At 60.4% G+C, this 113,365-nt stretch carries 107 protein-coding genes and 2 pseudogenes; 45 read left to right on the top strand and 64 right to left on the bottom strand.

The window, feature by feature from the left end; translation table 11 throughout:
- Positions 1-150: 150 nt before the first annotated feature.
- From QRN33_RS06550 to QRN33_RS06525, 6 genes are all read right to left on the bottom strand, one after another.
- Positions 151-2,580, bottom strand: coding sequence for a TonB-dependent siderophore receptor (locus QRN33_RS06550; RefSeq protein ID WP_285407636.1), 2,430 nt, complete (start codon positions 2,578-2,580; stop codon positions 151-153).
- A 206-nt stretch (positions 2,581-2,786) separates the two neighbouring features.
- The gene (locus tag QRN33_RS06545) at positions 2,787-3,776 is read right to left on the bottom strand and encodes a FecR family protein (protein ID WP_285407634.1); all 990 of its coding nucleotides are present in this window, start codon (positions 3,774-3,776) and stop codon (positions 2,787-2,789) included.
- Positions 3,773-4,339, bottom strand: coding sequence for an RNA polymerase sigma factor (locus QRN33_RS06540; RefSeq protein ID WP_042607680.1), 567 nt, complete (start codon positions 4,337-4,339; stop codon positions 3,773-3,775). The genes QRN33_RS06545 and QRN33_RS06540 overlap by 4 nt, the downstream gene beginning before the upstream one ends.
- A 1-nt stretch (position 4,340) precedes the next feature.
- Positions 4,341-4,667, bottom strand: coding sequence for a DUF3325 domain-containing protein (locus QRN33_RS06535; protein WP_285407632.1), 327 nt, complete (start codon positions 4,665-4,667; stop codon positions 4,341-4,343).
- On the bottom strand, positions 4,667-6,250 hold the full coding sequence (locus QRN33_RS06530; RefSeq protein WP_285407630.1) for a PepSY-associated TM helix domain-containing protein: 1,584 nt from the start codon (positions 6,248-6,250) through the stop codon (positions 4,667-4,669). The genes QRN33_RS06535 and QRN33_RS06530 overlap by 1 nt, the downstream gene beginning before the upstream one ends.
- Positions 6,247-6,552 (bottom strand): DUF3649 domain-containing protein, encoded by a 306-nt coding sequence (locus QRN33_RS06525; protein ID WP_285407628.1) that lies wholly within the window; start codon positions 6,550-6,552, stop codon positions 6,247-6,249. The genes QRN33_RS06530 and QRN33_RS06525 overlap by 4 nt, the downstream gene beginning before the upstream one ends.
- Positions 6,553-6,740: 188 nt before the next feature.
- Here QRN33_RS06525 and QRN33_RS06520 point away from each other — a divergent pair, with 188 nt between their 5' ends.
- The 4 genes from QRN33_RS06520 (at position 6,741) to QRN33_RS06505 (ending at position 11,279) form a co-directional block, all read left to right on the top strand.
- Entirely contained in the window at positions 6,741-7,229 is a 489-nt protein-coding gene (locus QRN33_RS06520) for a sigma-70 family RNA polymerase sigma factor (RefSeq protein ID WP_285407626.1), read from the top strand.
- Positions 7,226-8,158 carry a DUF4880 domain-containing protein gene (locus QRN33_RS06515; RefSeq protein WP_285407624.1) on the top strand — a complete coding sequence of 311 codons (933 nt, stop codon included), beginning with the start codon at positions 7,226-7,228 and terminating at the stop codon, positions 8,156-8,158. Before QRN33_RS06520 ends, QRN33_RS06515 begins: the two co-directional genes overlap by 4 nt.
- Before the next feature lie 145 nt (positions 8,159-8,303).
- Entirely contained in the window at positions 8,304-10,637 is a 2,334-nt protein-coding gene (gene fecA / locus QRN33_RS06510) for a TonB-dependent Fe(3+) dicitrate receptor FecA (RefSeq protein ID WP_285407622.1), read from the top strand.
- Positions 10,638-10,910: 273 nt separating this feature from the next.
- Positions 10,911-11,279, top strand: coding sequence for an endonuclease domain-containing protein (locus tag QRN33_RS06505; RefSeq protein ID WP_285407619.1), 369 nt, complete (start codon positions 10,911-10,913; stop codon positions 11,277-11,279).
- 270 nt (positions 11,280-11,549) lie between these two features.
- Here the strand turns inward: QRN33_RS06505 and QRN33_RS06500 are convergent, their stop codons facing one another.
- Positions 11,550-11,957: an HPF/RaiA family ribosome-associated protein gene (locus tag QRN33_RS06500; RefSeq protein WP_016771629.1), complete on the bottom strand. Its 408-nt coding sequence runs from the start codon at positions 11,955-11,957 to the stop codon at positions 11,550-11,552.
- A 200-nt stretch (positions 11,958-12,157) separates the two neighbouring features.
- The gene (locus QRN33_RS06495) at positions 12,158-13,105 is read right to left on the bottom strand and encodes a LysR substrate-binding domain-containing protein (protein WP_285407617.1); all 948 of its coding nucleotides are present in this window, start codon (positions 13,103-13,105) and stop codon (positions 12,158-12,160) included.
- A 135-nt stretch (positions 13,106-13,240) separates the two neighbouring features.
- Between QRN33_RS06495 and QRN33_RS06490 the strand changes: the two genes are divergently transcribed.
- A complete protein-coding gene (locus QRN33_RS06490; protein ID WP_285407616.1) occupies positions 13,241-14,617 on the top strand; it encodes an L-serine ammonia-lyase in 1,377 nt (458 codons plus the stop codon).
- Positions 14,618-14,881: 264 nt separating this feature from the next.
- The gene (locus QRN33_RS06485; protein ID WP_285407615.1) at positions 14,882-15,199 is read left to right on the top strand and encodes a DUF3509 domain-containing protein; all 318 of its coding nucleotides are present in this window, start codon (positions 14,882-14,884) and stop codon (positions 15,197-15,199) included.
- On the opposite strand, the gene QRN33_RS06480 is transcribed toward QRN33_RS06485, so the two are convergent.
- On the bottom strand, positions 15,196-15,696 hold the full coding sequence (locus QRN33_RS06480) for a phosphate-starvation-inducible protein PsiE (RefSeq protein WP_016771633.1): 501 nt from the start codon (positions 15,694-15,696) through the stop codon (positions 15,196-15,198). The genes QRN33_RS06485 and QRN33_RS06480 overlap by 4 nt on opposite strands.
- A 335-nt stretch (positions 15,697-16,031) precedes the next feature.
- On the opposite strand from QRN33_RS06480, the pseudogene QRN33_RS06475 reads away from it, so the two are divergent.
- Positions 16,032-16,286: pseudogene (locus QRN33_RS06475) on the top strand (YebG family protein); the annotation flags it as partial.
- A gap of 166 nt (positions 16,287-16,452) precedes the next feature.
- On the opposite strand, the gene QRN33_RS06470 reads toward QRN33_RS06475, so the two are convergent.
- Complete coding sequence (locus QRN33_RS06470) at positions 16,453-17,472, bottom strand: Glu/Leu/Phe/Val dehydrogenase family protein (protein WP_042607669.1); 1,020 nt, start codon at positions 17,470-17,472, stop codon at positions 16,453-16,455.
- Positions 17,473-17,656: 184 nt separating this feature from the next.
- Here QRN33_RS06470 and QRN33_RS06465 point away from each other — a divergent pair, with 184 nt between their 5' ends.
- Positions 17,657-18,460, top strand: a complete 804-nt coding sequence (locus QRN33_RS06465) for a SirB1 family protein (RefSeq protein WP_285407613.1) — start codon at positions 17,657-17,659, stop codon at positions 18,458-18,460.
- 92 nt (positions 18,461-18,552) lie between these two features.
- Here QRN33_RS06465 and QRN33_RS06460 read toward each other — a convergent pair whose 3' ends face one another.
- From QRN33_RS06460 to hmgA, 4 genes are all read right to left on the bottom strand, one after another.
- Complete coding sequence (locus QRN33_RS06460) at positions 18,553-19,923, bottom strand: MFS transporter (RefSeq protein ID WP_285407612.1); 1,371 nt, start codon at positions 19,921-19,923, stop codon at positions 18,553-18,555.
- Between the two features lie 144 nt (positions 19,924-20,067).
- A complete protein-coding gene (maiA, locus tag QRN33_RS06455) occupies positions 20,068-20,703 on the bottom strand; it encodes a maleylacetoacetate isomerase (RefSeq protein ID WP_083354242.1) in 636 nt (211 codons plus the stop codon).
- A gap of 12 nt (positions 20,704-20,715) precedes the next feature.
- Positions 20,716-22,020, bottom strand: a complete 1,305-nt coding sequence (gene fahA / locus QRN33_RS06450) for a fumarylacetoacetase (RefSeq protein WP_285407609.1) — start codon at positions 22,018-22,020, stop codon at positions 20,716-20,718.
- 3 nt (positions 22,021-22,023) lie between these two features.
- Positions 22,024-23,328, bottom strand: a complete 1,305-nt coding sequence (hmgA, locus tag QRN33_RS06445; RefSeq protein ID WP_042607664.1) for a homogentisate 1,2-dioxygenase — start codon at positions 23,326-23,328, stop codon at positions 22,024-22,026.
- Between the two features lie 163 nt (positions 23,329-23,491).
- Here hmgA and QRN33_RS06440 point away from each other — a divergent pair, with 163 nt between their 5' ends.
- On the top strand, positions 23,492-24,271 hold the full coding sequence (locus QRN33_RS06440; RefSeq protein ID WP_042607663.1) for an IclR family transcriptional regulator: 780 nt from the start codon (positions 23,492-23,494) through the stop codon (positions 24,269-24,271).
- Positions 24,272-24,281: 10 nt separating this feature from the next.
- On the opposite strand, the gene QRN33_RS06435 is transcribed toward QRN33_RS06440, so the two are convergent.
- The 8 genes from QRN33_RS06435 to QRN33_RS06400 all read right to left on the bottom strand — a co-directional run bounded on the left by QRN33_RS06435 (position 24,282) and on the right by QRN33_RS06400 (position 37,733).
- Complete coding sequence (locus tag QRN33_RS06435) at positions 24,282-27,746, bottom strand: dermonecrotic toxin domain-containing protein (protein ID WP_285407608.1); 3,465 nt, start codon at positions 27,744-27,746, stop codon at positions 24,282-24,284.
- A 153-nt stretch (positions 27,747-27,899) separates the two neighbouring features.
- Entirely contained in the window at positions 27,900-30,455 is a 2,556-nt protein-coding gene (locus QRN33_RS06430) for a helix-turn-helix transcriptional regulator (RefSeq protein ID WP_285407606.1), read from the bottom strand.
- Between the two features lie 138 nt (positions 30,456-30,593).
- The gene (locus QRN33_RS06425) at positions 30,594-31,961 is read right to left on the bottom strand and encodes a DUF1329 domain-containing protein (RefSeq protein ID WP_042607660.1); all 1,368 of its coding nucleotides are present in this window, start codon (positions 31,959-31,961) and stop codon (positions 30,594-30,596) included.
- A 23-nt stretch (positions 31,962-31,984) separates the two neighbouring features.
- Positions 31,985-33,778, bottom strand: coding sequence for a DUF1302 domain-containing protein (locus QRN33_RS06420; RefSeq protein ID WP_042607659.1), 1,794 nt, complete (start codon positions 33,776-33,778; stop codon positions 31,985-31,987).
- Positions 33,779-34,288: 510 nt separating this feature from the next.
- Positions 34,289-35,200 carry an SDR family oxidoreductase gene (locus tag QRN33_RS06415; RefSeq protein WP_227973707.1) on the bottom strand — a complete coding sequence of 304 codons (912 nt, stop codon included), beginning with the start codon at positions 35,198-35,200 and terminating at the stop codon, positions 34,289-34,291.
- A gap of 217 nt (positions 35,201-35,417) precedes the next feature.
- Positions 35,418-36,320 carry an alpha/beta fold hydrolase gene (locus QRN33_RS06410; protein ID WP_123418201.1) on the bottom strand — a complete coding sequence of 301 codons (903 nt, stop codon included), beginning with the start codon at positions 36,318-36,320 and terminating at the stop codon, positions 35,418-35,420.
- Positions 36,320-37,102: a class II aldolase/adducin family protein gene (locus QRN33_RS06405; protein WP_123418202.1), complete on the bottom strand. Its 783-nt coding sequence runs from the start codon at positions 37,100-37,102 to the stop codon at positions 36,320-36,322. Before QRN33_RS06405 ends, QRN33_RS06410 begins: the two co-directional genes overlap by 1 nt.
- 175 nt (positions 37,103-37,277) lie before the next feature.
- Positions 37,278-37,733, bottom strand: coding sequence for a flavodoxin (locus QRN33_RS06400; RefSeq protein ID WP_042607655.1), 456 nt, complete (start codon positions 37,731-37,733; stop codon positions 37,278-37,280).
- 153 nt (positions 37,734-37,886) lie between these two features.
- On the opposite strand from QRN33_RS06400, the gene QRN33_RS06395 reads away from it, so the two are divergent.
- Positions 37,887-38,363 (top strand): PAS domain-containing protein, encoded by a 477-nt coding sequence (locus tag QRN33_RS06395; protein ID WP_285407604.1) that lies wholly within the window; start codon positions 37,887-37,889, stop codon positions 38,361-38,363.
- 54 nt (positions 38,364-38,417) lie between these two features.
- On the top strand, positions 38,418-39,023 hold the full coding sequence (locus QRN33_RS06390; RefSeq protein ID WP_064364449.1) for a hypothetical protein: 606 nt from the start codon (positions 38,418-38,420) through the stop codon (positions 39,021-39,023).
- Between the two features lie 3 nt (positions 39,024-39,026).
- On the opposite strand, the gene QRN33_RS06385 is transcribed toward QRN33_RS06390, so the two are convergent.
- On the bottom strand, positions 39,027-39,986 hold the full coding sequence (locus QRN33_RS06385) for a MerR family transcriptional regulator (RefSeq protein WP_252875620.1): 960 nt from the start codon (positions 39,984-39,986) through the stop codon (positions 39,027-39,029).
- Positions 39,987-40,197: 211 nt separating this feature from the next.
- Here QRN33_RS06385 and QRN33_RS06380 point away from each other — a divergent pair, with 211 nt between their 5' ends.
- The 5 genes from QRN33_RS06380 (at position 40,198) to QRN33_RS06360 (ending at position 42,703) form a co-directional block, all read left to right on the top strand.
- Complete coding sequence (locus tag QRN33_RS06380; RefSeq protein WP_042607651.1) at positions 40,198-40,767, top strand: putative antibiotic biosynthesis monooxygenase; 570 nt, start codon at positions 40,198-40,200, stop codon at positions 40,765-40,767.
- A gap of 58 nt (positions 40,768-40,825) precedes the next feature.
- The gene (gene folM, locus QRN33_RS06375) at positions 40,826-41,536 is read left to right on the top strand and encodes a dihydromonapterin reductase (protein WP_083354234.1); all 711 of its coding nucleotides are present in this window, start codon (positions 40,826-40,828) and stop codon (positions 41,534-41,536) included.
- Between the two features lie 72 nt (positions 41,537-41,608).
- The gene (gene folX / locus QRN33_RS06370) at positions 41,609-41,980 is read left to right on the top strand and encodes a dihydroneopterin triphosphate 2'-epimerase (protein WP_016771653.1); all 372 of its coding nucleotides are present in this window, start codon (positions 41,609-41,611) and stop codon (positions 41,978-41,980) included.
- A gap of 95 nt (positions 41,981-42,075) precedes the next feature.
- Entirely contained in the window at positions 42,076-42,372 is a 297-nt protein-coding gene (locus tag QRN33_RS06365) for a DUF1244 domain-containing protein (protein ID WP_056782977.1), read from the top strand.
- Positions 42,365-42,703 carry a HopJ type III effector protein gene (locus QRN33_RS06360; protein WP_285407603.1) on the top strand — a complete coding sequence of 113 codons (339 nt, stop codon included), beginning with the start codon at positions 42,365-42,367 and terminating at the stop codon, positions 42,701-42,703. The genes QRN33_RS06365 and QRN33_RS06360 overlap by 8 nt, the downstream gene beginning before the upstream one ends.
- Before the next feature lie 190 nt (positions 42,704-42,893).
- On the opposite strand, the gene trxB is transcribed toward QRN33_RS06360, so the two are convergent.
- Positions 42,894-43,856 carry a thioredoxin-disulfide reductase gene (gene trxB, locus QRN33_RS06355; RefSeq protein ID WP_042607647.1) on the bottom strand — a complete coding sequence of 321 codons (963 nt, stop codon included), beginning with the start codon at positions 43,854-43,856 and terminating at the stop codon, positions 42,894-42,896.
- 314 nt (positions 43,857-44,170) lie between these two features.
- On the opposite strand from trxB, the gene cysZ reads away from it, so the two are divergent.
- Positions 44,171-44,923: a sulfate transporter CysZ gene (gene cysZ, locus QRN33_RS06350; protein ID WP_042607646.1), complete on the top strand. Its 753-nt coding sequence runs from the start codon at positions 44,171-44,173 to the stop codon at positions 44,921-44,923.
- A gap of 40 nt (positions 44,924-44,963) precedes the next feature.
- Entirely contained in the window at positions 44,964-46,163 is a 1,200-nt protein-coding gene (locus QRN33_RS06345; RefSeq protein WP_285407602.1) for a glycosyltransferase family 4 protein, read from the top strand.
- Between the two features lie 127 nt (positions 46,164-46,290).
- Here QRN33_RS06345 and QRN33_RS06340 read toward each other — a convergent pair whose 3' ends face one another.
- From QRN33_RS06340 to QRN33_RS06330, 3 genes are all read right to left on the bottom strand, one after another.
- The gene (locus tag QRN33_RS06340; RefSeq protein ID WP_285407601.1) at positions 46,291-47,394 is read right to left on the bottom strand and encodes an NADH:flavin oxidoreductase; all 1,104 of its coding nucleotides are present in this window, start codon (positions 47,392-47,394) and stop codon (positions 46,291-46,293) included.
- Between the two features lie 195 nt (positions 47,395-47,589).
- Positions 47,590-48,072 carry a glutathione peroxidase gene (locus QRN33_RS06335; protein ID WP_042607643.1) on the bottom strand — a complete coding sequence of 161 codons (483 nt, stop codon included), beginning with the start codon at positions 48,070-48,072 and terminating at the stop codon, positions 47,590-47,592.
- 123 nt (positions 48,073-48,195) lie between these two features.
- Positions 48,196-48,681, bottom strand: a complete 486-nt coding sequence (locus QRN33_RS06330; RefSeq protein ID WP_016771661.1) for an FKBP-type peptidyl-prolyl cis-trans isomerase — start codon at positions 48,679-48,681, stop codon at positions 48,196-48,198.
- On the opposite strand from QRN33_RS06330, the gene QRN33_RS06325 reads away from it, so the two are divergent.
- Genes QRN33_RS06325 through yihG form a run of 3 tightly spaced genes read left to right on the top strand, consistent with a single transcriptional unit; the run spans position 48,650 to position 52,033 of the window.
- Positions 48,650-48,976, top strand: a complete 327-nt coding sequence (locus QRN33_RS06325) for a DUF3565 domain-containing protein (RefSeq protein ID WP_065615798.1) — start codon at positions 48,650-48,652, stop codon at positions 48,974-48,976. The genes QRN33_RS06330 and QRN33_RS06325 overlap by 32 nt on opposite strands.
- A 51-nt stretch (positions 48,977-49,027) precedes the next feature.
- Entirely contained in the window at positions 49,028-51,127 is a 2,100-nt protein-coding gene (pta, locus tag QRN33_RS06320) for a phosphate acetyltransferase (protein WP_285407599.1), read from the top strand.
- A complete protein-coding gene (gene yihG, locus QRN33_RS06315; RefSeq protein ID WP_285407598.1) occupies positions 51,128-52,033 on the top strand; it encodes a 1-acylglycerol-3-phosphate O-acyltransferase, YihG family in 906 nt (301 codons plus the stop codon). It begins immediately after the preceding gene.
- A gap of 171 nt (positions 52,034-52,204) precedes the next feature.
- Here the strand turns inward: yihG and cysN are convergent, their stop codons facing one another.
- From cysN to QRN33_RS06300, 3 genes are all read right to left on the bottom strand, one after another.
- Positions 52,205-54,103, bottom strand: coding sequence for a sulfate adenylyltransferase subunit CysN (cysN, locus tag QRN33_RS06310; protein WP_285407596.1), 1,899 nt, complete (start codon positions 54,101-54,103; stop codon positions 52,205-52,207).
- A 9-nt stretch (positions 54,104-54,112) separates the two neighbouring features.
- Positions 54,113-55,030 (bottom strand): sulfate adenylyltransferase subunit CysD, encoded by a 918-nt coding sequence (gene cysD, locus QRN33_RS06305; protein ID WP_007912374.1) that lies wholly within the window; start codon positions 55,028-55,030, stop codon positions 54,113-54,115.
- 249 nt (positions 55,031-55,279) lie between these two features.
- A complete protein-coding gene (locus QRN33_RS06300) occupies positions 55,280-56,038 on the bottom strand; it encodes a Nif3-like dinuclear metal center hexameric protein (RefSeq protein WP_064364460.1) in 759 nt (252 codons plus the stop codon).
- Positions 56,039-56,142: 104 nt separating this feature from the next.
- Between QRN33_RS06300 and algW the strand changes: the two genes are divergently transcribed.
- From algW to QRN33_RS06285, 3 genes are all read left to right on the top strand, one after another.
- Positions 56,143-57,300: a Do family serine endopeptidase AlgW gene (gene algW, locus QRN33_RS06295; RefSeq protein ID WP_042608743.1), complete on the top strand. Its 1,158-nt coding sequence runs from the start codon at positions 56,143-56,145 to the stop codon at positions 57,298-57,300.
- Between the two features lie 88 nt (positions 57,301-57,388).
- Positions 57,389-59,494 (top strand): TonB-dependent siderophore receptor, encoded by a 2,106-nt coding sequence (locus tag QRN33_RS06290; RefSeq protein ID WP_285407595.1) that lies wholly within the window; start codon positions 57,389-57,391, stop codon positions 59,492-59,494.
- 12 nt (positions 59,495-59,506) lie between these two features.
- Positions 59,507-60,226, top strand: a complete 720-nt coding sequence (locus tag QRN33_RS06285) for a DUF4198 domain-containing protein (RefSeq protein WP_285407594.1) — start codon at positions 59,507-59,509, stop codon at positions 60,224-60,226.
- Between the two features lie 193 nt (positions 60,227-60,419).
- Here the strand turns inward: QRN33_RS06285 and QRN33_RS06280 are convergent.
- Positions 60,420-60,625, bottom strand: a pseudogene (locus QRN33_RS06280) (aminotransferase class I/II-fold pyridoxal phosphate-dependent enzyme); the annotation flags it as partial.
- Positions 60,626-60,782: 157 nt separating this feature from the next.
- Between QRN33_RS06280 and QRN33_RS06275 the strand changes: the two are divergent.
- A complete protein-coding gene (locus QRN33_RS06275) occupies positions 60,783-61,181 on the top strand; it encodes a hypothetical protein (RefSeq protein WP_285407593.1) in 399 nt (132 codons plus the stop codon).
- A gap of 75 nt (positions 61,182-61,256) precedes the next feature.
- On the opposite strand, the gene hisC is transcribed toward QRN33_RS06275, so the two are convergent.
- The 10 genes from hisC to QRN33_RS06225 form a co-directional block, all read right to left on the bottom strand.
- Positions 61,257-62,309, bottom strand: coding sequence for a histidinol-phosphate transaminase (gene hisC / locus QRN33_RS06270; RefSeq protein WP_042608802.1), 1,053 nt, complete (start codon positions 62,307-62,309; stop codon positions 61,257-61,259).
- A 2-nt stretch (positions 62,310-62,311) separates the two neighbouring features.
- Positions 62,312-63,649, bottom strand: coding sequence for a histidinol dehydrogenase (gene hisD, locus QRN33_RS06265; RefSeq protein ID WP_042608748.1), 1,338 nt, complete (start codon positions 63,647-63,649; stop codon positions 62,312-62,314).
- Between the two features lie 125 nt (positions 63,650-63,774).
- Positions 63,775-64,410, bottom strand: a complete 636-nt coding sequence (hisG, locus tag QRN33_RS06260) for an ATP phosphoribosyltransferase (protein ID WP_016771668.1) — start codon at positions 64,408-64,410, stop codon at positions 63,775-63,777.
- Between the two features lie 128 nt (positions 64,411-64,538).
- Positions 64,539-65,804 (bottom strand): UDP-N-acetylglucosamine 1-carboxyvinyltransferase, encoded by a 1,266-nt coding sequence (gene murA, locus QRN33_RS06255; RefSeq protein ID WP_042608749.1) that lies wholly within the window; start codon positions 65,802-65,804, stop codon positions 64,539-64,541.
- A 22-nt stretch (positions 65,805-65,826) separates the two neighbouring features.
- A complete protein-coding gene (locus tag QRN33_RS06250) occupies positions 65,827-66,066 on the bottom strand; it encodes a BolA family protein (RefSeq protein ID WP_008085051.1) in 240 nt (79 codons plus the stop codon).
- Positions 66,067-66,181: 115 nt separating this feature from the next.
- Positions 66,182-66,487 (bottom strand): STAS domain-containing protein, encoded by a 306-nt coding sequence (locus QRN33_RS06245; protein ID WP_039759362.1) that lies wholly within the window; start codon positions 66,485-66,487, stop codon positions 66,182-66,184.
- A complete protein-coding gene (locus tag QRN33_RS06240) occupies positions 66,484-67,137 on the bottom strand; it encodes an MlaC/ttg2D family ABC transporter substrate-binding protein (protein WP_252875612.1) in 654 nt (217 codons plus the stop codon). The genes QRN33_RS06245 and QRN33_RS06240 overlap by 4 nt, the downstream gene beginning before the upstream one ends.
- Before the next feature lie 11 nt (positions 67,138-67,148).
- On the bottom strand, positions 67,149-67,616 hold the full coding sequence (mlaD, locus tag QRN33_RS06235) for an outer membrane lipid asymmetry maintenance protein MlaD (protein WP_016771673.1): 468 nt from the start codon (positions 67,614-67,616) through the stop codon (positions 67,149-67,151).
- Positions 67,616-68,413 carry a lipid asymmetry maintenance ABC transporter permease subunit MlaE gene (gene mlaE / locus QRN33_RS06230; protein ID WP_042608753.1) on the bottom strand — a complete coding sequence of 266 codons (798 nt, stop codon included), beginning with the start codon at positions 68,411-68,413 and terminating at the stop codon, positions 67,616-67,618. The genes mlaD and mlaE overlap by 1 nt, the downstream gene beginning before the upstream one ends.
- Positions 68,413-69,222 (bottom strand): ATP-binding cassette domain-containing protein, encoded by an 810-nt coding sequence (locus tag QRN33_RS06225; RefSeq protein WP_039759369.1) that lies wholly within the window; start codon positions 69,220-69,222, stop codon positions 68,413-68,415. The genes mlaE and QRN33_RS06225 overlap by 1 nt, the downstream gene beginning before the upstream one ends.
- Before the next feature lie 272 nt (positions 69,223-69,494).
- Between QRN33_RS06225 and QRN33_RS06220 the strand changes: the two genes are divergently transcribed.
- The 10 genes from QRN33_RS06220 to QRN33_RS06175 all read left to right on the top strand — a co-directional run bounded on the left by QRN33_RS06220 (position 69,495) and on the right by QRN33_RS06175 (position 76,498).
- Positions 69,495-70,469 (top strand): KpsF/GutQ family sugar-phosphate isomerase, encoded by a 975-nt coding sequence (locus tag QRN33_RS06220; protein ID WP_042608754.1) that lies wholly within the window; start codon positions 69,495-69,497, stop codon positions 70,467-70,469.
- Positions 70,469-70,993, top strand: a complete 525-nt coding sequence (locus QRN33_RS06215) for a KdsC family phosphatase (protein WP_042608755.1) — start codon at positions 70,469-70,471, stop codon at positions 70,991-70,993. The genes QRN33_RS06220 and QRN33_RS06215 overlap by 1 nt, the downstream gene beginning before the upstream one ends.
- Before the next feature lie 8 nt (positions 70,994-71,001).
- Positions 71,002-71,574 (top strand): LPS export ABC transporter periplasmic protein LptC, encoded by a 573-nt coding sequence (gene lptC / locus QRN33_RS06210; protein WP_042608756.1) that lies wholly within the window; start codon positions 71,002-71,004, stop codon positions 71,572-71,574.
- Positions 71,561-72,106, top strand: a complete 546-nt coding sequence (lptA, locus tag QRN33_RS06205; RefSeq protein WP_016771679.1) for a lipopolysaccharide transport periplasmic protein LptA — start codon at positions 71,561-71,563, stop codon at positions 72,104-72,106. The genes lptC and lptA overlap by 14 nt, the downstream gene beginning before the upstream one ends.
- Positions 72,106-72,831, top strand: a complete 726-nt coding sequence (gene lptB / locus QRN33_RS06200) for an LPS export ABC transporter ATP-binding protein (RefSeq protein ID WP_024011621.1) — start codon at positions 72,106-72,108, stop codon at positions 72,829-72,831. The genes lptA and lptB overlap by 1 nt, the downstream gene beginning before the upstream one ends.
- A gap of 166 nt (positions 72,832-72,997) precedes the next feature.
- The gene (locus tag QRN33_RS06195; protein WP_042608757.1) at positions 72,998-74,488 is read left to right on the top strand and encodes an RNA polymerase factor sigma-54; all 1,491 of its coding nucleotides are present in this window, start codon (positions 72,998-73,000) and stop codon (positions 74,486-74,488) included.
- A 73-nt stretch (positions 74,489-74,561) separates the two neighbouring features.
- Entirely contained in the window at positions 74,562-74,870 is a 309-nt protein-coding gene (gene hpf, locus QRN33_RS06190; RefSeq protein ID WP_042608758.1) for a ribosome hibernation-promoting factor, HPF/YfiA family, read from the top strand.
- Positions 74,871-74,882: 12 nt separating this feature from the next.
- A complete protein-coding gene (gene ptsN / locus QRN33_RS06185; protein ID WP_042608759.1) occupies positions 74,883-75,347 on the top strand; it encodes a PTS IIA-like nitrogen regulatory protein PtsN in 465 nt (154 codons plus the stop codon).
- Between the two features lie 2 nt (positions 75,348-75,349).
- Positions 75,350-76,207 carry an RNase adapter RapZ gene (rapZ, locus tag QRN33_RS06180; protein ID WP_042608760.1) on the top strand — a complete coding sequence of 286 codons (858 nt, stop codon included), beginning with the start codon at positions 75,350-75,352 and terminating at the stop codon, positions 76,205-76,207.
- Between the two features lie 15 nt (positions 76,208-76,222).
- On the top strand, positions 76,223-76,498 hold the full coding sequence (locus QRN33_RS06175) for an HPr family phosphocarrier protein (protein WP_123418211.1): 276 nt from the start codon (positions 76,223-76,225) through the stop codon (positions 76,496-76,498).
- A gap of 38 nt (positions 76,499-76,536) precedes the next feature.
- On the opposite strand, the gene QRN33_RS06170 is transcribed toward QRN33_RS06175, so the two are convergent.
- The 6 genes from QRN33_RS06170 to pmbA form a co-directional block, all read right to left on the bottom strand.
- Positions 76,537-77,430 carry a ZIP family metal transporter gene (locus tag QRN33_RS06170; RefSeq protein ID WP_285407592.1) on the bottom strand — a complete coding sequence of 298 codons (894 nt, stop codon included), beginning with the start codon at positions 77,428-77,430 and terminating at the stop codon, positions 76,537-76,539.
- Between the two features lie 30 nt (positions 77,431-77,460).
- Entirely contained in the window at positions 77,461-78,072 is a 612-nt protein-coding gene (locus tag QRN33_RS06165) for a superoxide dismutase (protein ID WP_285407591.1), read from the bottom strand.
- Position 78,073: 1 nt separating this feature from the next.
- Positions 78,074-78,514 (bottom strand): DUF2753 family protein, encoded by a 441-nt coding sequence (locus QRN33_RS06160; RefSeq protein WP_116657964.1) that lies wholly within the window; start codon positions 78,512-78,514, stop codon positions 78,074-78,076.
- A gap of 27 nt (positions 78,515-78,541) precedes the next feature.
- Positions 78,542-79,918 (bottom strand): class II fumarate hydratase, encoded by a 1,377-nt coding sequence (locus QRN33_RS06155; RefSeq protein WP_285407590.1) that lies wholly within the window; start codon positions 79,916-79,918, stop codon positions 78,542-78,544.
- On the bottom strand, positions 79,899-80,306 hold the full coding sequence (locus tag QRN33_RS06150) for a hypothetical protein (RefSeq protein WP_042608766.1): 408 nt from the start codon (positions 80,304-80,306) through the stop codon (positions 79,899-79,901). The genes QRN33_RS06155 and QRN33_RS06150 overlap by 20 nt, the downstream gene beginning before the upstream one ends.
- A 252-nt stretch (positions 80,307-80,558) precedes the next feature.
- Positions 80,559-81,905, bottom strand: coding sequence for a metalloprotease PmbA (gene pmbA / locus QRN33_RS06145; RefSeq protein WP_042608767.1), 1,347 nt, complete (start codon positions 81,903-81,905; stop codon positions 80,559-80,561).
- 108 nt (positions 81,906-82,013) lie between these two features.
- Between pmbA and yjgA the strand changes: the two genes are divergently transcribed.
- The gene (gene yjgA, locus QRN33_RS06140) at positions 82,014-82,538 is read left to right on the top strand and encodes a ribosome biogenesis factor YjgA (RefSeq protein WP_042608768.1); all 525 of its coding nucleotides are present in this window, start codon (positions 82,014-82,016) and stop codon (positions 82,536-82,538) included.
- Between the two features lie 51 nt (positions 82,539-82,589).
- Here the strand turns inward: yjgA and tldD are convergent, their stop codons facing one another.
- The 8 genes from tldD to mreB form a co-directional block, all read right to left on the bottom strand.
- Entirely contained in the window at positions 82,590-84,032 is a 1,443-nt protein-coding gene (gene tldD, locus QRN33_RS06135) for a metalloprotease TldD (protein WP_016771693.1), read from the bottom strand.
- Positions 84,033-84,036: 4 nt separating this feature from the next.
- On the bottom strand, positions 84,037-84,897 hold the full coding sequence (locus tag QRN33_RS06130; protein WP_285407589.1) for a carbon-nitrogen hydrolase family protein: 861 nt from the start codon (positions 84,895-84,897) through the stop codon (positions 84,037-84,039).
- Positions 84,898-85,048: 151 nt separating this feature from the next.
- The gene (locus QRN33_RS06125; protein WP_285407588.1) at positions 85,049-88,852 is read right to left on the bottom strand and encodes a YhdP family protein; all 3,804 of its coding nucleotides are present in this window, start codon (positions 88,850-88,852) and stop codon (positions 85,049-85,051) included.
- A 75-nt stretch (positions 88,853-88,927) separates the two neighbouring features.
- Complete coding sequence (gene rng, locus QRN33_RS06120) at positions 88,928-90,385, bottom strand: ribonuclease G (protein ID WP_016771696.1); 1,458 nt, start codon at positions 90,383-90,385, stop codon at positions 88,928-88,930.
- A gap of 58 nt (positions 90,386-90,443) precedes the next feature.
- The gene (locus QRN33_RS06115; RefSeq protein WP_252873909.1) at positions 90,444-91,040 is read right to left on the bottom strand and encodes a Maf family protein; all 597 of its coding nucleotides are present in this window, start codon (positions 91,038-91,040) and stop codon (positions 90,444-90,446) included.
- 37 nt (positions 91,041-91,077) lie between these two features.
- Positions 91,078-91,569 (bottom strand): rod shape-determining protein MreD, encoded by a 492-nt coding sequence (gene mreD, locus QRN33_RS06110; protein ID WP_042608773.1) that lies wholly within the window; start codon positions 91,567-91,569, stop codon positions 91,078-91,080.
- Positions 91,569-92,672, bottom strand: coding sequence for a rod shape-determining protein MreC (gene mreC / locus QRN33_RS06105; protein WP_080902498.1), 1,104 nt, complete (start codon positions 92,670-92,672; stop codon positions 91,569-91,571). The genes mreD and mreC overlap by 1 nt, the downstream gene beginning before the upstream one ends.
- Positions 92,673-92,977: 305 nt before the next feature.
- Entirely contained in the window at positions 92,978-94,015 is a 1,038-nt protein-coding gene (mreB, locus tag QRN33_RS06100; protein WP_002555108.1) for a rod shape-determining protein MreB, read from the bottom strand.
- Between the two features lie 211 nt (positions 94,016-94,226).
- Between mreB and gatC the strand changes: the two genes are divergently transcribed.
- From gatC to QRN33_RS06070, 6 genes are all read left to right on the top strand, one after another.
- Positions 94,227-94,514 (top strand): Asp-tRNA(Asn)/Glu-tRNA(Gln) amidotransferase subunit GatC, encoded by a 288-nt coding sequence (gatC, locus tag QRN33_RS06095; RefSeq protein WP_024011606.1) that lies wholly within the window; start codon positions 94,227-94,229, stop codon positions 94,512-94,514.
- 16 nt (positions 94,515-94,530) lie between these two features.
- Complete coding sequence (gene gatA / locus QRN33_RS06090; RefSeq protein ID WP_042608774.1) at positions 94,531-95,982, top strand: Asp-tRNA(Asn)/Glu-tRNA(Gln) amidotransferase subunit GatA; 1,452 nt, start codon at positions 94,531-94,533, stop codon at positions 95,980-95,982.
- Positions 95,983-95,992: 10 nt separating this feature from the next.
- Positions 95,993-97,438, top strand: coding sequence for an Asp-tRNA(Asn)/Glu-tRNA(Gln) amidotransferase subunit GatB (gene gatB / locus QRN33_RS06085; protein ID WP_016771702.1), 1,446 nt, complete (start codon positions 95,993-95,995; stop codon positions 97,436-97,438).
- A 148-nt stretch (positions 97,439-97,586) separates the two neighbouring features.
- Positions 97,587-97,958 carry a septal ring lytic transglycosylase RlpA family protein gene (locus QRN33_RS06080; RefSeq protein ID WP_042608775.1) on the top strand — a complete coding sequence of 124 codons (372 nt, stop codon included), beginning with the start codon at positions 97,587-97,589 and terminating at the stop codon, positions 97,956-97,958.
- Between the two features lie 31 nt (positions 97,959-97,989).
- Positions 97,990-99,066: a calcium/sodium antiporter gene (locus tag QRN33_RS06075; protein WP_285407650.1), complete on the top strand. Its 1,077-nt coding sequence runs from the start codon at positions 97,990-97,992 to the stop codon at positions 99,064-99,066.
- Positions 99,063-99,443 carry a carboxymuconolactone decarboxylase family protein gene (locus QRN33_RS06070; RefSeq protein ID WP_285407587.1) on the top strand — a complete coding sequence of 127 codons (381 nt, stop codon included), beginning with the start codon at positions 99,063-99,065 and terminating at the stop codon, positions 99,441-99,443. Before QRN33_RS06075 ends, QRN33_RS06070 begins: the two co-directional genes overlap by 4 nt.
- A 116-nt stretch (positions 99,444-99,559) precedes the next feature.
- Here QRN33_RS06070 and QRN33_RS06065 read toward each other — a convergent pair whose 3' ends face one another.
- The 5 genes from QRN33_RS06065 to kdgD all read right to left on the bottom strand — a co-directional run bounded on the left by QRN33_RS06065 (position 99,560) and on the right by kdgD (position 106,308).
- Entirely contained in the window at positions 99,560-100,501 is a 942-nt protein-coding gene (locus tag QRN33_RS06065; protein WP_042608778.1) for an AEC family transporter, read from the bottom strand.
- Between the two features lie 298 nt (positions 100,502-100,799).
- Positions 100,800-102,353 carry a galactarate dehydratase gene (garD, locus tag QRN33_RS06060; RefSeq protein ID WP_065615781.1) on the bottom strand — a complete coding sequence of 518 codons (1,554 nt, stop codon included), beginning with the start codon at positions 102,351-102,353 and terminating at the stop codon, positions 100,800-100,802.
- Positions 102,354-102,364: 11 nt separating this feature from the next.
- Positions 102,365-103,726, bottom strand: coding sequence for an MFS transporter (locus QRN33_RS06055; protein ID WP_051600602.1), 1,362 nt, complete (start codon positions 103,724-103,726; stop codon positions 102,365-102,367).
- A 153-nt stretch (positions 103,727-103,879) separates the two neighbouring features.
- Positions 103,880-105,325 carry an aldehyde dehydrogenase family protein gene (locus tag QRN33_RS06050; RefSeq protein WP_123418220.1) on the bottom strand — a complete coding sequence of 482 codons (1,446 nt, stop codon included), beginning with the start codon at positions 105,323-105,325 and terminating at the stop codon, positions 103,880-103,882.
- 71 nt (positions 105,326-105,396) lie between these two features.
- Positions 105,397-106,308 carry a 5-dehydro-4-deoxyglucarate dehydratase gene (gene kdgD, locus QRN33_RS06045; RefSeq protein ID WP_039759443.1) on the bottom strand — a complete coding sequence of 304 codons (912 nt, stop codon included), beginning with the start codon at positions 106,306-106,308 and terminating at the stop codon, positions 105,397-105,399.
- Positions 106,309-106,606: 298 nt separating this feature from the next.
- Between kdgD and QRN33_RS06040 the strand changes: the two genes are divergently transcribed.
- Positions 106,607-106,987: a hypothetical protein gene (locus QRN33_RS06040; RefSeq protein WP_285407586.1), complete on the top strand. Its 381-nt coding sequence runs from the start codon at positions 106,607-106,609 to the stop codon at positions 106,985-106,987.
- Between the two features lie 131 nt (positions 106,988-107,118).
- Positions 107,119-107,481 carry a hypothetical protein gene (locus QRN33_RS06035; protein WP_123418222.1) on the top strand — a complete coding sequence of 121 codons (363 nt, stop codon included), beginning with the start codon at positions 107,119-107,121 and terminating at the stop codon, positions 107,479-107,481.
- A gap of 7 nt (positions 107,482-107,488) precedes the next feature.
- On the opposite strand, the gene QRN33_RS06030 is transcribed toward QRN33_RS06035, so the two are convergent.
- The 4 genes from QRN33_RS06030 to QRN33_RS06015 form a co-directional block, all read right to left on the bottom strand.
- Positions 107,489-108,235 carry a FadR/GntR family transcriptional regulator gene (locus tag QRN33_RS06030; protein WP_110603732.1) on the bottom strand — a complete coding sequence of 249 codons (747 nt, stop codon included), beginning with the start codon at positions 108,233-108,235 and terminating at the stop codon, positions 107,489-107,491.
- 189 nt (positions 108,236-108,424) lie between these two features.
- Positions 108,425-110,152, bottom strand: a complete 1,728-nt coding sequence (locus tag QRN33_RS06025; RefSeq protein ID WP_285407585.1) for an ABC transporter ATP-binding protein/permease — start codon at positions 110,150-110,152, stop codon at positions 108,425-108,427.
- Between the two features lie 96 nt (positions 110,153-110,248).
- Positions 110,249-110,809: a response regulator transcription factor gene (locus QRN33_RS06020; protein ID WP_065261803.1), complete on the bottom strand. Its 561-nt coding sequence runs from the start codon at positions 110,807-110,809 to the stop codon at positions 110,249-110,251.
- The gene (locus QRN33_RS06015; protein WP_042608786.1) at positions 110,802-112,064 is read right to left on the bottom strand and encodes an ATP-binding protein; all 1,263 of its coding nucleotides are present in this window, start codon (positions 112,062-112,064) and stop codon (positions 110,802-110,804) included. Before QRN33_RS06015 ends, QRN33_RS06020 begins: the two co-directional genes overlap by 8 nt.
- A gap of 401 nt (positions 112,065-112,465) precedes the next feature.
- Here QRN33_RS06015 and QRN33_RS06010 point away from each other — a divergent pair, with 401 nt between their 5' ends.
- Positions 112,466-113,182 carry an SIMPL domain-containing protein gene (locus QRN33_RS06010; protein WP_285407584.1) on the top strand — a complete coding sequence of 239 codons (717 nt, stop codon included), beginning with the start codon at positions 112,466-112,468 and terminating at the stop codon, positions 113,180-113,182.
- The last annotated feature ends 183 nt before the right edge of the window (positions 113,183-113,365 follow it).

The following is a 113,365-nucleotide window of genomic DNA, read 5'->3' as shown; positions in this document are numbered from 1 at the left end:
CGAGGTGTCTGGCGCTATACGTCGACCTGAAACACCGAATCGATTATGGATTCAAAGCATCTCGTTCAAGTCGGTGTACCTCTGGAATATCCACGGTCAGTCCCCTCTCCCTCCGGGAGAGGGCTAGGGTGAGGGGCTTTTGACTTTGACTTAAAACTCCAGAGTGCTGGAAAGCGAAACCTGCCGCGAGTCCCCCATCGAGACAAAGAAGCGGCTCGCCGACGAGGTGTAATAGGTGCGATCAAACAGGTTCTTCACGTTCAACTGAAACTTGACCTTCTGCCCTTCGACTCTGGTGTCGTAAGTGGCAAACGCATCAGCCACGGTGTAGCTCGGCAGATCGAAATCATTCACCGCGTTGCCGGCCCGCTCGCCGACATAACGTGCGCCGGCACCGACACGCAATTGATCGCCGCCAAACACATTGCCGAAGTCGTACACCGCCGACAGCGACCCGGAATTCTTCGCGACGTTCTGCAGGCGCTTGCCCTTGTAGTCCGGGTCCTCGGTGACTTCGGCATCGGTGTAGGCATAGCTGCCGATCAGGTTCCAGTGCTCGCTGAGTTGCCCGCTGACATCGACTTCCAGCCCGCGTGAACGCACTTCGCCTGCCGCACTGTAAATCGTCGTCGGACCTTCGGAGTTGGCCACCAGCACGTTGCGCTTCTTGATGTCGAACAACGCGATATTGCCGGTGATGCTGCCCGGCATATCCAGTCGCGCCCCCAGCTCCCAGGACTTGGCTTCCTCCGGCGCGATACTGCCGTCGAGTACCGTGCTGCTGCCGCTCAGCGGGGCGATGGTCGAGTTGGGTTTGAACGATTCGGTGTAGCTGCCGTAGAACGACAAAGCGTCGGTGTAGCGATAGACCAGACCGGCGCGCGGCACCCACTTCTGCCCGTTGCTGTCGGTATTGGCCTTGAACGGCACGCCTTTGCCGGCGTACTGGTCGTACTCCTGAAAGCGTCCTCCCGCGACCAGAATCCACTGCTCGTTGAGGTGAATCGAATCCTGCAGGAACACCGAATCGCTGCGCAGCTCATCGGTCTGTGCGCTGTCGGGCGCACTCACCGTAGTGCCCATCACTTCTCGGCCATACACCGGATTGAGGTAGCTGAAAGTGCTCAGGCTTTTTTGCCGAATCAAGTCTTCGCGGTAGATCTTGCGGTACTCGTCATCGACGCCGAATACCAGGTCATGTTGCATGCCCAGTACATTGACTTTGCCTTCGAGGCTGGCGGTGGTGAAACGGTCGGTGCTGATCGCATTTCGGGTGCCGTCCATGCTGCGTGTCAGTGTGCCGTTGCGGGTATTAATGGCGGTAACGCGGACCTGGCTGGCGTCATAGGTTTCGCGGTTCCAGCTGTAGCCGAAGTGGGCTTTCCAGTCGTCGTTGAGTTCGTGGTCGGCTTCGAAATGGTACAGATCCGAGCGCCCTTCCATGTCGTTGAACGGCTCATCGAGACGCTCCTTGCGCGAGATATCCAGCGGATGATTGGTGCGCGGATCGATCAAGGTGCCACGGTCGAACGGAGTGAGAAATTCGCGGTGCTCGTAGGCAAACAGCAGCTTGGTGCGTTCGCCGTACCAGGCCAGCGACGGCGCGATCAGGGTCTCGCGGTGAGTGCCGAAGTTGCGCCAGTAATCTTCGTCTTCATGATCGACGATCATGCGATAGGCGAAGCCGGAATCGCCCAGCGCACCGGTGCTGTCGAAGGCACCGCCGCTGCCGTTCTTGCCGTCACCGTAGCTCGAACCGCGAACGGTCACGGCATTGTACTGGGTCAGTTCCGGCTTCTTGCTGACCAGATTGACCACACCGCCAGGATCCTGAATCCCGTAGAGCAACGAGGCCGGGCCCTTGAGCACTTCGACGCGGTCCACGCTGGCGTTCATGCCGCGGCCCTGCACCAGCGGCATGCCATCGCGCATGATCGAGCCATTGCGGTTGTCGCCGAAACCGCGGGTCATCACCGAATCCTGCGTACTGCCCAAGGTGTTGCCCTGAGTGATGCCACTGACATTGGCCAGCGCGTCGTCGAGATTGCGCGGCGCCTGATCACGAATGACCTGCGCCGGGATGATATTGACGGTCTGCGGAATTTCTTGCAGCGACGCCGATGAGCGCATCACCGAACTGGTTTCCGGCGGCTGATAACTCAGCGATTGATCGCGCGTCGAGGTGATCGTTGTAGCGTCGAGATTGAGCGCGCCTTCGGTCGGTGCCGGCTCCAGTGCCAGGGTGTGACTGTCAGTGCGGCGAAAGCTCAGGCCGGAGTTGCCGAGCAGGCGTTGCAGGGCCTGCTCGGCGCTCATCTGCCCGTTGACTGCCGGAGCATTGAGGCCGAACGGCGCTTCGTCGGTGTAGACCACGCTTTGCCCGGTCACGCGGCTGAAATCGCTCAGGGCTTGCGGCAGCGGTTTGGCGGCGAGGGCGAAATTGAATTGCTGTTGCGCCTGATTGCTCAGCGCTTCAGCGGCCAGCGCCATGCTCATCGGCAACGCCGCCAGCGCGGAAAAACTTAACGCTGACACGCTTAACCACTGTTTGACCGAACCGGATTTTGCCCTGGACTTCATTGCTCAATGACCTGTGTAGAACCGCAACGGATGCGAATGGCTCGCAGTTTCAGTCACTACACGGATGGGGCCCGGAGTTACCTCACCAACATTTAAAAATTATTTTTGTGGTGTTCGATCGGGCGCCATCGCGAGCAGGCTCACTCCTACATTTTGGAATGCGTTCCCCTGTGGGAGCGAGCCTGCTCGCGAAGAGGCCGGCCGCCTCAGCGCAAAATGATCAGGTGCTCCAACACCCGATGCTGCTCAAACCCCAACACTCCCTGCAGCGAATTGAGCACCGCCTGCGGGTCCTTGCTCGGAAAACTGCCGCTGACCTTGCGCGCTGCCAGCTCATCGTTGAGCAGCACAATTCGCCCCGGGTAATAGCGGCGCAGATCCTCGACCACATCAGCCAACGTGGTTTTGTAGTAAGTCAGCCAACCCTGACGCCAGGCCAGTTGCGCTTCACTGTCGACGGCATGCAGTTTTTCCGCCGTGCCGTCGGCGTAGGCGACTTGCTGGCCGGCGGTGAGAATCTGCGGCTGGCCATGCTCACCCGCCGTCACCGCGACACGTCCGGACAATACCGTCACTTGCGCACCATGGAGTTGCCGGCGCACTTCGAACTGCGTGCCGAGTACCCGCGCCTCGCCCTGCTCCGCCGCCACCACAAACGGATCGCCGGTGTGGGTGACGCTGAAGAAACCGGCGCCACGGATCAACTGCACGCGGCGCTGACCGTGGCTGAAATCCACGGCAATCGCACTATCAGCATCCAGCGTCACTTGCGACTGGTCGACCAAGGTCACCGTGCGGATTTCACCGGGCGCCGAGACATGATCGGCGCGCAGATCGTCGAGCCAGCGCTGCGCTTGCCAGCCGGTGCCGAGGCTGACCATCAGCAGCAGACACGCGGCCACCGCCAGCGCTCCAGACCAACGCAACAATGGCGAACGCCGTGGCGCATCCATCGCCTGAAGATAACCTTGCAACGCGAACGCCTCTTCATCGGCCAGCGTGCGCGCTGGGGCTTCGCTGAGTTCCCAGATCACCTGCGCCTGCGCATACGCCTCGGCGTGGGCGGGATCGGCGCGCAGCCATTGGCTGAAGGTCAGTTGATCGCCAGTGCTCGGGCGGTCATGCAACAGGCTCAGCCAGGCCAGCGCCGCCTGCTCCTGGGCCAGTGTCGGTGTGATCGGGTTTGATGGCTTCACGGTGCTTTCCCTGGCAGGCGTGGCGCGGGGTCGCGCAGGCTGGCCTTGCAGGCCTCGAGGGCGCGCATCATATGTTTTTCCACGGCACTTTGGGACAGCCCCATGGCCTCGGCGATTTCGGCGTACTTGCGCCCGTGAATGCGATTGAGCAGAAAGATCTGCCGCGTGCGTTCGGGCAAGGCACGCAACGCGGCTTCGACATGGCGCAGATCGTTGCCGGCTTCGAGGGCGGCCTGGGGTTCGCTGCCGTAGCTGTCGGGTTCGTCCGGCTGCCAGCCTTCGTTGACCCGCGTGCGCGTGCCTTCACTGCGAAGATGATCGATGGCGATGTTGCCGGCGCAGCGCAGCAGATAGGTGCTGAGTTCTTCGACCTGGACCAGCGGCCGCCGCCAGAAGCGCAAAAACAGGTCCTGGACCAGATCCGCCGCCGTTGCCCGACAACCGACGCGCCGGCTCACCAGCGCTTCCATTTGCGCACGCTGGGACAGAAACACCTGGAGAAAATGCGCACGCGCGCCACGCGCTTCATCATCACGCGATTCCGGCGGCAGACCGATCAGCACTTCAGCACTGCGCCCATGCCGCAACCGGGCTGGCCAACAGGCTCAACCCGGCCAGTGCCAAGGCCAGACGCGGGCGATACGGCAGCAACAGCACCAGTGCCAAAGCGCTGAGCATCAGCACCGCGAACCAGTCGACCAGACCAAAGCTCCAGCCATTGGCTGCGACCGCCGCCCACAGCGACAGCGTCAGCAACAGCCATCCCGCCAACGACATCGCTCGCTGCCGTCCAGTCGAAGGTTTGGCGCCGAGCAATTCCGCGTGATGGCGAGGCATCGACAGACACAATGCGGTGAAGCCGGCGTAGGTGAGTAACAGGGCCAGCAGCATCAGTTGGCACTCTGTTCAAGGGTAATCGACCGAGGCGATGACTTTACTTCGCGAACGCTGACGCGGTTGCCAGCACGCTGCATCTTGCGCGCAGCCCAGCCCAGAAAAAGCCCGGTCGCAAGGCAGGTCAGATCGAACCCGGCCAGTGCCCAGTCGTGCTGTATCAGGGTCGCGCCAAGATTCCACGGCGTAGTCAGCGCATTGATCAGCGGCACCGCGATAAACAGCGCGGCGCCGAGCGTCAGCTGTTCGATCCAGGCCTTGCGGCCCGGACGCAACACCGCATGCACCAAGCTCAGGCCCCAGGCAATGAAGAACGCATTCACTTCCCAGTCGGCCCGTCCCGTCAGACTCACCGGCAACAACCGATTGGCCAAAAAGAATACCGCCACCGCCGACACCAGCCCGGCCATGCTGGCAATATTCAGCACTTCGACCAAACGCAATTCGAACGGCAGCGCTGCGCTTTTTGCGTGCTTGAGCTGACGCTTGCCAATCCAGATCACCAGCCCGGTGCCGATCATCGCCGTGCCGGCCAGTCCGCAGATGAAATACAGCCAGCGCAACAGCGGCCCAGCGAAATGGCCCATGTGCAGACCGTAGAATGCGCCACCCACCGCCATCGCCATGGGTTGATCGGGGGTACTGCTCAGAAGCTGCCCAGTGACGCCGTTGAACGTCACCGCCCGGCCAAAATCATGCACCACTTGATCGCCTGCGCGGGACAGCACCACCGTGGCGCTGGCATCGCCCGGATTGCTCACCGACAGGCGCGCGGTGTGGCCGCCCGACCACTGCTCGCTGGCCTTGGCAAGTAGCGGAGCCATGGCGGTCAGCGGCGCGGCGATATCAGCACGTTCGGGCGTCTTCGAGGCTGGAAAGACTTCGTCGTAAAACTTGCGCACGTCACTGCCGTAAGAGGCAACGATGCTCGCCGGCATGACCATCGACATGAAAATCACCAGGCTGCTGTAGGTGATCATCAAGTGAAACGGCAGCACCAGCACACCCACCGCGTTATGCCCGTCGAGCCAGGAACGCTGGCCCTTGCGCGGGCGAAAGGTGAAGAAGTCCTTGAAGATCTTCTTGTGGGTGATGATGCCGCTGATCAACGCGACGAACATCACCATCGCAGCGATGGTCGCCAGCCAGCGGCCCCACGGATAAGGCATCTGCAACTGGAAGTGGAAGCGGTAGAAGAACTCGCCGCCCATGCTTTCGCGGCCCTGTACTTCGGCCCCGCTCTGGGCGTCGAGGGTCCTGGATTCGAAGCGACCGCGCTCCCCTGGCTTGCCCGGTGCCTGCTGCCAGCGCACGGTAAGGCCGGGATCGCGGGCATCGGGCAAATCGATCAGCCAGCGCGAGGCGCCGGTGGCGTGTTGCTGCAGATAGTTTTGCGCCAGGGTCAGGCTCGCTTCGGCATCGAGTGGATGCGCAGCCATTTCCGGCTGCATCCAGTGACTGATTTCGTCTTTGAAGTAAGCCAGCGTTCCGGTGAAAAAGATCGCGAACAGCAACCAGCCGAACACCAGTCCGGCCCAGGTGTGCAGCCAGGCCATCGCCTGGCGGAAACCCTCTTTCATGCCAGCCCCAGACCGCGTGCGGCGCCGGAAATGGTGGCGAGAATCACGCTCGGCACCAGCAAGCCGACCCATGCCGACCATGCGCTGCGGCAGGCAAAGCACCAGAGCACTGCGACCAGATAGACGAGAAAGGACACGGTCATGCCGGTGACCACGGCTTCAGCGCGGTTCAACGGCAGCCACAGCGTCAGGGTGACACTGGCCAGCGCCGCGACCAGATAGCCGCCGAAAACCGCCGCCAGCACTCGCGAAGTGACGGCCAGACGATAGGACATGGGAAGCGTGGCGAGTTTGCCTTTCATGTTTCGACCCTGAAACGAAAAACGTTCGGCCGACAAGCCGAATCTACAGGCGAGCAATATTAATGATAAATATTCTCATACGCAAAAGCATCTGATTGCCGGACACGGTCCCCAGCCCCTACAATGCGAACCGTTCTTGTTCTCTAACGCACGTTCTCTACGCAAGCATTGCGTCCGGAGTCATTTCGTTGCCGCCCGCCCATCCTGTCGAATCGCTCTATCACGCCCATCACAGTTGGCTCACCGGCTGGCTGCGACGCAAGCTTGGCTGCCCGGACAGCGCGGCGGATCTGGCTCAGGACACGTTCGTCAAAGTGCTCAACGCCCGCGAGCCGCCGGTGATCATCGAACCGCGCGCGTTTCTCACCACCTTGGCCAAGCGTGTGCTGTTCAACCATTACCGGCGGCAGGATCTGGAACGCGCCTACCTCGAGACGCTGGCGCAAATGCCCGAGATGGTCGCGCCGTCGGAAGAACACAAAGCGATCATCCTGCAGACGTTGCTCGAACTCGATGAGCTGCTCGACGGTTTGCCGCAGCCGATCAAACGCGCCTTCCTGCTCGCGCAGGTCGATGGCCTGACTTATCCACAGATCGCCGCTGAACTGGGTATCTCGATAGCCACGGTCAAACGCCATCTGAACAAAGCGGCGATGCGCTGCTATTTCGCTTTATGAATCGAGTGCCGGAATTTTCCGCTCAGGTCGCCGAACAAGCGGTGCACTGGCTGCTGGAAATGCAGCAGGGCACGCTCACCCCGCGCCAGCAACAGGCCTGGCAACAATGGCTGGATGCGCACAGCGAGCACCGCCGGGCGTGGGAGCACATGCAACGGGTCAACCAGCGCTTGCGCGGCGTGTCGTCACCCTTGGCCCACGCGGCGTTGAACGGGCCGAAGTCCGCCAGCCGTCGTCAGGCGCTGAAAATGCTGCTGATTTTCGGTGCCGGCTCAGCGGCGACCTGGGGCCTGCGCGAGCACACGCCGCTGCCGTCGCTGCTCGCCGATTACCGCACACCGGTCGGGCAGCGGCGCAAGATTGCCCTGGGCGGCGCCGATTCCTTGCAGCTCAATACCGCCAGCTCCGCCGATGTCGATAACGCGCAGCGCCAGATTCGTCTGCTTGAAGGCGAAATGCTCCTGAGCGCTGCGAGCCCGTTCGACATACACACGGCGCACGGCGTGTTGAAAACCCAAGGGGCGCGCCTGAACGTGCGGCAGTTTGCCGATCGCACGCAGATCGCGCTGTTTGAAGGGCGAGTCGAACTCACCGCCAACCCGCGCGGGCCTCTGCTGCTGCCGGTCGCGCGTCAACTGAGTTTTAGTGGCAGCGCCGTCAGCGAGGCCAAGCCGCTGGACGCCAACAGCGGCGCCTGGACCGACGGCATGCTGGTCGCCGCCCATATGCGCCTCGGCGACTTTCTCGAAGAGCTTGGCCGCTACCGGCGCGGTCAGTTGAGTTGCGCCAGCCAGGTCGCCGATCTGCTGATTTCCGGGACGTACCCGCTGGATGACAGTGAGCGGATTCTCGACCTGCTGGAAATCAGTTTGCCAGTGAAAGTGAGGCGCTTTACCCGATATTGGGTGAGCGTTGAAGCGCGGGTTTGAAAAGCATGATCAAGAGATCGCAGCCTTCGGCGGCTCCTACAAAAGGCTGCGATCTTTTTATTTTCAAAAAAAATGAGCCGTTTTTCAGATCTGGCGTGACAGAGAAGGAAAGCCCCCTTGATTCCACCTTCTCAGGATCATCCACATGCAGCCCACCCGCCTTACGCCACTGGCCCGCAGCCTGCGCAATCTGCTGCTTGGCGCCAGCCTGAGTTTCACCGCCCTGCCCGCCGCGCTGGGCGCCGAGACCAAGGTCTATCACATTGCCCCGGCGTCGCTGGAAACCGCGCTCAACCAGTTTGGCCGTGAAGCCGGCGTGCTGATCTCCTTCGGCTCGCAAGTCACCAGCGGTGTGCAAAGCCGTGGTCTGGAAGGCAATTACACGACGCAGCAAGGTCTCGATGCATTGCTCGAAGGCACCGGTCTGCAAGCCCGCGCCGAGGGCGAAGATGCCTTCAGCCTGCAACCGCTGGGAGACTCCGCGCTTGAGTTGGGCACTTCGACCGTGGTCGGCGACTGGCTCGGCGATGCGGCGCAGGTCAACGTGTTCGAACACCCAGGCGCGCGTGATGTGATTCGTCGCGACGAATTCGAACGCCAGGGCGCGACCCAGGCCCGCGATGTACTCAATCGCATCCCCGGTGTGAATGCGCCGGAGAACAACGGCACGGGCAGCCACGACATGGCACTGAACTTCGGCATTCGTGGTTTGAATCCACGCCTGGCCGCGCGCTCGACAGTATTGATGGACGGCATTCCGGTGCCTTTCGCGCCGTACGGTCAGCCGCAGTTGTCGTTCGCGCCAATCAGCATGGGCAACATGGATGCCGTGGACGTGGTGCGCGGCGGTGGCGCGGTGCGTTACGGCCCGCAGAACGTCGGCGGCGTGGTCAACTTCGTGACCCGGGCAATCCCCGACGAGCCCACGGTCAAGGGTGGTTTCCAGACTGAAACCAGCCCGTCGTCGAGCCACGACGGTTTCAAGACCAGCGCCAATCTGCTGGCCGGCGGCACCAACGCCAACGGCCTGGGCGGCGCCTTGCTGTACTCCGGCACCCGTGGCGGTGACTGGCGTGAGCACAGCGATAGCGAGATCGACGACCTGATTCTCAAGGGCAAATACCAGCTCGACGAAGCCAACAGTTTCAACGCCATGGCCCAGTATTACGAAGGCAAGGCCGACATGCCCGGCGGTCTGAACGTCGCCGATTACGATGCCGATCCCTATCAGTCGACGCGTCCGAAAGACCAGTTCTGGGGGCGCCGGACGATGTTCAACTTCGGCTATCGCTATCAGGAAGATCGCCGCGAGTTCACCGCCAACACCTTCTTCACCAAGACTCTGCGCAGCGGTTATCTCGATCAGGGCACGTTCCTTTCGCTGTCGCCACGAGAGTATTGGGTGCGTGGTCTGGAAACCCGTTTCGCCCAAGGCTTCGACCTCGGTCCGAGCAGCCATGAAGTGGGCGTCGGCTACCGCTACATCAACGAGGCGGGCCACGAACTGCGCTACCGCACGCCGATCAGCGCCAACGAATACCCGACCACCAGCAGCCGCAACGACCGCGATACCCGTGGCGGCACCGAGGCCAATGCGTTCTTCGTCGACGACCGCATCGACATCGGCAAATGGACCATCACCCCGGGCGTGCGCTACGAGATGATCGAGTCGCAGCAGACCAACAACCTGACCAACGTCAAATACAAGGGCGACTACAACACCGCGCTGCCGGCGCTGAACGTGCTCTATCACCTGACCGACAGCTGGAATCTGTACGCCAACACCGAAGGCTCGTTCGGCAGCGTGCAGTACAGCCAGATGCCCAACCGCGTGAGCAGCGGCGAGGTAAAACCGGAAAAGGCTCGCACATGGGAACTCGGCACGCGTTATGACAATGGTGCCCTGCGCGCGGAAATCGGCGCATTCCTGATCAACTTCGATAACCAGTACGAAAGCAACCAGACCAACGATTCGGTGATCGCCCGCGGTGAAACCCGTCATCAAGGCATCGAGACCAGCGTCAATTACGCCCTCGATGACTTGAATCCGGCGCTGGCCGGTTTCGATGTCTACGCCAGCTACGCTTATGTTGACGCGACTATCCGCGAAGACGGGCCGAACAAGGGCAATCGCGTGCCGTTCTCGTCGAAACACAAAGGCACGATTGGTGTCGGTTACACCGAAGGCCCTTGGAAGTTGAATCTGGATAGCAGTTTCCAGAGCGATCAGTTCGCCGACAACGCCAACACCTCGAAGGAAAGTGCCGATGGCAGCACCGGCAAGATACCGGGGTACATGCTGTTCAGCAGCCGCGCCGGGTATGACTTCGGACCGCAACTGTCGGATTTGAATGTGGCCGTGGGGGTAAAGAACATGTTCAACACGCAGTACTTCACGCGCTCGTTCGATGACAACAACAAGGGCAAGTACGTCGGGGAGCCGCGGACGGTTTATGTGCAGACTTCTGTGGCGTTCTGAGGGTTGAAAAGCCCCTCACCCTAACCCTCTCCCAGAGGGAGAGGGGACTGATCGTGGGATGCTTGCGACGTACGCCGACCTGATTCTGCTTTGCCGAATCCATAATCGACTCGACCTGAAACCACTTTGCCGAATCTATAATCGACTCGGTCTTTCAGGTCGATGTACCCCGCAAAACACCTCGGTCGGCCCCCTCTCCCTCCGGGAGAGGGCTGGGGTGAGGGGAATGGGCTACAGTGAAATATCAAACCAACTTCACAAGGATCGTGAAGCATGCAAACCCGCCCCACCCTCGCCCAATTCGCCCGCCAGTCACGCGTCAACCAAACCGATTGCGAACAGCTGCTCTGGCAAAAACTCCGCTCCCGCCAAATCGCCAATCTGAAATTTCGCCGGCAGTTTCCGTGTCCGCCTTACGTGCTGGACTTTTACTGTGCGGAGCTGAAATTGGCGATTGAACTGGACGGTGGTCAGCACTATGAAACAGCGGGATTGATTCATGACCAGCGCCGGACACGCTATCTGAACCAAAAGGGCATTGAAGTCGCGCGTTTCAGTAACCTCGAGGTGATCCAGCAGATGGACGATGTGCTAGAGCAGATCATAAGAATTGCGGCGAATCGAAAAATGCCCTCACCCTAACCCTCTCCCAGAGGGAGAGGGGACTGACCGTGGGATGCTTGCGAGGTACGCCGACCTGATTCTGCTTTACCGAATCCATAATCAACGCGGTCTTTCAGGTCGATGTACCTCTTCAGACACCTCGGTCGGCCCTCTCCCCGAGAGAGGGGGAACTGATCGCCCCCTCTCCCTCTGGGAGAGGGCTGGGGTGAGGGGCTTTTCTGCTACAAACAAAAAACGGGCCTGCTTCCGCAGGCCCGCTCTCATCGGGTGGCTTATGAAATCAGCGCATCAACTGTTGATCGCTGCCTGTTCGTTCTCGTCGAATTCCTCCGCCAGCAGCTTGTCGTTGGCCTTGCCGGTAAATGGCACTACCGCGGCGCGTGGTTTACCGCGCAGTTTGCCGAACAGATGATCCAGTTTGTGCTCGAGTTTTTCGGCAGCACCGTCGATCGCCTGTTCCAGCGAATCGGCTTTGTGGGTCACGGAAATCGGTTGGTGGCCTTTTGGCCGCGCTTCCAGTTGGCAGCGCAAGTCATGGGGACCTGGTTTCTCGCCGTTCTCGTCGCTGAGGTGGACTTCGACACGGGTCAGGTCTTCTTCATAACGGTCGAGCGTGCTCTCAATAGTTGTACGTACCCACTCCTCCAGTCGCTTACTGCTTTGAATATGGTTATCGCTGTTGACTTGGATTTGCATAGTTCATCCCTTATTTCAGCTAGCTCGCTGGAGGCCTTGAGTTGAATTTCCTGACCTCCTGGTTACAACAATCGGCCCGAGCGCCGAACATTTCAACCCCTGAAAAAAGAAAAATATTCATTCGCAAAAAAAGCCGGACAACCGAGCAAAGCGCTGCTAAGGTCGGGAGTTGGGTCGACCCGCTCCGCTGAAAAATCTACTCACATCTGCTGCTCATTCAGCGGGTGCAGACTGCGAAAAATCCCCGCCTCCTCCACCAGCCAATCGTGCACGGCACGTACGCCCGGATGGCTCAACGCCCCCGGCGCATACAGCAGCACGTAGCGTTTATGGTTGGGCACCGACAAGCCGAACGGCACGATCAGAGTGCCGCGTTCCAGCTCGTCGTTGAGCAGTGTGCGCCGGGCAATTGCCACGCCCATGCCGGCAATCGCCGCTTCGATGGTCAGGTGATTGCGATTGAACGTATGCCCGCGGCGCACATCGGCGCCTTCGAAGCCGATCGCATTCAAATAGAACTCCCATTCCGCGTATTCGTAACTGCCACGCCAGGCGGTGATGTCGTGCAGCAGCGGGAAATGCCCCAGATCCGCCGGCCCGTGCAACGGCGGTCGCCCACGCAGCAGGCTCGGCGCGCATACCGGAAATATCTGCTCGTCGAGCAAGGCTGTGGATAACAATCCGGGGTAACTGCCATCGTTGAGATCGATGGCCAGATCGAAATCGCCTTGGTGCAACGGCACGCTGCTGTCCTCCGCCACCAGGCGCAACTGGATGTCCGGAAAGCGTTGCTGCAAACGCGGCAGACGCGGCGTCAGCCACTTGCCGAGAAACGACGGAATCGAACGCAGCCGTAACGTCCCGCTGATCATCCCGGCATCCAGTCGGCGCAACTCCGCATCGATGCTGCCATAGGCTTCGTTGACAGTAATCGCCAGCCGCTGCCCCTGCGCGCTCAACTCAACGCCGCGCGCTCGCCGATGAAACAGGCGAAAGCCCAGGCGCTCTTCCAATTGGCGAATCTGCTGGCTGACCGCCCCCGGGGTGATGTGCAGCTCTTCGGCGCAGCGGGTGAACGACAGGTGCCGGGCCGCACAGGCAAATACCTGCAGCCAGACATAGGTCTGGGCATGCAATTGACGACTCATTGTTTAGTCCTGCTAAAGGCTGTCTTAGGAGGTTTCGTTGGTCACCTCGAACCGAGGCAGGCAGTATCGCCGACATTGCGCTTGTCCGACAAAAAATGGCAGCGATTCCTACTCCATTGCTTGTGAGGGTTTAGCATGGCTATCAGTGTTTTCGATCTATTCAAAGTCGGCATCGGTCCGTCCAGTTCCCATACCGTCGGTCCGATGCGCGCGGCGGCGACGTTTGCCCAGGCCCTGATCGACCAGCATCTGCTCAATGACGTGCGACGGGTGGAAATCCGTTTATATGGCTCGCTGTCGGCCACCGGCGTTGGCCATGCCACCGACCGCGCGACCGTCATGGGCCTGATGGGCGAGTGGCCGGACAGCATCGATCCCTCGACCATCGATCCACGCATCCAGCAACTGCGCGAAACCGGGCAACTGTCCCTCGCGGGTCAGCGTTCGATTGCTTTCGATTGGCAGAGTGATCTGCTGCTGCTCGACGAGAGCCTGCCCTACCACCCCAACGCCATGTCGCTGACCGCCTTTGGCGAAAGCGCCGAGTTGTTCACGCAAACCTATTACTCGGTGGGCGGCGGTTTCATCGTCGAAGCCGCTGAAGCCGAGTCAGGCGTGGCGCCGACCAGTGACGTGGTGTTGCCGTACGACTTTTCCAGCGCCGCCGAATTGCTCGCCCTGTGCAAGCAACACAATCTGCGCGTGTCGGAATTGATGATGGCCAACGAACGCGCCTGGCGCAGCGATGCCGAGATCCGCCAGGGCCTGCTGCACATCTGGTCGGTGATGCGCGAATGCGTCGAACAAGGCCTGCGCCACGAAGGCATCCTGCCCGGCGGTCTGAAAGTACCGCGCCGCGCAGCGAAACTGCACCGCAGCCTTTTGGAAATCGGCAAACCGAATGTGATCAGTTCGACTTTGTCGGCAATGGAATGGGTCAACCTGTTCGCCCTCGCCGTCAACGAAGAAAACGCCGCGGGCGGGCGCATGGTCACCGCGCCGACCAACGGCGCCGCCGGGATCATTCCGGCCGTTCTGCACTACTACATGAAATTCAATCCGGATGCGTCTGACGATGACGTCGTCGCGTTCTTTCTCGGCGCAGCCGCCGTCGGCATTTTGTGCAAGAAAAATGCGTCGATCTCTGGCGCCGAGGTCGGGTGTCAGGGCGAAGTCGGCTCGGCTTGTGCGATGGCCGCCGCCGGCCTGGCCGACGTACTCGGGGCAACGCCAGAGCAATTGGAAAACGCTGCCGAAATCGGCCTCGAACATAACCTGGGTCTGACCTGCGATCCGGTCGGCGGCCTGGTGCAAGTGCCGTGCATCGAGCGCAATGCCATCGCGGCGGTGAAGGCGATCAATGCCACGCAAATGGCCCTGCGCGGCGATGGCAATCACTTCATCTCGCTCGACAGGGTGATCCGCACCATGCGCGACACCGGCGCCGACATGCACGACAAGTACAAGGAAACCTCGCGGGGCGGCCTGGCCGTGAACTGGGTGGAGTGCTGATTGACCTGACTGCACCGTCAGCGGTCGTTGACTCATTCCTGCCCTGAAAACGCGCCCCAAAAAAACGGCGAGCCCCGAGGCTCGCCGTTTTTTTCACCGGGTTTATTGTTCGACAATTTTTCCGGCATGCGCCTTGCTACATCACTCTTGAGGCAAACGGACATTGCGAACCTCAGCGAACGAGATGCCAGTGGTCTGGTGTTGCGAACCAAATCGGATCATGGCCGGTCAACAACTGCACGTTCAATCAGGCGGTGACGCATCATGGACAACCCATTTCAAATCATTACCGATGCTTTTGCGTCGGACTATCAGATCAATCTGAGCATTCAGGGCCTGGACGGCAGCATCATGCTGACCCTGTCCAACGCCGGCCGCATCGTGGCCAAACGCATGATCAGCGCCGAACAGCGCAACGATCCGGAGCGGCTGAAGCGGCTGGTGCAAAGCATTCAATTCGGCATCGCCATCGAACAAGGCCACAGCGCCATGTCGATTCTCGAGGCCATGACCAACGGCGCCGGGCTGACCCCGCCACCGCCACGGGTCAAAGGCCAGCCCGGCCAGGCGGCGGGCCTTTAAAGCTCGCCCTTCTCCACTTCAGGATGTTCACTGGAGCCCGTGCCGATCTTGCGCTGCGGGTTCTCGATCTTCACGGAGGGGAACTGCGACGAGGCGTAACGCACCACCAGGATCGCGAACGCCAGCAGCAGAATGCCGCCGCACAGGTAGATGATGCCCATGTCCGGCGGGTTGTGGTGCGAGACGTTGGAGATCAGCAGGCGCGTCAGCGCGGTGATCGCCACGTAGATCAGAAAGCGCACCGGCATGTGGTTGGTCTTGAAATAAATCCCGACCATCGCGCCCAATTCCAGATAGATGAACAGCAACAGAATGTCATCAATCTTGATATGCCCGACTTCGAGCATGCCGAGAAACTCCATCACCGCCGCCCACGCCGTCACCGCACCGATGGCGAACAACGCCAGGTAGTGAAAGGTTTCGACGAACAGGTTGCCCAGGGACTCGGCCAGTTGATGCACGTTACGCCGCAGTTTCTCGGCCCAGTTGATTTTCACGATGAGTTTCCTTAGCCCGTATCGGGCGGATGATGCGTATCGCACGTGACGGTTTTGCGCGTGCGCCTTGTAGCCACGGTTTTCATGCAGGTTCAGGGCCATGCATCATGGCGATCCGCCGCAAATCCCGCGCCGTGGCGTTTGGTCGCACCGCTGGGGTTCTGTGGGAGCAAACCTGCTCGCGATAGCAGCGACACCGTCCCCCTGACAAACGCCAAATCCGGTCTACATTGAAAAGCCACTACCCAAGGCGCAGGGATTCGCTTATCCTTTTCGCTGTATATGGATACAGTAGTCGTCAAGACAACTTAACGTGAAGGCATGTGAGGTGGTGAATGGCCGTCGAAGTGGTATACCGCAGCAGCCGAGATCTGGAGCGCTTGTTCATGGATAAAGCCGAAGCTGATCGTCATGACAAAATGCTCGAACTGGCCGAATATCTGGCCGATGTGCTGCAACAAGCCGTTCCGTCCCTGACCGAACAGCAAGTGGAAGAAGCCGGGATCTACATGGCGAAGAACCGCGATGTGTTCGCCCGGGCGTTCAAGAGCCAGCCCGATGCGCTGTCGGAGCTGATCAATGCGCCGGCCGAGCCTGTGGAAAAGACCGAAGTTGCAGAACCTGACGAGGCACCGGCAAAGCCCGCCAAAGCAGCGAAAGCGCCGAAGTAATTCGCGCCCAATAAAAAGATCGCAGCCTTCGGCAGCTCCTACACTCGGAATGTAGGAGCTGCCGAAGGCTGCGATCTTTTGCTTTTCAGCGATACAAAACCTTTTCGGCCAACTCATCTGCCACCCGTGCCGGCGAACGTTTTTCCGCCTGGGCGTGAGCGAACACTTCAGTCAGCCGCGAACTGATCTTCGACAGATGCGCCGTGATGGTCGGCAACTCCTCGCCACGATGTTTCAGCGAAACATAGATAAGCCCGCCGGCATTGATCACATAGTCCGGCGCATAAAGAATCCCGCGTCGTTCCAGTTGATCCGCCACGTCCAGATGGGAAAGTTGATTGTTCGCTGAACCCGCCACAGCGGAGCAGCGCAATTGCGAGACTGAATGACTGTTGAGCACACCGCCCAATCCGCACGGCGCCAGAATGTCGCAGGGCGTGCTGAGCAGCGCATCGTTGGCGATCGGGTGGGCATTGAGCTGTTCCATCGCCAGTTGCACCTTGCCGTGATCGATGTCACTGACCAGCAACTCGGCGCCTGCCGCGTGCAGTTGCTCGGCCAGCGCATAACCGACATTGCCAAGGCCCTGAATGGCGATGCGCAAACCTTCCAGGTTGTCGCTGCCCAGGCGCGCCATCGCCGTGGCGCGGATGCCGGTGAACACGCCCATGGCTGCGTGCGGCGCCGGGTCGCCTGCCGAAGTGGTGCTGGTGACATGCCGGGTCTGCTGGGCAATGCAGTCCATGTCCGCCACCGAGGTGCCGCTGTCGATGGCGGTGATGTAGCGGCCGTCGAGCTGCTCGATGCAACGACCGAAAGCTTCGAACAACGCGCCACGATTCTCGACATGGATCGGCCGCACGATTACCGCCACCCCACCACCCTGCGCAAGGCCGGCCAGCGCCGCTTTGTAGCTCATGTTTTGCGCCAGGCGAATGGCGTCCTCGACCGCAGATTCGTCGTTGGGATAGGCAAGGTAACGGCACCCGCCCAAGGCTGGCCCCAGACGGCTGTTATGAATGGCAATGACCGCCTTCAACCCGGTGACCGGGTCAACGCTCAGGTGCAGCGATTCCAGGCGAGTGCTTTGCATGAGAGCGAACATCGACAGGCTCCCGAATCACTTCTTGTAGAACGCCAGTATAGGCTCGCCCCTGAAAATTGCTGGCGCGCGCCGGCATAAGCCGCCGAGCGGGCAATGTCGTGCCGCGATAACTTGCGCTCAATGAGCCAGACACTGGACGAAGCACCCGGACGGGGCTAAAACGAGGCATTGGAGGGAGATTCAGATGAGTCCGCGCCAACGCTTTTTCGACTGCCTGCACCGTTCGCCGCCAGCCCTGCTGGAAGCTGCGCTGTGGATAAGTGCCGAGCACGACAAAACCCTTGAACCCGAAGCTTGGTTGCGCACGTTCAAGGATCTGCAATTACGGGTCAGCTACGGCCTGCCGATGCTGCCGGTCAGCGAAATGGCGCAACCGCTGTTGCGGCGCATGGTCGATCTCGGTTTCGCCCAGGATGATTTCCTGCCGCTGCGTCCACAGGCGGCGCTGCTGCATCGCGTCTTGCACACTCAACGTGGTCAACCGCTGGCGTTGGCGTTGATTGCGCTGGAATTGGCCCACGGCCTGGAAATTCCTCTGGTCGGGGTGAATTTCCCCGGGCATTTTCTGCTGCGGGTTCCCGGCGCCGATCATTTGCTCGACCCTTGCGGCGGGCGGCGGTTGTATCCCAATGACTGTCGCGAATTGTTGCAGCGCCAGTACGGGCCGAACATGCAGCTCAGCGCCGAGCATCTGCTGACGGCAACGCCGGCGCAGATGCTGCAGCGCCTGTCACGCAACCTGCGGCAATTGCACCTGACCCACGACGATTACATCGCCGCGCTCATTGACGCAGAACGAGTGCTCGAACTGGGCGGCGCCAAGGCGGCTGATTACATGGCCCGGGCCAGTCTGTACCAGCGGCTCGACTGCCCCAACGCTGAGCGCTTCGATCTGGAGCACGCGCTGTTGCTCAGCGAAGACCCGATCCAGCGCCTGCGCCTGACCGAACGCCTCGGCCATCTGCCACCCAACTCCGTCGTCCATTAACCACCTTCTGCAGGCTTGCCCCCATCCTTGAGGCCCGTACAAACCTGTGTGGGAGCGAGCCTGCTCGCGAAGCAGGCACCTCGGTCTCCCGGTCAAACCGCGTTATCGTTCTTCGCGAGCAGGCTCGCTCCCACACTGGATCGGCGGATCTCAGTCGGCGAGCGCACCTGAATGATCAGCAGCGCAGCTATCACCGCCGGGATCGCGCAGAAGAAGAAAATCTGCTCCACCGGTATGTGCATTGCCAAGAGCAGACTGCCAAACAGCGGCCCGAGGATCGAACCGAAACGCCCCACGCCCAGTGCCCATCCGGTACCGGTGGCACGCACATGAGCCGGGTAAAAATTGCTGGCAAAGGCATTCAGCGTCAATTGCCCGCCGATGATGCAGAACCCGGCGGCAAACACACAGGCCACCAGAAAACGCGGATCATCGTGGTTGAGCCCGAGCAGAATCGTGCACAGCGCCGCACCTGCCAATACCCCGGACAGCAGGCGCACCTTGCGGTGCAAACGGTCGGCGAACCAGGCCATGCAAATCGCGCCAAGGGTCCCGGCGAACAGGAACATCGAGGTAACAAGGTTGGCCTCGTTAAGTTTCAAACCGCTTTCCAGCAGCAGCGTTGGCAGCCAACTGATCATGAAATACAACAGAATCAGGCTGACAAAAAATGTCGCCCAGATCAGCAGGGTCGGCCGCCCATAGCCGTTGCGAAACAACTCGACCACGGTCAGTTTGCTGCCCAGCTCGCGCTCGTTCTGCTCGACGCTGGCCACCGGTGGCTGCCAGTCCGGCAACATCCGCGTGGTGACCTTGCGCAGCCGTGCATACGGCGGTGCATCACGCAGCAAGCGCGGAAGCGACTCCGGCAGCATCCACCACAGGAAAGGAAACAGCAGCAATGGCGTCACGCCGCCGGCGAGGAACACTGCCTGCCAACCGAACTGGTCGATAAAACCGGCCGCGACAAAACCGCCCGCGGCGCCACCGAACGAGAAGCCACAGGCTGCCAGGGTCACCATCAAGGTGCGCAGACGCGGCGGCGAATATTCCGACATCAAGGCCATGGCGCTGGGCATCGCGCCGCCCATGCCGATGCCGCAGATGAACCGCGCAATCATCAACGTGTTCAGCGAATCGGCGAAAACCATCAGCATCGTAAGCGTGGCGTAGATCAATACGCAGGCAAGCAGAATTCGCCGCACACCAGAGCGATCAGCCAGCGGCGTAACCGCCAGAGACCCGAGAGTGAGACCGAGCAGGTTGGCGCTGAAAACCGGCCCGAACGCGGATTTTTCCAGCCCCCAATCCTGGGCCAGCGCGGGCACTACATAACCGAGCACCTGGGCATCGTAACCGTCGGTGACCAGCAGCAAGGCGAGCAGAATCAGCAGCAACCACTGATAACGAGACACAGGCCGGGCGTCGAGCGCCGCGCGGAAGCTGGCAATCTGGTTATGCATCGCAAGGTACCTGTTTTTGTTTTTATGGTTTTTATGTCGCAACCCAGCCCTTGTCGGAGCGAGCCTGCTCGCGAAAGCGGTGGGTCAGCTGAATGAAAGGCCACTGACACCACGTCTTCGCGAGCAGGCTCGCTCCCACAGGGACTACGGGGTGTCCGGTTGATTGGCAGGATGCGCCTTGATAAACGCCGGATGTTCAGCCGCCAACGCGGCCACGCGGCGGATTTTCGGATACGCCTCAAGGCTGACGTTGAACCGTTCTGCCGCGTACAACTGCGGCATCAGATACACATCCGCCACGCACGGCCATTCGCCAAAACAAAAGCCACTGTCACCGATCAACTGCTCCACCGTCGCCAGTCCTTGGCTGATCCAGTGACTGATCCACTCCACTACCTGCGCCTCATCCTGCCCCGACTGGCGCAGGCGATTGAGTACGCTGACGTTGTGCAGCGGATGCACATCGCAGCCGATCACCGCCGCGACACCGCGCACCTGCGCGCGCGCCACCAGATCATCCGGCAGCAACGGCACCTGTGGATAACGTTCCTCCAGATACTCGATGATCGCTGGCGACTGAATCAGCACCGCGCCGTCATCGGTACGCAGCGCCGGCACTCGACCCTGCGGATTGATCGCCAGATACGCCGCTTGCCGATGTTCGCCACCCGACGGTGCGATCAGGTTGACCGGCAGCGCCTGGTAATCGAGCCCCTTCAACGCCAGCGCAATCCGCACCCGATAAGAGGAAGTGGAGCGGTAATAGGAATAGAGATCCATAAGCCGCTCCTGTCAGCGCGCCGCAATCACGGTGCCGCGGCATTCGCCGAAGCCGATCGACGCAAAACCGTCGCGGGCGCAGCGGGCGCGCAAGATGATTTCGTCACCGTCCTCAAGGAATTTGCGCACTTCGCCGGACGCCAGTTCGATCGGTTTCTTACCGCCCTCAGTGATTTCCAGCAAGCTGCCGAACTGACCGTTTTCCGGGCCGGACAAGGTGCCCGAACCGAACAGGTCACCGGCCTGCAACTGGCAGCCGTTGACGCTGTGATGCGCGACCATTTGCGCGACGGTCCAGTACATGTACCGGGTGTTGCTCAGAGTCAGGCGATGGGCTGGCAGGTTCTGCTCGCGCATGGCTTCGGTGCGCAGCAGCACCTCCAGTTCGATGTCGAAGGCACCGCCGTCCTGATCGCGCTTGTCGAGCAGATACGGCAGCGGCTGTGGATCGCCTTCAGGACGCGCCGGCTGTGCCGTGCGGAACGGTTCCAGCGCTTCGGCCGTTACTACCCAGGGCGAGACGCTGGTGATGAAACTCTTCGACAGAAATGGCCCCAGCGGCTGGTATTCCCAAGCCTGGATATCCCGCGCCGACCAGTCATTGAGCAGACAGAAACCGGCGATGTGCTCGGCGGCGTCCCCGATGGCAATCGGCTCACCCATCTCGTTGCCCGGGCCGATCCAGATGCCCAGTTCCAGTTCGTAATCCAGACGTGCGCAGGGTCCGAATACCGGTTCGGTCTGCCCGGCCGGCAACGTCTGGCCTTTCGGCCGGCGCACGTCGGTGCCGGATGCACGCACGGTGGACGCGCGACCGTGATAGCCAATCGGCACGTGCTTGTAGTTCGGCAGCAGCGGGTTATCCGGGCGGAACAGTTTGCCGACGTTCTGCGCGTGCTCGATGCCGACGTAGAAATCGGTGTAATCGCTGATTCGCGCCGGCAGGTGCATCTGGCAATCGGCAGCCAACGGCAGCACTGTCGCACCTTGCGCTTCGATGTTGCCGCGCAGGGTGCTGCCTTCACTGAACAGTTCGATCAGGCGCTCGCGCAAGGCAACCCGTGCCTCCCGGCCGAGTTCGAAGAACGCGTTCAAGTGTCCGCCGTGCATGGCTTCCACGGCACTGCGGGCGACACCGTCGAAGAGACCGGCCTCAAGCGCCACCTGCAAATCGAAGATGTGCTCGCCAATCGCCACGCCCGCGCGCGGCGTCGAACCGTTCAGGCTGAACACGCCCAGCGGCAGGTTCTGCAAGGGGAAATCACTGTGACCATTGGCCGAAGCGACCCAACTGCGGGGGATGGAATTGTGTGTCATGGGTTATCTCCGGGTCGGGTCGAACGTGGCGGGCAGGGTCGCCCAGCAGGCGTCGTAACTGGATTGCAATTGTGGGCAGTCGAGGGCGAAACGGCTTGGGCGCAGCACCTGGCTGGTCTCGAACATGAAGGCCATGGTGTTGTCGATTTTCGCCGGCGCAAGCTCGGCATTGATGGCTTTGGTGCAGGTCTCGCCGTCCGGACCATGGGCGCTCATGCAGCTGTGCAGCGAAGCGCCGCCGGGCACGAAGCCTTCGGCCTTGGCGTCGTACTCGCCCTGGATCAGGCCCATGAATTCATTCATCAGGTTGCGGTGGAACCACGGTGGCCGGAAGGTTTTTTCGGCGACCATCCAGCGCGGCGGGAAGATCACGAAATCGAGGTTGGCCAGACCGTGCACACTGGTCGGTGACGTCAATACCGTGAAGATCGATGGATCCGGGTGATCAAAACTCACCGTGCCGATCGTGTTGAAGCGGCGCAGGTCATATTTGTACGGCACGTTGTTGCCGTGCCAGGCGACCACATTGAGCGGTGAGTGATTGAGTTCAGTGGCCCATAACTGGCCAAGGAATTTCTGCACGAGGGTGGTGGGTTGTTGCAGGTTTTCGTAGGCGGCGACCGGGGTGAGGAAATCCCGTGGATTGGCCAGGCCGTTGCTGCCGATCGGCCCCAGGTCCGGCAAGCGCAGCGGCGCGCCGTGGTTCTCGGCAAGGTAACCGCGCGCCTGCGGATCGAGCAGTTCGACGCGGAACTTCAGGCCCCGCGGCAGCACCACGATCTCCAGCGGCGCGACTTCCAGCACGCCCAGTTCGGTGGCGATGCGCAGGCGGCCCAGTTGCGGCACCAGCAGCATTTCTCCGTCGGCGTTGAAGAACACGCGCTCCATCGAACGGTTGGCGGTGTAGTTGTAGATGCTGATGCCGGACGGTTTTTCGGCGCCAGCGTTGGCCGCCATGCTCACTAGGCCATCGATGAAGTCCGTCGGCTCGGTCGGCAGATCCAGTGGATTCCAGCGCAGACGATTGGGGGTCACTTCACCCAACGGTCCGCCCGCCAGTTGCCGCTCCAGTCTGACGAACGCCGGATGATTGGCCGACGGCTGAATCCGGTACATCCAGGTCCGCCGCGCTTCGCTGCGCGGCATGGTGAACGCGGTGCCGGAAAACAATTCGGTATACAGGCCGTACGGGGCTTTCTGCGGGGAATTCTGGCCAACGGGCAGCGCGCCGGGCAACGCTTCAGTGCTGAATTCGTTGCCGAAGCCTGACTGATAAGCCAAGGCCTGCGCGGTTGAATCGAGGTTCATGGAGCCTCCTGAACAGGGAGTCGGCAGTGGCCCATCGCTCTGGCTCAGAGGTCTCGGCACGCCGGGGTTGTTATTATCGTAATCTGATTACGCATAACGTAATTTGCTCGCTATCCAGCGTCAAGCTATAAAGACGCCCATTCGAACCGGAACCGCCAGCCCCATGGAAAAAACCAGCGACAGCAACGGCAAACAGAAAGTCCGCTCCGCCGAAGTCGGCACCGACATCCTCAAGGCCCTGGCCGAGTTGTCACCGTCGACTTCGCTGTCGCGTCTGGCCGAACACGTGCAGATGCCGGCGAGCAAGGTGCATCGCTATTTGCAGGCGTTGATTGCCTCGGGATTTGCCGAACAGAACACCGCTACCAACCATTACGGCCTCGGCCGTGAAGCGCTGCGCGTAGGGCTGGCGGCACTCAACAGCATGGACGTGCTGAAAGTCGCCGCCCTGCCGCTGTCCGATTTGCGTGATGAACTCAATGAAACCTGCTTCCTCGCGGTATGGGGCAATCAGGGCGCAACCGTGGTGCACATCGAACCGGCGGTGCGCGCGGTGACGGTGGTGACGCAACTGGGTTCGGTGCTGCCGCTACTCAGTTCGTCCACTGGACTGGTGTTCAGCGCCTACCTGCCGCACCGGGAAACCGATGAATTGCGCGCGCAGGAAATCGCTGTCGCGGAGCATCCGCTCAAGGACGAAAAAGCCTTTGCAGCGCTCTGTGAACAGATCCGCGAACGTGGCCTGCATCACGTGCATGGTTTGTTGATGCCGGGGGTGGATGCGCTCTCTGCCCCGGTGTTCAACGCGGTCGGGCAGATCGCCGCCGTGCTGACCATCGTCGGTCCGACCTCGCTGTTCCACGCCGACGAAAACGGCCCGGCGGCGCAGCGGTTGTTGGCTGCGACGCGGGCCGTAAGTTGGCGAATGGGCTATGAACGATAAGCCTGGCCTATCAACGAACCGTGGTCTTGCTCAATGCGGCGTCAGCATCTTGCATCAGTGATTTGAAGAAGCCGATCAGCTCATCCTGGGGGTCTTCATGGCCGGTGTAATACGTAACGAGTTCGGCGACCGTCCGCGCGTCTTCGAACATATCGAGAAACGAGCGCTGCACACGGGTAAGTTGTTTCACGGTTGCGCCCGCCGCCGCAGCCTGCCCCAACGTCAGCAGTCCGCTCATTACGTCCCGTACATGCCCGAGCGCAGCGGAATAATCACCACGTCGGTCCGATTGCGAGGCGTCGTAGATGCTTTTCATCACCTGCACAGCTACCACGACGGTGCCCACGGGAGGCACCAGCAGGCTGACGATATTCGCGACTTTCAACAGGTTGTTGTAGACAATGCCGGCGATTATTTCATTGAGACTGATAGTGCGTTCATCGATATCCTTCAATACACGGCGCACTCGTTCGTCGTGGAAAGTGAACAGATCAGGCAATAACGAGCGCTCCGCCGTGCGAATAACCGGTTTGGTGTCGACCGTTGCGACCAGATTATCGAAGTAGTCACTGATCACTTTCTGATCAACCAGCAATATCCGCTCGCTGTAGTAATGACGGAACGGGCCGTTCCGAAAACGAATCGAAGGGATGAACTCAGCGATTGGCCGGAAGCTGACGAGATCCGGCGCGTCAGGCGTATAGAGCAAATCGAAGAACCCTGACGACAACTTCAGCCGGAAAATATAAACGCCGCCCACTGCGCGATCCCCGGCAGCCGTCAGCCCCAGCCGGCCAATGTTGAACTTGTACAGCCCGATGCCACCTTCAGAGCTGCTGTCTCGAATTGAATGATAGCCGCCGCTCTCTTTCAGATTATCGATAATCCCCTGGACAGCAGAGAACAACTCTGTCGATAACCTGCCATTGGTAAAGTCCGCATAAGCGTTGCGGTACATCTCACAGCGGATTTTCCGTGCGTGTACAGCGCGTTTGAACGCGTAATCAGGATGAGCCTTGTTCTGAAATTGCTCCTTAAGCATCGCGGTATATCTGTCACCGGGACGGAAGGTCTTCGACAGCGAAGAAAGGTCACGGATATCAAGTTTTTCGACAACAGGATGCCCATTCACCAAATAATATTTCGGGCTGAACTTCGTTTGATAGGCCGGATGCACCGCTTCAAAGGCGAGTCCCTCGAGCAGAACGTCGGTCACGCTCTTACGAAACTCTTCGGTCTGAACCATGATGTGGTCGGGGTTGACCGAAACGCTGCTGCCACGCTGGCGCAAAATGTCTTCGATCTGAGCTTTCACCGCGTCATAGGTGAACTGTTCGAATGTCGGGAAACCATTGTCTCGTGCATCAACGGTGGACAGCGCCTTGAGTTCGGTTGTCAGACGCGAGTAGCGCTTGCGGCCCTCGACGCCAAGTGACCGATAACCTGCAGGGGCAATGGCCTTGTGCAGGGCAACTTCGGCTCGGTAAGCGACATTTACGTAGTCCGCCAGCGGTGTTTTGGCATTCAGGCCAAGATCGACCGGTCGGCTATCGAGCTTATAGCGGTAGTGCAACTGTGTTGGATCGCTGCCGAGCAACTCACCCGCGTCGTGCAGGTAGTCTGGATGGATCAGCAAAGCAGCATATTCACGATTTGCGGACAATGCCGACTCCAGCCAGCGATTAGCTGCGTAAATATCCGAGAATTTTTGCAGTTCGAATTCACCGTCAGGTGTTTTTACCAGCATCAGCGACGGTACATATTCTCTGGCCGAAATCATCAGGACGTCTTTCAACGCTGGTACCTGTAAATTGATTCGCACGCCCTGAATAGTCACCGCGGGGTCATTTGCCATGGCGCGAGCGATGATGTTCGCATCGGTGGAATCCAGCTTCCCGGAGTAGCGAGCGACAAAAACTGCAAACTCCATCTGGCTGAAGAGATAGTTGCGATAAGCCTCCTGGTAATCAACCGACGGCGAGAACGCCAGGCTGCCGCTATATTCCAGCCGCAGGTTGCGATTTGCCAGCCACTGCTCAAGCGCTGCGGCCGTCAGCCGACTTCCGTCGGGCGCGCCGGTGATAGTCAGGGTCGCTTGATAACCCGTGTCATGCAGCCCGAAAACGATAAATTCGGTCAACGTCCGGGTGTCTTCCTGCTCGATGGTACGCCCGGCAATTTGCAGCCTGTACGAGCTATGGACACTTATCGTCTCCGGGTCCAGGTGTTCCCCGAGCACTCTGTCTGCCCATTCAGCGAACGTTCGCGCCACATAATCCTTGAACGAAAAGCACGCATCGAACGCGCTCGAATAGGCTGCCTGGTATTCATCCCTGGATTCTTCAAGTTCAGTGTAGCGCTGTTGCACATCGCTACCTGCGGCATGAAGCCAAAGCGGCCAATCGGTACGTTTCAATGCTGCCCAAAGCAGATAGAAGCGGGTGTCCATACCGTAGCGCAGCACATGCAGGCCCTGGTTTTCCTGCAGCACGGAGGTAAGTGGACTCTCCAGTTGTTCCCGGCCGCTGATCAACGAAGACACGCTTTCCAGCTGACCCTTCAGGTGAGTCTCTGCGCAGAAGGTGTGAGGACTCTGTGTCGCTTTCAGGTATCGGATCTGCTCGCTGCGCAAAGACAGCCGCTGCTGGAGTTTGCTGTGCAGCTCGGTATTCTTGTCAAAGAACTCAAAGCCATTTTCCGGCGTGTGCATAAGGTAGGAAGTTGACTCATTGCCCAGCGGCATTTCAGCGTCCGCACGCTCGGCATTGTCCAGAACGAAACACGGCTGGAGCGAAAGCAGGTAATCCTGCGCCGGTTGCAACTTGACTTCAAACGCTGCGCGACCGGCGTCTGCGTCGAGCAGATGGGCGAACCGCTCACCCAACCGGGCATCGAAATTGTTGGCCATGACCGACAGCGACAGCTCCGCGCTCGTGACCACGGCGTACGCTTCGATGAAAGCCTGCTTATTGGACAACGGTGCAGAGTCCGGGCGCATGGATCTGGCTGGCGCCGCCCAGAACTTTGCGATCTCGGCTCGCAACGTTTTTTCAAATCCGCCTGCTACGGCAGCGATCAGATCTTCGACAATAAGAGTATTGAGAACATTGACTTTGAATTGTTCACTGAATGTGTTTGGCAGAAAGAAAACACCATCACCGCCGAGTATGTAGGCGGGACTGACATCATTATTCAGACAATGAACAGTAACATCCCAAAGAGTCCCCGAAGGGCGCTTTTGATCAGCGGGGAAAGCAGGGTCGGTGTTGATGTAGACCTTGTCGATATCAACCGTTTTGCCCAAACGCTTCAATTCATTTTCAAGCATGTTGCGAAGAATACCCAGCACGCTCGGCATGGCGTCGATAATCTTGAACAGGTCTGCTTTTGCCCGGCTGGCCTTCTCCCATTCCTCAGCCCAGGAAACTTGCTCCCCCAAAGAACCACGCATCAGACTTTTGAACAACTTAACCATAACTTTCCCTTACTTATACTATCCAGAACTGCGAATGCAGCCGCTGTAGATAGTTGCAAGGTAGTTTCTTTTCCAACCGACATGAAGGGCGAACAATTTACAAAACATGCCAACAAACAGACAGAACCTTTTTGCACTACAAAACTTCACTGATCAGACCAGTATCCCCATCAACTTCGCTTTCGCCACCGCCTGAGTCCGGCGTTCCACACCCAACTTTCCGTTTATTCGCCGCGCATGGGTCTTTACTGTATGCAACGAAATAAAAAGTTGTTCGGCAACTTGCTGATTCGATGCACCTTGAGCAATCAACATCAGCACTTCGCGCTCGCGTCGGCTGAGGCCCGGGGCAAGGTCACCGTTATCGCCCGGCCAGACAGGAACCTGTTTGCCAGACACCGTGCCAACGCCGCCTCGGCGTAATTCCCACTCCCGCATGGCTTGCTGCAACCGGCAACGTTCCACCAGCGTTGCGGCTCGCTGCAAAGCCTGCTGCGCCGCCAGCGTGTCACCGTTGGATTCCGCCAACTGGGCGAAGGCCAGCAGCAACTCGGTTTGTGCCGTCAACATGCCTCTGGCCTGGGCGTGATCCAACCATCGCTCAATGGTTGGCAGACGGTTTTCGCCCGGATTCAACTGCGCCTGAGCGCAGGCCAGCAGATATTCAATACGGATGATCAGCTCGAATGTCGCGGGCGGCGCCTGTAGCCCGGAGGGTCCACGGTAATGCCGTAACAGCCGGCTCAACGCCTCCTGCACCCGTTGCGGCCGGCCCTGCTGTAACCAGAACTGACTGCTGACCTGCAGCACGACACCGCGATAGACGGTATCGGGAATCTGTCGCTGCTGCATCACCCTTTCGGCCTCGCGCAGACGCTCGAACGCGCAGGCATAATCACCGCGATTGCCGGCCAGTTGCGCCTGCCCCACGTAGCCATACAAGACCCGCTTGTCCTGGCTGCGCAAGCAATCCTCAAGACCCCGGCTGAACAGATCCGCAGCCTGCGCTTCAAGTCCCATGCACAGCGCCAGCCGGCCGCGTCGCAGCGCAATCCGGCCCAGCAGCGGCGTGGGTGCCATGGCGCGCTGGCGCAGCAAGTGCTCGATGTCCACCAGCAGACTTTCGGCGCGCACAGGCGCTCCTCGCTGCTCGAGCCATTGCGCATGGTCAAGCTCGAGCAACCCTTCGAACAGCAGGGAACCGTGCGCACGCGCCAGGCACAGCGCTTCGCGGTTGAGGGCATGGGCCTGATCGAGCTCACCGCACAGTAACGCCTGCTGGGTCAGCCCCGACAGGCACAGCAAGCGCGCCTGCCAGGCGTCGTCAGCCAGCGCTGACAACGCCTCCTGAAAGCACGCGCGCGCAGGCTCCATCTGCCCTTGCAGGTGGCACAGCCAGCCGTGTTGCGCCAGCCAACGGGCCAGCAATTGCTGCTCAAGGTGTGCGGTCGGCTGCGGCATGAAGCGGGCGAGATTGCCGAGGCATTGCCCGGCCTGTTCGAAGCGGCCGGCGAACAGCAAAGCCCCGGTGACCAGCCCGATCAACTGCGGTGTCATCAGGGTCAGCTCCTGGCTTTGACGCTCATGCAGGCGCAACAGCAGGACCACGATCTGGTCTTCGAACAAATCCTCGAAACTCAAATGCTGCAGCAGACTTATGGCGGTTTCGTATTCCTCGGCCAGCAACGCTTGCTCGAAAGCAGCTCGCCAATCCAGCGTCGCGGTGAACCACTGACAGGCGCGCCGGTGCCAGGAACGCGCACACGGCCAATGCGATTCCTGCATGATGCGCGACAGCGGGCGGAAGACCTGAAGCCAGTCAGCGGATTGCTGCCATGGTTCGATAAAGCAGCCCAGCACTTGCAGATCATGCAGCAGCTGCGCGCCTTCGCCGGGGCCGAACAAATGCTCGCATAACGGCGCGTTGAACCGTGGCAGATGAGCCAGAACACGCCACGCCTCGTCCTGTTCCGGGGTCAGGTGGCTGAAGAGTTCGTGCTGCAGGTAATCGAGCAGCGTGTCGACACGCTGCTGCGGCTGCAGGTTTTGCGACCAGTCGCATTTTTGCAGGATCGCCATGCGCGCCCCCGCGCACCAACCGCCGGTACGCTGGATGATATGGGCAGCGACACGGCTCGCCTGATCTGGCGGCAAATGGCCCAACACCGCTACGATCTCATCATGAGTCAGCGCCAGACTGGCGCCCTCGGACTCGTAGAGTTCGTCATCGAGCAACAGACGCGGCCAGTTGCACTGTGGCCGGCGGCGAGTGCTGATCCACCAGGTCAGCGCCGGGCTGCTGACCGTCAGCAATCGATCCAGTAAAGCATCCAGCGCCGGATCCGGCAGACGGCTGTAGTCGTCGATAAACAGCGAGGTCGGCCTGGACCAATGTGCCAGCTCCGCCATCAGTTGTGTAACGTCCAGGCCTTCGGCCAGCCCGAGCGCCCGAGTCAGTCGCAGGCAGAATGCCTCGGGGCTGAGCGCAACTCCCGCCAGCGGCAGCCAAATCGCCTCGCACTCCCCACGCACTTGCAGCAGACATTCAGTGAGCAGTGCGGTTTTGCCACTGCCCGCAGGCGCACACAACAGCCTGACCCGCGCGTTCGCGGCCAGCAATGGTTCGCTCAAGCGAGTGCGAGGCTGATGATGTGAAGAAAGCCTGGGCTGAAATCCGGGTCGATCCAGGCATGCTGTCATGGCGGTCATCGGCTGAGCCTTCTTATCGTTATGCGCTCACCCTAGCCCTCTCCCGCGAGCTTGTTGACGAGTATTCAGCACGCTGATTGACGACCATAAAAAAGGCGACCGTGCGGTCGCCTTCTGTCCAGCGGTGTGGCAGAACCGTCAGCGCACGCCCTCGGCGCGCAGGGCCGATGGGGTGTAGTCGGCGGCCTTGGCTTCGAAGCCGAATTCGAAGCTGTGTTTCTCTTCGTTCTTCATGCCCAAGGCAATGTAGCGGCCGGCGATGATGTCGTAGAGCGCTTCGAGTGTGTAGGCCTGGGCCTGGTGATCGTAGTAGTACTGCGCGTGACCTTCGGCAACGCGCCACAGTTGCCCGCGACCGTCGTAGTGATCGGCCAGTGCCACTTGCCAGCTGTCCTCGTCGATGTACATGTGGCGCTTGGCATAGATGTGTCGCTCGTTCGGCTTCACCGTGCCGATCACCTCCCAGACGCGGTGCAGTTCATAGCGGGTCAGGTCCTGATTGATGTGCCCGGCCTTGACGATGTCGTCGTACTTGAGCTTCGGCGAGTCGAGCTTGTAGCTGTTGTAGGGAATGTACATTTCCTTCTTGCCGACCAGTTTCCAGTCGTAGCGATCCGGCGCGCCGGAAAACATGTCGAAGTTGTCGGAAGTGCGCAGACCATCTGCCGCTGTGCCCGGGCCGTCATACGCCACTTGCGGCGCGCGCCGGACGCGGCGCTGACCGGCGTTATAGATCCACGCCAGACGCGGTTCCTTCACCTGATCGAGGGTTTCGTGGACCAGCAGCACGTTGCCGGCCAGCCGTGCCGGGGCGGTCACCGATTGCTTGAAGAAGGTCAGCACGTTGGCGGCTTTATCCGGGTCGATGTCCTTCATCAGTTGCGGCACGGCGATCTCTTCTTCGAAACGGATCGGCGTGTAGCTGCCATTGGTCTGCGGCGTGACCTGGGTGATGATCCGCCGCAAATTGCCGCCGTGATAACGGGTGATGTGGTTCCACAGCACCTCGACGCCGTTCTTCGGAATCGGGAAGGCGTAATAGCGATTGCCGGTGAAATTGGCCAGGCCGTTACCGTCGTTGATCGCATTCACATTCAGGGCGCTGCGCTTGGCCGACTCGTAGATTTCCGCCGGTGCGCCCACGGTGCGGTGGGTCGGATAAACCGGGATCTTGTAGGTTTCCGGGTAGCGTTTGAACATCGCTATCTGGCCATCGGAGAGCTTGCTCTTGTACTGCTCGACGTTCGCCGCAGTGATGGTGAACAGCGGTTTTTCGTTGGCGAAGGGGTCGGCAAGGAAACCCTTGCTGTCCACCGCGCCGGCGTTTTTCGCGATGCCGCCGGTCCACGCCGGAATCGAACCGTCGGCATTGCCGGCCTTCTCGGCACCAAGCGGGGTCAGGCTGGTGCCGAGTTTGTTCGCTTCATCCGGCGACACCGCCGCCATCACATTGGCCGCCAGCAGACTCAAGGCCAGCACGCCACATTGCAGAATCGTTTTGCGCATTGCAGTCATCCTTCTCGGGCAGATCAGAAGTTCACGCCGAAGCTCAGGGCCACGAAGTCACGGTCTTCGAGGACGTTGTAATCGCCACCGAAAAAGTCGGTGTAACTGAGGCTCGCGGTGTAGGTGTTGCGGTAGTCGGCATCGACGCCGAAGCTCACGGCTTTCGCACCTTCGTTGAACAGACCGTTGGGGCCGTAACCGGCGACGTCGTGCGACCACGACAGGTTGGGCTTGAGGTTGATCCCACCGATGACGTTGGCGTAATCGAGAATCGCCCGGGCGCGATAGCCCCACGAGGTCGAGGTGACGAAACCGTCGGTGTCGCCGCCGAAACCGTACTGGCCGTAGACCGAATCACGGCCATAACGGAGCTCACTGCGCGACTCCAGGCCACCGACATGCACCACGGCCGCTTCGCCGACCACGGTCAGGCGTTCAGCGCCCAGCACCTGATCGAAGAAGTGTGTGAGGGTGCTCTGGATCTGCGTGACTTCCTTGCGCCGGTAGCCTTTGTTGTCCGCGCCCGGCGAAGTGGCGACTGGCGATGCGGTGCCGCCGGCAATCGGGTTGACCAGCGCCAGGGTCAGGTCGTTGGTGTTGACCTGCACCGGCGCGTTCGGCCGGTAGCTGATCTCGCCGGTCCACGCGGTACCGGTCGGCAGAGTGGTCGAGAAGCTCGCGCCGTACAGGCGAATGTCTTCCGGGTATTCGAGGTAGTACTGACCGCGCCCGAGCATCACGCTTTGCGCCAGCCCCGCGCCGCTGCCAGGCGCCAGGCCGTTGGCAATGCCGACCAGGCCAGGCAGTGCCGCCAGTGTCGACAGCCCCGCCGTGGTGGTGCCGACCGTCGGCGTACGGCTGTGGTAGTTCATGAAGTAGAGGCCGTATTCGGTGTCTTCGCCGAGCCAGCGCAGCGCCGTGCCCCACTGCCCCGAATCGCGCGCATCGCGGTCGCCGCCACGGGGGATCACCACGCCTTCGCGGGTGACCTGAATGCCTTGGCCGAACGCGGTGGTCAGCGGCACCAGTGGCGCCACCGCCGGACTGCCGACGGTGTAGCCGTTGTTGCAACCGTCCGCGGCTACGTCGACACCGAAGAACGTGCCGCAGTTGTCGAGAACGGTCTGGTCCCATTCCAGTTGATAGAAACCTTCGACCGAAAGTTTGTCGGTCAGGCTTTGCGAGCCGAACAGCATGTTCACCGGGATCAGGCCTTCCTTGATCTCGGCACCGGGCCGCCGGAATGCCGAGACGTCGATCGGGTTGATGCTGTTGATCGAGTTGCCAATGAACGTGCTTTCGCCCCAGCTCACCACCTGCTTGCCGGCGCGCACGGTGCCCGGCAGATCGGCGATGGCGTAGTTGTGATAGACGAAGGCATCGAGAATCTGCGCGCCGGAAGACTTGGCGCCTTCCTTGCGGCCGCTGTCGCTGATCTGCTTGAACTCGCGGTCTTCGTCCTTGAGTTCGAAGTCGTACCAGTATTTGCCACGAACGAACACGCCAGTGTCGCCGTACTTCAGTTCGAGGTCGTGGATGCCCTTGAAGATTTTCGAGAAGGTTTCGCCCTTCTTGAAATTCAGACGCCCGTCATCACCGGTGGAGGATTGTCCGCTGCCGCCATTGACCGTGCTGACCAGCGAGCTGTCGGCATCGCGCAGGCCCCAGCTCGCGCCGATCGAGAGTGACGAGTCGAAGGTGCCTTCGATTTCGCCGATGTTGAAGGCAACCGCTTGCGCCTGGGCACAGCAACCCAAAGCCACCGCAGCGGCCAGCGCCTGCGGTGTGAAGATGGCGCGCATTGTTGTTTTTGTCATGCGTCTTCCCCGGTGAGTGACAGAAGGCCCCACCCTACTGCCGGCGGAAGCGGTCGATAAGCGCACCAAGGAGGTATTTGCGTTGTCGCTCGAAAGGATGAATGTCCTTGCAGGGCGGGGCCTGGAACGGTTCATGGACTGGCTGGATGGCCCATCATCAGCGCCATGCATGGGCACGCAACTGTTGCGCGCCCCGTAACAGTGCATGTCTGGAATTGGTATTTTTCCTACAGACTCAAGCCCTTATCCTGAGCGCGCTTACCCGGAACACGCCGGAAAGCGCGAAGCCCGCTGCGCAGATAGCGCAAGCGATTGGCTACCGATTTCGGATAAATCGATTTTTCGGTCTATCGCCCCGCTGTTCACTGACGTTGATTTGTAGCTCCTTGATCCAACGTCTTACCTTGGCCGCTGCGTTTGCAGCGGCCTTTTTTATGGGCGATTTCTTGTGCGATGCGCATGGGAGCGGGAATCAGGGCTCGCTGGAGCCCTGTCGATCGAGGGTAGGGGTTAAACCGAATACTTCTGCAAATTCGCCATCATTTCCTTCAGCGCCTCGATATTGTCTTTTGGGTGCGCCGCCCCTTCGAAGTCACAAATCTGCTGCCAGTGCGCCGCGACATCTTCTGGCGAGAAGCCCTCGCGCGGATCGAAACCGGCGCCGAGGCTGCGTTCCCAACGCACCTTGCCCATCCAGCCGCCCCCGACCTCGAACAGCCCGGACGTTTCCTGGCATTGCTCGCTGGCCAGATACACCACCAGCGGGCTGACCAGTTCCGGCTTCAGTTGCTCGAATACCTGCGGCGGAATCAGGCCCTCAGTCATCCGTGTGCCGCCGGTGGGGGCGATGGCGTTGACCAGAATGTTGTTCTTGCGCCCTTCGATCGCCAATGTTCGGGTCAGACCGTAAAGCCCGAGTTTGGCCATGCCGTAGTTGGACTGACCGAAGTTGCCGTAGATACCCGAAGTTGACGCAGTGAAAATCACCCGGCCGTAGTTTTGCTCGCGCAGATGCGGCCAGGCGGCGCGGGTCACTTTATAGGCGCCTTCGACGTGCACGCGATAAACCAGATCCCAGTCGGCGTCGTCCATCTTGTGAAACGATTTGTCGCGCAGGATCCCGGCGTTGTTGACCACCACATCAACGCGCCCGAAGGCATCGAGGGCGTTCTGCACCAATTTGTCGCCGTCGGTGACCGAGTCATGGTTGGCTTCGGCAATACCGCCAGCCTCGCGGATTTCCGCCACCACGCGGTCGGCAGCCGAGGCGTTGGCGCCCTCGCCCTGTGTCGAGCCGCCGAGGTCGTTGACCAGCACCCTGGCGCCCTGTCTGGCGAACAGCAGCGCATGGGCACGACCGAGGCCGCCACCGGCGCCAGTGACTATCACGACTTTATCTTCGAAGCGCACAGGCTCATTCATCGCAGCTACTCCAGCAGGCCAGTATTGATCCTGAGTGTCAGGCACAGGGCTTTGAGTCACAACGAACACGGCTGAGGCTGAATGGTGCGCGATAAGGTTGCGCGATGATGAAGGCGTCAAAAGATCAAAAGATCAAAAGATCAAAAGATCGCAGCCTGCGGCAGCTCCTACACAAATCCAATGCAGGAGCTGCCGAAGGCTGCGATCTTTTGATCTGTCAGGAGTACGCCACTTTGCGCGGAGGCAATACCAGACGATCACGAAACGCCAGATAGTGCTTGAGTACCTGCACCGGCGCCTCGGTTTGCGGATAGTGACCGATGCCCGGCAACAGCACGGTGTCCGCATCAGCAATCAACTCGCGATAACGCTCAACCATGTGCACACCGGAAATTGGATCGACTGCGCCGTCGATTACCCGCAAGGGGATGTCACCACGCTGCATGGCCGTCACCCAGCGCTCACGTTGAACCCGGCGCTCGGGGATGTAAGTAATCAATTTGTGCAGGATGCGCGGGCCATGGTTGCTGTCGACCAGACTCCAGTAATCATCCAGTTCGCTTTCGCTCGGCTGCGTCTGCTGGCCGAAGATCTGCCGGAAACCTTTGACCAGCGCCTCACGACTGAATGTGCGACCGAGCAGCCAGCCAATCGGGCTGAGCAGCAGTTTCTGCATCAGTAACGGCCGGTGTGTTTCCGCAAACAGACCGCCATTGAGGAACACGCAACTGGCAACTTCGATGCGCTTCTCGTAATGCCGCGCGAGCAATTCCTGAGCAACGCTGTCGCCATAGTCGTGAGCGAGAATATGCACCGGCTGTTCGACCAGCAGATGGGCGAGCAACGCCTGTTGCAGATCGGCCTGTTCCAGCAGGCTGTAAGTGTGATTGCGCGGTTTCGCCGAGTCGCCGAAGCCGAGCATGTCGCAGGCGATCACCTGATAACGCTGCGCCAGTGGCTGCCAGAGGTAATGCCAATCCCAACTGGCAGTGGGGAAACCGTGGATCAACAGCAGCGGCTCACCCTGCCCGACCATCCAGTAGCGGATCGACTGACCACGAAAAACGAAGGTCCGGCTGCGCTTGCGCCAGACACACAGAGGAATCTCGGCGAGCGGCATTAGAATTTATACCCCGGGTCTTGTAGATCGAGTTTGCGCAGTAGCGCCGGCCAGGCCAGCGCGCCGCCCATGCCTTGCGCGCTCTTGGTGACGCCGGCAATCATCGCCTTGGCGCCAGCAAGAATCTGCGGTTCGATGGCGATCAGTTCCGCGCCGCCCGTTTGCGCCATGACCTGAATGTCGCAGGCACGCTGGAACGTGAACATCATCAGAAAGGTATCAGCAATGGTGCTGCCGCAGGTCAGCAGACCGTGGTTGTGCAGCATCAGGAAATTGTTGTCAGCCAGATCGGCCTGCAAGCGTGCTTTCTCTTCGTGATTGAGCGCCACGCCCTCGTAGGCGTGATAAGCCAGGCTCGACAACACGAACAGCGACTGCTGACTGATCGGCAACATCCCCTGCTTTTGCGCCGACACCGCAACACCCGACGCAGTGTGGGTATGCAGCACACAAACCACATCATGGCGCACTTCGTGGACGGCGCTGTGGATGGTGTAGCCGGCGGGGTTGATCTCGTACGGACTGTCCATCAGTTTGTTGCCGGCCTGATCGACTTTCACCAGGCTCGAGGCGGTGATCTCGTGAAACATCAGGCCAAACGGATTGATCAGGAAGTCTTCGGTGCCGGGCACCTTGGCGGAGATATGCGTAAAGATCAGATCGTCCCAGCCGTGCAGCGCGACCAGACGATAACAGGCGGCAAGGTCGACACGGGTCTGCCACTCGGCAGCGCTGACCTGGTCTTTGACACTCGGCGACGATTGGACGGGGGCTACGCTCACTGTATGCACCTCTGCGTTCTTCTTGTTCTGCTCGTGTCAGCAGTCTAGTCAGGCGCGGGGCATCGCGTAGTTGCATTGGCAGCCAGCTTGATGACTGAACGAGTCAGCCGGGCAAACAGCCTGTAGCCGTTCCAGTGCAACCACGCTTGCAAGGTGCAGCGAGAATGTCTGGCGATCAGCCCTTGAGCGCGTCCATCAACTGCGCCAGCCACGGTTCGGCATCGGTTTCCGGCGTGACGCTTTCGCTGGCGTCGATGCGCAGCATTTCCTGCACCTCGTTCACACCCAGTTCGGCAAACAATTCACGCATTTGCTCGCCACCGCCGCAAAAGGTGTCGCCGTAGCTGGCATCACCCAGGGCGATCACTGCGCCTGGCAGCCCGCGTAACGTAGCAGGCAACTGATCGCGCAGGGACGAATACAACGGTTGCAGGTTGTCCGGCAGCTCGCCCATGCCCGTGGTCGAAGTCACAGCGAGAAGGGCCTCAGGCCCGAACGCCTGAATATCAGCCAGCGAGGCGCGCGAGTTGTAAAAGGTTTCAAAGCCGGCGGCTTTCAGCAGATTCTGGGCGTGGCGGGCGACTTCTTCGGCGGTGCCATAGACCGAACCGGAGAGGATGGCGACTTTCATCAATCTGATCCTGAAACTGAAAAAAAGAGCCGCGATAGTAACAGCCCTCGCGCGGCAGTTGCGATCAGCTCCCACTCCACGCTGATGGCCTATAGACAGTCCGCGCCATTCTTCTAGAATGCCTGCCACTGACACAACGGAAGGGATTCTCGGATGATCAACGCCAGTCTGCTGCAATTGGTGATCAATGCCTCGAACGAGGGGATCGTGGTGGCGGAAAAGGAGGGTGATCAGGACAACATTCTCATCTACGTCAACCCTGCCTTCGAGCGCATGACCGGTTATAGCAGTGAGGAGATTCTTTATCAGGATTGTCGTTTCCTGCAGGCTGGAGACCGTGACCAACCGAGTCTGCAGCTGATTCGCGAGACATTGCGAGAGGGCGGTTCGTGCCGGGAAATCCTGCGTAACTATCGCAAGGACGGCACGCCATTCTGGAACGAGCTGTCGCTGTCGACGGTGAAGAATGCCGATGACGGGCAGACGTATTTCATCGGCGTGCAAAAGGATGTGACCGTTCAGGTCAAGGCGCTGCAACGGGTCGCGCAGCTGGAAGCACAAGTGGCGGCACTGCAAAGCGAGCTCGCGACAGTCAAAGCGACGAACGGCGCAAACAAAACCGCGAACTGACGGTCATTAACTACAATCACCAATGACTTTGTAACTATTCACTTCGAGTTAACCATGCAGCGCGACGCCCTCCTCACCCAGGACGAGCTGGATTTCATCCAGACCATGCAGCACAACCCGCAACTGAATGTGCGGGATGCGACGTCGAGTCTGCTGGTTAATGGCGGTTCGCAGATCCGTGATCTGCTGACCCGTCTTGCCGCTCATGAGCAAGTGACGATCCAGGCGAACTTCGAAAATCAGCAGATGACTTTTCCGCTGCATCTGGTGGAAGACGAGTTTCACGCGCTGCATCTGCGTCTCGGTGTGCCGAGCATTTACGAAGACGGGCCGATGGTGCGCCCGTGGCGCCTGGTACTTGAAGAGCCGGTGGCGCTGGAAAATGCCAAGGGCCAGCCTGGCATGCTGTGGGTGCACGAAGTGTCGCACAAAGGCGTATTGCTGGAAGTGCGCAACAAGACCAAACCACCGAAGAACTTCGCCCTGTGGTTCAGCCCTTCCGGTTATGAGCGTATCTCGTTACGCGGCCATTTCGAGCGTGAAAACGAGCAAGGTTTCTACGCCTACGAACTGAGCCAGACCGATGCAGACGAAACCGAGCGCCTGCGCCAGTTCATTCTGCAACAGCATCGGCTGACCCACCCCGCCCTGCACGCCTGAGGTTCAGGTATCCAGTTTGCCTGCCATGAATTGCTTCATGCGTTGCCGCATTGTCCCGCCCTCGTTCCCCAGGCACGCCACCGCCGAGCCGGCCAGGCTGTCTTCGGCCAGTTCGGAGGCATCGCCTGCCAGCATCAACTGACAATCCAGGCTCAGCGCCAGACGATTCAGGCGCCGGGGCAGCTCTGGCCCGGGCGCATGATTGGAAAACAGCACAAGTGCCTCAGGTTTGACCTTTTCGCAGACCAGCGTCAGCTCGTCGAAGGGTTGGCCGGTGGTCAGCACCCGTACGCCGGAATCGTTGCCGCTGAGAAACAGCGCCGCCACCAGTAACTCAAGCTCACGACACTGCCCGGCGAGCGCACTGACGATTATTCGCCGCGGCTGCGCGCCACGCAGCATGACGATGCGCTGCAACACACGCACTCTGAGAAAACCGTCGAGAAACAACCATTCGCTGGTTTGCCCGAAAGCCTCCTGCCGCTGCAGCAGTTGCCGCCACAACGGCATGATGATGGCCTCAAACACCACCGGCAGCGTGTACGACGAGAAGATCTGTCCATAAACGCGATCCAGTTGCTGGTCGTCGAACGCACTCACCGCCTGCTGAATCTGCTCCTGCCATTGCTTGTAATCGGCCTGCACATGGTCTTCGGGGATGAAGTTCGCCAGCACCTTCAAGGGCTCTGTCTTCGCCAGGATCTTGCCGACCTTGCTCACCGCCACGCCGCGGTCGATCCAGTCGACAATACTGCGAACGCGCTCGATATCGTTCATTGAATACAGGCGATGCCCGCTTTCGGTGCGGGTCGGCTGGATCAATCCATAGCGACGCTCCCAGGCACGCAGGGTCACCGGGTTGACGCCGGTCAGGCGCGCCACTTCGCGGATGGGAAACAGCTCCTCACGCTCGAGCGTGACGGGCACTGTCGAAGCCTGGCGAATGTCCGTAATTACAGGCATCTGGCGGTCAACTTCCATGTCGGTGAATTGGATCCCATTCTAAACATGATGGGGCGCAAGCGTTCAAGTAATGATCTGCGACGAAAGTGACTGGTTTAATCGACAAAATCAGGAATAATCCTTGCTTGTAGTAAAGCGCAGGCCTCTACCCCGGCCTGCGTCAGGCGAAGCTCCTACCCGGAGCAACGCACTCGAAATACGGAGATACAAAATGTCTACTTCCCCCGTCACGCTGATGGTAGCGCGTCGCGTCGCCGATGGCCGTTATCACGATCTGATCGCTTGGCTGCGCGAAGGCGAACAATTGGCTACCGACTTCCCCGGCTACCTCGGTTCCGGCGTCCTTGCGCCACCGCCCGGCGATAATGAATTCCAGATCATTTTCCGTTTTGTCGATGAGCAGACGCTGCATGCGTGGGAATATTCTGCGTCGCGCACAGCCTGGCTGAACCGCGGCAGCGACTTGTTCGAACACCCCAAGGAGCATCGGGTCAGCGGCATCGAAGGCTGGTTCGGCGCTGCCGGGCAACGCCCACCTCGCTGGAAACAGGCCGTGGCGATCTGGCTGGCGTTTTTCCCGGTGTCGCTGATATTCAATTTTGTCCTCGGCCCGCTGCTGGCTGAGCTGAGTCTGTTGCCACGCATCTTGATCGGCACGGCTTGCCTGACACCGCTGATGGTGTATTTCTTCATCCCGTTGTCGACGCGCCTGCTGGCAAACTGGTTGAACAGCACGCCGACGAGGCCATTACCGGCCACGGCGTCGACGCAGAATCGTTGATCTCCAAGGGGCGGCGAGCCTGTTATAGTTTTCGCTTCAACCGCGATACGAGCCGCCCATGCCAGATTCCGCAGCCCCGATCCTCATCACCGGCGCAGGCCAGCGTGTCGGTCTGCACTGTGCGCAGCGCCTGCTGGAGGATGGCCATCGGGTCATCTTCACGTACCGGACCGAACGCCCGGGCGTGCAGCGATTGCGCGATCTGGGCGCGACAGGCCTGTACGCGGATTTTTCCGGTGAGCCCGGGATTCTTGCCTTTATCGAAGTGCTGAAAGCCCACACCGACACTTTGCGCGCGATCGTGCACAACGCCTCCGAATGGCTGGCGGAAACCCAGGGCAGCGAAGCTGAAGCTTTCAGTCGCATGCTCAACATTCACATGCTCGCGCCCTATCTGATCAACCTGCACTGCGCCGAGTTGCTGCAGCGCTCGGCGCCAGCCGACATCATCCACATCAGCGACGACGTGACCCGCAAGGGCAGCAGCAAACACATCGGTTATTGCGCCAGCAAGGCCGGCCTCGACAGCCTGACCCTGTCGTTTGCCGCGCGCTTTGCGCCCGCCATCAAGGTCAACGGCATCGCTCCGGCACTGGTGCTGTTCAACCCCGACGACGACGCCGCCTACCGCGCCAAGGCACTGGCCAAATCTGCATTGGGGATCGAGCCCGGCAGCGAAGTGATCTACCAGAGCCTGCGCTATCTGCTCGACAATCCCTATGTCACCGGCACGACGCTCACCGTCAACGGCGGCCGGCACGTCAAATAGGCCGTCCCGCTTCGGCCGCGAGTCGAGTAAGATCCACCAGAACGCCTGCAATAGTCTGGACGGAGCTAATCAATGCCACAACTTCAACCGGGAATGGCGCGCATCCGGGTCAAGGATCTGCGCCTGCGCACCTTTATCGGCATCAACGAGGACGAAATCCTCAACAAACAGGATGTGCTGATCAACCTGACCATCCTGTACGCAGCTCAAGAAGCGGTGCGCGACAACGATATCGACCACGCGCTGAATTACCGCACCATCACCAAAGCGATCATCGCTCACGTCGAAGGCAACCGCTTCGCGCTGCTCGAACGCCTGACGCAAGAATTGCTCGATCTGGTGATGACCAATGCATCGGTGCTGTACGCCGAAGTCGAAGTCGATAAACCCCACGCGCTGCGCTTTGCCGAGTCGGTATCGATCACGCTCGCGGCAAGCCGCTAGCTACAAGCTTCAAGCCGCAAGCTGTAAACTTCGTTCACCGACACCCATCTTGCAGCTTGAAGCTTGCCGCTTGAAGCTGTCTCGCAGAGACTCCCATGACTGATCAACAACGCCTGGAACTCGAAGCCGCCGCCTTCCGCCGACTGGTCGCTCACCTCGACAGCCGCAAGGACGTGCAGAACATCGACCTGATGAACCTCGCCGGGTTCTGCCGCAACTGCCTGTCCAAGTGGTACAAGGCTGAAGCCGACCAACGTCAGATCGAGGTCAGCCTCGATGACGCCCGCGAAGTGGTGTACGGCATGCCCTACGCCGAGTGGAAGGCCCAATACCAGCAAGAAGCCAGCGCCGAACAGCAAGCGGCGTTTGCCAAAGGAAAACCCAATGACTGATCTGACCACCCTGCGCGCCAGCCTCAAGAGCGGCGAACACGCTTTTGCCGACACCCTCGCATTCATTGCCGCCGGTTACGACTACCAGCCTCAGGCGTTCAACAATGGGGGCGTGGAAAACGCTGCCGGGCAAAACGAAGGTTCGTGCAAGACGCTGGGGCTGGCCCTGCTGGAAGGCTTGAACGATGAAGAAGCGTTGCTGGCGTTCGGCGAGCATTACCGTTCGGTGCTGGCGACGCCTGAGGGCAGCGATCACGGCAACATCCGCGCGTTGATCAAGCACGGCCTGGCCGGGGTGAAATTCACCGCGCCACCCCTGACCCGCCGATGATCCCAACAGCCACCCATACCCCCTGTGGGAGCGAGCCTGCTCGCGAAGACGGACTGACATTATCGTTGATGTCGACTGATACACCGCTTTCGCGAGCAGGCTCGCTCCCACACTGGATAGGTGGTGGCGGTGAATAGCGAGCGTAAAAAAACCGGCCAATCTCTGGCCGGTTTTTTTGTGCCCTGCGGTCTTAGAACGTGGCGTTCTGCAGGCCGTCCAGGTAACGCTCGGTGTCCAGCGCCGCCATGCAACCGGCACCGGCCGAGGTGATCGCCTGACGGTAAACGTGGTCAGCCACGTCACCGGCAGCGAAGATGCCTTCGACGCTGGTGGCCGTTGCGTTGCCTTCACGGCCACCGTGCACCACCAGGTAACCGTCTTTGAGGGTCAACTGGCCTTCAAACAGCGACGTGTTCGGGGTGTGGCCGATGGCGATGAACACGCCGTCGACTTTGATCTCGTCGAAGCTGCCATCGTTGTTACGCAGACGCGCACCGGTGACGCCCATGTTGTCGCCGAGGACTTCGTCCAGGTTGGCGTTCAGCTTGAGGATGATCTTGCCTTCGGCCACACGGGCGTTGAGCTTGTCGATCAGGATCTTCTCGGCGCGGAAGGTTTCGCGACGGTGGATCAGGGTCACGGTGCTGGCGATGTTGGCCAGATACAGCGCTTCTTCCACGGCAGTGTTGCCACCGCCAACCACGGCGACCGGTTTGTTGCGATAAAAGAAACCGTCGCATGTCGCGCAGGCCGACACGCCTTTGCCCATGAACGCTTCTTCCGACGGCAGGCCCAGGTAGCGGGCGCTGGCGCCAGTGGCAATGATCAGCGCGTCGCAGGTGTAGACGGCGCTGTCGCCGGTCAGGGTGTACGGCTTGGCTGCAAAGTCCACGGCGTTGATGTGATCGAACACGATCTCGGTTTCAAAACGCTCGGCGTGCTCGCGCATGCGCTCCATCAGCACCGGACCGGTCAGGCCGTGAACATCGCCCGGCCAGTTGTCGACTTCGGTGGTGGTGGTCAGCTGACCGCCAGCCTGCATACCGGTGATCAGCAGTGGCTTGAGGTTGGCGCGGGCCGCGTAGACCGCAGCGCTGTAACCGGCAGGGCCGGAACCGAGAATGATCACTCGCGAATGACGGACTTCAGACATGAATCTGCTCCTGTTGGCCGGCCATGAAAGATCTCTGGCGCGGACGCCGGACTGCCGGCGGAATAAAAAAGGACCGTGGACACCTTGGGGAAGGCTTGAACTCGACAGTCCTGTAAAAAGTTGAGTGCAGCGTATCGAGGGGGGCAAGATTAAGGAAATACGGTTTAACAATCCAGCTCATAGGTGGTCTCTATGCCGAGTCGCTGACCAGATGAGCGTCTTTGTTACAGTGAATGTCGATCGCTCTGCCACGCTTTCGCCGCTGCGACAAAGCCGGTAACGTCGGCGCGTTTTCCCTAGCTTCGGAGCACCTTATGCCCGCCCCCGTTCTGTCCGGCCCGCAATACCTGCGCGAAGGCCTCAAACTGGTTTTGAGCCCGGGCTTGCGCCTGTTCGTGTTGCTGCCGCTGGCGATCAACCTGGTGCTGTTCGTCGGATTGATCTATCTGGCCGGCCACCAGTTCAGCCTGTGGGTCGACACGCTGATGCCGTCGTTGCCTGAATGGCTGAGTTTCCTCAGCTATATTCTGTGGCCGCTGTTCGTGGTCCTCGTGGCCTTGATGGTGTTCTTCACGTTCACCATGCTCGCCAACATCATTGCCGCACCGTTCAACGGTTTTCTCGCGGAAAAAGTCGAAGTGGTCGTGCGCGGCACCGATGATTTCCCGGCGTTCAGCTGGGGCGAACTGATCGCAATGATCCCCCGCACTCTGGCCCGGGAAATGCGCAAGCTCGGCTACTTCCTGCCGCGCGCCATCGGCTTGTTCATCCTCTCGTTTATCCCGGTAGTGAACATCGTCGCCGCGCCGCTGTGGTTGTTGTTTGGTGTGTGGATGATGGCGATCCAGTACATCGACTACCCGGCGGACAACCACAAACTGGGCTGGAACGAGATGCTTGCCTGGCTGCGCCAGAAGCGCTGGCAGAGCATGAGTTTTGGCGGGATTGTCTATCTGGTGCTGCTGATTCCGGTGGTCAACATTCTGATGATGCCGGCAGCGGTGGCGGGAGCGACGTTGTTCTGGGTGCGCGAGCGTGGTGCCGAGAATCTGGTGATACAACACTGATCGCGTCACAAATCCGTCATCCGAACGTCACAACGTCGACATGGCCTCAGCCGACACTGAGGTCATGACGACAGCTCTACACATCACCCTCATCAGCGAAACCTTCCCACCAGAAATCAACGGCGTGGCCAATACCCTTGGCCGCTTGTGCGAGGGCTTGCGCGCGCGCGGGCATCGGGTGGAGCTGGTGCGCCCACGTCAGGCCGGTGATCCGCAGCGCAGCCAAGACGATGCGCTGTTGCTGTGTCGCGGATGGCCGCTGCCGGGCTATCCGGGGCTGCAATGGGGCCAGTCGTCGATGCATAAATTGCTGCGCCGCTGGAAACGCCAGCGTCCGGACGTTCTCTATATAGCCACCGAAGGCCCGCTCGGGTTGTCGGCATTGCGCGCCGCGCGGCGCCTGGGGATTGCGGTCGTCAGCGGCTTCCACACCAACTTTCAACAATACACCAGCCAGTATGGTCTGGAGCTGCTGACACGTTTGCTCACCCACTACCTCCGCTGGTTTCACAATCGTTCGGCAATGACCCTGGTGCCTAGCGTCAGCCAACGCCTGGAGCTGGAGCGCCGGCACTTCGAGCGATTGGCGTTGTTATCGCGGGGAGTGGACAGCCAGCTGTTCCATCCGAGCAAACGGCAGAACGCGTTGCGTGAGCAATGGGGACTGTCCGAGCAGGATATCGCTGTGATTCACGTAGGACGACTCGCCCCGGAGAAGAATCTGGGACTGCTCAAGCGTTGCTTTGACACCCTGCGGGAAACCTATCCACAGCGCCGTTTGAAACTGATCGTGGTCGGAGATGGCCCGCAGCGTTCAGTGCTGGAAAAACAAATGCCGGACGCGATTTTCTGCGGTGCTCAGCGTGGAGAAGCACTGGCGGCGCACTATGCTTGCGGTGATCTTTTCGTGTTTCCCAGCCTGACGGAAACCTTCGGCAACGTTGTGCTGGAAGCCTTGGCTTCGGGACTCGGCGTGGTGGCGTACGACCAGGCAGCGGCGGCGCAACATATTCGCCACGGCTACAACGGCGTGTCAGCCATGCCCGGCGATGAGCAGGCGTTTTGCGAAGCGGCGGCGTGGTTGCTGGAAGAGGATGAGCGCTTGCGTTGCGTGCGGCTGAATGCGCGTCAGCATGGCAGTCGCCAAGGATGGGCGGCGATTATCGAGCAGTTCGAGGGGTATTTGCGCGGGGCTTGTATCGGGGAGCAAGCGATTCCTCGGGCGCAGACACAACCTTAGATTTTCGTCGACATAAAAACAGCTTTCGCGAGCAGGCTCGCTCCCACATGGGCACCGCATTCCGTCATATGAAATGCGATCAAGGGTGGGAGCGAGCCTGCTCGCGAATGGTTCGAACTGGCGCCGCTTAGACCAAGGTCATCAACGCCTCTCGGCTGAACGGCAGGATATCCTGCTCGCGCCCTTCACGAACTTTCTGCGCCCAGTCCGGATCGACCAGCAGCGCACGGCCTACCGCCACCAGATCGAATTCCTCTTTGTTCAGACGCTCCAGCAGGTTTTCCAGACTGGCCGGTTGCGCGACCTTGTCGGTGTTGACCATGAACTGCAGGAACTCGCCGTCCAGCCCCACGCTGCCGACGGTGATGGTCGGCTTGCCGGTCAACTTGCGCGTCCAGCCGGCCAGGTTCAGATCGGATCCGTCGAACTCCGGTTCCCAGAAACGTCGGGTCGAGCAGTGGAAAATGTCTACGCCGGCGTCGGACAGCGGCTTGAGAAATTCGCCCAGTGCTTCGGGGGTCTGCACCAGACGCGCGGTGTAATCCTGCTGTTTCCATTGCGAGAACCGGAAGATGATCGGGAAGCCGTCACCGACGGCCGCGCGCACGGCTTGAATCAATTCAATGGCAAAGCGCGAGCGGTTGGCCAGGCTGCCACCGTATTCATCGGTGCGCTGGTTGCTGCCTTCCCAGAAGAACTGATCGACCAGATAGCCGTGGGCGCCGTGGATTTCCACGCCGTCCATGCCGATGCTCTGCGCATCTTTGGCAGCCTGGGCAAACGCAACGATCACGTCCTGGATGTCCTGTTTGGTCATGCCGTGAACCACGACCTGACCATCCTTGAGTTTTTCCGACGGGCCGTAGCCCGGCACGCTGGCGTCCGGCTCGGTGCCGAGGCGGCGTACGCTGCCGACATGCCACAGTTGCGGGACGATCTTGCCGCCCTCGGCGTGTACGGCGTCGACGACTTTTTTCCAGCCGGCCAGCGGCGCGTCACCGAAGAATTGCGGAACATTCGGATATCCGTTGGAAGCGATGTGGCCCACCGTCGTGCCTTCGGTGATGATCAAACCGACGCCAGCCGCCGCGCGCCGACGGTAGTACTCGATGACCTTGGAATTGGGCACGCCGCCCGGCGAGAACGAGCGGGTCATTGGCGCCATGACCACGCGGGTCGGCAGTTCGAGGGCACCGAGGTGGAATGGTTTGAACAGGGCTTGAACAGGCATCGGGAGGCTCCATGGCGATCGCTTTATGACGGCGATAATATGGAGAGCCGGAGCCTTTGAACAGCATTATTGATTTTGGTGATTAAGGATTAAAAGAATGAAAAGCAAAAGATCGCAGCCTTCGGCAGCACCTACACGGAGTTTGTGGTCCCCCTGTAGGAGCTGCCGAAGGCTGCGATCTTTTGATCATGCTTTTCAGCTCAGCGCTTTTTCAATCGCATGCACGATGGTCGGATCATCCGGCGCCGTTCGCGGCGAAAACCGCGCCAGCACCCGGCCGTCCTTGCCGAGCAGGAATTTCTCGAAATTCCAGGTGATGTCACCGGGAAACTCGGCGCCCTCACCCGCCAGCAGGCGATACAACTGATGCCGCTCGTGGCCGTTGACTTCGAGCTTGCTCGACAACGGAAACGTCACGCCATAGTTGAGGCTGCAGAACTCCTGGATTTCTTTCTCAGAGCCCGGCTCCTGACCGGCAAACTGATTGCACGGTAGGCCCAGCACGGTAAAACCTTGGTCTTTGTATTGCTGATAGAGGTTTTCCAGTGCTGCGTACTGGGGGGTCAAGCCGCACTTGGAGGCCACGTTGACCACCAGCACCACTTGGCCCTTGAACGGCGCCAGCGGTAGCTCCTGACCATCCAGGGCTGTCAACTTAAGGTCGTGAAAAGCACTCATGCCGAACTCCAGGATTCTCGTGTTCTACTCGAAACAGCCACTTGGCGAGGCCACCAAGGACAGCCGCGGACTAAAAAGGCGCCCACAGGCGCCTCTCCAGTACTCGAAGCTTAGCGCAGAAAATCAGTGGTGATGGCCACCTTCGCCATGGACGTGACCATGAGCGATTTCTTCCTGGCTGGCGTCACGGATATCAACGATCTTCACTTCGAAGTTCAGGCGCTGACCGGCCAGAGGGTGGTTGCCATCAACGGTGACGTCGTCGCCGTCCAGATCACGGATGGTGACGATCTGCATCTGGCCGTCCGGCGCCGAAGCGTGGAACTGCATGCCGACTTCCAGCTCGTCAACGCCTTCGAACATGCTGCGGCTCAGGGTGCTGACCAGCTCGGCGGCGTATTCGCCGTAAGCGTCTTCCGGCTCAACGGCCACTTTCAGCTCGTCACCGACGGCTTTACCTTCCAGGGCTTTTTCCAGGCCCGGGATGATGTTGCCTGCGCCTTGCAGGTAAACCAGCGGAGCGCCGCCGGCGGAGCTGTCGATGACCTCACCAGCGTCGTTGGTCAGGGTATAGTCGATGGAGACAGCCTTATTGGCGGCGATCAGCATGGGGCGAGACCTTTTGCAGAAGAATATAGAAAGGCCAAGTTTAGCGAAGCAATCGCGTGAAAGCGACCACAACCCGGACAAACGGGTTTCGACCATCACCGGCTTCCATCAGGACGAAGACGGCCACTGGGTGGTCGAGCTTTCCTGTGGCCACACCCAGCACCTGCGCCACCAGCCACCATGGCAAACCCGCGCCTGGGTCCTGGATCCGGCGCAACGTATTGAAAAAACAGGTCAACCCTTTGCCTGCGGTTGGTGTGCACAGGGCTCGGTTAGCGCTAACCTTGGCGACTGAATTTCGGTAGTCGGCCAGACATAGGCTGACACCCTTGCATAGAGAATTCCCATGCAAACTTTTTTTATCGCACCCACCGATTTTGGCGTGGGTCTGACCTCCATCAGCCTCGGGCTGGTGCGCACGCTTGAACGCGCCGGCCTCAAAGTCGGCTTCTTCAAACCGATCGCCCAGCCGCACCCGGGCGACACCGGCCCTGAGCGTTCCACCGAACTGGTGGCACGCACCCACGGTTTGAAACCGCCGCAACCGTTGGGCCTGGCGCATGTCGAGCGCATGCTCGGTGACGGTCAGCTCGACGAGTTGCTCGAAGAAATCATCGCACTGTATCAGCAGGCGGCTGTCGGCAAGGATGTGCTGGTGGTCGAAGGCATGGTGCCGACTCGCAGCGCCAGTTACGCCGCGCGGGTCAATCTGCACCTGGCCAAGAGCCTGGATGCCGAGGTGATTCTGGTCTCGGCGCCGGAAAACGAAGTGCTCGCCGAGCTCTCTGGTCGGGTCGAGCTTCAAGCGCAATTGTTCGGCGGCCCGAAAGATCCGAAAGTTCTCGGCGTGATCCTCAACAAGGTCAGGACCGATGAGAGCATGGACGCCTTCGCTACGCGTCTGAAGGAGCATTCGCCGTTGCTGCGCAGCGGTGACTTCCGCCTGCTCGGCTGCATCCCGTTCCAGCCGGAACTCAACGCGCCGCGCACCCGCGACGTCGCCGACCTGATGGGCGCGCAGGTGCTCAATGCCGGCGACTACGAAACCCGGCGCATGAGCAAAATCATCATTTGCGCACGAACCATGCGCAACACCGTCGAGCTGCTCAAGCCCGGCGTGCTGGTGGTGACGCCGGGTGATCGCGACGACATCATCCTCGCTGTCAGCCTCGCAGCCATCAACGGTGTGCCGCTGGCCGGCCTGCTGCTGACCAGCGACACCCTGCCCGACCCACGCATCATGGACCTGTGCCGGGGCGCGTTGCAGGCCGGTTTGCCGGTGTTGTCGGTGAGCACCGGCTCGTACGACACCGCCAACCTGCTCAATGGCCTGAACAAGGAAATCCCGATCGATGACCGCGAGCGCGCGGAGATCATCACCGACTTCGTCGCCAGCCACCTCGACGCCAGTTGGCTGCACCAGCGCTGCGGCACGCCACGGGAAATGCGCCTGTCGCCAGCGGTGTTCCGTTATCAATTGATCCAGCGTGCGCAGGCGGCGAACAAGCGGATCGTCCTGCCTGAAGGCAGCGAGCCGTTCACCGTGCAAGCGGCGGCGATCTGCCAGGAACGCGGGATCGCCCGCTGCGTGCTGTTGGCCAAACCCGAAGACGTCGAAGCGGTCGCCCGCGCCCAAGGCATCGTGCTGCCGCCGGGTCTGGAAATTCTCGACCCGGACCACATCCGCGAACGCTACGTCGAACCGATGGTCGCCCTGCGCAAGAGCAAAAGCCTCAACGCACCGATGGCCGAGCAGCAACTGGAAGACACCGTGGTGATCGGCACCATGATGCTTGCGCTGGATGAGGTCGACGGGCTGGTGTCCGGGGTGATCAACACCACCGCCAACACCATCCGCCCGGCCCTGCAACTGATCAAGACCGCGCCGGGCTGTACGCTGGTGTCTTCAGTGTTCTTCATGCTGTTTCCGGAAGAAGTGCTGGTCTACGGCGACTGCGTGATGAACCCGCACCCGAGCGCTGCCGAACTGGCGGAGATCGCCCTGCAAAGCGCGGATTCAGCAGCGGCATTCGGCATCATCCCACGGGTGGCGATGATCAGTTATTCCAGCGGCGAATCGGCCCGCGGTGAAGAAGTCGAAAAAGTCCGCGAGGCGACCCTGCTCGCCCATGAGCAACAAAACTCACTGTTGATCGACGGCCCGCTGCAATACGACGCTGCGGCCAACGCCGACGTCGCCCGGCAACTGGCGCCGAACAGTCAGGTCGCCGGACGCGCCACGGTGTTCGTGTTCCCCGATCTCAACACCGGCAACACCACGCACAAAGCCGTACAACGCAGCGCCGATTGCGTCAGCCTCGGGCCGATGCTGCAAGGCCTGCGCAAACCGGTGAACGACTTGCCGCGCGGCGCGCAAGTCGATGACATCGTCTACACCATCGCGCTCACCGCGATTCAAGCCGCCAACCGACCTATGGATGTGTAAATGCTGGATTTTCTACCCGCACCCGTGCGCGGCGTGATCGCCTCGCTGCTGTTGGCGCTCAACACGATTCTGCTCTGCTCGTTCCTGTTCTGCGTGGCGCTGGTCAAGGCCCTGCCGTTTGCCTTTACCCAGCGCATTGCCGGTTGGCTGATGAGCCACACCCACGAGGCGTGGATCAGCAACAACAAGGGCTGGATGAATCTGGTACGGGGCACCCGCTGGCACATCAGCGGCCTGCAGGGTCTCGACTATCAGCACTCGTACCTGATCACCAGCAACCACCAGAGCTGGGTGGATATTCTGGTCCTGCAATACGTGCTCAACCGCAAGATTCAGCCGCTGAAATTTTTCCTCAAGCAGGAGCTGATCTGGGTGCCGGTGATCGGTCTGGCCTGGTGGGCGCTGGGCTTTCCGTTCATGAAGCGTTACTCCAAGGCGTATCTGGAAAAGCATCCGGAGAAGAAAGGCAAGGACCTGGAGACCACGCGCAAGACCTGCGCAAAATTCCGGCATAACCCGGTGGGGATTTTCAACTTCGTCGAAGGCACACGCTTTACCGAAGGCAAGCATGCGCAACAGCAGTCGCCGTTCAAGTATTTGCTCAAGCCCAAGGCTGGCGGGATCGCCTTTGTGCTCGATGCGATGGGCGAACAGCTGGAGTCGATCGTCAATGTGACGATTCATTACCCGGCCGGACGTCCGGGGTTCTGGGATTTGCTCTGCGGCAACGTGCGCGATGTGGTGGTGCATTTTGAAGAAATCAAAATCCCGCCGGCCTTCATCGGCAAGAACTACGACCAGGACGGCGAGTACCGTTTGCAGTTTCAGGGCTGGATCAATCAGCTGTGGCTGGACAAGGATGCGTTGCTGGAGCAGATGCACCGCGAGTATCCGCCCAAACACTGAGCCCCCTGTAGGAGTGAGCCTGCTCGCGATAGCGGTGGATCAGCCGCCACCATTGTTGAATGACACACCGCTATCGCGAGCAGGCTCACTCCTACAATTGACCGAGCTGGCCCGAATAAAAAAGCCCGCCGATGATTGCTCATCGGCGGGCTTTTTATTTGGCGCTAACGCTTATATGGCGCCACGCTGACGCAACAGCTCCAGCACTTGCTTGACGCTTTCTTCCAGACTCAGCGACTGCGTGTCGATCACCAGGTCGGCGTTGAGCGGCACGTCGTAGGGGAAGGATTCGCCAGGGATATTGTCGCCGCCAGCGGCATACAGACCTTGCGGATCACGTTCGGCGCATACGGTTGGCGAGGCCTGCACGTAGACCGTCAGCAAGCGATCCTTGCCGATCAGTTCCCTGGCCTGCTCGCGACCTTCAGCGCTCGGCGCAACGAAGGCGGCCAATGTCAGCAGGCCCGCTTCGTTGAACTGACGCGCCACGTGTGCAGCACGACGCCAGTTCTCCGTGCGGCCGGCGCGATCCTGTGGCAGACCTTTGTTCAGATCGTGACGCAGGTTCTGGCCATCCAGTACAAACACCGCACGGCCCATGTCGAACAGCTTGCGCTCGACCGCATACGCCAGGGTGCTTTTACCCGCACCGGACAGGCCGCTGAACAGCACGGTGGCCGGTTGCTGGCCGAAGCGCTGGGCACGTTCTTCAGTTGCCACGTGAGCCAGTTTGCCGTGGTGCGTGGCGGTGCCATGAGCCACTGGCTGAGCGACGATCATGCCGGCGCCAACGGTGCCGTTGGTCAGGCGATCGATGACAATGAATGCGCCGGTGGTGCGGTTGCTTTCGTAACCGTCGAGGGCGATCGGTGCATCGAGTGCAATCTTCACCTTGCCGATTTCGTTGAGCTGCAACGCGCTCGCCGGGCCTTCTTCCAGGGTGTTGACGTCGACCTTGTTGACGATGCTGGCAATCGAGCCCGGCACGTAACTGGTGGCACGCTTGATGTCGTATTTCTTGCCCGGCAGCATCGGCTCTTCGGCCATCCACACCAGCATCGCTTCGAAGCTGTCGGTGACCGGCGGCACGTTGTCGGCATGCACCAGCAGGTCGCCACGGGAGATGTCGATTTCGTCTTCCATGGTCAGCGTCACCGCCTGACCGGGACCTGCGTGTTCCAGCTCACCTTCGAACGTGACGATGGACTTCACCCGGCTGCTCTTGCCGGACGGCAGCACCACGACCTCGTCGCCCTTGTGCACGATGCCGCTGGCCAGAGTGCCGGCGAAACCACGGAAGTTCAGGTTCGGACGGTTGACGTACTGCACCGGGAAACGCAGGTCGGTGAAATTGCGATCGCCCGCCACTTCCACAGTCTCGAGAATTTCCATCAGCGACTGGCCGGTGTACCACGGCGAGCGCTCGGACTTGTTCACCACGTTGTCGCCCTTGAGGGCAGACATCGGCACGAAGTGCATGCTGGTCGGCTTCATCTTCAAGCCTTCGGCGAACTTCAGGTAATCGGCCTTGATCGACTCGAACACGCCTTCGTCGAAGTCCTTCAGGTCCATCTTGTTGATGGCGACGACGATGTGTTTGATGCCCAGCAACGAAGCGATGAAGCTGTGGCGACGGGTCTGGGTCTGCACGCCGTAACGGGCATCGACCAGAATGATCGCCAGGTCACAGGTGGATGCACCGGTGGCCATGTTGCGGGTGTACTGCTCATGGCCGGGGGTGTCGGCGATGATGAATTTGCGCTTGGCGGTAGAGAAATAGCGGTAGGCCACATCAATGGTGATGCCCTGCTCACGCTCGGCCTGCAGACCGTCGACGAGCAACGCCAGGTCGATGTCGTCACCGGTAGTGCCGGATTTCTTCGAGTCGCGGGTAATCGCTTCGAGGTGATCTTCGTAGATCATCTTCGAGTCGTGCAGCAGGCGCCCGATCAGGGTGCTCTTGCCGTCGTCGACGTTACCGCAGGTCAAAAAGCGCAGCAGCTCTTTACGTTCGTGCTGGCCCAGGTAGGCGAGGATGTCCTCGCTGATCAAATCAGATGCGTGCGACATGACAACCCCTTAGAAATAACCCTGACGTTTTTTGTCTTCCATCGAGCCTGCGCCATCGTGGTCGATGACCCGGCCCTGGCGCTCGGAAGTTCGCGTCAGGAGCATTTCCTGAATGATGTCCGTGAGGCTTTCGGCCTCGGACTCCACCGCGCCCGTCAACGGGTAGCAGCCCAGGGTGCGGAACCGCACTTTCTTTTTCACGATGCGCGCTTTGTCTTCGTCGGACAGGTGTTCGAGGATGCGCTCGTCGTCGATCATGATCAGCGTGCCGTTCTTCTCGATCACTTCGCGTTCGGCGGCAAAATACAGCGGCACGATCGGGATGCCTTCGAGGTAGATGTACTGCCAGATGTCCAGCTCGGTCCAGTTCGACAACGGGAATACACGGATGGATTCGCCCTTGTTGACCTTGCCGTTGTAGACGTTCCACAGTTCGGGACGCTGGTTTTTCGGGTCCCAGCGGTGCTTGCTGTCGCGGAACGAGTACACGCGCTCTTTAGCGCGGGACTTCTCTTCATCGCGACGGGCACCGCCGAAGGCTGCGTCGAAACCATGCTTGTCGAGTGCCTGCTTAAGACCCTCGGTTTTCATGATGTCGGTGTGCTTGGCGCTGCCGTGGGTGAACGGGTTGATGTTCTGCGCCACGCCATCGGGGTTGATGTGGGTGATCAGGTCCAGGCCCAGTTCTTCGACCATCTTGTCGCGGAACTTGTACATCTCCTGGAATTTCCAGCGGGTGTCGACGTGCATCACCGGAAACGGCAGTTTGCCCGGGAAGAACGCCTTGCGTGCCAGGTGCAGCATCACGGCGGAGTCTTTACCGATGGAGTACAGCATCACCGGGTTATCGAACTCGGCGGCCACCTCGCGGATGATGTGGATGCTTTCCGCCTCCAGCTGTTTCAGATGCGTCAGTTTGTCGACCATGGCTACTCACGAAAGCTTTCTTATGAACGGCCAGCGGGCCGTGTTCGAGCGGGGAATCCTAGCACAGCGACCTCTTCTAATCAGGACGCCAACTAGATCGAAAGGGTATATGAATATGCCCGCTCGTTTGGGCGCAAAGCCCCCTGTAGGAGTGAGCCTGCTCGCGATAGCGGTGAATCAGTCACAGCTATGTTGGATATGACAAAGCTATCGCGAGCAGGCTCACTCCTACAGGGGAAACGCGGTGTGTCAGATAGGGTTCGGGATGTCGATGAAGATGTGCTCAAGGGCAAAGCGCTTCGCCAGATAATCGCCCAGCGCCTGCACGCCATAGCGTTCGGTGGCGTGATGGCCGGCGGCGATGAAGCTGATGTCGTTTTCCCGCGCGCTGTGAAACGTCTGCTCGGAGGCCTCGCCACTGATGAACAGGTCGACCCCTGCAGCCACGCCCTGATCGATATAACCCTGGCCGCCCCCGGTGCACCAGCCGACGCGGCGGATCATGCCGCTGCCTTCGATCAACAGTGGCTCGCGGCCCATGACTTCCTGCACCTTGCGCGCGAAATCCCGGGCAGTCATCGGCTCATTCAGCGAACCCACCAGACCCACGACTTTCGGGTTGCTCGGGTCCAACGGCCCTTCGACAGTGATGTCGAGCTGACGCGCCAGTTGCACGTTGTTGCCGACGTCCGGGTGCAGATCCAGCGGCAGGTGATACGCCAGCAGACTGATGTCGTGCTTGAGCAGGGTTTTCAAGCGACGCTGTTTCATGCCGGTGACGCAGGGGTTTTCGCCTTTCCAGAAATAACCGTGGTGGACCAGGATCAGGTCGGCCTCGGCTTCCACGGCGGCGTCCAGTAAAGCCTGGCTGGCGGTGACGCCACTGACGATGCGCATCACCTGCGGGCGGCCTTCGACCTGCAAACCGTTGGGGCAATAATCGGCAATTTTCGCACTGGTCAGGTAACGGTCGGCTTCTTCGACGAGGGTGCTGAGGGCAACGGCCATGAAAGACTCCTAAATATCCCGTTCAGAGGCACGCGCGGCCTCGTATAATGCGCGACATTATGGGCGGTCTGACCTCGCCTGCAACCTTTCCAGGAACGTGCTTAATGCTCAAGGCGCTGCGTTTTTTCGGCTGGCCACTGTTGGCCGGTGTGCTTATCGCTCTGTTGATTATTCAGCGTTACCCCGAGTGGGTCGGGCTACCGAGCCTCGACGTCAATCTGCAACAGGCGCCACAGACAACGATCGTGCAACAGGGGCCGGTGTCCTATGCGGATGCGGTAGGTATCGCCGCACCGTCGGTGGTCAACCTGTACACCACCAAGGTCATCAACAAACCGGCGCATCCTCTGTTCGAGGATCCGCAGTTCCGCCGCTTCTTCGGTGACAACTCGCCGAAACAGAAGCGCATGGAATCGAGCCTCGGTTCCGGGGTGATCATGAGCCCGGAGGGCTACATTCTCACCAACAACCACGTCACCAGCGGCGCCGACCAGATTGTCGTGGCGCTCAAGGATGGTCGCGAGACGCTGGCACGGGTGATCGGCAGCGACCCGGAAACCGACCTCGCGGTGTTGAAAATCGACCTGAAAAACCTCCCGGCGATCACCGTCGGCCGCTCCGACAGCATTCGCATCGGCGACGTCGCGCTGGCCATCGGCAACCCGTTCGGCGTCGGCCAGACCGTGACCATGGGCATCATCAGCGCCACCGGGCGTAATCAGTTGGGCCTGAACAATTACGAAGACTTCATCCAGACCGACGCGGCGATCAACCCGGGCAACTCCGGCGGTGCGCTGGTCGATGCCAATGGCAACCTCACTGGCATCAACACGGCGATCTTCTCCAAGTCGGGCGGCTCGCAAGGCATCGGATTTGCTATTCCGGTGAAACTGGCGATGGAAGTCATGAAGTCGATCATCGAGCACGGTCAGGTGATCCGTGGCTGGCTGGGCATCGAAGTGCAACCGCTGACCCAGGAACTGGCCGAGTCGTTTGGCTTGTCCGGACGTCCGGGAATTGTCGTCGCGGGGATTTTCCGTGACGGCCCGGCGCAGAAAGCCGGCCTGCAGCTGGGCGATGTGATTCTGAGTATCGATGGCGAACCGGCCGGCGATGGTCGCCGTTCGATGAACCAGGTGGCGCGGATCAAACCGACTGACAAGGTGACGATCCAGGTCATGCGCAACGGCAAGGAGCTGAAGCTGAGCGCTGAAATCGGCCTGCGTCCACCGCCGGCACCAGTGAAAGAAAAAGAAGAGTAGAAATGTTTTCGCGCCAGCGGCGCGAATAACAGACATTCTCAACGGGCATGTTATATTGTTTCAATTCTGATAATTGGAACAACATAACATGTCGTCTCGAAAAAAGGCTTCGCTGCTGGGCCTGACCCTGGGTTTTCTCTGCGATCCCGCATTCGCCGATGAACCGCAGCCCGTTGAGTTGGAAGCCATCAGCGTCACCTCCGACTATGAGTCTCCTACCGGCCCGGTCAGCGGCTATCGCGCGACTCGCTCCGCCAGTGCGACCAAAACCGACACGGCAATTCGCGATATCCCGCAAGCCATCAGCGTGGTCCCGGCCAGCGTGCTTTCGGATCTGGGCAGTGCCAGCGTTGAACGCGCGCTGGATTTCGCTGGCGGGGTATCGAAACAGAACAACTTCGGCGGCCTGACCCTGTACGAATACAGCGTGCGCGGCTTCACCACGTCCGAGTTCTACAAGGATGGCTTCAGCGCGAATCGCGGCTACCCGAGCACGCCGGATGCGGCCAACATCGAACGCATCGAAGTGCTCAAAGGCCCGGCCGCCAGCCTCTACGGTCGAGGCGATCCCGGCGGCACGGTGAACATCGTCACCAAGAAACCCCAGCCGCAAGCGTTCACCACTCTACAAACCAGCGCCGGTAGTTGGGACCGCTATCGCACCGCGCTGGACGTCAATACGCCCCTCGATGAACAGGGCGACGTACTCTCGCGCATCAATCTCGCCGTCGAGGACAACCACAGCTTTCGCGATCACGTCGACAGCCAGCGGGTCTTCGTCGCGCCCTCGATCAGTTGGCAGTTGAACCCGGACACCTCGCTGCTGGTGGAAAGCGAAATCGTTCGTCACAACTCGACGTTCGATCGCGGCGTGGTGGCGCCCAACAATAAATGGAGCGGCGTATCGCGTTCGACGTTCCTGGGCGAACCCAACGACGGCAATATCGACAACCACAACAACCTGCTTCAGGCCACGCTTGAGCACCATCTGAACGACAATTGGAAACTGCGTCTGGCCAGCCACTACAAGGAAGGCAAGCTCTGGGGCGACGCCTCGGAACAACGCGCGCTGAACGCCGACGGCCACACGGTCAACCGCCGCTTGCGCGAACGCGATACGAATTGGCACGACAGCATCACCCAACTGGAACTGCGCGGTCTGTTCGACCTCGGCCCGTGGCAGCATGAATTGCTGGTGGGCACCGAGTACGAGAATTACCGCAAGGACGAACGCGTCACCACCGTCGCCGGCGGCCCCTACGCCATCGACATCTATAAGCCGCTCTACGGCCAGCCAAAACCCAACGGTGCGCGCTCGGGCACTGACTTCTTCGAACACGTCGAAAGCCATGCGTTGAACCTGCTGGACCAGATCATCTTCACCGACAAGCTGCGCGGCATGCTCGGTGCGCGCTTCGAGCACTTCGATCAGCGCATCGACGACCACAGCCGTAACGCCAAGAGCCAGCAGCGCCACGACGCGCTGACCCAACGCGCCGGCCTGCTCTATCAACTCACGCCGAACACTGGCCTGTTCGCCAACGCCTCGACCTCGTTCAAACCGAACAACGGGCTGGATGCTTCGGGCAAATCCTTCGATCCGGAAGAAGGCGTCGGTTACGAAGTGGGGATCAAGAACGAACTGTTCGATGAGCGTGTGAGCAGCACCCTCGCCTTCTTCCACATCGACAAGGAAAACGTCCTCGCCCTCGATCCGGGCACCGACACCAGCCGCGCCATGGGCAAGGCGCGAAGCCGGGGTTTCGATTGGCAATTGAGCGGCCAGGTGACCGACGCGGTGCGGGTCATCGGCGCCTTCGCCTACATCGACGCCGAGGTGACCAAGGGTGACGCGACCATTCCCGCCGGCAGCCGCGTCCTCGGCGTGGCCAAGCGCAGCGGCAGTCTGCTGGGTGTGTATGAATTTCAGGATGGCCGTCTGCGCGGTTCAGACGTCGGCGCAGCGTTCACTTACGTCGGCGATCGCTCGGGCGAGTCAGGCAGCGACTTCGAATTGCCGGCCTACCAGACCGTCGACCTGCTTGCGCACTACAAGGCCAGCGACAACGTCACGGTCGGCCTGAACCTGAACAACATCTTCGACGAGAAATACTACGAGCGCTCCTACAGCAACTACTGGGTCAACCCCGGCGAACCGCGCAATTTCACCGTCAGCCTGACACTCAACCTGTAAAAGGACGTCACCATGCACTACGGCAAACCCCTTCTGCTCATCGCTGCGCTGTTCGCAGGCCAGGTTTCGGCCCACGGCCTGTGGACAGAGGAACGGCGCGGCAATATCGAAGTGATCTACGGCCACGGCGCCGAAGACAACGCCTTCAAGGCGCAGAAAATCAGCGGTGCCTGGGCTTATGACGCGGGCGGCAAGATGATCCCGGTCAGCGTCGAGCGCCTGGCTGATCATGCTCGGCTGAAACCGTTGAAGCCGCCGGCAGTGATGGCCGTAGCGCTGAACAATGGCATGTGGTCGCAGACGGCGGACAAGAAGTGGATCAACGAAGGACGCAGCAAAGTGCCCGGCGCCACCGAGGCCACACAAACGTTCAAGTACAGCCTGGCGATTTATCAACCGGGGGCAAAGTTGCCGAAGCTGGATCAAATCAAACTGCTGATCCTGCCGGAGGTCGATCCGCTGACGGTAGGGCCGGGCAAATCGTTGCCGGTACGGGTGTTGCTCGATGGTAAACCGGCGGTGGGGGTGAAGTTGTACGGCGACTATCGCAGCGCGCCGAATACGCTGAGCACCGAGACCGATAAGGATGGGCGTGCGCAGGTGCTGGTGAGGAATGAGGGATTGAATGTGATTGCGGCGCAGGTTGAAGTGCCGGTGAAGGACAGTGTGGATGTGGATAGTCGAGGGCTGTTCAGTTCACTGACGTTCCTTGGCGAGCCGCATCACGAATAAAAAGCGCCCCTCACCCCAGCCCTCTCCCGGGGGAGAGGGAGCCGACCGAGTTATCTTGCGGGATACATCGACCTGAAAGAGCGAGTCGATTATGGATTCGGTGAAGCAAATTAAGGTCGGCGTACCTCAGTAATATCACCCGATCAGTCCCCTCTCCCTTTGGGAGAGGGTTAGGGTGAGGGGCTTTTTGCTTTTAGAGGTCGCCCAGTCCATCGATGAGTGCCTGATTCTGCTCTGGCGTGCCCACCGATATCCGCAGGAACTGCGCAATCCGCTCCTGTTTGAAGTGCCGTACGATCACGCCCTGCTCGCGCAACTTGGCCGCCAGCCCCGCCGCGTCATGCTGGGTGTGAGGCAAAAATGAAAGTCGGACGCTGAAGGCAGCACTTCAAAACCTCCGAGGGGGCATCGCGTAATCACTGGTGCATTCAACTGCTTCCTAAAACAAACAGGACTAAAACAAAAAAATATAAAAGACTGTCATTTATGACAGTGGCCATTCCCGTGCGAGATCAATACCCTCTTCACTTCCAAAGGAGATAGGAAGAGAAGAAAAATGGCTAACAAAAGTTTAAGAAAAATCGCAAACTCGGACTTTATCCGGTATCGAATCGATAATGGCGCGCCGGTAGAGTACTCGCTAGTAGTTATGCATAGCTTCCCTATTGGCGGCGGGTTCATATGGGGCTTTTACAAGGGAGACAGCATCACCATTGGCTACCCGGTACAGGTAGAGGATGGAGATAACAAGAAACTGTTTCGGAATGATTTCCCGGAGGATTATCACCCTACTTGGGAAGTAACTCTTAACTATACGAATTATTCTGCAGATAAGGGACGCCTGGAAATAACTTTTGCCGACAACTTCAAGTCGGCAAAAGGAGTTTTTCAATTTGAAACAGCAGATCAGCACACAATTTCAGGGAGCTTTGAAATTACCACGACTGACTCATAATCCATCAAGATCAAGAGCCTGATCGAATTCCTGTTCTATGTAGCAAGAACAGGAATCCCCTAATCCGCACATATTTTATAAATCGCCAAGCCCATCGATCAACGCCTGATTCTGCTCCGGCGTGCCAATCGAAATCCGCAGGAACTGCGCAATCCGCTCTTGTTTGAAGTGCCGTACGATCACGCCCTGCTCGCGCAGTTTCGCAGCCAGCCCCGCCGCATCATGCTGCGGGTGCCGGGCGAAGATGAAGTTCGCCGCCGACGGCAGGACTTCAAAGCCCTTGGCCTGCAATTGCGCAACGACCCAATCGCGACTCTCGATCACCTGACGACAGGTCTCGTCGAAATATTCGCGATCTTCAAACGCCGCCGCCGCACCGACAATCGCCAGACGATCCAGCGGATAGGAGTTGAAGCTGTTCTTGATCCGCTCCAGCGCCTCGATCAGATCCGGATGCCCTACCGCCAGACCGACACGCAGACCGGCCAGCGAGCGGGACTTGGACAATGTCTGTGTCACCAGCAGGTTCGGATAGCGGTCCACCAGACTGATCGCGGTTTCGCCGCCGAAGTCGATGTAGGCCTCGTCCACCACGACCACCGAATCCGGGCTGGCCTTGAGGATTTGCTCGACGGCGTCCAGCGCCAGCAGGCAGCCGGTCGGGGCGTTCGGGTTGGGGAAAATGATCCCGCCGTTCGGCTTGGCGTAGTCCGCCGGGTTGATCTGGAATTGCGCATCCAGCGGCACCGCGTCGAACTCAATTCCATAGAGCCCACAATAGACCGGATAGAAGCTGTAGCTGATATCCGGGAACAGCAGCGGCTGATCGTGTTGCAGCAGACCGTGGAAAATGTGCGCGAGCACTTCGTCCGAACCGTTGCCGAGGAACACCTGACTGGTTTGCACGCCGTAGTATTCGGCCACGGCGTTTTTCAGCAGGTCACTGTTCGGGTCCGGGTACAGGCGCAGGTTGTCGTTGAGCTCGGCTTGCATCGCCGCCAATGCTTTTGGCGACGGGCCGTAGGGGTTTTCGTTGGTGTTGAGCTTGACCAGTCTGGTCAGCTTCGGCTGTTCGCCCGGTACGTACGGCACCAGATCCTTGACGAACGGGCTCCAGAATTTACTCATGCTCATTCCCCCTGCTCTTTCAGAAAGTCTTCATCTTTGATGCGGTATTCGGCGCTACGCGCGTGGGCGCTAAGCGATTCGCCACGGGCCAGTACCGATGCAGTCTTGCCCAGCTCCGAAGCACCGGCCTCGGAGCAGAAGATGATCGAAGAACGTTTCTGGAAGTCGTAAACCCCCAGCGGCGAGGAGAAACGCGCAGTGCCCGAAGTCGGCAAGACGTGGTTCGGGCCGGCGCAGTAGTCGCCCAGCGCTTCGGAGGTGTGGCGGCCCATGAAGATCGCGCCAGCGTGACGGATCTGCGGCAGCCAGGCTTGCGGATCAGCGACCGACAACTCCAGGTGTTCCGGCGCGATGCGGTTGGCGACTTCGATGGCCTGCGCCATGTCGCTCACCTGGATTAGCGCGCCACGGCCATTGATCGAGGTCTCGATGATGGTTGCGCGGTCCATGGTCGGCAGCAGTTTGTCGATGCTCGCGGCGACCTTGTCGAGGAACTCGGCGTCGGGGCTGACCAGAATCGCTTGCGCGTCTTCATCGTGCTCGGCCTGGGAGAACAGGTCCATGGCGATCCAGTCCGGATCGGTCTGGCCGTCGCAGACCACAAGGATTTCCGAAGGGCCGGCGATCATGTCGATACCGACCTGGCCGAACACGTGGCGCTTGGCGGTGGCGACGTAGATGTTGCCCGGGCCGACGACTTTGTCGACTCGCGGCACGCTTTCAGTGCCGTACGCCAGCGCAGCAACCGCTTGCGCACCGCCGATGGTGAACACCCGGTCGACACCGGCGATGCAGGCAGCGGCCAGCACCAGTTCGTTGAGCTCACCGCGCGGGGTCGGCACGACCATGACCACTTCGGTCACGCCGGCAACCTTGGCCGGAATCGCATTCATCAACACCGACGACGGATACGACGCTTTGCCACCCGGCACATACAGGCCGGCACGATCCAGCGGCGTGACTTTCTGGCCGAGCACCGTGCCGTCGGCTTCGGTGTAGCTCCAGGAATCCTGCTTCTGCTTTTCGTGATAGCTGCGCACCCGGGCGGCGGCTTTTTCCAGTGCTTCGCGCTGCGGCACCGTAATGCGGGTCAGGGCCAGTTCGAGGCGCTCGCGCGGCAGGATCAGGTCGGCCATCGAGGCGACTTCGAGGCCATCGAACTTTTGGGTGAACTCGACCAGCGCCGCGTCACCGCGCTCGCGCACAGCCTTGATGATGTCCAGCACGCGCTGATTGACCGAGTCGTCAGACACACTTTCCCAGCTCAGCAGATGATCCAGATGATGCGCGAAATCCGGGTCAGCAGCGTTGAGTCGGCGAATTGCAGTGGTTGCGGTCATAGCGAGAGCCTCATAGGAATGGCAAATAACTCAGGCGCCCGAAACTAGCATTCGATCCGCTTGGGCACCTGAGAATTCTGGCTATGAGGCGGATAGACGGCGCGGCCTTGGGCCACGCAGGTAGATCAGCCGCGGTGTCGCGATTCCACTGCGTTGCGCAGGGTGTCGATCAACGCCTGGATTCGGGCGTGCTGCATTTTCATTGAAGCCTTGTTGACCACCAGGCGCGAGCTGATCGTGGCGATCAGTTCCTGTGGCTCCAGGCCGTTGGCGCGCAGGGTATTGCCGGTGTCGACCACGTCGATGATCTTGTCGGCCAGACCAATCAGCGGCGCCAGTTCCATCGAGCCGTACAGCTTGATGATGTCGACCTGACGGCCCTGCTCGGCGTAGTAACGCTTGGCAACATTGACGAACTTGGTCGCCACGCGCAGACGGCCCTTGGGCTCGGCCGCGCCGATCTTGCCGGCGGTCATCAGCTTGCACTGCGCGATCTGCAGGTCCAGCGGCTCGTACAGCCCCTGGCCGCTGTATTCCATCAGCACGTCCTTACCGGCGACGCCGAGGTCGGCCGCGCCATGCTCGACATACGTCGGCACGTCGGTGGCGCGCACGATCAGCAGACGCACGTCGTCCTGGGTCGTGGGGATGATCAGCTTGCGGCTCTTGTCCGGATTCTCGGTCGGCACGATGCCCGCTTCAGCGAGAAGCGGCAGTGTGTCGTCAAGGATGCGGCCCTTGGACAGTGCGATGGTCAACATGGGAAACGTCAGTCCTTATCAAGGTACTCATGCCCGGTCGCAATCGGCGCCGGACACACATCGAGGGTGCGCACACCCTCGACTCGAAACGAATTCAGTGGACACATCCGTGTGTCCCGATGCAGCGATCAGCCCGGAACGCGACGGATCTTGGCGCCGAGCATCTGCAGTTTTTCTTCGATGCACTCGTAACCACGGTCTATGTGGTAGATGCGGTCGATCAGCGTGTCGCCTTCGGCCATCAGTGCCGAGATCACCAGACTGGCCGAAGCCCGCAGGTCGGTGGCCATCACAGGCGCGCCCTTGAGGATTTCGGTACCGGTGACGATCGCGGTGTTGCCTTCGACCTGGATCTTGGCGCCCATGCGGTGCAGTTCGTACACGTGCATGAAGCGGTTTTCGAAGATCGTCTCGATCACCGCACCGGTGCCTTCGGCAATGGCGTTGAGCGAGATGAACTGTGCCTGCATGTCGGTCGGGAACGCCGGGTACGGCGCGGTGCGCACGTTGACCGCTTTCGGGCGCTTGCCGTGCATGTTCAGCTCGATCCAGTCTTCACCGCAGGTGATTTCCGCGCCGGCTTCACGCAGCTTTTCCAGCACCGCTTCGAGGATGGTCGGATCGGTGTCCTTGACCTTGACGCGGCCACCGGTGACGGCTGCAGCAACCAGGTAGGTGCCGGTTTCGATACGGTCAGGCATGACCTTGTAGAAAGCCGAACCCAGACGCTCGACGCCATCGATGGTGATGGTGTCGGTGCCGGCGCCGGAAACCTTGGCGCCCATGGCGTTGAGGAAATTCGCCAGGTCAACCACTTCAGGCTCGCGGGCGGCGTTCTGCAACACGCTGCGACCTTTGGCCAGTGCTGCGGCCATCATGATGTTTTCGGTACCGGTCACGCTGACGGTGTCGAAGAAGAAGTGCGCGCCGCGCAGGCCACCTTCAGGCGCCTTGGCCTTGATGTAGCCGCCTTCGACGTCGATGACCGCGCCCATGGCTTCGAGACCACGGATGTGCAGGTCGACCGGACGCGAACCGATGGCGCAACCGCCCGGCAGTGCGACTTCGGCCTCACCGAAACGCGCGACCATCGGGCCCAGTACGAGGATCGACGCACGCATGGTTTTCACCAGCTCGTACGGCGCGATCAGAGTCTTGATGGTGCGCGGGTCGATTTCGACGCTGAGCTTCTCGTCGATCACAGGCTCGATGCCCATGCGCCCGAACAGCTCGATCATGGTGGTGATGTCGTGCAGGTGCGGCAGGTTGCCAACGGTCACCGGGCCATCGCACAGCAGGGTCGCGGCCAGGATCGGCAGGGCAGAGTTCTTTGCCCCGGAAATGCGGATCTCGCCATCAAGACGAGCGCCACCGGTAATAATCAATTTATCCATTAGTATCTCGACGCCCTAGGGCTCAGGTGCGCTCGGCCCAGGCCGCGCTGCTGAAAAATTTCATAGTGACCGCATGGATGCTGCCATCGGTGATCCATGGGTTCAAATGGGCATAGACCTGCTGCTGACGCTTCACCGGGCTCAACGCCGCCAGTTCATCGCTGATCACGTTCAGCTGGAAGTTGCAGCCTTCGCCTTCAACTTCTACCAGCGTTCCTGGCAGCTTTCCTTCAAGGAAGCTCTTCACTTCTACGGCCTGCATGCTCAACCTCAATCGGCGCCCTGTGCGCACGGGTCGGACATCATACAAAAAAGCCCCGCGCCTGCGAACCCCGCAACGCAGGACTCTGACGGGGGGCTTCTTTATAGATGAGGGTTCAGGGGTGCGCCAACAGCTCGGTCAACTCGCTGACCTGAGCGATTTCGCGCATGTCTTCGGGCATCGCGCGGATGCTGACGGCCTTGCCGGCCGCCTGAGCATCACGCATGAAGCACAGCAGCAACGACAGGCCGACACTGCTGGACTTCTGCACCGCCGAACAATCGATGACCAGCGCCGACGCCTTGCTCGACTTGATCAGCGCCTGCCCTTCCTTGCGCAGGTCAGGCCCGGTGCGGTAATCCAGCACGCCGCTGAGTACCAATTCGTCGACATCACTCATCCGTACTGCCGCCTCACTCATTGGGCTGGCTTCGCGGCGGCTTTGTCGGTTTCCTGCTTGGCCTTGGCCACTTCACCGGCCCAGCCATCGATGGTCTTGTCCAGATCGTTGCCATTGCGCTGCATGGCGTCGGCGAACTGGTCACGGAACAGCTTGCCGATGTTGATGCCGTTGATGATCACGTTGCGCAGCTTCCACTCGCCATTGATCTTCTCAAGGGTGTACTGCACTGGATAGATCGCGCCGTTGCTGCCCTTGACGGTCATGTTGACGCTGGTGCGGTCGCCCGATTCGTCTTTGGCCGGGTCAACGGTGATGCCCTGGTTGTTGTATTCCAGCAGAGCGTTGCCGTAGAACTGGAACAGACCGCGCTTGAAGTTTTCCTGGAAGCGCTGCATCTGCGCAGGCGTGGCCTTGCGCGAATACTTCACGGTCATGATGCTTTTGGAGATGCCCTCGGCATCCACCACGGGACCGACGATGCTGTTCAGCGCCGCATAGAAATCCTGCGGATCCTGCTTGTACTTCTCTTTATTGGCCTGCAAATCGGCAAGCATCCGGTTCGTGGTGTCCTGAATCAGGTCATGAGCCGATTGTCCCGGTACAGCGTTAGCCATCAACGGCAGGGCCGCGAGCAACACCAACAGGCCACGTCGCAAGATAGAGATCATTCAAAAGCTCCTCATTTGGCGTCTTTGCTAACGGTATTGAGCAGGAATTTACCGATCAGGTCTTCCAGTACCAGTGACGACTGCGTGTCATGGATGGTTCCACCGTCTTTCAACTGAGTGTCTTCACCGCCGACGCTGATACCGATGTATTTCTCGCCCAGCAGGCCCGCGGTGAGGATAGACGCAGTCGAATCAACCGGCAGGTTGTCGACCTTTTTATCCACCTGCAGCGTGACCCGACCGGTGAAACTGTCGCGATCCAGATCGATGGCGGTGACCTTGCCGATGGTCACACCGGCCATGGTCACTTTGGCTCTGACCGTCAGACCGGCGATATTGTCGAAATAGGCATACAACTTATAGGTGTCGGTGGACGAAGTCGGAGACAGGCCGCTGACGCGCAAGGCGAGCAGCAGCAAAGCCAGGATCCCTGCCAGCAGGAACAGGCCGACACCGATTTCCAGGGTGCGGTTTTGCATCAGAAATCTCCAAACATCAAAGCGGTCAGAATAAAGTCCAGACCGAGCACTGCCAGCGAGGCAAACACCACGGTCTTGGTGGTGGCACGACTGATTCCCTCGGAAGTGGGTTCACAGTCATAGCCTTGGAATACGGCGATCCAGGTCACGACGAAAGCGAAAACGACACTCTTGATCACGCCGTTGAGCACGTCACTGGTGAAGGTCACGCTGTTCTGCATGTTCGCCCAGTAGGAGCCTTCGTAGACGCCCAGCCAGTCGACCGCAACCCACGAACCGCCCCAGATGCCGACGACACTGAAGATCATCGCCAGCACCGGCAGGGAAATGAACCCGGCCCACAGGCGCGGGGCAATGATGTACTTGAGCGGATCGACACCGATCATTTCCAGGCTGGACAACTGCTCGGTGGATTTCATGTTGCCGATCTCGGCGGTCAATGCCGAACCGGCGCGACCGGCAAACAGCAACGCCGTGACCACCGGCCCCAGTTCACGCAGCAACGTCAGGGCGACCATCTGCCCCACCGCCTGCTCTGAACCATAGCTGGAAAGAATGCTGAAGCCCTGCAGCGCGAGCACCATGCCGATGAAAATGCCGGAGACCACGATGATCACCAGCGACATGACGCCGACCGAGTGCAGCTGCTTGACCAACAGGCCGAAACCACCGCTGATACCGCCACGGCCCAGCAGGGCGTGAAACAGGAACAGGGTCGCCCGACCAAACACCGCGACCGCGTCGATCGCCGATTCGCCGAACCGACGCACGCGTTCCATCAATGAAATTCTGCGCATCAGCGCTTCCCCAGAAGATCTGCGCGGTAATCCGTCGCTGGAAAATGGTACGGCACCGGACCATCGGGATCGCCGGTCATGAACTGGCGGATACGCGGCTCATCCGAATTCATCAGCTCATCCGGCGTGCCCTGCCCCAGCACCTGACCATCGCCCACTACATAAATGTAATCGGCAATGCTCGCGGTCTCCGCCAGATCGTGGGACACCACGATACTGGTGATGCCCAGTGCATCGTTGAGCAAACGAATCAGGCGCACCAGTACGCCCATGGCGATCGGGTCCTGGCCCACGAAAGGCTCGTCGTACATGAGAATCTGCGGATCGAGGGCAATCGCCCGGGCCAGCGCGACGCGGCGCTTCATGCCGCCGGACAGCTCGTCCGGCATCAGTTCGATGGCACCGCGCAGCCCCACGGCCTGCAACTTGAGCAGGACGATGTCGCGGATCATGTCTTCCGGCAGTTGCGTGTGAACCCGCAGCGGAAAGGCCACGTTCTCGAACACATCGAGGTCGGTGAACAGCGCACCGCTCTGAAACAGCACGCCCATGTGCTTGCGCGCATCGAACAGATCGCTGCGCGACAGCGTCGGCAGGTTCTGCCCGTTGACCCAGACTTCGCCGCTGGACGGGCGCAACTGCGCGCCCATCAGACGCAGCAGCGTGGTCTTGCCGCAGCCGGAAGGCCCCATGATGCCGGTGACCTTGCCGCGCGGGATGCGGATATCGACGTTATTGAAAATGCTCCGCGCACCGCGCTTGAAGGAGACTCCCTTCAGCTCGACCGCGTAGGCGTTATCGGCACTCATCTAAACTCCTTGCGATGCAGCCTCTCACTGGGATGCCAGACTTTCCTCGGAAACACCTGCATCCCGGGCAGGCCGAACTGGCGGCGAACTATATCACTGCAAAGGCTGAGCGCCCAAGCGAGAACCCGGCCTGAATCGCCGACAGATGAGGGTCGCAGCGACTTTCAGAGGGTTTTGGTAACCAGTAATGACAAAGCACGACGAACTTGCGTGAGGCTTTGCCACATAACCGCTATAATCGCCGCCTTTTCATCGGCCCATACGATTCTGACATGAGCAAAACCCGCGACCTGATTCAATCGGCACAACGCACCATCCGCCTCGAAGTGGAAGCCGTCCAAGGCTTGATGGCCCATATCGACGCCGATTTCGTACGCGCTTGCGAGATGATTCTGGCCAGCAAGGGCCGTGTGGTCGTGGTCGGCATGGGCAAATCCGGGCACATCGGCAACAAGATCGCCGCGACCCTGGCCAGCACCGGCACTCCGGCGTTTTTTGTCCATCCCGCCGAAGCCAGCCATGGCGACATGGGTATGATCACCCGCGACGACGTGATTCTGGCGCTGTCGAACTCCGGCTCGACCAACGAAATCATTACCCTGCTGCCATTGATCAAACGCCTGGGCATCCAGCTGATCAGCGTCACTGGCAACCCGCAGTCGCCGCTGGCGAAGGCTGCCGAGGTCAATCTCAATGTGCACGTTGAGCACGAAGCCTGCCCGTTGAACCTGGCACCGACGTCTTCGACTACCGCAGCGCTGGTCATGGGAGATGCCCTGGCCGTGGCCTTGCTGGAAGCGCGCGGTTTTACCGCCGAAGATTTTGCCTTCTCGCATCCGGGCGGCGCACTTGGCCGGCGCCTGTTGCTGAAAGTGGAAAACGTCATGCACGCCGGGGAGGAACTGCCGCAGGTCCAACGCGGCACCCTGCTCAAGGATGCGCTGATGGAAATGACCCGCAAGGGCCTCGGCATGACCGCTATCCTTGAGGCCGACGGCAAACTCGCCGGGATCTTCACCGACGGTGATCTGCGCCGCACCCTGGACCGCACCATCGACATTCGCAACGCGACCATCGACGAAGTGATGACCGCACATGGCAAAACCGCGCGGCCCGACATGCTTGCCGCCGAAGCCCTGAAAATCATGGAAGACCATCGAATCAGCGCCCTGGTAGTCGTCGACGAGGAGGATCGCCCGATCGGCGCCTTCAACCTCTCCGATCTGCTGCGCGCAGGAGTCATGTAATGAACAACGATCTGCTGCAACGCGGCAAAGCGATCAAACTGGCAGTCTTCGATGTCGACGGTGTACTCACCGACGGTCGGCTGTACTTCCTCGAAGACGGCAGCGAGTTCAAGACTTTCAATACTCTCGACGGCCAGGGCATCAAGATGCTGATGAATGCCGGCGTGCAAACCGCGATCATCAGCGGTCGCAAGACCCCGGTGGTCGAGCGCCGCGCGAAGAATCTCGGCATCCCGCATCTGTTTCAGGGGCGCGAAGACAAATTGGTGGTGCTCGACGGCCTGCTCGCACAACTGGGCCTAAGCTATGAAGAAGTCGCCTATCTGGGCGACGATCTGCCAGACTTGCCGGTAATCCGCCGCGTAGGGCTGGGCATGGCGGTGGCCAACGCTGCCGATTTCGTCCGCGAACACGCCCACGGCGTTACCCGCGCCCGTGGCGGCGAAGGTGCCGCCCGCGAATTCTGCGAATTGATCCTGCGCGCCCAGGGCCGCCTCGAAGCGGCCAACGCCGCGTACCTGTGAGCCAGACCATGTTTAGCAAAAAGTTTCGCAACTTCCTGCTGTTCGGCTGCATCGCGGCGATTTTCGCCGCGGTCGGCTATTGGAACATCAGCCCGGAACGCTTCCTCGACAAGCCGCCGGTCTCGACTGCCGAGAACCCGATCGACTGGTACGCGACCAACACGCACACCATCCAGTACCTGCCCGACGGCAAGGTGCAATACGAGATGACCTCCGACAAGGCCGAGCACGTCAAGGCCACCGATGTCACCCTGGTGACCAAGCCTGATTTGAACATGTATCGCGGCACCGACTTCCCGTGGCACGTGACCAGCGAGCGCGGCGAAGTAAACTCGGGCGGTACCGAAGTGGAATTGATCGATTCGGTCCGCGTACAGCGCACCGATGAGAAAAAGCGCGGCACCCTGATCACCAGCACCCGCATGACGGTGTTCCCGCAGCAGGAATATGCGCAGACTGCGCAACCCGTTAGAATCGAGGGCGCTGGCGGCGTGTCGACTGGCGTCGGAATGAAAGCGTACCTGAAGGACAGCAGGATACACCTGCAATCGAACGTAAGAGGACAGTATGAGGCTCGTTAAAACCCTCCCTATTTTGCTCAGTCTGGGCGCAGCACTGGGAAGCGCGAGCGCCTGGTCCCTGCCGAACGATCAGCAGCAACCTATCCGCATTCAGGCCGACGACGCCCAGCTGGACGACAAGAATGGCATCGCCACCTATAAAGGTGACGTGATCATTACCCAGGGCTCGATGATCGTTAAAGGCAACACGGTGACCATGACTCGCGCGCCCAACGGCGATATCGACGTGGTGACCTCGGTGGGCAACCTGGCTTACTTCGAGCAGTTGCAGACCCAGGGCGACGCCAACCCGGTCAAGGGCTACGGCGTGACGATTCAATACCACGCCCAGCAGAACCGCGTGGTGCTGATCGACAAGGCCAAGGTTATCGACAAGGATAACAACGTCACCCAAGGCGAAAAAATCGTCTACGACACCGTGAAGAAACTGGCCAGCGCCGGTCGCGCCACGGGCAGCAAGGTCACCGAATCGCGTCCGCGCATCGACATGGTGATCCAGCCGAAGAAGAAAACCGAAGAGAAATCCCAGTAATGGCAACTCTGAAAGCTCAGCACCTGGCCAAGGCCTATAAAAGCCGCCAGGTCGTGCGTGACGTCAGTCTGTCGATCGACAGCGGGCAGATCGTCGGCCTGCTCGGCCCGAACGGCGCCGGCAAGACGACCTGCTTCTACATGATCGTCGGCCTGGTGCAGGCCGATCAGGGCCGGGTGCTGATCGATGATCTGGACGTCAGCCACCAGCCGATGCATGGCCGCGCCAAGGCCGGTATCGGCTATCTGCCGCAAGAAGCGTCGATCTTCCGCAAACTGTCGGTCGCCGACAACATCATGGCGATCCTCGAGACCCGTCCTGAACTCGACAAGGCCGGTCGTCGCAAGGAGCTGGAAAGCTTGCTGCAGGAATTCCACATCAGCCACATCCGCGACAACCTCGGCATGAGCCTGTCCGGTGGCGAGCGTCGCCGGGTGGAAATCGCTCGCGCTCTGGCCACTGCGCCGAAATTCATCCTGCTCGACGAACCGTTCGCCGGTGTCGACCCGATCTCGGTCGGCGACATCAAGCAGATCATCCACCACCTCAAGGCCAAGGGCATCGGGGTGCTGATCACCGACCACAACGTCCGTGAGACGCTGGATATCTGCGAAACCGCTTACATCGTCAACGACGGTCAACTGATCGCTGAAGGCGATGCCGAGACCATCCTGGCCAACGATCTGGTCAAGGAAGTGTATCTGGGTCACGAGTTCCGCCTGTAAGCGCGCCAGCGCTGTATCGATTCAAGGCGCATTTATCCGCTTTAATTGTTACAGCGCTCTAGGCAAACACTTCAGTTTCAGGCATATAATTTGCTTAAGTTTGGCGCTTCTGCGCCCTGTAGTGGATGGCGCAAAGCGCCGGCGAATAAGGTGTTAAGCCCCTGCCATGAAACCATCGCTAGTCTTGAGAATGGGCCAGCAGCTGACGATGACACCGCAGCTGCAACAGGCCATCCGCCTGCTCCAATTGTCGACCCTGGACCTGCAACAGGAAATCCAGGAGGCTCTGGAATCCAATCCGATGCTCGAACGCCAGGAAGAAGGCGACGACTTCGATAACGCCGATCCCTTGGCCGACAACGCCGAACAGAAGCCCGCCGAAATCCAGGAACCCTCCTATCAGGAAGCCGCCCCGACGGTGGACAACCTTGAAGATGGCGAATGGAACGAGCGCATCCCCAACGAACTGCCGGTAGACACCGCCTGGGAAGATGTTTATCAGACCAGCGCCAGCAGCCTGCCCAGCAGCGATGACGACGAGTGGGATTTCACCACCCGCACTTCCGCCGGCGAGAGCCTGCAGAGCCATCTGCTCTGGCAACTGAACCTGGCGCCGATGTCCGACACCGATCGCCTGATCGCCGTGACCCTGATCGATTGCATCAACAATCAGGGTTACCTGGACGAAACGCTCGAAGAAATTCTCGAAGCGTTCGACCCGGAACTGGACATCGAGCTCGACGAAATCGAAGCCGTCCTGCATCGCATCCAGCAATTCGAGCCCGCCGGGATCGGCGCACGCAACCTCAGCGAATGCCTGCTGCTGCAATTGCGCCAGCTGCCCGCGAAGACGCCGTGGCTCACCGAGGCCAAACGTCTGGTCGCCGATTACATCGACCTGCTCGGCAGCCGCGATTACAGCCAGTTGATGCGGCGCATGAAGCTCAAGGAAGACGAACTGCGCCAGGTCATCGAACTGGTGCAGAGCCTCAATCCGCGTCCGGGCTCGCAGATCGAATCGACCGAAGCCGAATACGTCATTCCCGATGTGATCGTGCGCAAGGACAACGAGCGCTGGCTGGTGGAACTGAACCAGGAATCGGTGCCACGTTTGCGCGTCAACGCCCAGTACGCCGGTTTTGTGAAGCGTGCCGACACCAGCGCCGACAACACTTTCATGCGCAATCAGTTGCAGGAAGCCCGCTGGTTCATCAAGAGCCTGCAGAGCCGCAACGAAACCCTGATGAAAGTGGCCACGCAGATCGTCGAACATCAGCGCGGTTTCCTCGAATATGGCGACGAAGCGATGAAGCCGCTGGTGCTGCATGACATCGCCGAAGCGGTCGGCATGCACGAGTCGACGATCTCGCGGGTGACCACACAAAAATTCATGCATACCCCGCGCGGTATTTATGAACTGAAATACTTTTTCTCCAGCCACGTCAGCACCTCCGAAGGCGGCGAATGCTCATCCACGGCGATTCGCGCGATCATCAAGAAACTGGTCGCGGCGGAAAATCAGAAAAAGCCGTTGAGTGACAGCAAGATCGCTGGTTTACTGGAGGCACAAGGCATTCAGGTGGCTCGCCGCACCGTCGCCAAGTACCGCGAATCCCTCGGAATCGCGCCTTCGAGCGAACGCAAGCGGTTGATGTAAGCCACGTTACAGCGTTCCAGTGGCAGGCTTTTCGGCCTGCCGCTTTATGCACTGGCAACGAAGGAGAAGCTGTATGCAAGTCAACATCAGTGGACACCAACTGGAAGTGACCCAACCTCTGCGTTCCTACATCGAGGAAAAACTCCAACGACTGGAGCGACATTTCGACAAGATCACCAACGTGCAGGTCACGATGTGCGTCGAAAAACTGCAGCAGAAAATCGAAGCCACCTTGCATATTCCCGGAAAAGAAGTGGTCGCTAACGCAGAAGATACCGACATGTATGCTGCGATCGACTCACTCACCGACAAGCTGGACCGCCAACTCAAAAAGCATAAGGAAAAGACCGAGAGCCTCCTCCAGGGCGCCACCGGTCGTTAACCCCCCTATCCCATGATCCGACTTGAAACCATCCTGACCCCCGGCCGTTCCCAGGTGAACGCGCCGGGCGGCAGCAAGAAAAAAGCCCTCGAGCAGATTGCCAACCTGATCCACCGCGAAGTGCCGGATCTGGCGATGCAGGATGTCTTCGAGGCGCTGATCGCCCGTGAGAAACTCGGCTCCACCGGTTTCGGCAACGGCATCGCCATTCCCCACTGCCGCCTCAAGGGCTGCACGGCGCCGGTCAGCGCGCTGCTGCACCTCGAAGCCCCGATCGATTTCGACGCCATCGACGGCGCCCCGGTGGACCTGCTGTTCGTGCTGCTGGTCCCGGAAGCTGCGACCGATGCGCATCTGGAGTTGCTGCGCCAGATCGCCAGCATGCTTGACCGCAAGGAAGTGCGCGAAAAACTGCGCAGCGCTCCGAGCAACGAGGCCCTGTACCAGGTTGTACTGGACGAGCAGAACGGGCACTAATCATGCGTTTGATCATCGTCAGTGGCCGTTCGGGCTCGGGTAAAAGTACCGCCCTGAATGTCCTTGAAGACAACGGTTACTACTGCATCGACAACCTCCCGGCCGGCTTGCTGCCGGAACTGGCCGAGCGCGCGTTGATCCACACCGAGCTGGCGCAGCCGCTGGTCGCGGTATCGATCGATGCGCGCAACCTGCCGAGCCATCTGTCTCGTTTCCCCGAATTGCTCGAAGACGTGCGGGCCAAGCATATCAAGTGCGATGTGCTCTATCTGGACGCCGACGAAGAAACCCTGCTCAAGCGTTTTTCCGAGACCCGTCGTCGTCACCCGTTGAGCAACGCCAATCGCTCCCTGGCCGAAGCCATCCACGATGAAAGCGCCCTGCTCGGCCCGATCGCCGATCTGGCCGACCTGAAAATCAACACCACCCACCTCAATCTGTATCAACTGCGCGACACCCTGAAGTTACGCCTGTTGAATCAGCCTGAGCCGGGTACGGCGTTCCTGGTCGAATCATTTGGCTTCAAGCGCGGCATGCCGGTCGATGCCGATCTGGTCTTCGACGTCCGCTGCCTGCCCAATCCGTACTGGAAACCGGAGCTGCGTGCGCAGTCGGGTCTCGATGCACCAGTGGCCGAGTACCTGGCGGAACAGCCGGATGTCGAGGAAATGTATCAGGACATCTACGCCTATCTGAACAAGTGGCTGCCCCGTTTCGCAGCCAGCAACCGCGCCTACGTCACCATTGCCATTGGCTGCACCGGCGGGCACCACCGCTCCGTCTACCTGACCGAACGCCTGGGTCAGGCCCTGCAGAAAACCCTGAAGAACGTCCAGGTTCGCCACCGCGACCTCACCTAAAGGATTCACACCGCGATGCCTGCTCGTGAAATCGAAATCATCAATAAGCTGGGCCTGCATGCCCGGGCATCGGCCAAATTTGTCGGCGTGGCCGGCAAGTTTCCGGAGACTACGATAAGAGTCGGCCGCACGCCCGAGACAGCAGTGGACGGTAAAAGCATCATGGCGATGATGATGCTCGCGGCTGGCAAGGGCACCAAAATCCATTTGAGCACCGAAGGCGAACAGGCTCAGGAAGCTATGGACGCCTTGGTCGAACTGATCAACAACTACTTCGACGAAGGCGAATGATCCGCCAATGAGGGAGCTTGCTCCCTCCTCACCTTCATTCAACCCAACGCCGTATCCATCACCATCATCAGACAAAAACCGATCAGCAAGCCAAGACTCGCCAGCTTGTCATGTCCATGCCGGCGCGACTCCGGAATCACTTCGTGAGTCACCACCAGCAACATCGCCCCGGCCGCCAGCGCCAGCCCCAGTGGCAACAGCACTTGAGCCAGACTGACCAGCCACGCGCATAACAACGCGAACACCGGTTCGACCAGCCCTGACGCCGCGCCGATCAGAAAGGCCCTGACCCGCGACATTCCCGCCCCGGCCAGCACCAGTGCAATCACCAGACCTTCCGGCACATCCTGCAACGCGATGCCCATCGCCAGACTGTCGGCATCCGCCATACCGCCACCGGCAGAAACGCCGACCGCCATGCCTTCCGGAATGTTGTGCGCGATGATGGCGAACACGAACAGCCAGATGCGCGGTGGAATCACCGGACGCTCAAGCGTGCCGACGAGCATCTCCGGCGTAGCACCGGAAACCCTGCGATCCACCAGATACAGGCCGAAGGCGCCGAGCAGGATGCCAAAGCAGATCAAACCACTGGCGGCCCACGGCGTCAGGCCAAGACTCTCAGCCGCAGCAATGCCCGGCACGATCAGCGAAAACGCCGTCGCCGCCAGCATCACCCCGGCACCAAATCCCAGCAAGGTGTCGCTGAGTGCCTGCGGCATGCGCCGGATTATCAGCACCGGCACCGCGCCGAGCGCCGTGCCCAAGGCGCAGATAGCGCCGCCCTGCAATGCGCGCAGCAACCTGGGTTCAAGATTCAGCCAGTGCAAACCTTGGGCGACCAGCAGAGCCATCCCCGCCAACAGCAACAGCGAGCCCACCGCGTAACGAAACATCCGCCCGCTGCCAATCGCCAGTGTTTCAGTGCCCATAGTCAGCCTTGGATTGTTTTTATTGAAGGCTCAAACCAGTGCGGCTTGGTAGCGCGCAGCAACTTCCGGCCAGTTGATCACGTTGTAGAACGCGTTGATGTATTCCGGGCGACGGTTCTGGTAGCGCAGGTAGTAGGCGTGCTCCCAGACGTCGAGCCCGAGAATCGGGGTATTGCCGTTCATCAACGGACTGTCCTGGTTGCCACTGCTTTCCACGATGAGCTTTTTCTCCGGGGTCACGCTGAGCCAGGCCCAGCCACTGCCAAAACGAGTCAGCGCGGCTTTGGTGAACACTTCCTTGAAACTGTCCAGTCCGCCCAGTTGCTCGTCGATGGCCCGGGCCAGCTCGCCGTCGGGTTTACCACCACCGTTGGGCACCATCACTTCCCAGAACAGCGAATGATTGGCGTGACCACCGCCCTGGTTGATCACCGCCGCGCGAAGTTTTTCCGGCAGTTGCTGAACGCTGGCGACGAGCTTTTCCACCGGCCACTCGGCAAACTCGGTGCCTTCCACGGCGGCGTTGAGGTTGTTGATGTAGGTCTGGTGATGCTTGGTGTAATGGATCTCCATGGTCTGCGCATCGATGTGCGGCTCGAGGGCATCGTAGGCGTAGGGCAAGGCAGGCAAGGTAAAAGCCATTTCAATGGACTCCGTACTGATGAGAAGTTGAGGTGCGGCGGGCATTGCCGGTGTCGGGATGCAGCAGGCGCTGGGTGCGCGGGTATTCACCGTGCTCACTGATGAAATTCAACAGTTCGACGTAGGTCTTGCTGCTCTGGCGCAGCGCCGCTTCCCGCAGGGCCGGGCGCAGGCGTTCGTCCTGCATGGTCTGCAACAGGCGTTGATGGATGGCGCACAGGTACTCGGCGCTCTCCTCCGGTTGGTTCAGGCGCAGATGCAGGTCGGCGAGGTTGTGATGAGAGACGACGCAGGCCGCCACTGCTTCGTCGGCATCCGCCCAGCGTTCGAACAGCACTTGCGCCAGGGCCAGGGCTTGCAGGTAAGCCTCGCGGGCGTCGATCAATTCGCCCAGCATGAAGCAGCGATTGGCCCGTTCGATCGTGCGTTTCCAGTGCTCCATGGTGAGCCTCCAAAGCAGTTGCGGGGTTTACACGCCGCCGGCGGTGAGCTTCTCGGGGTTGAGCAACTCTTCCAGCTGGCTGCGCGACAGGTCGGTGTGTTCCAGGGCAACGTCGATCACCGCGCGGCCTTCCCGGTAGGCCTGCTTGGCGACGTCTGCGGCTTTCTGGTAGCCGATGATGGGGTTGAGGGCGGTGACCAGAATCGGGTTGCGCGACAACGCTTCTTGCAACCGCGATTCGTTGACCTTGAAGCTGGCAATCGCCTTGTCACCAAGCAGGCGACTGGAATTGGCCAGCAGTTCGATGCTGCTCAGCAGGTTGTGCGCGATGATCGGCAGCATCACGTTCAGTTCGAAATTGCCCGATTGCCCGGCCACGGTGATCACCGAGTCGTTGCCGATCACTTGCGCGGCGACCATGGCGGTGGCTTCCGGGATCACCGGGTTGACCTTGCCGGGCATGATCGACGAGCCCGGCTGCAGCGCTTCGAGTTCGATTTCGCCCAGGCCAGCGAGCGGGCCGGAGTTCATCCAGCGCAGGTCATTGGCGATTTTCATCAGCGACACGGCGGTGGCCTTGAGTTGGCCGGAGACAGCGACGGCGGTGTCCTGCGAGCCGATCAAAGCGAAGAGATCCTTGCCCGGGGTGAATTGCACGTCGGTCAATTGGCTCAGATGCCGACTGAATCGCGCGGCGAACTCCGGATGCGCGTTGATCCCGGTACCCACCGCGGTGCCGCCCTGCGCCAGGGATTGCAGGCTCGGCAACAAATCCTGCAGATGTGCGACGTTGGCCTTGAGCTGCTGCGCCCAGCCGTTGAGCACCTGACTCATGCGCACCGGCATCGCGTCCATCAGATGGGTGCGTCCGGTTTTGACGTGATGATGCACCTGTTCGGCCTTGCGCTCGATGACCTGGACCAGATGCAACAGCGCCGGCAGCAGTTGTTCATGCAGCGCCAGCGCGGCGCTGACGTGAATGGTGGTCGGGATGACGTCGTTGCTGCTCTGCCCGCAGTTGACGTGATCGTTGGCATTGACCGGCTCACCGAGCATGCGGCTGGCCAGCGTGGCGATCACTTCGTTGGCGTTCATGTTCGAGCTGGTGCCGGAACCGGTCTGGAAGATATCCACCGGAAAATGCTGCATGAAATCGCCTTCGAGCAGACCTTGCGCGGCATCGCTGATGACTTTGCCCTGGGCCACGCTGATCTGGTTCAGTTCCACATTGGCCCGGGCCGCGGCGGCTTTGGCGAGAATCAGCGCGCGGATGAATTGCGTCGGCATCGGCTTGCCGCTGATCGGGAAGTTGTCCACTGCGCGCTGGGTCTGCGCGCCATAGAGCGCGTCGACCGGCACCTGCAGCTCGCCCATGCTGTCGCGCTCAATACGTGTCTTGGTCATTCGAATGTCCTTGCAGCAAATCAATAAGAGGAATCGACGGTTGCAACTCGCAAGTGGCGAGCTGCCAGGTGTAGCGTTGCCAGCGCTGCAGGCGGCATTGGCACAGCGACAGGCGCTCCATGTCACGCAACGGGCGCCAGGCTTGATCGAGACAGACGCTGCGCCAGTGCCACGGCAACGCGGTGTCGCTGGCCGTGTCGAGCAGCAGACGGAAAGACGTTTCGGCGACGGTCCAGGGCGAAGTGGCTGTGCAACAGGACAGATAGCGCCCTTCGGCGAGGTAGTGTTCGATCAGGCGCGGTTCGTCAGGATCCAGTGCGCAACGGATCTGGCGGCTCATCCAGCGCCAGCTTTCGAGGTAGGGCTGCTCGTGCAAGGCAGAACTCATGATCCGGGACTCGTTCGGAGATGAGATTCATTATTAGATGATAATGAGAACCAACACAAGCGATCGAGTTTGCGCTGCCCATTTGTGGGAGCGGGCCTGCTCGCGAATGCTTCTGCCCGGTTGGGATGTATTATCCGGTCCACCGCTTTCGCGAGCAGGCTCGCTCCCACAAGGAATTTGTGGCGAAGCGAATAAAAAAGGCGCGCCATCCAGAACGGATGGCGCGCCTTTTTGAATGGGCGGAATCGCGGTTTAGCTGCCGGCGACGGTCATCCGCTCGATCAATACCGAACCGGTGCGGATGTTGCTGCGCAGCTCCAGGTCGTTACCCACCGCAACAATCTGCTTGAACATGTCGCGCATGTTGCCGGCGATGGTCACTTCCTGCACGGCGAACTGGATCTCCCCGTTCTCCACCCAGAAACCCGCCGCCCCGCGCGAGTAGTCGCCAGTGACCATGTTCAAGCCATGGCCCATCAACTCGGTAACCAGCAGTCCTCGGCCCATGCGTTTCAACAGCGCTGCCTGATCCTCATCGCCATGGGTGACGAAAAGATTGTGCACACCGCCCGCGTTGGCGGTGCTTGGCATGCCCAGTTTGCGCCCGGAGTAGGTACCGAGGATGTAGGAGACCAACTCGCCCTTTTCGACGAACGGTTTCGCGTAAGTCGCCAGGCCATCGCCGTCGTAGGAAGCACTGCCCATGGCGCGCATCAGATGCGGACGCTCATCGATGGTCAGCCATTCCGGGAACAGCTTCTGCCCCAGGGTGCCTTCGAGAAATGACGATTTGCGATACAGACTGCCGCCGGATACTGCCGAGAGGAAGCTGCCGAACAGACCACCCGCCAGCTCGGCGGAGAACAGCACCGGCACTTCACAGGTCGGCACCGGACGCGCGCCCAGACGGCTGGCCGCCCGCTGCGCGGCACGCTGGCCGATGCTCACCGGATCGGCGAGCAGGCTGCCCTGGCGATTGACGTCGTACCAGTAATCACGCTGCATCTGGCCGTCGGCTTCAGCGATCATCACGCAACTCAGGCTGTGCCGGGTCGACGCGTAACCGCCGATGAAACCGTGGCTGTTGCCGTAAACGCGGCAACCCTGATGGGTGCTGAGGGTGGTGCCGTCGGCGTTCTTGATCCGCGCATCGGCGTCGAAAGCCGCGGCTTCGCAGAGCAGGGCCTTCTCGATGGCTTGCTCCGGGGTGATGTCCCACTCGTGGAACAGGTCGAAATCCTGCACATCCCTGGCCATCAGTGCCGCATCGGCGAGGCCCGAGGCTTCATCTTCGGAAGTGTGTCTGGCGATGGCCAGCGCAGCTGCGACCGTTTCACGAATCGCCTCAGGGCCAGTGGCCGAGGTGCTGGCCGAGCCTTTGCGCTGGCCAACGTACAGGGTGATGCCAAAACCCTGATCACGATTGAACTCAACGGTTTCGACCTCGCGCTGACGCACCGAGGTCGACAAGCCCTGCTCCAGCGACACCGCGACTTCACAGGCGCTGGCGCCCTGGCGCTTGGCTTCGGCGATGATCTGCTCGACCTGTTCTTGCAGTGCCGGCAATGCCTGCGGGCCGACGCTTTGAACTGCACTCATGCTCATCTCCACTCAAATTCTGCTTTCGGCTGGGGTCATCGAGCGACCGGGCCGGACAAGCGGCCCCCGACTGGTTATCATGGCGGCGTTTCTTTGCGGACTGCCACCATGGTTGATTCTTACGACGACTCCCTCGATACGGGAGAAAAAAGCAAATCTCAGGTCAAACGCGAGCTGCATGCGCTGGTTGACCTCGGCGAGCGCCTGACCACACTCAAGCCTGATCTGGTCGCCAAACTGCCCTTGACCGACGCTCTGCGCCGGGCACTGGCCGATGCGCCCAAGCACACCGCGAACATCGCGCGTAAACGGCATTTGCAGTTCATCGGCAAACTGATGCGCGATCAGGACACTGACGCGATTCTGATTCTGCTCGATCAACTCGATGCCTCCACTCGCCAGTACAACGAGCGTTTCCATAATCTGGAACGCTGGCGTGACCGCCTGATCGCGGGCGATGACGCCGTGCTGGAGAAGTTCGTCGTCGAGTACCCGGACGCCGATCGCCAGCAATTGCGTTCCCTGATCCGTCAGGCCCAGCATGAGGTTGCGCAAAACAAACCCCCTGCTTCGAGCCGCAAGATCTTCAAATACATTCGGGAGCTGGACGAGACTCAACGCGGCCTGCGTTGATCATCGCCACCGGGTGGCCGTCCTGCGCGCCACCCGAAAGCCCCACCGTTCTTATGCGCCCGTGCCACCCACGGTGATCGCATCGATTTTCAGCGTTGGCTGGCCGACACCCACCGGCACCGACTGCCCATCCTTGCCGCACGTACCCACACCGCTGTCCAGCGCCAGATCGTTACCGACCATCGACACCCGGCTCATCGCCTCTGGGCCGTTGCCGATCAACGTCGCGCCTTTGACCGGCGCGGTGATCTTGCCGTCTTCGATCAGATAAGCCTCGCTGGTGGAGAACACGAACTTGCCGCTGGTGATGTCGACCTGACCGCCGCCGAGGTTGGCGCAGTAGATGCCCTTCTTCACCGAGGCGATGATTTCCGCCGGATCGCTTTCGCCACCGAGCATGTAGGTATTGGTCATGCGCGGCATCGGCAGATGCGCATAGGATTCGCGGCGACCGTTACCGGTACGCGCCACGCCCATCAGCCGCGCGTTGAGCTTGTCTTGCATGTAGCCCTTGAGCACGCCGTTTTCGATCAGCGTGGTGCACTCGGTCGGCGTGCCTTCGTCGTCGACGCTCAGCGAACCGCGACGGCCGCTCAAGGTGCCGTCATCGACGATGGTGCAGAGCTTGGAGGCAACCATTTCGCCCATGCGCCCGCTGTAGGCGGAGCTGCCCTTGCGGTTGAAATCGCCTTCCAGACCATGACCGACCGCTTCGTGCAGCAGCACGCCGGACCAGCCGGAACCGAGCACGACCGGCAAGGTACCGGCCGGCGCCGGAATCGCTTCCAGATTGACCAGTGCCTGACGCAGTGCTTCGCGGGCATAGCCCATGGCGCGGTCTTCGGCGAGGAAGTAGCGGTAATCGGTACGCCCGCCGCCGCCATGCCCGCCGCGCTCGCGCCGGCCATTCTGTTCAACGATGACACTGACATTGAAGCGCACCAATGGGCGCACATCAGCGGCCAGACCACCGTCGGTGGAGGCAACCAGAATCCGCTCCCAGACACCGGCCATGCTCACGCTGACCTGCTGAATGCGTGGATCGAGCGCGCGGGTGGCGACGTCGATGCGTTTGAGCAATTCGACTTTTTCCGCGCGGCTGAGCACTTCCAGCGGGTTATCCGGTGCATACAGTTGCGCGACGTCCTGGCTGGTGAACGCCTGCACGGTGCCGTTCTGCCCGGCGCGGGAGATCGAGCGCGCGGCACGGGCCGCGGCGCCGAGGGCTTCGAGGGTGATCGCATTGCTGTAGGCAAATCCGGTTTTTTCACCGGACTGCGCACGTACGCCGACACCTTGGTCGAGGTTGAAGCTGCCTTCCTTGACGATGCCGTCTTCCAGCGCCCACGACTCGGAGATCTGGCCCTGGAAATACAGATCGGCGGCATCGATGCCCGGCCCGGCCAGATCGCCGAGCACGCCTTGCAGGCTCTCGATCGTGACACCGCCGGGTGCCAACAGGTGATCACTGACTGAGGACAACAACTCGCTCATAGGTTTACGCCTTAAATTCGTGTTCTGAAGCAGGCCGCTGGGCGCCCTGCGAGAAAAACCGCCGATGACGCGTCACCGGCATGCGCGCCCGGATGGACGCTTGTTCATCGCTGTCGCGGGCGGCCAGCAACACCGCCTCGCCTTGATCCTGCTGGGCCAGCACGCGCCCCCACGGGTCGACAATCGCCGCATGCCCGAAGGTTTCCCGAGGCCCCGGATGGCTGCCGCCCTGTGCTGCCGCCAGCACATAACATTGTGTTTCAATGGCCCGTGCACGGATCAGCACATCCCAATGCGCGGCGCCGGTCACGGCAGTAAACGCCGACGGTGCGGTAATCAACTCGGCACCGGCGGCGCGCAATTCGCTGTACAGCTCCGGGAAGCGCAAGTCGTAACACACGCTCAGACCGACGCGGCCTACCGGCGTATCCGCCACCACCACGCCACCGCCATAAGCATAGTCATCGGATTCACGATACCGGCCACGATTGTCGGCGACATCGACATCGAACAGATGCAGCTTGTCATAACGCGCGACGATCTCGCCGTGTTCATCGACCAACAGCGAGCAGGCATTGGCTTTGGCCGTGGGTTGGCCCAGCGGTGGCAAGGGCAATGTACCGGCGACTATCCATAAGGTGAGGTCGCGGGCGGTCTGTTTCAACCAGGGCAGGATCGGCCCTTCGCCCAAAGCCTCGGCGCGGCCGATATCGGCCACGTCGCGACGGCCCATGGCGGCGAAATTTTCCGGCAGCACCGCGAGTTTCGCCCCGCCGGCGGCTGCCTGTTCAAGCAGGCGTCGGGCCTGGGCGAGGTTGGCCAGCACGTCGCTCTGGCTGACCATTTGAATCACCGCTAAAGACATGGCCGCTCCTCGGGATTTACGCAGAACTGTGTAGGAGCTGCCGAAGGCTCGGGCCGCGATCGGACGATCTCTTGATCTTGATCTTGATCTTCAACAACAAGATCAAGAGATCGCAGCCTTCGGCAGCTCCTACAGGGCTAGTGTCTGCTAGTTAAAAAGGCTTGTCGAAGGTGATTTTCGGCTCTTTCCATGGGCCTTTGACGGTGTACTTGACGCTGGCGAAGCGCGCCACGCGGTCACCGATCAGTTTGTCGATGAGGAATAGCGCGCCGCCTACCGCCGGTGCGCCGACGATCAGCGCAGCAATCGGCAGATTGTTGGTCACCGGCAAGGTCACCAGCAATTTCGCATCGACCTTGTCGTCGACCAGATCCAGCGTGCCGTCCAGCTCGAGGTTGCTCGAAGGCCCGGTCAGGCGAATCGGCTCACGGGTGACGTAGACGCCATTGTTCGCCACCAGCAAACCTTTGACCCGGTCGTAGCTCAAGCCTTTGCCGAACAGGTCGGAGAAATCCAGACGCAAACGCCGGCCAATCGAGTTGAAGTTGAGCAGGCCGAACACCCGCAACGCCTGAGCGCCGCCCTCGACCTCGACGAACTGTCCCTTGTTCAGCGAAGCGTCGAGGGTGCCGGAGAAACGCTTGGTCGCCAGCCACGCCGGCGAGCCCGGCCAACGGCCGTCGACGTCCATGTGGAATTCTTCGCTGGTCACGCTCGGCGCGAAGCCCCAGCCCTTGAGCACGTCAGCCAGGTTCTTGCCGCCAATGCGGCCCTTGTACCAGCTGCTGGTCGAACCCGGCGTGCCTTCCCAGCCGCCGTTGCCTTGCAGAAGGATGCCTTTGAGCCCCATGTCGAGGTTGTTCAGGGCGATGCCTTTGGCGGTCGGCCTTACTTTCAGCGACCAGCCACCGACCAGATCGGGACCGAGGAACAGTTGGTTAAGGGTGATATCCAGCGCCGGAATTTTCGTCGGGTCGACAGAGGCCAGTGGATCCGGCGCGTTTTCGTCGGCCTGCACCGCAGGGTCCGGCGCCGGCAGTTTCACGTACTGCAGATTCACCGCGATCGGCACGCCTTTGGCGTCCGGCAGACTGGCGCTGCCCTTGGCTTGCTGGCTGTCGAGAGCGAGATTCCATGCGCCGGGCTTGCGATTGATCTGCACCGAGGCCTGATCCAGTGTGGTGCCGAACGCAGTCAGTTTGCCGACCTTGATGTCAGCGCTGCTGAGCAGTTGTTTGGCGCTACCGCCGGGATCCTGCCCGGCGTATTTATTGGCCAGATCCTGCCACGGCGCCACGTCCAGCTCCGACAGCACGCCGCGAATCCGCAGGCCTTTGGCACCCGGCAGGACGGCTTCGCCCGTGCCGAGAAACAGCTCGCCACGGCCATCGGCGAAATTGCTCGGTGGCGCGGCGAAGGTGAAATTGGCCAATTGGTCGTAGTTGACCCAGTAGCGCCGCTCCTGACCTTGCAGGGTCATGCGGAACACCGTGTCCCGCCCGACATCGGCGGCCATGCCGAAAGGCGCCGGCAGATCCACCGCCACGCCTTTGAGGCTGGAGCTGACCATCAACTGGCTGTCGGCCCCGGAAAGATTCAGCTGCAACTGATAAGGCAGGGTCCCGGACACCGGCAACGGTTGGGTGACGCCCAGCCAGTCGGTAAGCTTTTTGACTTCGACCTGCCCCGACGCCGCCACCCGAGTCTTGATCTGGTTGGGGCTGCCATCCGCGAAGATCTGCGCAGTGACCGGTTTGTCGAAGGCCCGCGCAGAAATGTTCTGACCGCTGAGGCCTTTGTTACTGTCGAAGCGGAAATCGCCCTTGAGCTGGCTCAGTTCCAGCTTCGGCTCGGCCAGTTTCAGCCGCGCATTGGCGGTTTTGAAGTCGACGAGGATTTTCGGCTGCTCGCCCTTGGCCAGCGGAATATCCAGCTTGAGCTTGCCGTTGAGATCGCCCGCGCCTTCCCAACCGGCAAAGGTCTCGCCAGTGCCGATCGGCGCGTCCTGGAGGATCTTCAAGCCATCGCCCAGGCCACCGGCAAATGCGCCATCAAGCAACAGATGCGAATTCTGTCCGGCCGGTACATGAGGAATATTGACGAAGACATCGCTGACTTGCGTGTCGAGCAACTGGCCTTTGCTGGCCCAGATGCGCACACCGCTGTCTTCGATGAAGACATCGCCACTGACCTTGCTCACATGTGGCCACCCCGGCTGAAAGGCCAGTTCGGCGTCGTGCACTTTGAAGAACAGACTGATGCTGCGGTCAGCCTCACCGGCGTTCTTGTTCAGCGAACCCTGATACTGGAAGAAGCCCTGATCCACCGCACCTTTGAGGATCGCCGTGCGCAGCCATTCATCAAGCGCGGGGCTCAACACGGCCGGCAGGTATTTAGCGGTATAGCGACCGTCGCCGTCGACCAGACCGACGCGCAGGTCCATGTAGTCTTCCTGGCTATGGTCGAAGTGCAGGCGGATGAGGAAGTCGCCGGCAATCTTGCCCTCCTCGCCCAACACCTTCAGATACGGCGCGATCAGGGTGAAGCCATCCTTGTCGAGTTTCCAGGTCAGGCGCGCATTGGCCTGCAGGTATTGCCATGGCTTGGCGAAAATCGGATCGAGGTGCAGGACGAAATCCTTGCTGTCGAGGCGCAACTCGCCGCCGTCGAGATTGCCGCTGAGGCTGCCGCTGACATTTCGCGCCGCCGGAGCACCGTGGTAGGCGTCAAAACCGACGTTGTCGAGGTTGGCGGCGAAGCCGAATTTATTGCCGTCGGTGGCAGTCGGGCGGAAATCCATCAGAACATTGCGCAGGCCGCCGGTCACTTTCAAGCGTTCAACCACCGTGGCAAGACTCTGTGGCAACGGCCCCAGCGCATTGAGCAGCGGCGTAATCGGGGTCAGATCGAGGCGATCCGCCTGCAAATGCCAGAGCTCTTCAGCCTTGGCGCTGGCGCGGGTCTGCTGTATCTGCACGCGGGATTCCCAGCGGGTTTCGCCAAAGCTCATCGCCAGTGAATCGAGGGTGACGTTCACGCCCTCGGCGCTGTTGCGGTAGTAGGCGTTGAGCGCCAGATTATTGATCTGGATTGGCTTGCGCTCGGCATAGGCGCCCGTCACTTGCGGCGCATTCAGGCGCAACGCGGCGCTCTGCAATGCGCCTTCGGCCCAATCGACCCAGAGTTCGCCGCCGGCCTTGATCTCGGAAAAATTCCATTGCTGGGTCAGCCGCTCGGGCAGCCACTTCGACCAGTCGCTCTGCGGCAGGCTGGCGTAACCCTCGATGGCGCTGTTCTGCCATTGATCGGGACGAAGCTGGCTGCGCAGGCTCAGCGCAACGGGCTGGCCATCAGGCAAGGTCAGACGCGCATCGAGCCGCTGACGGCTGGCGCCGGTGCGCAGATTGAGGCCGACATAGGTGAGCGTCATGGGCGGGTGATCGAGTGGTTGCAGGGTCACCTGGCTGTCGAGCACCGACAATTGCCTGATCATCTGCGAGCGCTGGAACAGTTGCACCGCATCGAACGGTTGATCCTTCTGCACCGGCAAGCCTTCCAGCGCCCAGGTGCCGTCTTCGGCTTCCTTGAGGCTGATCTTCAGACCATTGAGTTCGATATGCGCGAGGCGCACTTCGCGAGCCAACACACTGGCCCACAGATCCGGCACTACCCGCACGCGATCAAGGCGCAGTGCGTTGGCACCGTCGCCGACCATCACGTCATGGGCCAGCAGGATCGGCGCGAAACCGCTCCAGTTGCCTTCCAGCTCACCGATCTGCAAGGGCATGCCGAGGGCGGCACTGGCCTTGTCTTCGATGTCGGCGCGGTATTCGGCCACCAGTGGCGTCAGCTCGCGGCCGAGGCTGACGTATAGCGCCATCAACACCAGAATCAACGCGCACAGGCCCAGCCCCCAGCGGGTGAGTGCGGCCAGTATGCGTGTCAGACGCTCCATGTCAGTTGGCTCCCATGGCAAAAAAACTGCGAAAAGCTGAGGCCAGCCGCGTTGAATGAAAGGTGTTGCAGGGCTTCAGAGCAGCACCACGTCATATTGTTCCTGGGAATACATGGTTTCCACCTGGAAGCGTATGGTGCGACCGATAAAGCCTTCAAGCTCGGCGACGTTACCGGACTCTTCGTCGAGCAGGCGATCGACCACTTTCTGGTTGGCCAGTACCCGGTAACCCTCGGCCTGATAGGCACGAGCCTCGCGCAGAATCTCGCGGAAAATCTCGTAACAGATGGTTTCGGCGGTTTTCAGTTTGCCGCGTCCCTGGCAACTGCTGCATGGTTCGCACAGCACCTGTTCAAGGCTTTCGCGGGTGCGCTTGCGGGTCATCTGCACCAGGCCCAACTCGGTGATACCGATGATGTTGGTCTTGGCGTGATCGCGCTCCAGCTGTTTCTCCAGAGTGCGCAGGACCTGACGCTGGTGCTCTTCATCTTCCATGTCGATGAAGTCGATGATGATGATCCCGCCGAGATTGCGCAGGCGCATCTGCCGGGCAATCGCGGTAGCAGCTTCGAGGTTGGTCTTGAAAATGGTTTCTTCGAGGTTGCGGTGACCGACGAACGCCCCGGTGTTGACGTCGATGGTGGTCATGGCTTCCGCCGGATCGATGACCAGATAGCCACCGGACTTCAGCGGTACCTTGCGCTCCAGCGCGCGCTGGATTTCGTCTTCGACACCGTACAGATCGAAGATCGGCCGCTCACCCGGATAGTGCTCCAGACGATCGGCGATTTCCGGCATCAGTTCGGCGACGAACTGCGTGGTTTTCTGGAAGGTTTCCCGGGAATCGATGCGGATCTTCTCGATCTTCGGATTGACCAGATCACGCAGGGTGCGCAGGGCCAGGCCGAGGTCTTCGTAAATCACGCTTGGCGCGGCGATGGTCTTGATCTGCTCATTGATCTGGTCCCAGAGCCGGCGCAGGTAACGGATGTCCATGAGGATTTCATCAGCGCCCGCGCCTTCGGCGGCGGTGCGCAGAATGAAGCCGCCGGCTTCCTTGATGCCCTCTTTGGCCACGCAATCACTCACCACCTGCTTGAGGCGCTCGCGTTCGGCTTCGTCTTCGATCTTCAGGGAAATGCCGACGTGAGCGGTGCGCGGCATGTACACCAGGTAGCGTGAAGGGATCGACAGTTGCGTGGTCAGGCGCGCGCCTTTGGAACCGATCGGATCCTTGGTGACCTGCACCACCAGACTCTGGCCTTCATGCACAAGCGAGCTGATGCTTTCTACCGCCGGGCCTTCGCGCAGGGAGATTTCAGCGGCGTGAATGAAGGCGGCGCGATCCAGACCGATGTCGACGAATGCCGCCTGCATGCCCGGAAGAACACGGACGATCTTGCCTTTATAGATGTTGCCGACGATCCCGCGTTTCTGCGTGCGCTCGACGTGGACTTCTTGCAGCACACCGTTTTCGACCACCGCCACGCGCGACTCCATCGGCGTGATGTTGATCAGAATCTCTTCACTCATGGCAGGATCTCGTTCAGGCATGTTCACGATAGTGGCCGCATCTGGATTCGTACGACGCTCAGGGCGTGTTCAGGTTTTGCCAACAGGGTATGCCGAAATGGCCCAACAGCTCGCAGGTTTCGCACAACGGCAGGCCGACCACCGCCGAATAGCTGCCTTCGAGCCCGGCGACAAACACCGCACCGAGGCCTTGAATGCCGTAACCGCCGGCCTTGTCACGCGGTTCGCCACTGGCCCAGTAGGCGGCGGCCTCATCGCGGCTGATCGTGCGGAAATGCACCCGACTGCGCACCACCCGCGACTCGCAGCGCTCGCCTTCGAGCACGGCGATGGCCGTCAGCACTTCGTGTTCGTTGCCGGACAACATCATCAGCATGGCGCATGCATCGGCTTCGTCCACCGGTTTGCCAAGAATTTTGCCGTCGAGCACCACAGCGGTGTCGGCGCCGAGCACGCAGAACGGCTGGTCAGAGACGACCGAGCGGCGACCGGCCTCAGCCTTGCCGCGCGCGAGGCGTTCGACATAGGCCGAAGGGGATTCATCAGGAAGCGGGGTTTCGTCGATATCCGCACTGATGGCGGAGAACTGCACGCCGACCTGCGTGAGCAATTCACGGCGACGCGGTGAGCCGGAGGCGAGGTAAAGCAGTTTCATCAAAACATCTCCCTGTTCAGTGCCCTGCTTCACCGGCTCAATAGATTCTGTAGCGTCGGCACATCCCGCGCAGGGCGAAGCTGACCCACGGCCAGAGCAAGGCACTGACCAGTGCCGGCAAGACCAACGCCAGGGTTGGTTGGCGATTGCCGGTCAAGGCGCTGAGCCACAGTTGCGCCAGTTGTGCGAGGCCGAAGATCACCAGGATCACCAAGCACTGTTGCCACATCGGGAACATGCGCAGACGCTGCTGCAACGACAGTACAAGGAACGTGATCAGGGTCAGGATCAGCGCGTTCTGCCCAAGCAGGTCGCCCTGCAGGACATCTTCGGCCAGCCCCAGACAGAACGCGGTGACCATGCCGACCGTGTGCGGCATGTACAGCGCCCAAAAGGTCACGAGCAAGGCCAGCCACAGCGGGCGGAGGATTTCCATGAAGATCGGCAACGGTGAAACGCTGAGCAGGATGCCGACGAAGAAGGTCAGCCAGATCATCCAGCCGTTTGCGGATTTTTTCGCGCCGACCATTATTCTCGTCCCCCGGTAGTCGCTGGCGGTTTCGCCGGTGGTTTGCTGGCGGCCGGTGGCTTGGCCGCGGCGGGCGCGGCAGCGGGCGGTTTGCTCGCGGCGGGCTTGGCTGGCGTGGCGGCAGGCGCTGCGGCTTCGGCGGCCGGCGCGGCGGTAGCGGTGGAAGGCGTGGCAGGCATGATCAACGGTTTCGGCACGCTGGCCGGCAACATCGGGCCGCCACCGTGGGCGTCGAGCTGTTCCTGGGCCTGGGCGGCGTCATTGGCGCGCTCCTCGGCGGTGCGGCTGTCGCTGAACACCAGCAGCAGGTAGCGGCTGCGATTCAGGGCGGCGGTCGGCACAGCGCGGACAATCGCAAACGGTTGGCCGGAATCGTGGATGACTTCCTTGACCGTGGCCACCGGATAGCCGGCCGGAAAACGTTGGCCCAGACCGGAACTGACCAGCAGATCGCCTTCCTTGATGTCCGCCGTGTCGGCGACATGACGCAATTCCAGGCGCTCCGGGTTACCGGTGCCACTGGCAATCGCGCGCAGACCGTTGCGGTTCACCTGCACCGGAATGCTGTGGGTGGTGTCGGTCAGCAGCAGGACACGCGAGGTGTAAGGCATCAATTCAACCACCTGGCCCATCAGCCCCCGTGCATCGAGCACCGGTTGGCCGAGCACCACGCCGTCGCGCTCGCCTTTGTTGATGATGATGCGATGGGTGAAGGGGTTGGGGTCCATGCCGATCAACTCGGCCACTTCGACCTTTTCGTTGACCAGTGCAGAGGAATTGAGCAACTCGCGCAGCCGAACGTTCTGCTCGGTCAGGGCCGCGAGCTTTTGCATGCGTCCCTGCAACAGCAGGTTTTCGGTCTTGAGTTTTTCGTTTTCGGCGACGAGCTCGGTGCGGCTGCCGAACTGGCTGGCGACCCCTTCCCACAAGCGGCCGGGCAGGTCAGTGATCCAGTAGGCGTCCATGAGCACCAGCGACGCTTGTTTGCGCGCGGGCTTGAGCAGGTCGAAACGCGCATCGACCACCATCAGCGCGACCGCGAGCACGGCCAGCACCAACAGGCGCACGCCCAACGAAGGGCCCTTGGTGAAAAGCGGTTTAATAAGCCGCTCCTCCCAGGCAAATGTTCTGTTTATTCATACGGCATCAAACCGGCCTGGATGAAGACTGACAGAAGATAAACGCCAACAGGCAGCACTGCAAAGTGCTGCCTGTGCGTTCACCCACGTATTGCATTCGAAGCATCAAATGGTGTGAAAGCGTAGCGAGCGACGGCAAGACAAGGCAAAAACAGGCGAGGAAGCGGAGTTTACGGGTTGTAAATGAGCATTCCGAGCCTGTTTTTAACGCAGTATTGCGCGCGTAAAGCCGAAGGCTCCCAGCCCTGAGTAGCTTTCACGCCGTTTGATTATTCGCTCGAAAGCAGATCCATGGTGTGCTTATCCATCATTTCCAATGCACGGCCACCGCCGCGAGCAACGCAAGTCAACGGATCTTCGGCAACGATCACCGGCAGACCGGTTTCCTGGGCCAGCAACTTGTCGAGGTCACGCAGCAGCGCGCCACCACCAGTCAGCACCAGGCCACGCTCGGCGATGTCGGAAGCCAGTTCCGGCGGCGATTGCTCCAGAGCGCTTTTCACGGCCTGAACGATGGTCGCCAGCGACTCTTGCAGAGCCTCGAGCACTTCGTTGGAGTTCAGGGTGAATGCGCGTGGAACGCCTTCGGCCAGGTTGCGACCGCGAACATCGACTTCGCGCACTTCGCCGCCCGGGTAGGCGGTACCGATTTCCTGCTTGATGCGCTCAGCGGTGGATTCACCGATCAGGCTGCCGTAGTTGCGGCGCACGTAGGTGATGATCGCTTCGTCGAAACGGTCGCCGCCGACACGGACGGATTCGGCGTAAACCACACCGTTGAGGGAGATCAGGGCGATTTCAGTGGTACCACCACCGATGTCCACGACCATCGAACCGCGCGCTTCTTCGACCGGCAGACCGGCACCGATCGCAGCGGCCATCGGCTCTTCGATCAGGAACACTTCACGGGCACCGGCGCCAAGGGCCGATTCACGGATGGCACGACGCTCAACCTGGGTGGACTTGCATGGAACGCAGATCAGCACACGAGGGCTGGGCTGCAGGAAACTGTTTTCGTGAACCTTGTTGATAAAGTACTGCAGCATCTTTTCGCAGACGCTGAAGTCGGCGATCACGCCATCCTTCATCGGACGAATGGCAGCAATGTTGCCCGGCGTACGGCCGAGCATACGCTTGGCCTCGGTGCCGACAGCGACGACACTTTTCTGGTTACCGTGTGTCCGAATGGCCACAACCGATGGCTCATTCAGGACGATACCGCGCTCGCGCACGTAAATAAGGGTGTTGGCAGTGCCCAGGTCAATGGAAAGATCGCTGGAAAACATGCCACGCAGTTTCTTGAACATGGGAAAGGGACCCTAGGCAACGCGTGGGTAAAAAAGTGCGGCAAACTCTAACAACGACAGGGATTTTGGGCAAGGCGCCAATATGTTAAATTGGCCGCTTTTCTGTGCACCAAGCCCCACAATCGCGGCCTTATGACCGTAGAAGTGCGGTAGTGTTCCGACAATCTAACACACGGACGCCGTCCGTTCTGTTTTCCACTGGAGAATCCCGATGGCGCTAGAACGCTCCGACGTGGAAAAAATCGCGCACCTGGCCTGCCTTGGCCTCAATGATGCCGATCTTCCGCACATTACTTCCGCCCTCAACAGCATTCTCGGGCTGGTCGACGAAATGCAGGCCGTTGATACCGACGGTATCGAGCCGCTGGCCCACCCCCTGGAAGCCAGTCAGCGCCTGCGCGCCGACGTGGTGACCGAGACGAATAATCGCGAGGCCTACCAGTCCATCGCACCAGCGGTCGAAAACGGCCTGTATCTGGTTCCGAAAGTCATCGACTAAAGGGAAAGAGCCTGCAATGCATCAAATGACTCTGGCCGAGATCGCCCGCGGTCTCGCCGATAAAAAGTTTTCCTCCGAAGAGCTGACCAAAGTCCTGCTGGCGCGTATTACCCAGCTCGATCCGCAGCTCAACAGCTTCATCAGCCTCACCGAGGACCTGGCCATCGAGCAGGCGAAAGCCGCCGACGCACGCCGGGCCAACGGTGAGAGCGGCGCCCTGCTCGGCGCGCCGATCGCCCACAAGGATCTGTTCTGCACCCAGGGCATTCGCACCAGCTGCGGCTCGAAAATGCTCGACAACTTCAAGGCGCCCTACGACGCCACCGTGGTCGCGAAACTGGCCGCTGCCGGCGCCGTGACCCTGGGCAAGACCAACATGGACGAATTCGCCATGGGTTCGGCCAACGAGTCGAGCTGGTACGGCGCGGTGAAAAACCCGTGGAACCTGGAACATGTGCCGGGCGGTTCGTCCGGTGGTTCGGCGGCGGCGGTTGCTGCTCGTCTGTTGCCGGCGGCCACCGCAACCGACACCGGCGGCTCGATCCGTCAGCCGGCGGCGTTCACCAACCTCACCGGCCTGAAGCCGACCTACGGTCGCGTTTCGCGCTGGGGCATGATCGCCTACGCGTCCAGCCTCGATCAGGGCGGTCCGTTGGCGCGCACGGCCGAAGACTGCGCGATCCTGCTGCAAGGCATGGCCGGCTTCGATCCGAACGACTCCACCAGCATCGATGAGCCGGTGCCGGATTACTCCGCCAGCCTCGGTGATTCGCTGCAAGGCCTGCGCATCGGCGTGCCGAAGGAATACTTCAGCGCCGGTCTCGACCCGCGCATCGCCGAGCTGATCCAGAACAGCATCCAGCAGTTGCAGAAGCTCGGTGCAGTGATCAAGGAAATCAGCCTGCCGAACATGCAGCACGCGATTCCTGCGTACTACGTGATCGCCCCGGCAGAAGCGTCTTCCAACCTGTCGCGTTTCGACGGCGTGCGTTTCGGCCACCGCTGCGAAAACCCGGAAAACCTCATCGACCTGTACAAGCGCTCCCGTGGCGAAGGCTTCGGCGCGGAAGTACAGCGCCGGATCATGGTCGGTGCTTATGCGCTGTCCGCCGGTTACTACGACGCCTACTACCTGAAAGCGCAGAAGATCCGTCGTCTGGTGAAAAACGATTTCATGGCTGCCTTCAATGAAGTCGACATTATCCTCGGCCCGACCACACCGAACCCGGCGTGGAAACTCGGCGCGAAGAACAGCGACCCGGTCGCTGCCTATCTGGAAGACGTCTACACCATCACCGCCAACCTCGCCGGCCTGCCGGGCCTGTCGATGCCGGCCGGTTTTGTCGACGGTCTGCCGGTGGGCGTGCAGTTGCTCGCGCCGTATTTCCAGGAAGGCCGCCTGTTGAACGTTGCCCACCAGTATCAGCTCAACACTGACTGGCACACCCGCACCCCAACCGGCTTCTGAGGAGACACACATGCAATGGGAAGTCGTGATCGGGCTGGAGATTCACACTCAGCTCACCACCCGGTCGAAAATCTTTTCCGGTAGTTCCACCACCTTCGGTTCCGAGCCGAACACCCAGGCCAGCCTGATCGACCTGGGCATGCCCGGCGTGCTGCCGGTGCTCAACCAGGAAGCGGTGCGCATGGCGGTGATGTTCGGTCTGGCGATTGACGCCGAGATCGGCCAGCACAACGTGTTCGCCCGTAAGAACTACTTCTATCCGGACCTGCCGAAGGGCTACCAGATAAGCCAGATGGAATTGCCGATCGTCGGCAAGGGCCACCTGGACATCGCCCTGGAAGACGGCACGGTCAAACGCGTCGGCATCACCCGTGCGCATCTGGAAGAAGACGCCGGCAAGAGCCTGCACGAAGAGTTCAACGGCGCCACCGGCATCGACCTCAACCGTGCCGGCACGCCGCTGCTGGAAATCGTCTCCGAGCCGGACATGCGCAGCGCCAAGGAAGCCGTGGCTTACGTCAAGGCGATCCACGCGCTGGTGCGTTACCTGGGCATCTGCGACGGCAACATGGCCGAAGGCTCGCTGCGTTGCGACTGCAACGTCTCGGTGCGCCCGAAAGGCCAGGTCGAATTCGGCACCCGCTGCGAGATCAAGAACGTCAACTCGTTCCGCTTCATCGAGAAGGCGATCAACTCCGAAATCCAGCGCCAGATCGAACTGATCGAAGACGGCGGCAAAGTGATTCAGCAGACTCGCCTGTACGATCCGAACAAGGACGAGACCCGTCCAATGCGTTCGAAAGAGGAAGCCAACGACTACCGTTACTTCCCCGATCCGGACTTGCTGCCGGTGGTCATCGAAGAGTCGTTCCTCGGTGAAGTGCGTGCGACCTTGCCGGAACTGCCACCGCAAAAGCGCGAGCGCTTCCAGAGCCAGTTCGGTCTGTCGGCCTACGACGCCAACGTGCTGGCCACCAGCCGTGAGCAGGCGGATTACTTCGAGAAAGTCGCGGCCATCGGTGGCGACGCGAAACTGGCGGCGAACTGGGTGATGGTCGAGTTGGGCAGCCTGCTCAACAAGCAGGGCCTGGACATCGAGGATTCGCCAGTGTCCGCCGAGCAACTGGGCGGCATGCTCCAGCGCATCAAGGACAACACCATTTCCGGCAAGATCGCCAAAGTGGTGTTCGAAGCGATGGCCAACGGCGAAGGCAGTGCTGACGAGATCATCGAAAAGCGCGGCCTCAAGCAGGTCACCGACACTGGCGCAATCTCCGCGGTGCTCGACGAAATGCTCGCAGCCAACGCCGAACAGGTCGAACAGTACCGCGCGGCAGACGAAGCCAAACGCGGCAAGATGTTCGGCTTCTTCGTGGGCCAGGCCATGAAAGCCTCCAAAGGCAAGGCCAATCCGCAGCAGGTGAACGAACTGCTGAAAAGCAAGCTCGAAGGCTGACCACAATGGAGCCAGATCCAAAGCCTGGCTCCATCCCCTGTAGGAGTGAGCCTGCTCGCGATAGCGAAATGTCAGACATTGAAAAAGTGACTGTCGAACCGCTATCGCGAGCAGGCTCGCTCCCACATTTGTATCCGGGAAACCTTGAATGAAGCGCCTGTTTTTGAGCAGCGCCCTGCTCTCCCTGCTGGCCGGTTGCGCCAGTACTGACACCATCGACCCGCACGGTTACGACCAGACCGGCGTCGCCTCCTATTACGGAGCCAGACACCACGGTAAACGCACCGCCAGCGGCGAGGCGTTCAACCAGCACTCCCTGACCGCCGCCCACCGCCAGTTGCCGTTCGGCACGCGGGTAAAGGTCACCAATCTGAAAAACGATGAATCGGTCGTGGTCCGCATCAATGACCGTGGCCCGCACACCCGTGGCCGATTGATCGATCTGTCACGCGAGGCTGCCGACGAGATCGGCATGCTGCGCAGCGGCACCGCGCGGGTTCGCGTGCAGGCCCTCGACTGATGGAGCGCCGACCATTTTCGCACTAGCCGATCTGCCGCTGATCAACGTCATCGAACTGTTCAGCGGCTTGTGTCTCTTGATCATCGGCGCCGAGCTGATGGTGCGGGCCGCCGTGCGCCTGGCCGAGCGGCTGCATGTACGTCCGCTGATCATCGGCCTGACGATCGTCGCCCTCGGCAGCAGCGCGCCGCAGATGACCGTCAGCCTGCAAGCGGCGCTGACCCACAACCCCGACATCGCCGTCGGCAGCGTGGTCGGCAGCGGCATCTTCAACATTCTGGTGACCCTCGGCCTGTCGGCGCTGATCATCCCACTGCGCGTGTCGCGGCAACTGGTGCGCCTGGATATCCCGCTGATGATCGGCGCCAGCCTGCTGGTGTTCATCCTCGCCTGGAACAAAGATCTCGGACGCTTCGACGGCATTCTTTTGCTCGGCGCTCTGGCGCTGTACCTCGGCTTGCTGTTCCGCCAGTCGCGACATTCGACCCGCCCCCATGGCGCACAGCCGCAGAAAACGCAGCAATCCTGGCTGATCAGTGTGCTGATGATTCTCGCTGGTCTGACCCTGCTGGTTTTCGCCGGTCGATTGCTGCTCGGCGCCGCCGTGGCCGTGGCCACCGACCTTGGGCTGTCGGAACGGGTCATCGGCCTGACGGTCGTCGCGGTCGGCACTTCGCTGCCGGAACTGGCAACCTCGCTGATCGCCGCGTTGCGCGGGCAGCGCGACATTGCCGTGGGCAACGTGATCGGCGCCAATCTGTTCAACCTGCTCGGGGTGCTGGGACTGACCGCGTTACTCGCACCGGCGCCGCTTTCGGTTTCGCCCAACGCGCTGGATTTCGACTTGCCGGTGATGCTCGGCGTCGCCGCGCTGTGTCTGCCGGTGTTCTATTCCGGCTACCGCGTGACCCGGGCTGAAGGCTTGCTGCTGCTGGGTTTGTATCTGGTCTACGGGCTGCACGTGGTGTCGTTCACCACCGGCATGCCGCTGGCCGGCAAGCTCGAGCGCTTGATGCTGTTTTATGTCCTGCCGGCGCTGCTGACGTTTCTGGCGTACACGTCGATCCGCGCCTGGCGTCGCCAACACCACAAGAGAGATGTGCCATGAGCGAGTCGAAGCAGTCCGGGGTTGAAATCCGTCGTCAGGTCATGGGCGATGCGTTCGTTGATCGCGCGCTGGGCAATGCCACTGAATTTACCCAGCCTTTGCAGGATTTCGTCAATGAACATGCGTGGGGCGGCGTGTGGAATCGCGAAGGCTTGTCGCTGAAAACCCGCAGCCTGATCACCCTCGCGGCGCTGACAGCGTTGAAGTGCCCGCAAGAATTGAAAGGCCATGTGCGTGGTGCGTTGAACAACGGTTGCACGGTGGACGAGATTCGTGAGGCGTTGCTGCATTGCGCGGTGTATGCCGGCGTGCCCGCGGCGATCGATGCGTTTCGCGCGGCGCAGGAAGTGATTGAGACCTACCAGAAGCCGGAGTGATTCGGCGCGGCTGAAATAGCCATCGCGAGCAGGCTCACTCCTACAGGGGAACGCATTCCAAATGTAGGAGTGAGCCTGCTCGCGATGGGGCCATGAGCAACACCGCAAAATCCAGATCAGATCCACCCACCCCACTGCAACACGAAGATCCCGACATTTGTGGTGATCGCCGCCATCAACGTGGTCATCACGATAATCGCCGCCGCCAGCTCATGATTGCCCTGCGCCGCCCGGGCCATGACGAAACTCGCCGCTGCCGTCGGACTACCGAAGTAGAGAAACAGAATCCCCAACTCCGCGCCGCGAAAGCCCCACAACCACGCTCCGAGGGTTGCCAGTATCGGCAGACCGACCATCTTCACCAGACTGGAGCTGAGCGCCATGTTGCCGCTCTTGCGCAGCGCCGCCAGTGACAGCGTGCCACCGATACAAATCAGCGCCAGCGGCAAAGTGGTCTGCGCCAGATACTGGCCGGAGGTTTCCAGCCAGCCCGGCAGGCCGATCTTGAAATAGGCGAACGGCGCCGCCGAAATCACGCTGATGATCAGCGGGTTGCTGAACACGCTTTTACAGATACTCCACGGATCGGACTTGATCACCGGGCTGTACACCGCCAGCACAATGGTCGACAGCGTGTTGTAGAACAGGATCACCAGCGCCGCGAGAATCGCCCCGAGGGAAATACCATAATCGCCATACATGCTCGCGGCGAGCGCCAGACCGATCACGCCGTTGTTGCCGCGAAACGCGCCCTGGGTGTAAATGCCGCGATCTTCACGCGGACACTTGAAAATCGCCCAGCCCCAGGCCACGGCAAAGCTCACCAGGGTGGCCAGGGAAAAGTAAATGAGGAGCGAAGGTTGCAGCGCGGCGTGCAGGTCAGCGTGGAGGATGCCGAGAAACAGCAGCGCCGGCATCGTGACGTTGAACACCAGCGACGAGGCGGTGTGGATGAAGTTGTCGTTGATCCAGTCGATGCGCTTGAGCAGCACACCGAGAAACAGCATGGCAAACACCGGCGCGGTGATGTTCAGGGTTTCGAGAAAGATTGCCAGCATGCCGGAGAGCCTTGGGTGAGCGTCGATAGGGGGCTAATGATAAGCCACTTGCGGCGCTATGGCCTCAATCCAAAAGCCGAAAGCTGAAAGGCAGAAGCCCCTCACCCTAACCCTCTCCCGGAGGGAGAGGGGACTGACCGAGATGTCTTGCGTCATACATCGACCTGAAAGACCGAGTCGACTATGGATTCGGTAAAGCCGTTTCAGGTCGGTGTGCTTCGCGAATATTCCCGGGTCGGCCCCCTCTCCCTCCGGGAGAGGGCTGGGGTGAGGGGGCTTTTGATCTTCCCTGCAACAATCAGGTAATCGGCGCCGGGTTGAACAAGGTGATGTCGTTGTGCAGCTTGTGTTTCTCCGCCCAGGTTTGTTGCTTGCCACTGGCAACATCCAGGTAATAGTGAAACAGCTCCCAGCCGAGTTCTTCGATGGTCGCGCGCCCGGTAGCAATGCGCCCGGCATCGATGTCGATCAGGTCCGGCCAGCGCTGCGCCAGTTCGGTGCGGGTCGACACTTTGACCACCGGCGCCATGGCCAGCCCATAAGGCGTGCCGCGACCAGTGGTGAACACGTGCAGGTTCATCCCCGCCGCCAGTTGCAGCGTACCGCAGACAAAATCGCTGGCCGGCGTTGCGCAGAAAATCAGGCCCTTCTGCTTGAAACGCTCGCCCGGGCCGAGCACGCCATTGATCGCGCTGCTGCCGGACTTGACGATCGAGCCCAGCGACTTCTCGACAATGTTCGACAACCCGCCCTTCTTGTTGCCCGGCGTGGTGTTGGCGCTGCGATCAGCCTCGCCCTTGGCCAGGTAACGGTCGTACCAGTCCATCTCGCGCACCAGCTCTTCGGCGACGGTCTGCGTCTGCGCCCGTGAGGTCAGCAGGTAGATCGCATCGCGCACTTCGGTGACTTCGGAAAACATCACCGTCGCCCCCGCGCGCAACAGCAGGTCCGAGGCATAACCGAGCGCCGGGTTGGCGGTGATGCCGGAGAAGGCATCACTGCCGCCGCACTGCATGCCGAGAATCAGCTCGGAGGCCGGCACGGTTTCGCGGCGGCGCTGGTCGAGTTTCTTCAAACGGACTTCAGCCAGTTCCATGATCTGCTCGATCATTTCGGTGAAACCGTGACTGGAGTCCTGCAAGCGGTACAGCCACGGATCGCTGAGATCCACAGACGCATCGTCCTCGTGCATCACCTGCCCGGCCTGCAATTTCTCGCAGCCCAGACTGATCACCAGCGCCTCGCCGCCCAGGTTCGGGTTGCGCGCCAGATTGCGTACGGTGCGAATCGGGATATAGGCGTCGGTGGCGGTGATCGCCACGCCGCAGCCATAACTGTGAGTCAGCGCCACCACGTCATCGACGTGCGGGTACTTCGGCAGCAGCTCTTCCTTGATGCGCTTGACCGCGTGATCGAGCACGCCGGTGACGCACTGTACGGTCGTGGTAATCCCGAGAATGTTGCGCGTGCCGACGGTGCCGTCGGCGTTGCGATACCCCTCGAAGGTGAAGCCTTCCAGCGGTGCCTGCGCGGCCGGCACGTCGGTGGACAGCGGCAGGCTGTCGAGCGGCGGCGCGGTCGGCATGCGCAGTTGATCTTCCTTGACCCAACTGCCACGACGGATCGGCTGCAATGCGTAGCCAATGATCTGCCCGTAACGAATCACCGGGCCGCCCTCGGGAATATCTTCCAGGGTGACCTTGTGGCTCTGTGGCACGAAATCCACGGTGACCAGGCCATCGGCAAACTCGGTACCGGCCGGTACGCCCTGATCGTTGACCACCACTACAACGTTGTCCCGCTCGTGCAGGCGGATGTAGCGCGGCGAGTCGGAATGTTCAATCAACTGCATGACGCCGCTCCTCAGGAATGCGCTTGAGACAAATTGCCGGTGGCTTCATTACCGCCCTTCGCAGGCGGCTCTTTCAACACCACACGCTTGATCGGGCCGACGATCACCAGGTAGCTGAACACCGCGACCAGTGCGTTGGCGCCGACAAACACCAGCGCCCATTTGAACGAACCGGTGGAGCTGATGATGTAGCCAATCACGATCGGCGTGGTGATCGAAGCGATGTTGCCGAAGGTGTTGAACAGGCCACCGCTCAGACCGGCGATCTGTTTCGGCGAAGTGTCGGAGACCACCGCCCAGCCCAGTGCGCCAACGCCTTTGCCGAAGAATGCCAGGGCCATGAAGCCAACCACCATCCATTCCACTTCAACATAGTTGCACGCAACGATGCTGCTCGATACCAGCAGACCGGCGATGATCGGCGCCTTGCGGGCGAAGGTCAGCGAGTGGCCCTTGCGCAGCAGGTAATCGGAAATCACCCCGCCGAGCACGCCGCCGATAAAGCCGCAGATCGCCGGCAACGAAGCGATGAAACCGGCCTTGAGAATGGTCATGCCACGCTCTTGCACCAGATACACCGGGAACCAGGTCAGGAAGAAATAGGTGATGCCGTTGATGCAGTACTGGCCCAGATACACACCGAGCATCATGCGGTTGGTCAGCAGCTGACGGATGTAGTCCCACTTCGGACCGTCGGACTTCTTGCCCTTCTGATCCATGTCGACCATGCCGCCGTTGTCAGCGATGTGCTTGAACTCGGCCTCGTTGACGCGTGGGTGCTCGCGCGGGCTGTAGATGACTTTCAGCCATACCAGCGAGAACACGATGCCGAGGATACCCATGACGATGAACACGTGCTCCCAGCCGAAACTGTAGACGATCCAGCCCATCAGCGGCGCGAACAACACGGTGGCAAAGTACTGCGCCGAGTTGAAGATCGCCGAAGCGGTGCCGCGTTCAGCGGTCGGGAACCACGCGGCGACGATGCGCGCGTTGCCAGGGAACGATGGCGCTTCGGCCAGGCCCACGAGGAAGCGCAGCATGAACAGCGCGACCACTGCCGTGGACATGCCGAATTCACCGACGAAGCCTTGCAGCACGGTGAACAGCGACCAGGTGAAAATGCTCAGGGCATAGACTTTTTTCGAGCCGAAGCGATCGAGCAGCCAGCCACCGGGAATTTGCCCGGCGACGTAAGCCCAACCGAATGCGGAGAAGATGTAGCCGAGGGTAACGGCGTCAATGCCCAGATCCTTTTGCAGGCTGGAACCGGCAATGGCGATCGTGGCACGGTCGGCGTAGTTGATCGTCGTCACCAGAAACAGCATGAGCAGGATCAAATAGCGGACGTGAGTCGGCTTGGAGGATTGCATGCAGATGTACTCCCACTGATTATTTTTATGCGCGGGTGAAGCTTCTTTGGTCTTGCATTTATTCCCTGTAGGAGCTGCCGAAGGCTGCGATCTTTGCTTCTAAAGATCAAAAGATCGCAGCCTTCGGCAGCTCCTACAGGGGTATTGCGTGTATCAGGAGCCGATGTAACTGGTCTTCACGACGGTGTAGAACTCTTGCGCATAGCGGCCTTGCTCGCGGGAGCCATAGGACGAGCCTTTACGCCCGCCGAACGGTACGTGGTAATCCACGCCGGCAGTCGGCAGGTTGACCATCACCATCCCGGCCTGGGAGTGGCGCTTGAAGTGGTTGGCGTACTTCAGCGAGGTGGTCGCGATGCCGGCCGACAGGCCGAATTCTGTGTCATTGGCCATCGCCAGCGCGGCTTCATAATCGGCCACACGGACAATGTTGGCGACCGGGCCGAAGATCTCTTCGCGGCTGATACGCATCGACGCTTCACTGTCGGCGAACAGCGTTGGTGCGAGGAAGTAGCCTTCGGTATCGCAGGTCACCACACCACCACCGCTGACCAGACGTGCACCTTCGGACTGGCCGATGTCGATGTACTTCATGTCCTGTTCAAGCTGCGCCTGGGAGACCACCGGACCGATGTCAGTGCCGGCTTTCAGCGCGTGACCGACCTTGATCGACTTCATGCGCTCGGCCATGGCTTCGACGAACTTGTCGTGAATACCGGCAGTAACGATCAGACGGCTCGACGCCGTGCAACGCTGGCCGGTGGAGTAGAACGCGCTCTGCACCGACAGCTCGACCGCTTGCTTGAGGTCGGCGTCGTCGAGAATGATCTGCGGGTTCTTGCCACCCATTTCCAGCTGAACCTTGGCCTGACGCGAAACGCAGTTGACCGCGATCTGCCGGCCAACGCCTACCGAACCGGTGAAGCTGATGCCGTCGACTTTCGGGCTCTGCACCAAGGCATCGCCAACCACACGACCGCTGCCCATCACCAGGTTGAACACACCGGCCGGGAAGCCTGCGCGGGAGATGATTTCCGCCAGCGCCCAGGCGCAGCCCGGAACCAGATCGGCAGGCTTGAGCACGACGCAGTTGCCGTAGGCCAGGGCCGGGGCAATTTTCCACGCCGGGATGGCGATCGGGAAGTTCCACGGGGTGATCAGACCGACCACGCCCAGCGCTTCGCGAGTGACTTCAACGTTGACGCCCGGGCGTACCGACGGCACGTAGTCACCGGACAGACGCAGGCACTCACCGGCGAAGAATTTGAAAATGTTGCCGGCGCGGGTCACTTCACCGATCGCTTCCGGCAGGGTCTTGCCTTCTTCACGGGCCAGCAGCGTGCCGAGCTCTTCGCGACGAGCGAGGATTTCAGTGCCGACTTTATCCAGCGAATCGTGACGGGCCTGAATGCCCGAAGTGGAATACGCCGGAAACGCAGCGCGAGCGGCGTCGATGGCGGCGTTGACCTGAGTCAGATCAGCCTTGGCGTAGTCGCCGATGGTGTCGCTGAGTTCGGACGGATTGATGTTGGCCGAGTAATCGGCACCGGCGACCCATTCGCCGTTGATGTAATTGTCGTAGCGTTTTGCAGTTGTCACAGGGCAGCCCTCAACTCTAAAAGCCTTCACGCAAAAAGCCGCTGATTGCTCAGCGGCCTCGCTTTTCTCGTTTACTGCGCGCCTTGCTTGTCGATCAGCGCAGCGAGCATTTCGTACTCTTCGCCGGTCAGGTCGGTCAGCGGTGCCCGCACCGGGCCTGCGTCATAGCCGGCGATTTTTGCACCTGCCTTGACGATGCTCACGGCGTAACCGGCCTTGCGGTTGCGGATGTCCAGGTATGGCAGGAAGAAGTCGTCGATGATCTTGCCGACGGTGGCGTGATCTTCGCGAGCGATCGCGTGGTAGAAGTCCATCGCGGTTTTCGGGATGAAGTTGAACACCGCCGAGGAGTACACCGGCACGCCCAGCGCCTTGTAGGCAGCGGCGTAGACTTCGGCGGTCGGCAGACCACCCAGGTAGCTGAAACGATCACCGAGGCGGCGACGGATCGACACCATCAACTCGATATCGCCCAGGCCATCCTTGTAACCGATCAGGTTCGGGCAGCGCTCGGCCAGACGTTCCAGCAGCGGTGCGGTGAGGCGGCAAACGTTGCGGTTGTAGACGACCACGCCGATCTTCACCGATTTGCACACGGCTTCAACGTGCGCGGCAACACCGTCCTGGCTCGCTTCGGTCAGGTAGTGCGGCAGCAGCAACAGGCCTTTGGCGCCCAGACGTTCGGCTTCCTGAGCGTATTCGATGGCCTGACGGGTCGAACCACCCACGCCGGCGAGGATTGGCACGCTGGTGGCGCAGGTGTCGACGGCAGTCTTGATGATTTCCGAGTATTCGCTGGCGGCCAGGGAGAAGAACTCACCGGTGCCGCCGGCAGCGAACAGAGCTGAAGCGCCATACGGAGCCAGCCATTCCAGGCGTTTGATGTAGCCCGCGCGGTTGAAATCGCCCTGCGCGTTGAAATCGGTCACCGGGAAAGACAGCAGGCCGGCAGAGAGGATGGACTTCAGTTCTTGTGGATTCATTATTCGAACACCCTGGTAGCAACGTTTTATTGTGAGTGGACCGTTCAGCCTTCGCCGAAGTTGTAGGTCATCGTACAACTTAAAATATAGCCGTCAACTGCATTTCATCGTTGGCAGCGCTTTTTTGTCCGACAAAATCGCTTTTTGCGCTTGCTGAAATCGCTGGAAGGCCCGTCCTTGAAGCCTTCGCTCGCGGAAATATCTGGTCTGGATTCGTTTAATTCCTGAGGGACCAGCGGCTCGTAAAGTACGTCGACTGCCACGAAGGATCGTGGCGGACCACTCAAAGGAAGCCGTTATGTCGATGCATTTTGCCGCCCCCACCCTCCCCCACGCCGCCCCTGCGCAGGATGACTGCGTCACCGTTCAGCTCTCGCAACTGCCGGACATCCTCACCGTGCAGGTGCCGGATTCCAGCGATTTCGCAGCGAACTGGAGCGTTTACGCGATCCTCGGCAGCGATGCCGAAGAGCCTGAATGGGAAGGCGATGAGGTGGACACTGGCGCCTGGGACGACGCCGAGGATGAAATGGAAAAGCTGTTCGACATCGAGGTGCAACTGCCGAAAGAGGCGCTGCAACCGTATCTGAACCGCGAGGTGGAGCTGAGGTACAAATTTCGGGATGAGTCGAGTATGGAACCGTATTCGCAGGCGTTGAGGTTGCGGGTTGAGGCGTGAGCATTTCCGCGTTTGAGGCCTGACCGTTGGTCGGGACTGGTATTTCTTACAGGTGCCAGGCTTTCGCGATCCATACGTTAATCAGCTTGAGCTGCCAACGGCTCGTTTCGACAACTAAAAGGATTTTGAACATGACAGATAAACGTTTCGCTATCCAAATGCTGCCTGCACCTGTGCTGGAGGAAGCAATCAATAACGTCCTGCACGTACCTAGCCTGGTGGGCCCCGCTCACGGAATAGTACCTGCGTCTCAAGAAGCGGCCTCAGGGGACACAATTACACTGAACGTGTACGACTCTGACGGCGCCGAGCAGTGGTCACACTCCGTAGTACTGACTGAAAGCTCCGCCGGAAAGCCCGTTGAGCTTACAATCCCGAAAGCGCTATTTGAAAAAATGCTCAATGCTGGCATGAATGCGCGCTTGCAGTACTCCAACGACAGAGCAGGCAACGTCCGGCAATCATTACCATTGGAAATCACGCTTAAAGGCTGATCCAACCTCAGCCCTGCGCCTGCGCCTCTTCATGGGCCTGGCGCAGTCTTTCGCGGCTGTTGGTCAGGTGCAGACGCATCGCCGCACGCGCCGCATCGGAATCCTGCCGGGCAATCGCGTCGTAGATTTCCTCGTGCTCACGGCTCAGGCGGCTCATGTAATGCTGTTGATCGTCGTGGGCCAGGCGCGCCGAGTTCAGCCGCGTACGCGGAATGATACTGGTGCCCAGGTGGGTCATGATGTCGGTGAAGTAGCGGTTGCCGGTGGACAGGGCGATTTCCAGGTGGAAAGCGAAGTCCGAAGACACCGCATCGCTGGCATGCGAGGCGCTTTCGTTCAGGGCGTCGAGGGCGGCGCGCATGGTTGCCAATTGCTCGGGGCTGCGACGTTGCGCGGCGAGGCCGGCGGATTCGACTTCGAGGCTGATGCGCAATTCGAGAATCGCCAGGACGTCACGCAGAGTGACGACAGTGGCCGGGTCGATGCGGAAACCGCTCGGGCTTGGTGTGTCGAGAACGAAAGTGCCGATGCCATGGCGGGTTTCCACCTGACCGGCAGCCTGCAAACGGGAGATCGCCTCGCGCACCACGGTGCGGCTGACGCCATGGGCTTCCATGATCGCCGACTCGGTGGGCAACTTGTCGCCACGCTTGAGCAGGCCATCGCGGATCTGCTCGCTCAACACCGTCACCAGTTCCTGGGCGAGGCTGCGGCGCTTGCGGGGGAGGCGCGGGGTGTCGATCAGCTTTTCCATGATTTGTATCTTGTCTCGAAAGTTCGGCTTGCGGCCATCATAGCTCAAGCGAGTTGTACGATCACCGCCCAGATCACATACCCTTTGTAGGAGTGAGCCTGCTCGCGATAGCGTTCTATCAGCCACATCCATGTTGAATTTATCGACGCTATCGCGAGCAGGCTCACTCCTACAGGGTTTGTGTGGGCGTCAGGCAGTCACGGGTTGCTCCACCAGACGCCCGCTGTCGATCCGCACATGCCGTGGATGGAATCGTTTCAAACTGCTTCGGTGACCGACGCTGACAATGCTCAACCGCGGAATCTCATCGATCAACGCCTGATAAAGCGTCGCCTCGTCCTCTTCATCCATCGCCGAAGTGGCTTCGTCCATGTACAGCCACTGCGGTGCATAGAGAAGTGCGCGGGCGAAGGCCAGGCGTTGCTGCTCGCCCGGCGAGAGCATGCGCTGCCAGTGATTGGCCTCATCCAGACGTCCAACCAGGTGCGGCAGACGGCAGGTTTCCAGTACTTGTGCATAACGCTCTGGCGCGTAGGTGTCGCCCGGTTGTGGATAACTCAGTGCCTCACGCAATGTACCGATGGGCAGATAAGGTTTCTGTGGCAGGAACAGGTAGCGCGCCGCCGGCAGACGAATATTGCCGTGGCCCGCCGGCCACAAATGCCCCATCGCCCGCAGCAGAGTGGACTTGCCGCTGCCGGAACGGCCGCTGAGCATCACTCGCTCACCCGCCTCCACGGTCAAATCGGCGTTGGTCAGCAGGTGACGACCGTCGGCCAGATCCAGGCCGAGACGGTGCACCTGCAATTCGCTGCCCTGATTCTGCACATCGATGGCGGGCACGCGCTCCTCGTTGTTGCTCATGGCATTGCGGAAACTCAGCAGACGATCGCAAGTGGCCCGCCACTCGGCCAGATCCTGGTAAGCGCTGATGAACCAACTGAAGTTCTCCTGCACATTGCCGAACGCCGAGTTGATTTGCATCAGCTCACCCAGCTCGATCTTGCCGCTGAAATACCGCGGCGCTGCAACGATGAACGGAAAAATGATTGCGATCTGGCCATAGCCCGAAGTGAAAAACGTCAGGCGCTTGGACACGCGCATGATGTCCCAGAAGTTATGCCAGACCAGTCCGAAGCGATTGCTCAAACGACGGTTTTCATTCGGCTCGCCGTTGTACAACGCGATGCTTTCAGCGTTTTCGCGTACCCGAACCATCGAAAAACGCAGGTCGGCTTCAAAGCGCTGCTGGTTGTTGTTCAAACCGATCAGACGTCTACCAATCAAGTGCGTCAGCCAACTGCCGACCGCCGCATAGACCAGTGCACACCAGAACATATAGCCGGGAATAGTGAAACCGAACACCTCGATGCTCCCGGACACACCCCACAGGATGATCGAAAACGACACCAGACTGACGACCGTACGGATCAAGCCCAAGCCCAGCGCCAGCGTGTTCGCGGTGAATTTATTAAGGTCTTCGGAAATTCGCTGATCGGGGTTATCGGTGTAACCGCCCTGCTCCAGCTGATAGTAATTCTTGTGTTCAAGCCAACGGGTGAAGTGCTTTTCGGTCAGCCATGCCCGCCAGCGAATGGTCAGCATCTGCGTCAGATATTGGCGATAAACCGCAGCGAGAATCGCCACAGCCGCAATACCGCAGAAGTACAGGATCAACTGCCAGAACGCCGCCTCGTCCTTTTTCTGCAGGGCGTTGTAGAAATCCTTGTACCAACTGTTCAGCCACACCGCGATCCATACGCTGAACAACGTCAGCGCGATCACGGCAATCAGCAATGTCCAGGCCTTGCCCTTCTCTTCGCTGCGCCAGTAAGGCGTGGTCATCGCCCAGACTTTGCGAAAAAACTGCCCGCGCACAGCATCGTTGACCGCGGAATATTCAGCGTTCTGATTCATGGATAAGGCTCGATAGAAAAAACAACAGACACGCGCCGATCATAGATGATCGGCGCGATTTATCGCGAGGGCAGGCGATAGTCGTTCAGCGCAGGTTCAGCGACGCACCGGACGCTTCTGCAGTTTGCGCTGCAGGGTGCGGCGGTGCATGCCCAGCGCTCGCGCCGTGGCGGAGATGTTGCCTTCGTGCTCGGTGAGCACGCGCTGGATATGCTCCCATTGCAGACGGTCGACCGACATCGGGTTTTCCGGCACCAGACTGTCGAGGTCGGCGTGCTCGGACAGCAGCGCGGCCAGTACGTCGTCGGCATCGGCGGGTTTGCACAGATAGTTGCAGGCGCCGCGCTTGATCGCCTCGACCGCGGTGGCAATGCTCGAATAACCGGTGAGGATCACCACGCGCATTTCCGGGTCCAGCTCCAGTAGCTTGGGCAGCAACACCAGGCCTGAATCGCCGTCCATTTTCAGGTCCAGCGCGGCGTAATCAGGCAGATCGGCCTGGGCGATGGTCAGGCCTTCTTCAGCGGAACTGGCGGTGCTGACGCGAAAGCCGCGGCGGGCCATGGCACGGGCCATGACGCGGGTGAAGGTCGCGTCGTCGTCGACCAGCAGCAGATGCGGCAGTTCTTCGCCTTCGACTTGGATTTCGTCACTCATGTTGGTCTCCTCGGGCGCCGTGAGGCAGGCGCAGCTCGGTGAGCGTGCCGCCTTCCTCATGACTATAGAGTTTCACTGAGCCGCCGGCGCGTGTCACGCTGGCCTTGCTCAAAAACAGGCCCAGGCCGAAACCTTTGCCCTTGGTGGTAAAAAACGGTTTGCCGATCTGCTCGGCAATGGCCAGCGGCACACCGGCGCCGTGGTCGCGAATGCTGATGGTCAACGTTTCCGCATCCCAATCCAGCGTCACCTGGAGATTTTCCGGGCAGGCGTCAGCAGCGTTGTTCAGCAAATTAAGCAGCGCCTGAGTCAGATCCGGCGGCGGCGCCATGCGAGGCACCGTGCCCTGGCCGAGACGCTGGAAGCGATAACTGGCCTCCGGGCGCATCAGGTGCCAGCGGTTCAGCGCTTCGTCGAGCCAATCGGTGACGTCCTGCATTTCTACTGCCAGACGCCGGTTGGCCTCAGCGGCGCGGACCAGTTGCTGCAACGTTTCCTTGCACAGCTTGACCTGATCCTGCAGCACTTTCAGGTCGTCCTGCAGCAGTGCATCGGGGTGATCCTGTTGCATTTCCTTGAGCAACACGCTCATGGTCGCCAGCGGGGTGCCCAGCTCATGCGCCGCACCGGCAGCCTGGGTCGCAACGGCCAGCAACTGCTGATCGCGCAGACCCTCTTCGCGACGAATCGCGCGCAACTCTTCCTGCCGGCGCAGCTCTTCAGCCATGCGCGCGGCGAAGAATGTGATAACCGCAGCGGCGAGGGCGAAGCTCAGCCACATGCCGTAGATCTGCAGATTCTCACGGGCGACCGGCAAGGTTTCCAGCGGGTAGAAACGCGTCAGCATCACCGTGTACAGCGCCAGTGCGATGCCGGACAGAATCACCGAATAACGCCACGGCAACGTCACCGCCGCGATGGTCAGCGGCACCAGATAATAGGAAACGAACGGGTTGGTCGAGCCGCCGGAGAAATACAGCAGCGCACTGTGGATCACCAGGTCGCAGGCCAGTTGCAGCGCATATTCAAGCTCGGTCACCGGCCACGACGTACGCAGGCGCACAGCCGTGAACACGCAGAGCAGAATCGAACAGCCAAGGGTCATCGCCAGCTGCACCCACGGCAATGGCAACAATTGCAGCCAGTACGCCAGGCCCACGGACCCGGCCTGCGCGGCCAGCACCAGGGTGCGGATGAAAGTCAGCCGCCAGAGGTTCTGGCGAGTGGCGGAAGTCAGTTGTACGGGGGCGAGCATGAGCTCTCCTGATGAGCGCTCCAGGCGGATCGCACGGAGTATAACCAAGGCGCGGGGTTCAGAGGCGAAAGTGCGGCAAACGACCACATGGCGCTGCCCGTAAATTCAAACGAGGCGATTTTTTGTTGCGGCATATCACCTGTGGCGAGGGAGCTTGCTCCCGCTGGCCTGCGAAGCAGGCCCGAACCCGGCTACCTGATTTTTCTGAAACAGCGCTGCTGCTGATTTTACGACTGCTGCGCAGCCGAGCGGGAGCAAGCTCCCTCGCCACAAAGGCACTGCCGCCCCACCAGGCCGATCTGTATCGAAGTTGTAACTGGGCGAACCGGATCATAGAAGTTAGAGTCTGATGGTTCACGCAGGCCGAGACCCAACACCTGCGCCTCATTCAAGGAGCCTTCATGCACACATTTCGCCGCAGCGCCGCCCTCCTCGCCCTGACCGTCGGCAGCGTCGCCAGCCTTCCGGCGCTGGCCGCCGATGAGCTGCACTACAACCAGATTTCCCTGCGCGCCGAAGTCAGCCAGGAAGTCGCCCGCGACCAGATGATCGTGACGCTCTACACCGAAGAGCAGAACACCGACCCGGCCAAACTCGCCGCCGCCATCAGCACCACCATGAACAAGGCCACCGCCCAGGCCAAACAGGTCAAAGACATCACCCTGCGCACCGGCAGCCGCAACAGCTACCCGATCTACGACACCAAGGGCCAGAAAATCACCGGCTGGCGCGAACGCGCCGAACTGCGCCTGGAAAGCACCGACTTCGCCGCCCTGTCCAAACTCACCGGCGAACTGCTGACCGACCTGAAAATGGGCGGCATGGACTTCGCCATCGCCGACCCGACCCGCAAGGCCAGTGAAGACCAATTGCTCAAAGAAGCCGTCACCGCCTTCAAGAACCGCGCGCAACTGGCCACCGACGCCCTGGGCGGCAAGGGCTACAAAATCATCAACCTGAACCTCAACAGCAACGGTTACCCACAACCGTACCTGCGCGCACCGATGATGATGAAAGCCGCAGCCATGGATTCGGCGCCGGTGACGCCGGAAGTTGAAGCGGGCACCAGCCAGGTCAGCATGACGGCTGATGGCGCGATTGAAGTGTTGATGCAGTGATTTGAGCTTGGCTCAATGAAGGACCGCCGATCGGTGAATGATCGGCGGTTTTTTTATGCCCGGGATTTGTGGTGAATGTTCCACCGCCTTCGCGAGCAGGCTCGCTCCCACAGGTTGAACGCATTTGGATGTGGGAGATTCTATGGTTGTCCTCAAGCGATAACTGCCCCTTTTGGTTGATAT

Origin of the sequence: Pseudomonas sp. FR229a (assembly GCF_030209115.1) — a bacterium.
In the GTDB taxonomy this organism is placed as follows: Bacteria; Pseudomonadota; Gammaproteobacteria; order Pseudomonadales; family Pseudomonadaceae; genus Aquipseudomonas; species Aquipseudomonas moraviensis_A.
Note: the sequence above shows the minus strand (reverse complement) of the source record. Positions and strands in the feature narration are given on the sequence as shown.

Bases quoted from the DNA above. Each gene is read 5' to 3' on its own strand.
- QRN33_RS06035 (WP_123418222.1), top strand. From the start codon at position 107,119: ATGACAGATAAACGTTTCGCTATCCAAATGCTGCCTGCACCTGTGCTG.
- QRN33_RS06130 (WP_285407589.1), bottom strand. From the start codon at position 84,897: ATGTCTTTAGCGGTGATTCAAATGGTCAGCCAGAGCGACGTGCTGGCC.
- kdgD (WP_039759443.1), bottom strand. From the start codon at position 106,308: ATGAATCCACAAGAACTGAAGTCCATCCTCTCTGCCGGCCTGCTGTCT.
- QRN33_RS06490 (WP_285407616.1), top strand. From the start codon at position 13,241: ATGGCTATCAGTGTTTTCGATCTATTCAAAGTCGGCATCGGTCCGTCC.
- hisC (WP_042608802.1), bottom strand. From the start codon at position 62,309: ATGAGTAAATTCTGGAGCCCGTTCGTCAAGGATCTGGTGCCGTACGTA.
- QRN33_RS06040 (WP_285407586.1), top strand. From the start codon at position 106,607: ATGTCGATGCATTTTGCCGCCCCCACCCTCCCCCACGCCGCCCCTGCG.
- mreD (WP_042608773.1), bottom strand. From the start codon at position 91,569: ATGGTCGGCGCGAAAAAATCCGCAAACGGCTGGATGATCTGGCTGACC.
- pta (WP_285407599.1), top strand. From the start codon at position 49,028: ATGCAAACTTTTTTTATCGCACCCACCGATTTTGGCGTGGGTCTGACC.
- QRN33_RS06385 (WP_252875620.1), bottom strand. From the start codon at position 39,986: ATGCCTGTAATTACGGACATTCGCCAGGCTTCGACAGTGCCCGTCACG.
- QRN33_RS06020 (WP_065261803.1), bottom strand. From the start codon at position 110,809: ATGAGTGACGAAATCCAAGTCGAAGGCGAAGAACTGCCGCATCTGCTG.
- folM (WP_083354234.1), top strand. From the start codon at position 40,826: ATGCCAGATTCCGCAGCCCCGATCCTCATCACCGGCGCAGGCCAGCGT.
- QRN33_RS06345 (WP_285407602.1), top strand. From the start codon at position 44,964: ATGGCCTCAGCCGACACTGAGGTCATGACGACAGCTCTACACATCACC.
- QRN33_RS06055 (WP_051600602.1), bottom strand. From the start codon at position 103,726: ATGCAATCCTCCAAGCCGACTCACGTCCGCTATTTGATCCTGCTCATG.
- QRN33_RS06470 (WP_042607669.1), bottom strand. From the start codon at position 17,472: ATGTTCGCTCTCATGCAAAGCACTCGCCTGGAATCGCTGCACCTGAGC.
- QRN33_RS06550 (WP_285407636.1), bottom strand. From the start codon at position 2,580: ATGAAGTCCAGGGCAAAATCCGGTTCGGTCAAACAGTGGTTAAGCGTG.
- mlaE (WP_042608753.1), bottom strand. From the start codon at position 68,413: ATGCGCAGAATTTCATTGATGGAACGCGTGCGTCGGTTCGGCGAATCG.
- QRN33_RS06360 (WP_285407603.1), top strand. From the start codon at position 42,365: ATGACTGATCTGACCACCCTGCGCGCCAGCCTCAAGAGCGGCGAACAC.
- QRN33_RS06530 (WP_285407630.1), bottom strand. From the start codon at position 6,250: ATGAAAGAGGGTTTCCGCCAGGCGATGGCCTGGCTGCACACCTGGGCC.
- QRN33_RS06515 (WP_285407624.1), top strand. From the start codon at position 7,226: ATGAATCGAGTGCCGGAATTTTCCGCTCAGGTCGCCGAACAAGCGGTG.
- trxB (WP_042607647.1), bottom strand. From the start codon at position 43,856: ATGTCTGAAGTCCGTCATTCGCGAGTGATCATTCTCGGTTCCGGCCCT.
- QRN33_RS06070 (WP_285407587.1), top strand. From the start codon at position 99,063: ATGAGCGAGTCGAAGCAGTCCGGGGTTGAAATCCGTCGTCAGGTCATG.
- QRN33_RS06430 (WP_285407606.1), bottom strand. From the start codon at position 30,455: ATGACCGCCATGACAGCATGCCTGGATCGACCCGGATTTCAGCCCAGG.
- folX (WP_016771653.1), top strand. From the start codon at position 41,609: ATGCCACAACTTCAACCGGGAATGGCGCGCATCCGGGTCAAGGATCTG.
- hmgA (WP_042607664.1), bottom strand. From the start codon at position 23,328: ATGAACCTCGATTCAACCGCGCAGGCCTTGGCTTATCAGTCAGGCTTC.
- QRN33_RS06460 (WP_285407612.1), bottom strand. From the start codon at position 19,923: ATGCATAACCAGATTGCCAGCTTCCGCGCGGCGCTCGACGCCCGGCCT.
- QRN33_RS06485 (WP_285407615.1), top strand. From the start codon at position 14,882: ATGGACAACCCATTTCAAATCATTACCGATGCTTTTGCGTCGGACTAT.
- murA (WP_042608749.1), bottom strand. From the start codon at position 65,804: ATGGATAAATTGATTATTACCGGTGGCGCTCGTCTTGATGGCGAGATC.
- gatA (WP_042608774.1), top strand. From the start codon at position 94,531: ATGCATCAAATGACTCTGGCCGAGATCGCCCGCGGTCTCGCCGATAAA.
- QRN33_RS06285 (WP_285407594.1), top strand. From the start codon at position 59,507: ATGCACTACGGCAAACCCCTTCTGCTCATCGCTGCGCTGTTCGCAGGC.
- QRN33_RS06395 (WP_285407604.1), top strand. From the start codon at position 37,887: ATGATCAACGCCAGTCTGCTGCAATTGGTGATCAATGCCTCGAACGAG.
- pmbA (WP_042608767.1), bottom strand. From the start codon at position 81,905: ATGAGTGCAGTTCAAAGCGTCGGCCCGCAGGCATTGCCGGCACTGCAA.
- QRN33_RS06240 (WP_252875612.1), bottom strand. From the start codon at position 67,137: ATGATCTCTATCTTGCGACGTGGCCTGTTGGTGTTGCTCGCGGCCCTG.
- lptB (WP_024011621.1), top strand. From the start codon at position 72,106: ATGGCAACTCTGAAAGCTCAGCACCTGGCCAAGGCCTATAAAAGCCGC.
- garD (WP_065615781.1), bottom strand. From the start codon at position 102,353: ATGCAGTTGATTGAACATTCCGACTCGCCGCGCTACATCCGCCTGCAC.
- cysD (WP_007912374.1), bottom strand. From the start codon at position 55,030: ATGGTCGACAAACTGACGCATCTGAAACAGCTGGAGGCGGAAAGCATC.
- QRN33_RS06505 (WP_285407619.1), top strand. From the start codon at position 10,911: ATGCAAACCCGCCCCACCCTCGCCCAATTCGCCCGCCAGTCACGCGTC.
- mreB (WP_002555108.1), bottom strand. From the start codon at position 94,015: ATGTTCAAGAAACTGCGTGGCATGTTTTCCAGCGATCTTTCCATTGAC.
- QRN33_RS06415 (WP_227973707.1), bottom strand. From the start codon at position 35,200: ATGAATGAGCCTGTGCGCTTCGAAGATAAAGTCGTGATAGTCACTGGC.
- hpf (WP_042608758.1), top strand. From the start codon at position 74,562: ATGCAAGTCAACATCAGTGGACACCAACTGGAAGTGACCCAACCTCTG.
- fecA (WP_285407622.1), top strand. From the start codon at position 8,304: ATGCAGCCCACCCGCCTTACGCCACTGGCCCGCAGCCTGCGCAATCTG.
- QRN33_RS06225 (WP_039759369.1), bottom strand. From the start codon at position 69,222: ATGAGTGCCGATAACGCCTACGCGGTCGAGCTGAAGGGAGTCTCCTTC.
- QRN33_RS06465 (WP_285407613.1), top strand. From the start codon at position 17,657: ATGAGTCCGCGCCAACGCTTTTTCGACTGCCTGCACCGTTCGCCGCCA.
- mlaD (WP_016771673.1), bottom strand. From the start codon at position 67,616: ATGCAAAACCGCACCCTGGAAATCGGTGTCGGCCTGTTCCTGCTGGCA.
- yihG (WP_285407598.1), top strand. From the start codon at position 51,128: ATGCTGGATTTTCTACCCGCACCCGTGCGCGGCGTGATCGCCTCGCTG.
- QRN33_RS06300 (WP_064364460.1), bottom strand. From the start codon at position 56,038: ATGGCCGTTGCCCTCAGCACCCTCGTCGAAGAAGCCGACCGTTACCTG.
- QRN33_RS06030 (WP_110603732.1), bottom strand. From the start codon at position 108,235: ATGGAAAAGCTGATCGACACCCCGCGCCTCCCCCGCAAGCGCCGCAGC.
- yjgA (WP_042608768.1), top strand. From the start codon at position 82,014: ATGGTTGATTCTTACGACGACTCCCTCGATACGGGAGAAAAAAGCAAA.
- hisD (WP_042608748.1), bottom strand. From the start codon at position 63,649: ATGACCGCAACCACTGCAATTCGCCGACTCAACGCTGCTGACCCGGAT.
- QRN33_RS06250 (WP_008085051.1), bottom strand. From the start codon at position 66,066: ATGCAGGCCGTAGAAGTGAAGAGCTTCCTTGAAGGAAAGCTGCCAGGA.
- QRN33_RS06080 (WP_042608775.1), top strand. From the start codon at position 97,587: ATGAAGCGCCTGTTTTTGAGCAGCGCCCTGCTCTCCCTGCTGGCCGGT.
- QRN33_RS06330 (WP_016771661.1), bottom strand. From the start codon at position 48,681: ATGCTGATCGCCGCCAATAAGGCTGTCTCCATCGACTATACCCTGACC.
- rapZ (WP_042608760.1), top strand. From the start codon at position 75,350: ATGCGTTTGATCATCGTCAGTGGCCGTTCGGGCTCGGGTAAAAGTACC.
- QRN33_RS06015 (WP_042608786.1), bottom strand. From the start codon at position 112,064: ATGCTCGCCCCCGTACAACTGACTTCCGCCACTCGCCAGAACCTCTGG.
- QRN33_RS06335 (WP_042607643.1), bottom strand. From the start codon at position 48,072: ATGAGTGCTTTTCACGACCTTAAGTTGACAGCCCTGGATGGTCAGGAG.
- gatC (WP_024011606.1), top strand. From the start codon at position 94,227: ATGGCGCTAGAACGCTCCGACGTGGAAAAAATCGCGCACCTGGCCTGC.
- QRN33_RS06410 (WP_123418201.1), bottom strand. From the start codon at position 36,320: ATGCCGCTCGCCGAGATTCCTCTGTGTGTCTGGCGCAAGCGCAGCCGG.
- lptC (WP_042608756.1), top strand. From the start codon at position 71,002: ATGTTTAGCAAAAAGTTTCGCAACTTCCTGCTGTTCGGCTGCATCGCG.
- fahA (WP_285407609.1), bottom strand. From the start codon at position 22,020: ATGACACACAATTCCATCCCCCGCAGTTGGGTCGCTTCGGCCAATGGT.
- QRN33_RS06400 (WP_042607655.1), bottom strand. From the start codon at position 37,733: ATGAAAGTCGCCATCCTCTCCGGTTCGGTCTATGGCACCGCCGAAGAA.
- QRN33_RS06155 (WP_285407590.1), bottom strand. From the start codon at position 79,918: ATGACCAAGACACGTATTGAGCGCGACAGCATGGGCGAGCTGCAGGTG.
- QRN33_RS06115 (WP_252873909.1), bottom strand. From the start codon at position 91,040: ATGAAACTGCTTTACCTCGCCTCCGGCTCACCGCGTCGCCGTGAATTG.
- gatB (WP_016771702.1), top strand. From the start codon at position 95,993: ATGCAATGGGAAGTCGTGATCGGGCTGGAGATTCACACTCAGCTCACC.
- QRN33_RS06425 (WP_042607660.1), bottom strand. From the start codon at position 31,961: ATGCGCAAAACGATTCTGCAATGTGGCGTGCTGGCCTTGAGTCTGCTG.
- tldD (WP_016771693.1), bottom strand. From the start codon at position 84,032: ATGAGCGAGTTGTTGTCCTCAGTCAGTGATCACCTGTTGGCACCCGGC.
- rng (WP_016771696.1), bottom strand. From the start codon at position 90,385: ATGAGTGAAGAGATTCTGATCAACATCACGCCGATGGAGTCGCGCGTG.
- QRN33_RS06010 (WP_285407584.1), top strand. From the start codon at position 112,466: ATGCACACATTTCGCCGCAGCGCCGCCCTCCTCGCCCTGACCGTCGGC.
- QRN33_RS06125 (WP_285407588.1), bottom strand. From the start codon at position 88,852: ATGGAGCGTCTGACACGCATACTGGCCGCACTCACCCGCTGGGGGCTG.
- QRN33_RS06525 (WP_285407628.1), bottom strand. From the start codon at position 6,552: ATGAAAGGCAAACTCGCCACGCTTCCCATGTCCTATCGTCTGGCCGTC.
- lptA (WP_016771679.1), top strand. From the start codon at position 71,561: ATGAGGCTCGTTAAAACCCTCCCTATTTTGCTCAGTCTGGGCGCAGCA.
- QRN33_RS06215 (WP_042608755.1), top strand. From the start codon at position 70,469: ATGAACAACGATCTGCTGCAACGCGGCAAAGCGATCAAACTGGCAGTC.
- maiA (WP_083354242.1), bottom strand. From the start codon at position 20,703: ATGGATCTCTATTCCTATTACCGCTCCACTTCCTCTTATCGGGTGCGG.
- QRN33_RS06150 (WP_042608766.1), bottom strand. From the start codon at position 80,306: ATGAGTTCTGCCTTGCACGAGCAGCCCTACCTCGAAAGCTGGCGCTGG.
- QRN33_RS06380 (WP_042607651.1), top strand. From the start codon at position 40,198: ATGTCTACTTCCCCCGTCACGCTGATGGTAGCGCGTCGCGTCGCCGAT.
- QRN33_RS06245 (WP_039759362.1), bottom strand. From the start codon at position 66,487: ATGAGTGAGGCGGCAGTACGGATGAGTGATGTCGACGAATTGGTACTC.
- algW (WP_042608743.1), top strand. From the start codon at position 56,143: ATGCTCAAGGCGCTGCGTTTTTTCGGCTGGCCACTGTTGGCCGGTGTG.
- cysN (WP_285407596.1), bottom strand. From the start codon at position 54,103: ATGTCGCACGCATCTGATTTGATCAGCGAGGACATCCTCGCCTACCTG.
- QRN33_RS06025 (WP_285407585.1), bottom strand. From the start codon at position 110,152: ATGAATCAGAACGCTGAATATTCCGCGGTCAACGATGCTGTGCGCGGG.
- QRN33_RS06195 (WP_042608757.1), top strand. From the start codon at position 72,998: ATGAAACCATCGCTAGTCTTGAGAATGGGCCAGCAGCTGACGATGACA.
- QRN33_RS06165 (WP_285407591.1), bottom strand. From the start codon at position 78,072: ATGGCTTTTACCTTGCCTGCCTTGCCCTACGCCTACGATGCCCTCGAG.
- QRN33_RS06420 (WP_042607659.1), bottom strand. From the start codon at position 33,778: ATGACAAAAACAACAATGCGCGCCATCTTCACACCGCAGGCGCTGGCC.
- QRN33_RS06435 (WP_285407608.1), bottom strand. From the start codon at position 27,746: ATGGTTAAGTTGTTCAAAAGTCTGATGCGTGGTTCTTTGGGGGAGCAA.
- QRN33_RS06290 (WP_285407595.1), top strand. From the start codon at position 57,389: ATGTCGTCTCGAAAAAAGGCTTCGCTGCTGGGCCTGACCCTGGGTTTT.
- QRN33_RS06440 (WP_042607663.1), top strand. From the start codon at position 23,492: ATGGAAAAAACCAGCGACAGCAACGGCAAACAGAAAGTCCGCTCCGCC.
- hisG (WP_016771668.1), bottom strand. From the start codon at position 64,410: ATGTTGACCATCGCACTGTCCAAGGGCCGCATCCTTGACGACACACTG.
- QRN33_RS06390 (WP_064364449.1), top strand. From the start codon at position 38,418: ATGCAGCGCGACGCCCTCCTCACCCAGGACGAGCTGGATTTCATCCAG.
- QRN33_RS06170 (WP_285407592.1), bottom strand. From the start codon at position 77,430: ATGGGCACTGAAACACTGGCGATTGGCAGCGGGCGGATGTTTCGTTAC.
- QRN33_RS06275 (WP_285407593.1), top strand. From the start codon at position 60,783: ATGGCTAACAAAAGTTTAAGAAAAATCGCAAACTCGGACTTTATCCGG.
- QRN33_RS06340 (WP_285407601.1), bottom strand. From the start codon at position 47,394: ATGCCTGTTCAAGCCCTGTTCAAACCATTCCACCTCGGTGCCCTCGAA.
- cysZ (WP_042607646.1), top strand. From the start codon at position 44,171: ATGCCCGCCCCCGTTCTGTCCGGCCCGCAATACCTGCGCGAAGGCCTC.
- QRN33_RS06495 (WP_285407617.1), bottom strand. From the start codon at position 13,105: ATGAGTCGTCAATTGCATGCCCAGACCTATGTCTGGCTGCAGGTATTT.
- QRN33_RS06160 (WP_116657964.1), bottom strand. From the start codon at position 78,514: ATGGAGCACTGGAAACGCACGATCGAACGGGCCAATCGCTGCTTCATG.
- QRN33_RS06365 (WP_056782977.1), top strand. From the start codon at position 42,076: ATGACTGATCAACAACGCCTGGAACTCGAAGCCGCCGCCTTCCGCCGA.
- QRN33_RS06220 (WP_042608754.1), top strand. From the start codon at position 69,495: ATGAGCAAAACCCGCGACCTGATTCAATCGGCACAACGCACCATCCGC.
- ptsN (WP_042608759.1), top strand. From the start codon at position 74,883: ATGATCCGACTTGAAACCATCCTGACCCCCGGCCGTTCCCAGGTGAAC.
- QRN33_RS06065 (WP_042608778.1), bottom strand. From the start codon at position 100,501: ATGCTGGCAATCTTTCTCGAAACCCTGAACATCACCGCGCCGGTGTTT.
- QRN33_RS06535 (WP_285407632.1), bottom strand. From the start codon at position 4,667: ATGCTGCTGGCCCTGTTACTCACCTACGCCGGCTTCACCGCATTGTGT.
- QRN33_RS06325 (WP_065615798.1), top strand. From the start codon at position 48,650: ATGGAGACAGCCTTATTGGCGGCGATCAGCATGGGGCGAGACCTTTTG.
- QRN33_RS06500 (WP_016771629.1), bottom strand. From the start codon at position 11,957: ATGCAAATCCAAGTCAACAGCGATAACCATATTCAAAGCAGTAAGCGA.
- QRN33_RS06175 (WP_123418211.1), top strand. From the start codon at position 76,223: ATGCCTGCTCGTGAAATCGAAATCATCAATAAGCTGGGCCTGCATGCC.